Source organism: Nocardia puris (genome assembly GCF_003315035.1).
Taxonomy (GTDB): Bacteria; Actinomycetota; Actinomycetes; order Mycobacteriales; family Mycobacteriaceae; genus Nocardia; species Nocardia puris.
The window spans coordinates 1-114,345 of sequence record NZ_QNRE01000011.1 but is presented as its reverse complement, the minus strand read 5'-3'; the positions used below and the strand labels follow the sequence as shown (position 1 = coordinate 114,345).

Sequence of the window (114,345 nt, the reverse complement as noted above, 5' to 3'; positions counted from 1 at the left end):
AGCCGGCGCGAGGCGGCGCCGTCGTGGACCGGCTCGCGATCACCGCGCGACGCGAGGACGCTCGCGGCCGCGCAAGGTTACCCGCCGGTTACCTGCGTGTTAACTGGACCCGTTCGGACATCCGGCTCGCGGCGGTGCGCACCAGCACCGGCGCACTGCGGTGCGGCGAATTCAACACAGTATTGTTTTGGCCGCCCCCTGAAACATCTCCTCCGATCACTAGGTTGGATGCGTGAGCGCACAGGATCTGCCACAGGAACTTCGCCGTGCTTTGTCCACGGTCGCGCGCGAGCCGCGACTGCTGGTGGCGTCGGACTACGACGGGACGCTCGCACCCATCGTCTCCGACCCGGCGAAGGCGTATCCCCATCGCGAGTCGGTGAGCGCCTTACGCGCGCTCGCCGGACTCACCGGAACCACGGCCGCCGTCATCTCCGGTCGCGCGCTGCGAGATCTCGCCGCCCTCTCCCGGCTTCCGGTCGAGGTGCAGCTGATCGGTAGCCACGGCTCGGAATTCGATGTGGGCTTCGTGCACGCGATCGACAACGACGCCAAACAGCTGCTCGGCGAGGTGCAGACCGCGCTGGCGCGCGTGGCGGCCGAGAACCCCGGCGTGACCGTGGAGAACAAGCCCGCCAGCGTCGCGCTGCACGTGCGCAACGCCAGCCCAGAGATCGGGCGCCGCGCACTGACCACCGTGCGCCAAGGCCCGGCCTGCTGGGTCGGCGTGCAGGTGACCGAGGGCAAGGAAGTCATCGAACTGGCGGTCGTGCCGACCGACAAGGGCACCGCGCTGGACACCATCCGCCATCAAGAGGGCGCGACGGCGGCGGTGTTCTTCGGCGACGACGTCACCGACGAGAAGGCGTTCCGTGTGCTGTCGGGCCCCGATGTCGGCATCAAGGTCGGCGAGGGCGAGAGCCTGGCCAAGTACCGGGTCGACTCCACCGAGGCGGTGTCGCGGGCACTGGCCTTCCTGCTGGAGGAGCGGCGCACCTGGCTGGCCGGCGCGAGCGCGCCGCGCATCGAGCGGCTGACCATGCTGTCGAGCCCGCGCTCGGTGGCGCTGGTGACGCCCGACGCCACCGTCACCTGGTTCTGTCACCCGGAGCCGGATTCGGCCGCCGTGTTCGCGCACCTGCTGGGCGGGCCGCAGGCGGGGCACTTCACCGTCGCGCCGGAACGGCCGGGCCTGCCGCTTTCGCAGCGCTACGTGGACGGCACGATGACCGTCGAAACCCGCTGGGCCAGTCTGCAAGTGGTGGACTACCTGCCGCACGACGTGGCGCCCGACCGCACCGATCTGACCCGCGTCATCACCGGCGAGGCCAAGGCCGTGGTGACCTTCGCGCCGCGCCCGGAGTTCGGCCAGGTGCCGGTGACGATCCAGAGCGAGTCCAACGGGCTGCGGGTGCTGGGTACCAACGATCCGATGGTGCTGCGCTCCCCCGGTGTCGAATGGTCCATCGACACCGACGGCACCCACGACGTGGCGCGCGCCGTAGTCGATCCGGCCAACGGGCCGATCGTGCTGGAACTGCGCTGCGGCACAAATGATCTCGACCCCGCCATGACGCCGGAGGCGGAGCGGCGACGGATCGCGGAACGGTACTGGTCGGAGTGGGCGGGCACGCTGGAGCTGCCGCCGCTCAAGCCGGATCTGATGAAGCGCTCGGCGCTCACGCTGCGCGGGCTGGTGCACGAGCCCTCGGGGTCGATCCTGGCGGCGGCCACCACCTCGCTGCCCGAGGACATCGGCGGCGTGCGCAACTGGGACTACCGCTACTGCTGGCTGCGCGACGCCTCGCTCACCGCGCAGGCGCTGGTGCACCTCGGCTCGATCGGCGAGGCCGAGAAGTTCCTCGGCTGGGTGCACCAGGTGCTGGAGACGCTGCCCGGTCCGGAGCGCCTGCACCCGCTCTACACCATCTACGGCGAGACGCTGCCGCCCGAGGCCGTCATCGACCAACTGCCCGGCTACGCGGGCTCGCGCCCGGTGCGCGTCGGCAACGCCGCGAACATGCAGGTGCAGCTGGACGTGTTCGGCCCGATCGTGGATCTCATCGCCTCGCTCGCGCACGCCCGCGAGCACAAGGGCGTCACCGATCCGCGCCAGGTGCTGCCCGACGCGGATTGGGAACTGGTGCACGCCATGGTCTCCGCGGTGCAGCGGCGCTGGACCGAACCCGACCACGGCATCTGGGAGATCCGCGGCAACCCGCGCCACCACGTGTACTCGAAGGTGATGGGCTGGCTCACCGTGGACCGCGCGCTCACGCTGGCCGCGAAGTTCGACCGCGCGGCCGAGCCGGAGTGGGCCGCGTTGCGCGACACCATCGCCCAGGAGGTCACCACCAAGGGCTGGAACGAAGAGGTGCAGTCCTACACCGCCGCCTACGACGGCACCGACCTCGACGCCGCCACCCTGCACATCGGCCTGAGCGGGCTGATCGACCCGTCCGATCCGCGCTTCGCGGCGACGGTCGTGGCCACCGAGGCCGAACTGCGCAGCGGTTCCACCGTGTATCGGTACCACCACGACGACGGGCTGCCCGGCGGCGAGGGCGGCTTCCACCTGTGCGCGGCCTGGCTGGTGGAGGCGTACCTGCTGATCGGCAAGCGCTCCGACGCGGAGGCGCTGTTCGCCCAGCTGGTGGACGTGGCGGGCCCGACCGGCCTGCTCAGCGAGGAGTACGACCCGGTCGCGGAGCGCTCGCTCGGCAACCATCCGCAGGCGTACAGCCACCTCGGCCTGCTGCGCTGCGCGCAGTTGCTCAGCCAGCCCGCGGACGAGGCGCCGGCCCGTCCGGTCGCGGCGCTGTCGCAGGGCTGATCGCCCGAAAACCCTCCGGCCCCCGCGGATTTCGCGGGGGCCGGAGTCGTTTCCCGGTCGGCGTCGAACGGCTCCCGCGAGAAGTGCGGGAGCCGTTCGTCTTTCAGACCGAGGCGGTCAGCAGGTCCGCGACTTCGCCCGCGCGGTGGATGAATCCGGCATGCGAGGTGTCGAGGGAGTGGACCTCGAACGGGTTGCCGGGCGTCAGCGCGTCGGCCTCGGCGATGAGGCGATCCTGGAGGGCGATCGGGAGGGAGCGGTCGGCCGTCAGGCGCACGAACGTGCGCGCGACGGTGCCCCACGTCGCGGGGTCGGCCGTGGCGTCGTCGGTCATCGCCGCGATCGACTCGTCGGGTTGCAGGATATTGAGGAACGCCAGGAATTCCGCGTCGGAGCGGTCGGCCATGGTCGCCTCCTTCAACCGTGCCAGCAGTTCCGGATCGGCGAGACGGTAGTTCGCCCGGCCCGCGCCGAGCTCCGGATCGCCCACGTTCATCCCGCCCAGCTCGGGCAGCACGCTGTCGGCGAACTCGGGTTCGGCCATGTAGGCCACCGGGCTCGGGCGCGTGGTGCACACCCAGGCCGAGATGTAGACCAGCCGGTCGATCAGGTGCGGCGCCCGGTTCGCGGCGGCGGTGATCGTGGTGCCGCCCAGGCTCGCGCCGACCAGTACGACGGGACCGTGGTCGCGCAACGCGGTGACCGCGTCGAGCACGGTCGCCACGTTCTCGTCCAGACCCACCCCGGCCAGCGTGGACGGAGTGGTGGCGAGGGCCGCGAGATCCTGCGGCGCCTGATAGGCGGGCAGGTACTGGGCGTCGAGCCCGTGACCGGGCAGGTCGACGGCGTAGGAGCGGTGGCCGCGCAGGGCGAGTTCGCGTTGCACGGACGTCCACAAGAACGAACTGGTGCCCGCACCGTGCACGAGGACGAACGTCGGGCGCGCCGAGGGAACAGGGGAAAGGGCAGTCATGAGAAAGACTTTCGTGTCGGAGTGACGAATCGTCGGCGACACTTCCGGCCCGCAGCGCATCGGCGGCTGGGGACGGAGTCCGGCCTCGAACCGAGGCGGAAGGGTGCGCCGACTACCGGGCGCGCAGACGCATGAACTCGATCAACACGACCGCCACCATACACGGGCAGCGCTCGGGCGGCGTACCGGCGGTGCCGGATACGCGGGTTGCTGGTAAAGTAAAACGGTAACGGTTTCCATTATGATCTAGAGCACTTTTGCGCTCGTTGCACCGCCAGGAGTACCCGCGTGACCAGCCTCGCCATGAAGTTCGCCGGAGTCGCCGCGGGTGTCGCCGCCGCGGTGGCGTTGACCGCCTGCGGTAGCGGAGACGACGCGTCCGACGGGATCACCATCGTCGCGTCCACCAACGTGTGGGGTGACGTCGCCAAGTCGGTGGCGGGGCCCGACGTGAAAGTCGAATCGCTGATCTCCGATCCGACCGCCGACCCGCACTCCTACGAGGTGACGGCGGTGCAGGCCGCCACGCTCACCGACGCCGACCTGGTCGTGTACAACGGCGGGCACTACGACGAGTTCGTCGAGAAGATCGTCGGCGGCAAGGGCAAGCGGACGGTCAACGCGGTCGAGATCGGCCAGGGCGACGACCACGACCACGGCACGCAGCCCACGACCCCGGCCGACGGGCACGGTGACGAACCGCGGCCGACCGCTCCGGCCGACGACCACGGTCATGACCACGGCGACGAGGCGCAGCCCACCGCCCCGGCCGACGACCACGGTCATGACCACGGCGACGAGGCGCAGCCCACCGCCCCGGCCGACGACCACGGCGGCGCGGGCACTCCGGCCTCCCCCGGCCACGATCACGACCACGGCAACGAGCACATCTGGTACGACGTGCACGTGGTCGGCGCGGTCGCCGAGCACATCGCCGAGGAACTGGGCGAGATCGACCCCGACCGCAAGCAGGACTACGCCGACCGCGCCGCCGCGTTCACCGCGCGCCTGGCCGGCATCGAGGCCATCACCGACCGCATCGCGGCCGAACACCCGGACCAGCCCGTCTTGCAGACCGAACCGCTGGCCACCTACCTGCTGCTCGCCGCGAAGGCCCAGGACCGCACGCCGCACGAGTTCCAGGAAGCGATCGAGCAGGGCACCGACCCGTCGCCCGCCGCCGTCGCCGCCGTGCGCCAGCTCATCGAGGGCAAGCAGGTGCGCGCGCTGATCTACAACATCCAGACCGAGGACAAGACCACCGAGGACGTGCGGGCGCTGGCCGAGGCGGCGGACATCCCCGTCGTCGAGGTGACCGAAACCCTGCCCGAGGGCGTGGATTACATTCAGTGGCAGACCGCGAACGCCGAGGCGCTGGCCGAGGCGTTGCGCTGATCGGGGACACCATGGGAGAGGCGACCGCGCTGACCGGAGACACCGCACGGGTGCGGCGGGCCGCCGACGGCTCGTCCGCGCTGCGGCTCGAGTCGGCGCGGCTCGCCTTCGGCGAACGCACGCTCTGGCAGGACCTGGATCTGGACGTCGCGCCCGGCGAGTTCATCGCCGTGCTGGGACCCAACGGCTCGGGCAAGACCTCGCTGCTGAAGGTGCTGCTGGGCCAGCTCGCGCTGAGTTCGGGCCGCGCGTTCGTGGCCGGTGCCGCCGCGCGTATGGGCAATCACCACATCGGCTACATCCCACAGCAGAAGACCATCGACTCCGGCGTGCAATTGCGCGGGGTGGACCTGGTCGGGCTGGGCGTGGACGGACACCGCTGGGGGCTCGGGCTGCGTGGACGGGCCGAGCGCAAGCGCAAGGTGGACGCCGCCGTCGCCGCCGTGGGCGCGCAGAAGTACGCGCACGCGCCGCTGGAGACCATGTCGGGCGGTGAGCAACAGCGGCTGCGGGTGGCCCAGGCGCTGGTCGGCGACCCGACCGTGCTGCTGTGCGACGAGCCGCTGCTGAGCCTGGACCTGGCCAACCAGCGGCTGGTGGCCGAACTCATCGATCGGCGCAGGCGCGAGCACGACACCGCCGTGCTGTTCGTGACGCACGAGATCAATCCCGTTCTGCCGCTGGTGGATCGGGTGCTGTACCTGGTGGACGGCAAGTTCCGGATCGGCACGCCCGACGAGGTGATGACCTCGGCGGTGCTCTCCGAGCTCTACGGCACCGAGGTCGACGTGCTGCGCGTGCGCGGGCGGCTGGTGGTGGTCGGCACCGGCGACACCATGGACGCGCTGGGCGCCGCGGGCGCGCACTGCCACGCCGACTCCGATCTGGGCGGGGTCAAGGCGTGATCGACAAGCTCTCCGACGTCTTCTCGAAGATGTTCGACCTGTCCACCACGGCCGATCTGCTCGGCTACGACTTCGTGCAGCAGGCCGTGCTCGCCGCGGCGCTGCTCGGCCTGCTCGCCGGGGCGATCGGACCGCTCATCATCAGCAGGCAGATGTCGTTCGCGGTGCACGGCACCAGCGAGCTGTCGCTGACCGGCGCGGCGGCCGCGCTGCTGGCCGGGGTCGGCGTGGGACTGGGCGCGATCGCCGGATCGGTGGTGGCGGCCGTGCTGTTCGGCGTGCTGGGCACCCGTGCGCGGGAACGCGATTCGGTGATCGCCGTGGTGCTCTCCTTCGGTCTGGGGCTCTCGGTGCTGTTCCTCTGGCTGGGGCCCGAACGCGCCGGGTCGAAGTTCTCGCTGCTCACCGGTCAGGTGGTGAGCGTCGGCTACGACGGGCTGGCGCTGCTCATCACGTGTTCGGCGCTGGTGCTCGCGGTGCTGGCCGCGATCTACCGGCCGCTGCTGTTCGCCAGCACCGATCCGGAAGTGGCGGTGGCGCGCGGGGTTCCGGTGCGCGCGCTCTCGATCGTGTTCGCGGTGCTGCTCGGCGTCACGGCCGCGTTCGGCGTGCAGATCGTCGGCGCCCTGCTGGTGCTCGCCATCCTCATCACCCCCGCCGCGGCCGCCGCCCAGATCACCGCCGACCCGGCCCGCGCGACCGTGCTGGCGATCGTGTTCGCCGAGGTCTCGGCGGTCGGCGGCATCCTGCTCTCGCTGGCGCCCGGCGTGCCGGTGTCGACGTTCGTCACGACGATCTCGTTCGCGATCTACCTGGTGTGCCGGGTGGTCGGGGCGCGCAAGCGCAAACTCGCGCGCGTGCGCTGAGATTCGCCGCCGGTGCGCCACGAATTCCGTGTGCCGCGCTGTGACTCGCGCGCGTGCGCTGAGATTCGCCGGTGCGGGAGGTCGGCAGGTGGACGAACTCGTGGCTCGTGTCGAGCGCTGTCGGCGATACGCCGTGCGCCGAAGGCCCGTGGTGGAGACCGGTCGAAGCTGGCCGAGCACACCTGACGCGTCGTTCCGGAACTACGAACCCATCGCGGGACTTCGACGCTCGACAGCATTTGATGGCAGCCGCCTTCAGTCGCCCCGGCACGGTTTCGTATGCTCGACGCAAACGCCGCCGAACGAATGGTGATCACCGATGATCGACTTCACGATTCCCGCCGAACTCGCCGCCGAGCGCGACCGCGTCCGCCAGTTCGTCATCGACCGGATCGTCCCGTTCGAGCGCGACCCGCGCCTGACCCAGCACGGCCCCACCGACGACCTGCGCCAGGAACTCGTCGAACTCGCGCGCGCCGAGAAGCTGCTCACGGTGCAGGCGCCGGTGGAACTCGGCGGGCGCGGGCTCACCCACGTCGAGCAGGCCGTCCTCTACGAGGCGGCCGGCTGGTCGACGCTGGGGCCGATCGCCATGAACTGCGCCGCGCCCGACGAGGGCAATATGTTCCTGCTGTCCAAGATCGCGAACCCGGAGCAGACCGAGCGCTACCTGGTGCCGGTGATCGACGGCAGGCAGCGGTCGGTGTTCGCCATGACCGAGCCCGAGGGCGCGGGCTCCGATCCCGCCCAGCTCTCGACCGAAGCCACCTTCGACGGCGAGAACTTCACCGTCAACGGGCGCAAATGGCTCATCACCGGCGCGAACGGCGCAAAGACGTGGATCATCATGGCCCGCCTCGCGCCCAACCCGCACCTGCCCGAGGGGCCGACGCTGTTCCTCACCGACGGCGACCAGCCGGGCATCGTCATCGAACGCACCATGAACACCATGGACCGCAACTACGTCGCGGGCCACGGCGTGGTGCGCTTCGACAACCTGGTGCTGCCCCGCACCGCGCTGCTCGGCGAGGCGGGCCAGGCGCTGCGCTACGCCCAGCTGCGCCTGGCGCCCGCGCGGCTCACGCACTGCATGCGCTGGCTGGGCGCGGCCGAACGCGCGCAGAGCATCGCCATCCAGCACGCCAAGACCCGCACCGCGTTCGGCAAGCCGATCGGCGAGCACGAGGGCGTGTCGTTCATGTTGGCCGACAACGAGATCGCGCTGCACCAGTGCCGCCTGACCATCTGGCACGCCTGCTGGCTGATGGACAACGGCGAGAAGGCCCGCCACGAGAGCTCCATCGCGAAGAGCTACGTCTCCGAGGAACTGTTCAAGGTCGCCGACCGCTGCGTGCAGGTGCTCGGCGGCATCGGCATCAGCGACGAGACCGTGGTGGAGATGATCTTCCGCGATATGCGCGCCTTCCGCCTCTATGACGGCCCCACCGAGGTGCACAAGTACGCCATCGGCCGCAAGATCCTGCGGTGAACGGGCCGCGCGGAGCGGCCGTGCCCGCGACACCCATCCACTACGATCCATGGGCATGAGTTCGGAACTGCTCGTCGATGTCTCCGCGGGCATCGCCGTGCTCACGCTCAACCGCCCCGCCCAGCAGAACGCCTTCACGCCCGCGATGGCGGCCGAACTCGGCGCCGCGCTGCAGCGGTGCGACGCCGAGGACGCGATCCGGGTGGTGGTGATCACCGGCACCCCGCCCGCGTTCTGCGCGGGGGCCGACCTGTCCAGCCGGGTCGGCGAGGTCAGCGCCACCATCGAGCCCGCGCCGTGGAAGGTGCGCAAGCCGGTGATCGCGGCGGTGAACGGGCACGCGGTCGGCATCGGGCTGGCGCTGGCGTTGCAGTGCGATCTGCGCTACGTCGCCCGCGACGCGGTGTACGGGCTCAGCCAGGTGCGCCGCGGCGTGCTGGCCGACGGCTACGCGCACTGAACGCTGCCGCGCCTGGTCGGCATGGCCAACGCGGCCGACATCATGCTCACCGGGCGCACCTTCGACGGCGACGAGGCCAAGGCCATGGGCCTGGCCAACGCCTGCCTGGCGGGCGGCGAGGTGCTGCCCACGGCGCTGGCGGTCGCGCACGACCTGGCCAACGGGTCCGCGCCGCTGCCGGTCGGGCTGTCCAAGCGGCTGCTGTGGGAGGGGCTCGGCATGACCCCGGCCATGGTGGGTCAGCTGGAGTCGGAACTGAACGCGCAGGTCGCCAAGAGCGTCGACGGCGGCGAGGCGATGGCCGCGTTCCGCGATCGCAGGCAGCCCAACTGGACCGGCAGCATCAGCTCCGAATGGCCGTCCTGGGACGGCGGCGCCGAACGCCCCGTGCTGGACTGAGCGGTCGGCTCAGGCGCGACCGCCGACCATCACGAACAGGAACAGAATCGCGATCAGCACCATGAGGACGGTGCCGATGATCCCGAGCGTCATGCCCACCATGACCTGCACGCGACCGCCGACGGCGCCGTTGGAGTCCTCGATCTGATCGACGGCGCGCTTGCCCATCGCCCACGCGACCGGGCCGAGCGCGCCGCAGCAGAAGATGCTGGCGGCGCCTAGCGCGAGCACCGCGTTGGCGTGCGGATGCTCGACCGGGCTGCCGACAGGCTGGTTGGGTATCACCACCAGCCGAATTCTACGGGGCCGGAGCGCTTTTGCGCTTCAGGCCGCAAGTCCGATTTCGGCTACCGGTCAGGACCGCCGCTGCCGCGCCACCTCGGCCAGCACCACGCCCGCCGCGACCGACGCGTTCAGCGACTCCACCGGGCCCGCCATCGGGATGCTCAGGACCGCGTCGCACGTCTCGCGCACGAGCCGCGACAGGCCCTTGCCCTCCGAGCCCACCACGATCACGGTGGGCACGCTGCCGTCGAACTCGTCCAGCGTGACGTCCCCGCCCGCGTCCAGGCCGATGATCTGGAAGCCGCGGTCGGCCCAATCCTTCAGCGTGCGCGTCAGATTCGTCGCCCGTGCGACCGGCAGCCGGGCCGCGGCACCCGCGCTGGTGCGCCAGGCCACGGCCGTGACACTGGCGCTGCGGCGCTGCGGGATGACCACGCCGTGCCCGCCGAACGCCGCCACCGAGCGGATCACCGCGCCCAGGTTGCGCGGGTCGGAGATGTTGTCCAGCGCGACGAGCAGCGCGGGCTCGGCCGAACTCTGCGCCCGGTCGGCCAGATCGTCGGGGTGGGCGTAGCGGTACGGCGGCACCTGCAGCGCCAGGCCCTGGTGCAGGCCGTTGCTGCTCATCCGGTCCAGGTCGGTGCGCGGCACCTCCAGGATCGAGATGCCCGCGTCGGCGGCCAGCTGCACGCTCTCGCTGAGGCGTTCGTCGTTCTCGGTGCCGACCGCCACGTACAGCGCGGTCGCGGGCACCTCGGCGCGCAGGCACTCCACCACCGGGTTGCGGCCGAGCACCAACTCGGGACCGTCGTCCCGGCGGCCCCCGGCCCGGCCCGGCGCGCCGCCGGACTTCGGGCGCGCCTGCGCCGCACGGGCCTTGGCCGCCGCGCGCTTGGCGGCGGGATGCTTGGTGCGCAGCTCGGCGGGCGGGGTCGCGCCGCGCCCCTCCAGACCGCGCCTGCGTTTGCCGCCGGACCCGACGACCTGCCCCTTCTTGGTGCCGCCCTTGCGGATCGCACCGCGCCGCTGCGAGTTCCCTGCCATCAGTTCGCCTTTCCGCGCGCGTTGCCCAGCGACCATTCGGCGCCCCGGGGTGTGTCGGTGACCTCGATACCCGCGGCCTGCAACCGGTCGCGCACGGCGTCGGCACTGGCCCAGTCCTTGTCGGCGCGGGCCTGCTGACGGCGCTCGAGTTCGGCCTCGACGAGTACGTCCAGCGCCTCGCGGGCCGCCGAATCGTCCTGCCCGCCGTGCCACTGCGGATCCAGCGGGCAGACCCCGAGAATGCCGAGCATGGCCCGCACCTGGCCGGCCAGCTCCAGCGCGGTGTCGGTGGCGCCCGCGTCGAGGGCCTTGTTGCCCTCGTGCACGGCGCGGTGCACCTCGGCCAGCGCGCGCGGCACGGTGAGGTTCTCGTCCATGGCGGCGGCGAACTCGTCGGTCCACTTGCCGACCGGGACCTCGCCGACGCGTTCGACCACGCGGTGCACGAACGCCTCCATGCGCTGGTAGGAGGCGGCCGCGTCGTAGAGCGCCTTCTCCGAGTACTCCAGCACCGAGCCGTAATTGGCGCTGCCGAGGTAGAAGCGCAGCTCCACGGCGCGCACCATCTTCAGCACGTTGGGCACCGAGAGCGTGTTGCCCAGCGATTTGGACATCTTCTCCCCGCCCAGGGTGACCCAGCCGTTGTGCAGCCAGTACCTGGCGAAACCGTCGCCGGCGGCGTTGGACTGGGCGATCTCGTTCTCATGGTGCGGGAACACCAGATCCATACCGCCGCAATGGATGTCGAACTCCGGGCCGAGGTAGTACTCGGCCATCGCGGAGCACTCCAGGTGCCAGCCGGGGCGACCCGCGCCCCACGGCGACGGCCAGCTCGGCTCGCCCGGCTTCGCGGCCTTCCACAGGGTGAAATCGCGCGGATCGCGCTTGCCCTCGCCCTCGAGCACCCGCTCGCCCTGGTGCACGTCCTCGATGCTGTGCCCGGACAGTCGGCCGTAGGCGGGGAAGCTCAGCACGTCGAAGTAGACGTTGCCCTCGGCGGCGTAGGCGTGCCCGCGGTCGATGAGCCGCTGCATCAGCTGGACCATCTGGGTGATGTGCCCGGTGGCGCGCGGCTCCGCCGAGGGCGGCTGCACGCCGAGCAGCCGGTACGCCTCGTCGAAGGCGCGCTCGTGCGTGGCGGCCCACTCCCACCAGGGACGGCCCGCCTCGGCGGCCTTGGTGAGGATCTTGTCGTCGATGTCGGTCACGTTGCGGATGAAGAGCACGTCGTAGTCGTGCGCCTGCAACCACCGGCGCAGCACGTCGAACGCGACGCCGCTGCGCAGATGACCGATATGGGGTTGCCCCTGCACCGTCGCCCCACAGAGGTACACCGAAGCGCGGCCGGGAACCAGCGGCGCGAATTCGCGCATGGTTCGGCGTTCGGTGTCATAGAGGCGCAGTGTCACGGGGGTCGATCCTAGTCGGTCTAGCTGGGGGATCGTGCCCCGGCTCGACCGGCGGGCACGGTGGTGCTATACGTCCTCGCGCAGCAACGCGGTGGCGATCGCGGCGACACCCTCGCCGCGGCCCGTGAGGCCGAGCCCGTCGGTGGTGGTACCCGACACCGAAACCGGCGCGCCCAGCAGTTCGCCGAGCACCCGCTGCGCCTCCTCGCGGCGCGGCCCGATCTTGGGCCGATTGCCGATGACCTGCACTGCGGCGTTCACGACCGCGAAGCCGGCGGCCCCGAGCAGCCTGCGCACCTCGGTGAGCATGGCCGCGCCGGAGACGTTCGCCCACTCCGGGCGGCCGGTGCCGAACACCGCGCCCACATCGCCGAGGCCGGCCGCGGAGAGCAGCGCGTCGCACAGCGCGTGCGCGGCGACGTCGCCGTCGGAGTGGCCCGCGCACCCGTCGTCGCCGTCGAACAGCAAGCCGGCCATCCAGCACGGGCGGCCGGGTTCGATGGGGTGGACGTCGCTGCCGATACCAACTCGCATGGCCACGACGTTCTCATACGCCGCGCGCGGCGGCGCACAGCGTCTCGGCCAGGCGCAGATCCAGCGGGGTGGTGATCTTGAAGGCGAGCGGGTCGCCGGGGATGGTGCGCACCGCGATGCCGAGGCGTTCGACCAGTCCCGCGTCGTCGGTGGCGGGCACGTCGGCCGCGTAGGCCTCGCGCAGCACGCCCGCAGCGAAGCCCTGCGGGGTCTGGATGGCGCGCAATGTGGCGCGATCGGGGGTGCCGGTGACGACGCCCTGCGCGTCGACCGACTTGACGGTGTCGACCACGGGCAGCGCGGGGACCACCGCGCGATGACCGGCGCGCAATTCGGCGGCAACCCGCGCGATCAGGCCGGGCGGGGTCAGCGCGCGGGCGGCGTCGTGCACCAGGAAACTTCGGGCATCCGGGGCGGCCGCGATACCGGCGCGCACCGAGTCGGTGCGTTCGGCCCCGCCGACCACCACGTGCACGGCGTCCGAGGGCGGCAGCAGGGCGACTGCGCTCTCGACCAGTTCGGCGGGCACCATGACGATGACACGGTCGACCGCGCCCGAAGCCAGCAGGCCGTCCACGGCCAGCCGGACCATAGGCGTGCCGCCGACCGGGACGAACGCCTTGGGCATGTGTTCACCCAGGCGAACGCCACGACCGGCGGCAGGCACCAAGGCAACGACGGAATTGTCGCTGTCGGCGTCGTTCACGGTCTAGGAAGCCGCGGCGAGGACCTCGTCGAGCAGCGTCTCGGCCTTGCCGTCGTCGGTTCCCTCGGCGAGCGCGAGCTCACCGACGAGGATCTGACGGGCCTTGGCGAGCATCCGCTTCTCACCGGCGGACAGCCCGCGATCCTGCTCCCGGCGCCACAGGTCGCGCACGACCTCGGCCACCTTGTTCACATCGCCGGAGGCGAGCTTCTCGAGGTTGGCCTTGTAGCGGCGGGACCAGTTGGTCGGCTCCTCGGTGTGCGGCGCGCGCAGCACCTGGAAGACTCGGTCGAGACCCTCCTGGCCCACGACGTCGCGCACACCTACGTATTCGGCGTTTTCCGCGGGAACGCGGACGGTGAGGTCACCCTGTGCGACCTTCAGGACCAGATACTCTTTTTGCTCACCCTTGATGGTGCGAGTCTCGATTGCTTCGATCAGCGCCGCTCCGTGGTGGGGGTAAACGACGGTGTCTCCGACCTTAAAAATCATGTGTCCCGTGCCCCTTTCGATGTTCACAGTTTAACATGCGACTCGATAACGGCGCGATCAACTGTGCAGGTCAGGGCCACAACTAGCGCGCCGAGGGGGTTGACAGAACCCGCTCGGTGTGCATTACGTTGTGCCGTAACGAGTTATCGACCGGCACCACCTGGGCCCGAGACGCCGCCCTCTTCCGGGCACTCCACCCGCTACTCGACCCTGCGGGCCACCGAACCGTTATCCAACGGATGCCGACCGCACGCGGTGTCGCGGCGCGGACACGCCGGGCCGGGCGCGGCCTTCCCGATGTCGACTACTACGCTGCCTAGTTACTACTCTCCGTAGCGGAGTGATCCCGGTCGACATGGAGGACAACCCGTGACTGCCCAGAATGCTGTGACCGCCTCGCCGGTGGCGCGCAAGCCTCGTCTCATGGTCACCGTTGCCGCACTCGCCGCGGGCGCGGCCCTGGCGCTGTCCGGCTGCAGCGCGGGACAGGTCTCCCAGACCGCCAACCAGGCTCCGGCCATCAACGGCAACAACATCGATGTGGAGCAGATCTCCCTGCGCAACGTCCACATCGTGTACCCGTCGGAGGGCTACACCAACACCCAGGGCGGCAAGGCGGTGCTCGCGCTGGCCATCGTGAACAACAGCGGCACCGTCACCGACGAGCTGACCAGCGTCACCACCGACCTCGGCACCGTGACGATCACCCCGCCCACCGGCGACCGCGTGCTGAGCGTCGGCCCGCAGCAGACCGTCGTGGCCGCGGCCACCGCCGGCGCCGCCGGCGAGCACGGCGACGACCACGGCTCCGCGCCGACCACCTCTCCCACCGCCGAGCCGACGGCCTCGCCGACCACCCAAGCCCCGGCCACCTCGGCGCAGCCGCCCATCGACCCCGAGGCGAACCAGGCGCTCATCGAGATCACCGGGCTGACCAAGGACATCACCCCGGGCCTGACCTACACCGTGTCGTTCAACTTCAAGCAGAACGGCACCGTCCAGGTGCAGGTCCCGGTGGACGCGGGCGTCGAGGCCGACCGGCACGAGTCCGACAAGTCCGGCCCCGCGCCCGAGGGCGCGGGCGGCGGCCACTGAGCCGACGCGCCGGCGCGCGCTGACGCGGTCCGACATCCCGAGAGGCGGGGGCGCCTTTGGCCAGGAACAAGCCGGTCTTCCGGTGTTCGGCGTGCGCGCACGAGGTCGCCAAGTGGGTCGGCAAATGCCCGGAGTGCGGGGCGTGGGGCACGGTCGACGAGGTCGCCGCGTCCACCTCCGCCGCCGCACCCGGCCGCAAGGCGATGCTGCCGAGCACGGCCGCGGCGCCCATCTCCACCATTGATTCGAAGGTCACCAGGGCCAAGCCGACCGGCGTGAACGAGCTGGACCGGGTGCTCGGCGGCGGCGTCGTGCCGGGTTCGGTGGTGCTGCTCTCCGGCGAGCCGGGTGTGGGAAAGTCCACGCTGCTGCTCGAGGTGGCGCACCGCTGGGCCGCCGCGCGCGACGAGCGGGCGCTCTACGTGACGGCCGAGGAGTCGGCGGGCCAGGTGCGGTTGCGCGCCGACCGCACCGGCGCGGTGCACGAGCGGGTCTACCTGGCGGCCGAATCGGATCTGTCGGTCGTGCTCGGACACGTCGAGCAGGTGCGCCCGACACTGCTGGTGGTCGACTCCGTGCAGACCATGCTGGCGCCCGACGTGGACGGCGTGATCGGCGGCGTCACGCAGGTGCGCGCCGTGACGGCCGCGCTCACCTCGCTGGCCAAGGCCAGCGGTGTGGCCGTGCTGCTGGTCGGCCACGTCACCAAGGACGGCAACGTCGCGGGCCCGCGCACGCTGGAGCACCTGGTCGACGTGGTGTTGCAGTTCGAGGGCGACAAGAACTCCACGCTGCGCATGGTGCGCGGCCTGAAGAACCGCTTCGGCAGCGCCGACGAGGTCGGCTGTTTCGAGCTGCACGAGGACGGCATCGCCGGCGTCGACGATCCGTCCGGGCTGTTCCTGCACCACCGCACCGAGACCGTCCCCGGCACCGCGGTCACCGTGGCCATGGACGGCAAGCGGCCGCTGGTCGGCGAGGTGCAGGGACTCACCGTGCGCACCGAGATCCCGCAGCCGCGCCGCGCCGTGAGCGGCCTGGACTACAACCGGGTCGCGATGGTGCTCGCCGTCCTGCAGAGCCGGGGGCGGGTGTTCCTCGGCAAGCACGACGTCTACGCGGCGACCGTGGGCGGGATGCGGCTCGTGGAGCCCTCCGCCGACCTGGCCATCGCGCTGGCCATCGCCAGCGCCGAAGCCGATACGGCGATCCCCGCGGGCTGGGTGATCCTCGGCGAGGTCGGCTTGGCGGGCGAGGTGCGCAAGGTGACGGGGGTGGCTCGTAGGCTGGCCGAAGCCGAACGGCTCGGGTTCACCACGGCGCTGGTGCCGCCGGGCCTGGAGCGGGTGAAGAACGGGGGGATGCGCGTGCACGAGGTGGGTGACGTGCGGTCGGCGCTGCGGATCAGCGGACTGCGCTCGGGACGGTCACCGCGGGGCGAGGCCGAGTGATCCCGGGCCGGTGGGCCGCGTATCTGCGCGGCAGGTCGGTCCCGCCGAAGCCGCCGCGCGAGGCGCCCGAGCACTCGCCGCTGCCGGAGGTGATCGCCAGGATCGCGCCGGGCACCGCGCTGCGCGACGGCCTGGAGCGCATCCAGCGGGGCCGCACGGGCGGGCTGATCGTGCTCGGCTGGGACGAGCGGGTGCGCGCCCTGTGCGACGGCGGTTTCGAACTCGACGTGGACTTCGCGCCGACCCGGCTGCGGGAACTGTCGAAGATGGACGGCGCGGTGGTGCTCACCGCCGACGCGTCGCGCATCGTGCGCGCGAACGCGCACCTGGTACCCGACCCGTCACTGCCCAGCGCGGAATCCGGCACCCGCCACCGCGCGGCCGAGCGCACCGCCGCGCAGACGGGCCATCCCGTGGTGGCCGTGAGCAAATCGATGCGCACGATGACGGTCTACGTGGCCGGTGTGCGCCACCTGGTGCAGCCGTCGGCGGCCATCCTGACGCGCGCCGATCAGGCGCTGGGCACGCTGGAGCGCTATCGCGGCGGCTACGACGACGTGTGCGCCGAGCTCACCGCCGCCGAACTCGAGGATGTGGTCACCCTGCGCGACGCGCTCGGCGCGGCGCAGCGGCTGGAACGGATGCGCCGCGTGGGGCACGAGATCGAGCGCGATGTGCTCGAGCTCGGCGTGGACGGCAGGCAGTTGGCGCTGCGGCTGGAGGAGCTGATCGGCGACAGCGCGTGGTCGCGCGAACTGCTGGTCCGCGACTACCTCGCGGGCCCGGTCACCCCCGCGACCGTCGAGCGGGCGCTGTCGGGCATGGACGCGCTCACCGACGCCGAACTGCTGGACCCGGCGAGCCTGGCCGCGCCGCTGGGCTATCCGGACGGCGCGGCGGCGCTGGAGCGCCCGGTGCGCCCGCGCGGTTTCCGCGTGCTGGCCCGCATCCCGCGCCTGCGGTTCACCGATATCGAGACGCTGGTGTCGGCGTTCGGGAGCGTGCAGGGGCTGCTGGCCGCCACCGTCGCCGATCTGCAAGCGGTGGACGGCATCGGCGTGCCGCGGGCGGCGCGCATCAGGGAGGCGCTCACCCGGCTGGCCGCGCTGAGCCCGGACCGCCCGTTCGACCGTCCCGGCCCGATCCGCCGGTTCTGAGCGGGCCCGATTGCGCGGTGCGGGCTTCCAGCGCGCCGCCCCGATCACGCCGGGCGCGGACCGAATCGCCGAAATCCGCTCCGCTCAGGCGATATTGAACGGCTCGGCCGCGCTGCGCACCGAACCCAGTTGCGCGACAACCGAATACGCGCCCGGCGGCACCGGCACGCGCTCGCCCGCGCAGTTCGGCTGGGAGGTCGATCCCGACCAGGTGACCTGGAAGGCCGCCTGCTCGCCGCCGTTCATATCGCGCACGTCGGGCTGGCCGTCGGGGTAGCAGTCGGTGCTCGACCAGAGCCTGCGGGTGCCGTCGAGGGTGTAGACCGAGATCTGCTGCAGGCCCGAACCCACGTCGCGCGAGCAGGTCTCCGAGGAGATGTTGGTGATGACGATCCCGAACACCGGCTGTTCGCCGACCTGATAGGTGGGCTGCTCGACGGTCACCTTCACCGCCAGCGACTGATCGGGGCACTGGCCCGCCGCCCCCGCGGGCGCGGCGCTCGGCGCCGGGGTGGCACTCGGGTCGGCGGTGTCGGATTCCGGTGCGGCCGAGGTCGACGTCGCCGCGGTGGTCGTCGAGGTCGCGGCCGCGGTTCCGCCGGGCGAGTCACCGCCGCGGGCGACCATCACCACGAGCCAGATCACCAGCGCGAGCACCACGACGAGAACTCCGATGGCGAAAACGCGACGACGCCAGTAGATCTCCGGAGGCAGTGGTCCAGTCGGTTCCAGCACGTCTCAAACTTACGGCCACGACCGGGTGGGGCGTCTCAGGACCTCGGCGTGTCGGGCCGGTCGGCGCGGGCGTGGCGCCCGCGCCGACCCCCGCACGCTGGGGATTCGGCCCGCCCGGACCGGATCAGACGACCTCGCCGATATTGCCGACGACGCGCTGCAATTTGACCTGGCCGTCGGCCAGCTTGTACGTCACGCACGCGATCGCGAGCTGACCGGTGGCCACCCGCTGGGAGATGATCATCGAGCGCTGCATGAGCAGCTTGCTGGTCTCCACCACGTGCCTGGCCTCGAACTCGTCCACCCCGGACAGGCCCTCGCGGCGCCCGATCAGGATGGACGGGGTGACCCGCTCCACCACGCTGCGGATGAACCCGCCGGGCACCTCGCCGCCGTCGAGCGCGTCGATGGTGGCCTTCACGGCGCCGCAGCTGTCGTGTCCGAGCACCACGATCAGCGGCACGTTCAGCACGTGCACGCCGTATTCGATGGAGCCGAGCACCGAGCTGTCCACCACGTGCCCCGCCGTGCGGACCACGAACATGTCGCCGAGTCCCTGGTCGAAGATCAGTTCGGCGGCCACCCGGGAGTCGCCGCAGCCGAACAGGATGGCGTGCGGATGCTGACCGGCCACGAGCTTGGCCCGGTCGGCCGCGCCTTGGCTAGGATGCATCAAATTGCCATTGACGAAGCGCTCGTTGCCCTCGCGGAGGGACTTCCAGGCACTTATCGGATTGGAACCAGGCATATCGCCATTGTGCACATGCCGATGGTTACCAGCGAGTCCGCTTCGTTACGGGCCGGCAAAGATCGACTGGCCGCCGCTCGGCGGGGACGGTGAGGGAGATGCGCGGCGGTACCGACATCCGGCGGGGTCCGGGCACGGGCCACGTCGACCACGACGCGCTGCTGGACTGGTACACCGAGTCCGCGCGCGATCTGCCCTGGCGACGCCCGGGCGTGACGGCGTGGCAGATCCTGATGAGCGAGATCATGCTCCAGCAGACGCCGGTGGTGCGGGTCGAGCCGATCTGGCGGGAGTGGGTGGCGCGCTGGCCGGTGCCCTCGGCGATGGCGGCGTCCTCGCAGGCCGAGGTGCTGCGCGCGTGGGGCAAGCTCGGCTATCCGCGCCGGGCCCTGCGGCTGCACGAATGCGCGCGGGTGCTCGCCGCCGAGCACGGCGACGAGGTGCCCGCCGACGTGGACGTCCTGCTGAGCCTGCCCGGCATCGGCGCGTACACCGCGCGCGCCGTCGCGTGCTTCGCCTACGGGCAGCGGGTTCCCGTGGTGGACACCAACGTGCGGCGCGTGGTGGCGCGGGCGGTGCACGGGCGCGCGGAGGCCGGCAACCCGTCGTCGCGGGATCTGCCCGAGACCGAGGCGCTCCTGCCCGCGCAGGTGGCCCGCGCCGCGAAGTTCTCCGCCGCCCTGATGGAGCTGGGCGCTACGGTGTGCACGGCCCGCACCCCGGACTGCGCGCGCTGCCCGCTGCCGGACTGCGCCTGGGTGGCGGCCGGGCGGCCCGTCTCGGACGTGGTGCGCCGCACGCAGAAGTACGAGGGCACCGACCGCCAGGCCCGCGGCCGCCTGCTCGACGTACTGCGCGACGCGAGCGGACCGGTCGAGCGGGTGCGGCTGGATCTGGCGTGGACGCGCGATCCGGGCCAGCGAGACCGGGCGCTGGATTCGCTGCTGGTGGACGGGTTGATCGAGCAGACCGCCGACGGATTGTTCGCGCTCGCGGGCGAAGGCGGCTGACCCGGTTCAGCCCGCTCAGCCGGTCACGAGGCCTCAGTCCAGGACGCGCCGCAGGAACTTCTCCACGGCCTCGCGATAGCGCTCCGGTTGGTCGTCGTGCACGAGGTGCCCGGCGCCGCGGACCAGCACGTGCTCGGCGTTGGGGTTGGTCTCGGCCATCTCGCGCATCTGGCCGGGCGGGGTGATGGTGTGCTCGCCCTCGATGAGCAGCGCGGGCACCCGCACGGCCCGCCACTCGTCCCAGAAGTGGCGGCCGCCCCACTCCTCGGAGATGTCGCGGAAGGTGGCCACCGAGCCGTGCAGCCGGTAGCCGTCGGGACCGTGGCTGAAGGAGTTCAGGAAGTACCGGCCCGCGACCGGGCCGAAGTAGTCGAGCACCGAATCGGCGTCCGGGAACGGCTGCGGCCAGGACTCGATCATCGCGGCCCAGTCGGCGGCCGTGCGGCCGGTGAAATCCGGCGCGATGTCCTCCACCACCAGCGCCCGCACCCGCTCGGGGTGGCGGGCGGCGAAGACCCAGCCGTGCAGCGCGCCCATGGAATGGCCGATCACCACCATCGGCTCGGTGAGGTGCGCGGTGGCCTCGGCCAGATCGGTGACGAACGCCTCGGTGCTGAGTTCGGCGGGCGCCGGACGGCCGTGGCCCGCGGCGTCGAAGGTGTAGACGTGGCCGTGCCCGCGCAGCCAGTCGAGCTGATCGCCCCAGGTCCGGGCGCTGCCCATCAAGCCGTGCAGCAGCAGGATCGGCACCCCTGCTCCGCCTTCGTCGTACCACATCGGCTCGATTGTGCCCGGTCGAGGCGTCGGCGCGCGCATCGCACCCGCCGCGCCGACGTATTGTCGGGGCATGGCTGTCGTGAAGATCAACGCGATCGAGGTCCCCGAGGGCGCGGGTCCCGAACTGGAGAAGCGGTTCGCCCACCGCGCGCACGCCGTGGAGAATTCCCCCGGCTTCCTCGGTTTCCAGCTGCTGCGTCCCACGGCGGGCGAGAACCGCTATTTCGTGGTGACACAGTGGGATTCGGAGGAGTCCTTCGCCGCCTGGCGCGACGGGCCCGCCCGCGCCGCGCACGCGGGGTCCGGCGAACAGAAGCCGGTCTCGACGGGCGCCTCGCTGCTGGAGTTCGAGGTGGTGCTGGACGTGGCGGCCAAGCCCGCGTCCTGACGCGTATTGACGCCGATGGCGTGGAATGTCACAGTTCGAGATGACCAAAGCGAGGGTGATGCGGTAATTCCGGTGTGAATCCGGAGCGGTCGCGCCACTGTGTTCCTCGCACCGAGTCCGTCCCGAGCCGTTCGCGGCCCGGCGGGAACGGTGCCGGAAAGCCAGACACCGGCACCGTCGCGACCGCCCATCTCACGGGGACGCGCCCCTTCCCCTAGGAGGACTCGAATGGCCATCGCGCATTCACCCGCACGGGAAACCGATTCCCTGGCAACCGTGCTCGTCACGGTCGGTGTCGTTCTGCTCGCACTGCTCACCCTGTACCTGGTCGGCTTCGACCAGGGGACCCTCTCGCGCGGCGGGATGTTCCTGCACGAGCTGATGCACGACGGACGTCACCTGCTGGGTGTCCCGTGCCACTGACCGGAACACTGAAGACCCTGCTGCTGCGCGGCCTGCTGGCCGGTTTGATCGCCGGTCTGCTGGCCGCCACGGTGGGCTATTTCGTCGGCGAGCCCAAGATCGACGCCGCCATCGCCATCGAGGAGGCGGCCGCCGCGCACGCCCCCGAGGAGGAGGCGGGCGGTCACTCGCACGGCGAGGGGGACGACGGGGCCGCGGTGAGCAGGTCCGGACAGAAGTTCGGCCAGTTCCTCGCACTCGGCATCACCGGTCTCGCGGTGGGCGCCCTGTTCGCCTCGGTCGGGCACTACGCGCGGCGCCACACCGCGCTGCCGGGGCCGAAGCTGGCCCTCGCGCTCGGTGTGGGTGGTTGGGCCGCGATCGTCGCGGTGCCGTTCTTCAAGTACCCGGCCAATCCACCGGCCGTGGGCGATCCGGAGACCATCAACGAGCGCACCTGGTTGTGGGTGGCCGTGGTCCTGCTCGGCCTGGCGGCCGTCGGCGCCGGGGTGTACGTGTACAAGCTGCTCGCCGGGCAGCTGGACACGGTGCGCCTGATCGCCGGTGTCGCGGCGTTCGTGCTGATCACCGCACTGGGCTACGTGCTGCTGCCCGGGATCGACGAAGTGGCCGAGGATTTCCCGCCGAGCCTGCTGTGGCAGTTCCGGGTGTCGTCGCTGGCCGTCACGACCACGCTGTGGGCCGCGCTCGGCCTGGTGTTCGCGGCGCTCACCGAGTTCGCCTCGCGCTCTGGCACCACGGTAGGGGAGGAAGTCGCTACCGCGGCGTGATCCGCGACGAGACGTGAAGGCGCAGTGTCGGTTTCCATGACCGACACTGCCCCTTCCGTTCCGCGACCGGTCTCGATCGCGTTCACCGGAGTTGTGGTCGCCCTGCTCGCCGGAGTAGCCGAGGCACTCGTCCACATCGCCGTCGCGCTCGACACCGCCGAGGCCGATGTCGGAGGGCTCGCCGTCGGACTCGCGGTGCGAGCGGCGCTCTACCTGGCCGTGCTGGCGGCGGCCGTGCTGATGTCGCGCGGCAGTCATCCGGCGCGGCTGGCGCTCACCCTCGGGCTCGGCGTGGTGGGGCTGTCCTCGCTGCTGATCGAACCGGCCACCGCGGTGCTCGACGGCGGAATCCCGTGGAGCGCGGCCACACCCGGCACGCTGCTGATCGCGGTCCTGCGGGCTGTGCACGTCGCGGCGGTGCTCGTCGCCGTGCCCGCGATGTGGGCGTCCGGCGCTCGCGCGCACTTCGCCGGTCGACACGCCACGAGTTTCGGGTAGCCAAACAAATTTATTTGGACTACCTTGTGATGGGTCGGAGCGTGTACCGACAGTCACCGCGGTCCCGCGCCACGTACACCCGGCGCGGGACCGTGTCCGGTGAGACGACTCCCGCGCGGGGAGAACCGTCAGGCCAGCGCGGCGTCGAGGGTGATGCTGTCGACGCCCGCGAGCGCCTTGGAGACCGGGCAGCCCGCCTTGGCGGCCTCGGCCACGGCGATGAAGCCGTCGGCGTCCAGGCCCGAGACCCGGGCGCGGACGGTCAGCTTGATACCGGTGATGCGGAAGCCGCCCGCCGGGTCGGGGCCGAGCGTGACATCGGCGGTGACGTCCAGGCTCTCCGGGGTGCCGCCCGCGTTGCCGATCTGGGCCGACAGCGCCATCGCGTAGCAGGAGGAGTGCGCCGCCGCGATGAGTTCCTCGGGGCTGGTGGTGCCGTCGGCCGCGTCCGCGGAACGCTTGGGGAACGACACGTCGTACTTGCCGACACCGGAGCTGGTCAGTTCGACCTGGCCGGAACCGTCCTGCAGTCCGCCGGTCCATGCGGTGCGCGCGGTGCGTGTGGGCATCGTTGTCCTTTCACGAGGGTGGACGAGTTCGTCTGATCCGAACCTACTCGCCCGCGCTCAGTCCGCGGGGCTCAATCGGCTGTCCAGCCGTTCCAGCAGCGCGAGCCACTCCCGTCCGTGGCGCCGGGCCGCCTCCTCCCCCGGAAATCCGGCGTGGCGCAGGCGAAGCCGGATGCCCCGCGGCTGCTTGACGAACCCGATCGTCACCACGGTCTCGGCGCCCTCGGTCGCGCGGGTCACCCACGTGAACTCGATGGTGCGCTCGGGCTCGAGGCGCAGGAACCGGCCGTAGTGCGGCACCCGCTCACCCTCGGCCTCGGTCTCGAAGTAGAACGGCTCGCGCACGGCGGGGGTCATGCGCACGGAATCCGGTACGGCCAACCAGATGTCGAAGCCCTGGGTCAGCGCGGCGTACAGCAAACCCGGCGGGGATTTCATCACCCGCTCGACGGTGATCTCGTGCGGCCGCGTGGACAGATCCGGTGTGCGAACGGGCTGGGCATTCATGACCGGACCATACTCCGCCCGGCGGACTCAGCCGGGATCGGTGACGCGCGCGAGCACGATTCCGCCCAGAATCAGCGTGAGGGCGAGAAATCGGCCGAGCGGACACGATCTTGTGCACGACCACGCCGAGCGCATCGGGGCTCGGTCCGAATCCGGACCGGGCGCTCGTGACGCGCGACCGCGCGGTCCACAAGAGCTCGCTGCTGGAGGGCCTGCCGGACTTCATGACCCGGCTCTGGACGCGCGAATCCTCTTGGTGCGCAGCATGATCAGCTGCAAGCCGTGCCCGCGTACTCACAACCCGCCGAGGGCGGCGCTACTCCCCTCGGCACGCGCGAGCCAGGAGTCGGCTCTCCGCAAGCGAATCACTCTGGCGCGCAACATGATCAGCCGCGAGCCGGGCGCACGCGTTCAGGACCGGCGAGGGCGGCGCGACCCCTCGGTACGCGCGCCGCCACCGCCCGACTTCCGCTCAGAAGCGGTCCTTGTGCTCGGTCACCCACTCCGCGAACGTGCGCGCGGGGCGGCCGAGGATCCGCTCGACGGTGCCGTCGGGTGTGCTCGCCGATGCCGGCGGGTCGGCGTACCAGCCGATCACGTACTCGGCGTCGGCGCGCGAGACACCCGTCGCGAGCAGCCGGTCGATCGCCCGCTCGCGGCTGATCTGCTCGAAGACGATCGCGCGGCCCACCGCCTCGGCCAGCATCGCGACGCGCTGTCGCGGCGTGAGCGCCTCCGGGCCCGCGAGGTTGTAGGCGCGGCCCGCGTGCCCGTCCTCGGTGAGCGCCACGGCGGCGACCGCACCGAGATCGGGCCCCAACATTCGTTCAGATCAAGCCCCGTGTTCGACCCGATATGGGGAATCGACCGGATCGGCCCCGGCGATCGCGCCGAATTCCGGCCGACGGCGCGACGCCTGCCGGTGAAGTAGAACCGAGCACCCCGATTGCTCTCGGCGGGAAGAGGTTCGGATCGTCGACCCCATGGGCCGGGCCGCGGCGACTCGACGACATGCCCCCGCTGGACGTTCGAGGTCACCCGCGTAGCGAGGGCGATCGCGACCTCCGCGTTTGCGGCGAGAACGCCGCAAATGCTCGGTTGACGGGCGCCGAACGGCGGTCGGCCGCTTAGGCTGCAAGGGTGAATGCGCCAGGCAAAGCGAATCGTGGCTCGGTCGTGCGGGACTGGGGCATCGCGGCGATCGTCGCCGCGATCCAGGTGGGGGGCGGCTACGCGGTGAACGCGAGCCAGTCCGGGGTGCGGGCGCTGGACGTATTCGGCTACGTGTTGCTGGTGGCGGGGCCGCTGGCGCTGGGCCTGCGGCGGGTGCAGCCGCTGCCGGTGCTGGGGGTCACGCTGGCCGCCTGCGGGCTCTACCTCGCCGTCGGCTACGGATTCGGGCCGGTGGTATTGGCTTTCGCGATCGCCTTCCTCACCGCCGCCGTGCACGGAAACCGTTGGTGGACATACCCGGTCGTGCCCGCCGCGTACCTGCTGTTCGTGTGGCCGGCGCCCGCGCTGCTCGGCAGGCACACCGACCTGTGGGCGGCGTTCGGCATCCTCGGCTGGCTCGCGGCGCTGGTGGCGGCGGCCGAGGTGCTGCGCCAGTGGCGCATCGCCGAGCGGGAGCGCCGGGCGCGGGCCGCGGCGGCGCGCCGCGACGAGAAGGCCCGACGCGAACGGTCCGAGAACCGCAGGCGCCTGGCGACCGCGCACGAGCTGCACGACGCGCTGGCGCACAACATCTCGGTGATCAACGTGCAGTCCTCGATGGCGCTGGAACTGTTCGACAAGAAGCCGCAGCAGGCGCGCAGCACGCTCGCCGCGATCAAGATCGCCAGCCGGGAATCCCTGGCCGAGGTGCACAAACTGCTCGGCGTGATCCGCGCCGGGGTCAGCGCCGAGGATCTGGAGGAGGCCGAGCAGCACCCGCTGCCCACCCGCCCGGCGCGTCCGCGGCGCGGCGCCTGGCGGGCCGCGCCCCGGCTGGAGGTGCGCGAGCCCGCGCACCAACCCGAGCCGGAGCCCGAACCCGCGCCCGTCGCGCCCGAGCCGGTGCGCCTGCCCGACCCGAGCATCGACGACCTGGACGTGCTGCTGCGCGGCGTGCGCGCCGACGGGCTGAACGTGGAGACCAAGATCGTCGGCGAGGTGCGTCGCCTGCCGGGCACCATCGACGTGGCCGCCGCGACGATCATCCTGGAATCCCTCGACAACGTGCTGCGGCACGCCCCTGGCGCCGGCGCGAACGTCACCATCCGCTACACCGCCGATTCGCTCGACCTCACCATCGACAATTCCCGCCCCACCACCACGCCCGCCCGCACCGGCCCGGTCGGCAACGGCATCATCACCATGCGCAAACGCATCCACGCCCTCGGCGGCGCCCTCACCGCGGGCCCGCGCCCCAGCGGCGGCTATCGCGTCGCCGCCCGCCTCCCCTCCGACACCGGCTTGCGCCGCGTCCCCGCCGCGGTGGGGGCCGAGGGCAACGGAAAGGTCGAGCCCGCGCCGAAGGAACCCACGGCGAACGTCTCGGAAACCCCTGAACCCGACAAGAATTGAGCCCGCGTCCGCCGTTCGTGTCGGACCGGTCCCCGATGACGGACAACAGTTACGGCTCCGCGTACACCAGTCGCGGACGATCCGGTCTCGCGTCGCTTGCGACCACACCCCGGGACGCCGCAGCGCGAACAACCGCAGCCGGAGCGGTCTCACGCGTTACGGGCTGCCCAAATTCTTCAAGCTGTCTTCGAGCCTCTTGATCTCCGTCTCTTGCGCCGTCTGCTGGTTGTCGAAGCTGACAGCTGCCGCGTGTAGCGCGTTTCCCACCTGTTCGGCTGCGGGAACACTCTCGTTCAGGCGGTCCTGAATGTATTCCGCAGCCTTTGAATAGGCCTCCCAGACTCCCATGAACAGGGGGCCGAATTGCACCACCGTATATTTCAAGTTATCGATCGAAGCGGCAGATTTTCGCAGATCTGGCACTGCTTCCGTGAGCCACGCCTTGGAGACATTCTCCAAGTGACCTATCTCGACATTCAGATCCTTGGCCACTTGCGACCAACCCTTCCAGTGAAATCAATCCAGCATGGCACACCTCAGTCACTGTCACGGCCGAGGTACGATCACCCATGTCGCCAGTTCTTCATCACGAGAGAGCGTGCCGTCCCACCGGTTGTTCTGAAAATTCTCATCGGTGAGTAGGTCTTCGTAGGGCGTCCTCGTGAATCCCAGGTTGCTAATATCAACAATAGCGATCCGTGGTGCCAGCTCCGTCCTCTTCAAAAACCGAGCGATATCGGTCGCGGCGGCACGTAGATCGTCCACATGTGTGGAGGTCGGAACATTGAGATCTACCGCGACTACGACCATACCTGGCTGGCTTGTCAGTTCATTGATGTCAACATCGGATAGGCAAGTGCCAGTCGGAAGCGGCATTTCAGCCATTTTGGGTGTCAGATACTTTTCATCCGCGTTACGCCACTCGGGAACGGTCGTCCTGTCGACACAAGTGACGGGGAGAGTTGTGGATGCAGGTGGCGAACTGGTCTCCACGCTCGAAGGCGTGACAATCCCCGAGCTACAGCCCATCAGCGCAATAGACGCCACGACTAACAAAGAAGCTGCCGCGAGCGAAGATGGAACACCTATCTCGTATCGATCAGTCTTCGCCATCCAACTTCCAATCATCGCTCTTATTGTCGAACTGGTCAGTCACGGTCGCCGGCCAGGTATGATTCCCGTTCGAATCGATCTCGAGACCAGCCGGGCTCTTGATGAGATTGGTGAGGGTATTCGAAGCCTGCCACACCTTGGTTTGCGTCTCAACAAAATCAGCCATGGCCTGAACCACCAGTTCGACAGCCGTTACAACTGCGGAGTTCAGATTGTTTACTGTCCATATCGCGGCGGCTCCCGCCGTTACCGACGTCTCCGCAGAAAATGTCGCGACGTTAGCCACAATGGTTGCAAGATTGTTTATGATGTTGTAGTAGAGAGTCCGACCCTCCTGCGCCACGATAATGAGCTGATCGTGAATGGTGTTGCACATGTCCGTGATACCGGTCATCGCCGCCTGCTGGCTCAGTTTCGTCGCGTTGAATGCCTTGGCAGCACTACCATCCCATCGCCCATCCATACTCAGCTCACGACGGCCCACTCTGCGATTGACCACGCCGACCTCGGCACCCAGCGCTTGCCATCGGGCCGCATAATCCACGAACAGCCAGGGCGCGAACATCCCCTCGTTGGCCTTCTCGAGTTCAGCGAAGAGTTCTTTCAGCTTTGCTTGGATATCATCCCGAACGCCGGTCACCTTCAAATATATAGGCCAGGCCACGATCTTCAGATCGTCCACCGTATCGTTGATAATGTCTGGCGTCTTCTTTACTTCGTCTACCGCATCGGAAAACTTCTCCCGCAGTTCGGCCAGCTTGGATTCGGCCAGTTCCGGATAGTCCGTCATTACCGCGCAGGTCCCATTCGTATTGTGAGCAGTTAGGTCAGAGTTCCATATTTCGAATCACCGTCGTACGGCGCCGAGAACCAGCGCACGTCCGTTCGATTCGTACAATGGTCCGATCAGCCGCTTTCAGGGAGTTCAGTAAACAGATCGAGATATCGTCATGGCGACCAACGCATCGCAGGAATCCCCTCCCATATTCCTGGCTACCCAAGTGAATGCTCAGTCAAGTAGCGCTCATGTCTGACCAACCGCGACGCCAACTCACGATTCGACTCTTGATTGAGATAGACGTCGTTGACCGACTCGTACTTCCGGGCCCTGACTTGATCGCAGCATTCGACAATGTCCTGTGCGACGAATTCAGAATTCATCGCTCTAACCCATTCGGGATCGACACGGAGCGAGATCAGCCTTGACAACGATGCAGTCACTGTTAGCGTCGGTTCACCATGCAGATTGTAGCCGGGCCCGTGCACCGTATAAGGCTTGTCGAGAAACAGCTGGTCATAGAGTTCGCGATACTCGTCGAGGGTCCGGGTCCGCAATAGGAGTGGCGCAGCATCGTGCAGGGAAGGTACCGTCGGTTTCGGCACGGTTCCAGACTCTGCATATTGCACAGCCAATTCATATACAGCATAGTGGTATGCGTCCAGTATGGACTGCTCGTACTGCGCCGGGTAGAATGCATCTTTCCAACCGTTGCTGAACCTTATTTCGGTCGGCAAGCGATCGCTACCGACCCGGACTGTCACCATGGAAGACTTCTGCGGCGGTGCTATCCTGATCGTCGCGCGAGAAGCGACACCCTGGGGCGGCGGTGTTACCGAGCCAGGTGGATCCGCATTCACTGGGGGAGGGAAAGCAGGAACCGATGCCGACGCACTCGGAGCCGACTGGGGTCTCACAATCGGCTCATCATCCCAGAACTCATCTGGGTCATCGTAGTGGTTGAAATGCCCTTGTACCGGCATCAGCGTACCTCACGGCGACCGTTGAAACCTGACGCGAGCAGCGCATTCTTCGCCGAGATCAGCAACTCTTCCCCCATTTCGCCTACCGGCCTCCCGCAACAACATCATCCGTGATCACACTGGACGATGTCGCTCACTTTGTCAATCGGCAGTGATCGACTCCGCAGCGGCTAGCAGAGCCCCCGGGCCATACATCAAGCCCGCCCCGACCTGGTGCGGTCGGGGCGGGCTCTGGTTCGTGACTTACTCGCCGGAGGCGGCGGCCTCGGTGGTGCCTTCGGCGGCGCCGGTGAGGACGACCTCGGGCTTCTCCTCGATGGGGGTCTTGGTCAGCTTGGCCTTGCCGGTGAAGACGAACTTGGCGTCCTCGCCGGTGCCTTCGCCGTCCCAGCCCTCGACGTCGACCTCGATGGTCTGGCCGGGGCCGATCTCGCCGAAGAGGATCTTCTCCGAGAGCTGGTCCTCGATCTCGCGCTGGATGGTGCGGCGCAGCGGGCGGGCACCGAGCACGGGGTCGAAACCGCGCTTGGCGAGCAGGCTCTTGGCCTGATCGGTGAGCTCGATCGCCATGTCCTTGTTCTTCAGCTGCGTGGCGACGCGACCGATCATCAGGTCCACCATCTCCACGATCTGCTCGCTGGTGAGCTGGTGGAAGACGATCACGTCGTCGATGCGGTTGAGGAACTCGGGGCGGAAGTGCTTCTTGAGCTCGTCGTTGACCTTGAGCTTCATCCGCTCGTAGTTCGAGCCCTCGGCGTTGGACTGGGTGAAGCCCAGGCCCACGGCCTTCGAGATGTCGGAGGTGCCCAGGTTCGAGGTGAAGATCAGCACCGTGTTCTTGAAGTCCACGGTCCGGCCCTGGCCGTCGGTGAGGCGGCCGTCCTCGAGCACCTGCAGGAGGGTGTTGTAGATCTCCTGATGCGCCTTCTCGATCTCGTCGAACAGCACCACCGAGAACGGCTTGCGGCGCACCTTCTCGGTGAGCTGGCCGCCCTCCTCGTAGCCCACGTAGCCCGGAGGGGCACCGAACAGGCGCGAGGCGGTGAAGCGGTCGTGGAACTCGCCCATGTCGATCTGGATGAGCGCGTCGTCGTCGCCGAACAGGAAGTTGGCCAGCGCCTTGGACAGCTCGGTCTTACCGACACCGGACGGGCCGGCGAAGATGAACGAGCCGGAGGGGCGCTTGGGGTCCTTCAGACCGGCGCGGGTGCGGCGGATCGCCTTGGAGACCGCCTTGACGGCGTCCTCCTGGCCGATGATCCGCTTGTGCAGCTCGTCCTCCATGCGGAGCAGACGGCTGGTCTCCTCCTCGGTGAGCTTGAAGACGGGGATGCCGGTCCAGTTGGCCAGCACCTCCGCGATCTGCTCGTCGTCCACCTCGGCGACGACGTCGAGATCGCCGGAGCGCCACTGCTTCTCGCGCTCGGCCCGCTTGGCGACGAGCTGCTTCTCCTTGTCGCGCAGGCGCGCGGCCTTCTCGAAGTCCTGCGCGTCGATGGCGCTTTCCTTCTCGCGGCGGGCGTCGGCGATCTTGTCGTCGAACTCGCGCAGGTCCGGCGGCGCGGTCATGCGGCGGATGCGCATGCGCGCGCCCGCCTCGTCGATGAGGTCGATCGCCTTGTCCGGCAGGAACCGGTCGTTGATGTAGCGGTCGGCCAGCGTCGCGGCGGCCACCAGCGCGCCGTCGGTGATGGACACCCGGTGGTGCGCCTCGTAGCGGTCGCGCAGACCCTTGAGGATGTTGATGGTGTGCTCGACGGTGGGCTCGCCGACCTGCACCGGCTGGAACCGGCGCTCCAGGGCGGCGTCCTTCTCGATGTACTTGCGGTACTCGTCGAGGGTGGTGGCGCCGATGGTCTGGAGTTCGCCGCGGGCCAGCTTCGGCTTCAGGATGGAGGCCGCGTCGATGGCGCCCTCGGCGGCACCCGCGCCGACCAGCGTGTGCAGCTCGTCGATGAACAGGATGATGTCGCCGCGGGTGTTGATCTCCTTGAGCACCTTCTTCAGGCGCTCCTCGAAATCGCCGCGGTAGCGGCTGCCCGCGACCAGGGAACCCAGGTCGAGGGTGTAGAGCTGCTTGTCCTTGAGCGTCTCGGGGACCTCACCGTTGACGATGGCCTGCGCCAGGCCCTCGACCACGGCGGTCTTGCCCACGCCGGGCTCGCCGATCAGCACCGGGTTGTTCTTGGTGCGGCGGCTCAGCACCTGCATGACGCGCTCGATCTCCTTCGAGCGGCCGATGACCGGGTCGAGCTTGCCCTCGAGCGCGGCCTGGGTGAGGTTGCGGCCGAACTGGTCGAGCACCAGCGAGGTGGACGGGGTGCCCGCCTCGCCGCGGGTGCCGGACTCCACCGGCTCCTTGCCCTGGTAGCCGGACAGCAGCTGGATGACCTGCTGGCGCACGCGGTTGAGATCGGCGCCCAGCTTCACCAGCACCTGCGCCGCGACGCCCTCACCCTCGCGGATCAGGCCGAGCAGGATGTGCTCGGTGCCGATGTAGTTGTGGCCGAGCTGCAGCGCCTCGCGCAGGCTCAGCTCCAGCACCTTCTTGGCGCGCGGGGTGAACGGGATGTGACCGGACGGGGCCTGCTGGCCCTGGCCGATGATCTCCTCCACCTGGCTGCGCACACCCTCCAGCGAAATGCCAAGCGATTCCAGCGACTTCGCCGCGACACCCTCGCCCTCGTGGATGAGGCCAAGCAGGATGTGCTCGGTGCCGATGTAGTTGTGGTTGAGCATCCGGGCCTCTTCCTGGGCCAGGACAACGACACGCCTCGCGCGGTCGGTGAACCTCTCGAACATCGCTCCCTCACTCTCCTGCTCAGACCTTCAGTGGCGTCCGACGCTTCACCCGCTGTGTGGTCAACCTGTGGTCGTCAGCCTGCCATGAAGCCCGGGGGTTGCGGCCCCCGCCTCCACTCTAGTTGGCAGGGGTCCGAGCCGCCTCCAGTCCACCCTATTGCGGACCGGCGGCAACACGGTCATTCACTCATAACGTGGCCGTCCCGGGTTTCGTTTCCGATCCGGTTTTGCCCACAGCGAACAGCGCCACACGCGGCGGCGTCGGCGAACACCGCGTCTGCCAGGCCGAACGGCCGGGCGGGCCCGATTGTTCCCGCCGACCGTCCGCACCCGCGCGGGATTCCGCCGCCCGGATACGACCTGGTTCCGGACAACCTACCGTCGACCGGCGACCAGTGGGGCGGTCATCGGCGTGGGTCCGCGCACAGCGAACACGCGAGGACGCCCTCGTCCCCGATCCGCACCTACCCCGTGAACGGCGCGGCGAACACGCAGGGCACCGGGCGCGGATGCGCCGGGTCCAGGGCGTTCAACACGAAATGCGCCGTCCGCATCGAGCCCGCGATGCCCGCATGTTCGGTGAAGTCCTGCGCGCAGCCGTCCTGCACCTCGATATTGGTGGCGTTGGGCGCGGGCACCAGGCCGTTGGTGTGCGGCACGACCGCCTCGTCGTAGCGGGTGGCGATATTCGTGTAGGTCACGTCAGGGTGGTAGACGCCGCCGGCGTTGAGGTCGGTCAGGAACGGTGAGCCCTGGAACATCTGCGGGCAGGCCATGCAGAGCTGGTCACCGAGCCCGGAGCGGAAGGCCGCGCCGATGCCGAGCCGGTCGGCGAACTGCGCCGCCGTGCCCACGCCGCCCGCGTTGGTGCCGAGCCAGGGCGGTGCGATGGCGACCAGCTTGTCCACCTTCGGCGCGCCGCCGAGCTTCTTGACGAAGTAGTTGCCGGTGAAGTTCCCCTGCGAATGCCCCACGATGTCCACCCGCCGCGCCCCGGTGGCGGCCAGCACGCGGTCGACGAAGGCGGCCAGCTGCGCCGAACTCTCCTGGATCGGGCGCATCCCGCCGATCTCCGACAGCGGCCACGGCACCGCGTGCGCCCCCGTGGTGAGCGCGTACACGCAGTACCCCTCGTTGGCCAGCAGCGGCGCGTACACGCCCCAATTCGTCTGCGCCCCACCGCCGGTCCCGTGCGCGAGCACGACGGGGTTGGGATGCTCCGCGCTCGGACGGCACGACCAGTCGTTGGCGCCCGGCAGCGAACCGCCCGGATTCGTCAGCTCGTAGGGGATGCCGGAGAAGAAGTTGTAGACCACCGGATAGCGCTGGGCGTGCGCCGCGCCCGCGGCGCTGATCCACAGCGCCGCGAGCACGAGAGCCACCGTCAGCGCACCTGGGACACGTCGCATGGGAGTTACCTTTCTGAAACCTGTTCCAGAAAGGTAACTCGAGCACTGTCCCAGATGGCACGGTTTCGGCGAGCCGACTACTGGAACTGGTTCGCGCTGTGCGCCGGAACCGGCTCGGTGGCGGGCAGCGCGGCCCGCTCCCCCTGCTGCGCGCCCGCCGCGAACAGCGCGCCGCACAGCACCAGGAAGGCCAGCGTGTGCAGCACCGCGCGAATCACGTTGTAGCGCACCCACTCCGCCTCGAACTCCGCGCGAACTGCGGCGAGGTCGGCGATGGCGCCCGGATCGCCCGCCGCCTCCAGCCCGACGTTGAGCGGCACGTTGAACGCCACCGTCACGGCGAACGCGATCACGTTGAGCGCCAAGGCGATACCGACCCAGACGAGCGTCGCGCGATGCTCCCGGCCCAGGTGCAGCGCCGCCGCCAGCGCGCTGAAACCCACCGTGCCGAGGAAGCCGATCATGAACCACGGGTTGATGATCACCACGTTGATCTTCTGCATGACCGACACCAGCGTCCGGTCGTCGAGCCCGCCGAGCGCGGGCATCACCGAGATCGCGTAGGCGTAGAAGACGCCGGCGATCAGCCCGGTCGACAGCGCGGCCGCGACGAGGGCGGCGATACGAAGCGCGATCATGCGATCTCTCCTGACTTTGCGGCCGGAGTGTCCCGGCGAGGCGATATCAGTCAATCGCGATCGCGCGCGGGCGACCATGGCCCGGACGCTCGCGCCCATGCGCGAGCGTCCACGGTCCTAGAGATCGCGCTCGGAGATGATCCCGCTCTGCATGGCCAGTGCCGCCAGGCGGACCCGCTTCTGGTTCTGCGGCAGGTTCTCCACGCCGAATTTCGCGAACAGCGTGCGCAGGTGGGTCTTGATGGCGTCGACGCTGAGGAACAGTTCCTCGGCGATCTGCTGATTGGACGCGGGCGTGGCGAAACCGGTGCCGTTCTTGTACGGCCTGCACAGCGCGACCAGCACGGCGCGCTGGGTCTCGGTGAGCGAGCGCAGGGTCGGCACCGAACTGCTGGAGGTGCGGGTCGCGTCGTCGGCCTCGGCGCCGTAGTCGTGGTAGGACAGCAGCGAGGTGCCCACCCGGATGCGGTCGCGGTCCATCAGGCGGCGGCGGCCGACCAGTCGCTCACCGTTGATGAACGTGCCGTTGGTGGACAGGCCGTCGTCCACGATGGTCCAGTGCGTGCCCAGATACTCGACGGCCGCGTGCAGCCGGGACACCTCGGCGTCCCAGCGCAGCGCCAGATCGGCCTGCGGGGAACGGCCGATGGTGACGCGCTGACGCTCCGGGCTCAGACCCAGCTCCTGCTGGCGGCCCGAGTCATCGGTGAATCGCAATACTGATCCGACGAATCCGGTCACTGCGCCGATACCTCATCTCTCCATACCGCCAGTGACAACCTTCGCACAGCCTCCATGGTGCCGCGCCCCGGCACCCGCGAGCAAGATCGAACCGCGCCGGCCCGGCGTGGCGACGTGCGGCGCGCCAGGAAACGACGCTGCCGCCCGGGCGTCGCACGATTCGCCCGGGCGGCAGCGGAATTTACCGATCAGCCCTTCGCGGCCTTGTTGTAAGCCTCGGTGATGTCGGCGGAGATACGGCCCCGCGCCGACACCTTGTGGCCATTACGGCGCGCCCACTCACGAATTGCGGCGCTTTGTTCACGATCGATGGAGACCCGGCTCTTCGGCGCGGTCGTGGCGCCGGCGGCGGTCTTCACACGGCGGCGGCCACTGGTCCGTCGAGCGCTGGAAACCCACTGCTCCAGACCGTCACGCAGCTTGGCCGCGTTCGCCGCGGACAAGTCGATCTCGTACGACACACCGTCGATCGCGAACTCGATGGTCTCGTCCGCGGTGGACTCACCGTCGACATCGTCGATCAGGCTAACGGTGACCTTCTTTGCCATGAGATGAACGTCCTCTCGAAATCGTGCGACCCGCCTCCAGGCCGATTACCCGAGGCAAGAATACCCCGAATTCGGAAATTTCCAAGACGAGATCCAAGTTACCTCAGCGAGTGACCGGACGCACAATTGGGAACAGTATCGTTTCGCGGATTCCCAAACCCGTCAGCGCCATCAACAACCGGTCGATTCCCATGCCGGTTCCCGTCGTCGGCGGCATGCCGTGCTCCATCGCGGCGAGGAAGTCCTCGTCCAGGACCATTGCCTCGTCGTCGCCCTGCGCGGCCAGCCTGGCCTGGTCGACGAACCGCTCGCGCTGGATCACCGGATCCACCAACTCCGAATAGCCCGTGGCCAACTCGAAGCCGCGAACATACAGGTCCCACTTCTCCGTGACGCCGGGTTTGCTGCGATGCTGCCGCGTCAGCGGGGAGGTCTCGACCGGGAAGTCGCGCACGAAAGTCGGTGCGTAGAGCTTGTCTCCGTATGCGTGCTCCCAGAGTTCTTCGACCAGCTTGCCGTGACCATAGCCCTTGCCTTCGGGAATTTCCAGTCCAGTGCGATCGGCGAGCGCACGCAATTCCGCGACAGACGTTTCCGGGGTGACCTCGACGCCGAGCGCATCCGACAACGAGGGGTACATCTCGACGGTCGCCCACTCGCCGCCGAGATCGTATTCGGTGCCGTCGGCGAGCGTCACGACCTGCGTGCCGAAGGCCTCCTGCGCCACTTCCTGCACCAATTCCCGGATCATCTTCGCCGAGTCGTCGTAGGTGCCGTAGGCCTCGTAGGTTTCCAGCATTGCGAACTCGGGCGAATGCGTGGAGTCGGCGCCTTCGTTGCGGAAGTTCCGGTTGATCTCGAAGACCTTCTCGATACCGCCGACCACGCAGCGCTTCAGGAACAACTCCGGCGCGATGCGCAGGTAGAGGTCCATATCGAGGGCGTTGGAATGGGTGACGAACGGCCGGGCCGCGGCGCCGCCGTGCAGCGTCTGTAGCATCGGCGTCTCCACCTCGAGGAAGCCGCGGCGCTCCAGCGCGTTGCGCAGCGCGCGCACCACCCGCACGCGGTTGCGGGCCATTTCCCTGGCCTCGGGCCGCACGATCAGATCGACATAGCGCTGGCGGACCCGCGACTCCTCGCTGAGCTCTTTGTGCGCCACCGGCAGCGGGCGCAGCGCCTTGGCCGCCATCGACCAGGAATCGGCCATCACGCTCAATTCCCCGGTGCGCGAGGAGATGACCTCACCGTGCACGAAGACGAAGTCGCCCAGGTCCACATCGGACTTCCACGACGCCAGCGCGTCGGCGCCCACACCGTTCAGGCTGATCATGACCTGCAACTTGGTGCCGTCGCCCTCCTGGAGCATGGCGAAGCACAGTTTGCCGGTATTGCGCAGGAATATGACGCGGCCCGCCACACCCACCTGCTCGCCGGTCGCGGTGTCCGGCGCCAGATCGGGGTGCGCGGCGCGGATCTCGGCCAGGGTGTGGGTGCGCGCGACGACGACGGGGTATGCCTCGGAGCCGGCTTCGAGCAGCCGCTCACGCTTCTCCCGGCGAATCCGCATCTGCTCCGGAACGTCGTCGACTTCCGCGGCGGGGCGTGCTGGGGGCGTGTTCGAGGTGCTCACATCCGCTAACCCTAGCGTGCACCGGAAATCCTTTTGCGAGCCGCCCGCACCCCGCCCCGCGGTAACGAATCCGCATCGATTCCGGAGCCCTTGCCCGGACACGACGCACCGGTCGCGGTTCCGGGCGAACCGCGACCGGTAGTCGAAAGCTGTTGGTTTACCGGGTAATTCGAGATGGAAGCGTCGAGGGGATTACAGCGAGGCCAGCGCGGTCACCTCGCGGGCGAAGTGCGGCGCGCCACTGGCGACGGTGAGCAGACCCGCGGCCTTGAGCGCCTGATAGCCGCCGACGAGGTCGGTGGCCCGGTGCAGGCCGAGCAGTTGCAGCGAGGCGGCGGCCAGGCTGGAGGTGTAGCCCTCGGAGCAGACGATGATCCATTCCACGTCGTGATCGGCGGCCAGCGCCAGGCGCGCCGAACTCGACGGGTCGAGGCGCCATTCCAGCACATTCCGCTCGATCACCAGCGCGCCGGGCAGCGTGCCCTCGCGGTCGCGCTGGGCCTGCGGGCGGATGTCGACCAGGATCGCGCCCCGCGCGAGCGCCTGGGGCACCTCGAACGCGTAGATCCGGTCGAGTCGGGCGCGGGCGTCGTCGAGCATCTGATCGATGGTCAAACGGCTCATCAGATATCACCTTCGGGCTGGTCGGTGAGGACGGTTCGGGTGCGCCGCAGGGTGCCGTGGCCGGTGACCTCGTAATACGACATGGCCGTGAGCGGCGGGGAGTAGGCGTGCACGCTGAGCGTCGGCTCGAGCGGGCCGGTGGATTCGACGACGGCGGCGGGGGCGCGTTCCACGTCGTGCACCCAGCCGATGGGGAAGGATGCCTGATCGCCGGCCGACAGGGTGCGATTGCGCAATTCCCTGCCGTTCCAACGGTATTCGGACAGCGCGCCGCTGAGCACGGTGAGCGCGCCCAGCGATCCGGCGTGGTCGTGCAGTTCGGTGGATTTACCCGGCGTCCAGCTGATCAGCCAGACGTCGACCTCGTCGTCGGTGAGCAGCCGGGTGGCCCAGCGCTCGTCGACGGGCCAGCTGCCGCCGGTGGGCAGCAGGTGGTCGTACCGGCCGGCCAGCACGTCCTCGGCGCCCTCGTCGGTCAGCCGGAGCAGATCGGCGGGACGCAGGCGGGTGGGCAAGGTGGGCGCTACGGCGCGGTGCAGCGGCGGGGTGGCCGACAGGGTGGTGCGCGCGGAATCGAGGGAAATGACAGAAGAACGCATCAGCGCATCTCCAGGAGTTCGTGACGGTCGAGGGCCTAGGGGCGGCCTCGATCGGTCGAGGCCTAGTCAGCCTCGACAACACTCCCGGGTACGCACGCGCGATGTCACGCGGCCGAGTGTATCAGCGCGCTTTCCGGATGCGGAAGCCCGGCGCCCACGTGACCCTCGCCCCATTTTCCGCGGCCCTACGCCCGCTTGCGCGCGAGATTGCGCTCGTAGACCAGCCGCAGGCCGGTCAGCGTGAGGTGCGGCTCGTGGTGTTCGACGGTCTCGGACTCCGGCACGATCAGCGGCGCGCTGATGCCGGTGGCCACCACCGCGACGTCGTCGCCGGCGAATGCGTCGAACTCGTCGCGAATGCGGTCGATCACGCCGTCCACCAGACCGGCGAACCCGAATACGGCGCCGGACTGGATGGCCTCCACGGTGTTCTTGCCGAGCACCGAACGCGGGCGCGCCAATTCCACGCGGCGCAGCGCGGCGCGTTCGATCAACGCCTCACCGGAAATGGCCACGCCGGGCGCGATCACGCCGCCGAGGAATTCGCCCTTGGCCGAGACCAGGTCCACGATGGTGGCGGTGCCGAAATCCACCACGATCGCCGCCGAGGAGAAACGCTGATGCGCCGCAAGGGCATTCACGATCCGGTCGGCGCCGATCTCTTTCGGATTGTCCACCAGCAGCGGAATTCCGGTGCGCACACCGGGTTCCACCACCACGTGCGGCACGTGCGCCCAATACTTGGCCAGCATGGCGCGCAATTCGCGCAGCACCGGCGGCACCGTGGACAGCGCCGCGACGCCCACCACGGTGTCCAGTTCCGAGCCGACCAATCCGCGCACGTGCATGGCGAACTCGTCGGCGGTCATCAGCGGATTGGTGTGCATCCGCCAGTGCCGGGCCAGCCGCGCGTGCGAGCCGCTGCCCGCGAACAGGCCGAGCTCGATGCTGGTGGTACGGACGTCGATGGTCAGCAGCATTGCTCCCCGATCCGTGCCCGCGCTAGGCGAAGGTCAGCGAGCGCGGGGAGGTGAGCCCCGATCCCTCGGGGGCGTGCGCCGGATCGGAGCCCAGTTCGACGGGGCGGTTGCGCTCGTCGACGAAGACCACCTTGGGGTCGTACTCGGCGATCTCCCGCTCGTTCATCATCCCGTAGGCGATGAGGATCACCAGGTCACCGGGGTGCACCAGGTGCGCGGCGGCGCCGTTGATGCCGATGACGCCGGAGCCGCGCTCCCCCGCGATCACGTAGGTCTCCAGGCGGGCGCCGTTGTCGATGTCGACGATGCAGACCTGTTCGCCCTCGAGCAGGTCGGCGGCGTCCAGCAGATCCTGGTCGACGGTCACCGAGCCGACGTAGTGCAGGTCGGCGTGGGTCACGGTGGCGCGGTGGATCTTGGACTTCATCATGGTGCGCAACATCTTCGTCGCCTTTCTCAGGAAGCGTGAGGGTTCGGGGCGGGCTCGGACACCGCCGGTTCCGGCTGGACCGCGAGGTTCGGGTGGCCGTCGATCGGCGCGCCCAGGGTGATCGCGGCGTTGTCGATGAGCCGGGTGGCGCCGACCTTGGCCGCCACCAGCAGCCGGGCGTTGCCGGATTCGGGCGCGGGGCCCAGGGTCGAGGAGCGCAGCTCCAGGTAGTCGAGGTCGAGGCCGGGCGCGGTGTCGAGCACCGCGCGGGCGGCGGCCAGCACGCTCGGGCCGCCGAGGCCGCCCGCGTGCCTGCCCGCGGCCAGCGCCGCCGAGAGAGTCAGCGCCGTTTCCCGTTGCGCCGCATCGAGATAGCGGTTGCGGGAGGAGAGGGCGAGCCCGTCGGCCTCGCGTACGGTCGGGATCGGGACGATCTTCAGGTCGAAGTTCAGATCGCGCACCATCTCCCGGATCAGCGTGAGCTGCTGGTAGTCCTTCTCGCCGAAGAACGCCTCGCTCGGGCGGGTGATCTGGAACAGCTTGGCCACCACCGTCAGCATGCCCGCGAAATGCGTGGGGCGGCTGGCGCCTTCGAGTTCGGCGCCGAGCGGGCCGGGGTGCACGGTGGTGCGCGGGCCGTCGGGGTACATGTCCGACACGCTGGGCGCGAACACCAGGTCCACGCCCTCGGCGCGCAGCAGCGCCACGTCGGCGTCGAGGGTGCGCGGGTACTTGTCCAGATCCTCGTTCGCGCCGAATTGCAGCGGGTTGACGAAGATCGAGACGATCACGACCTGATTGGTGCGCTTGGCGCGGCGCACGATCTCCAGGTGGCCCTCGTGCAGCGCGCCCATGGTGGGCACCAAGCCGATGGTGCGCCCGACCGAACGCAACGCCTTCGCCACGGAGGCGACGACGGCGGGATCGTGGTGCACGGTGAGTTCGCCGGGTCGATACGCTCGTTTATCCATTTCGGCGCTCCCGGTGCCCTGCGTGGTTACGCACGATGCCTCCTCCGGGCCCGTCGCTCGCGCCGGGCAGCAGCTTCGGATCCATCTACCGGCGTCCTTCCAGGAGCTCGATCAGGGCGGGGTTGGTGTCGGCGCGCTCGGCCGAGCGCAGCGACATGGCCCGGTAGCCCGCCGCGATGCGCGGGTCCACCGCCTCCAGCGCGGCCAGGTGCGCGGCGACGGCGTCGGCGTCACCGCGCGCGACCGGGCCGGTCAACGCGGATTGCCCGCGGCGCAGCGCGTTGTCCAAGGCGGCCGAGGCGAGCGGGGCGAGCAGGCGCTCGGCCAGTCCGCCCGGCTGGTCGTCGACGGTCTGCTGGCCGAGCAGGCCCGGACCGGAGAGCGCTTCGCGCAGCGCCTCGACCGCGTCCAGGATCAAGGTCACCAGATGGTTGCTGCCGTGCGCGAGCGCCGCGTGATATAGCGCACGATCGCCCTCGGACACCCGGACCGGCTCGCCGCCCATCTCGATGACCAGCGATTGCGCGATGGCGTAACCCACCTCGTCGGCGGCGGTGACGCCGAAGCAGGCGTTGCCCAGCCTGCTCACGTCCTCGTCGTGACCGGTGAACGTCATCGCCGGATGGATGGCCAGCGGCAGCGCGCCCTGCTCGGCCAGCGGCGCGAGCACGCCCACACCGTTCGCGCCGGACGTGTGCGCCACGAGGGTGCCCGGACGCACCACCTTCGCCCCGGCCAGGCCGCGCACCAGCCCGGCCAGCTCGGTGTCGGGCACGGCGAGCAGCAGCAGCTCGCTGCGCGTCGCGATCTCCTCCACGGGGAGGATCCGCGATTCGGGCAGCCTGGTCCGCGCCCGGTGCTTGGAGGCGTCGGAAATGGCGGCGACGCCGAACACCACGTGTCCGGCGCGTTCGAGTGCGACGCCGAGTGCCGAACCCACGCGTCCCGCCGAGACGATTCCCACCGTCAGGCGTGCGGGCGCGGGGTCGAAACCCGAAGCCGCGTCGTCGGAAGTCACACTTCTCGAGGTCAACGTTGTCCTCTCGATGTCGTTCCAGTCCCGCGCTGCGGGTACCGGACGTTACGAGGAGAGGATATCGGCCGGGCGTTTCCCCATGCCATGGGGCCGCGACGTGAGATATCGAACAGTGGGCGCGTGCGGCTGCGGGCGGCGGTGGGTGCGGACAGCCGCGAGGTGCGAGCGCCCGGATATCGGCCGGACGTGCGGCTGCGGCTCGTCAACCTGCTCGACCCGCGCGCATCGTGCGACGAGTCCTGCCGGCCTATCCGTCCCCGCCGCGCTCCGATTGCAGGTTCGCCATGATCTCGGCGACCGACAGGCGGCGCCCGGTGTCGCCGTTCTCCTCATCCGCCACCCGCCTGCGGCGGCGCGTGCTCGAGGTGCCGATCACCGGGGCGGGCGTTTCCGGAATCGACGGGCGCGCCGGCTCCTCGGGCGGCGGCAGGCGGCGCGGGACCGACTGTGCCTCGGGCCGGGCCGGGGTCGGCGGGCCGAACGGGCCCTCGGCGTCGGCAGCGCCGAACGCGGCGGCCGCTTCCGGCGTGCCGAACGGCTCGGCCGAATCGGGCGAACCGAGCGAGGCGCTCCGCCCGGCGTCCTCGGCGTCGGGCTCGGGGCCGAACCAGCCGCTGGGCGGGAGCGGCGGGCCGATGGACACGTCGGTGTCCGGGTCGTCCGGGGCGTACGGATGCGCGGCGGTCTCGCCGGGATCGGTGAAGGCGTCGGCCCACCCGGCGGGGGTCGAGATCGGCCCGGTGTCGTACTCGTCGTCCACCGTGACGACGGAGGTCTCGGCGGTGACCGGCTCGTCGTACGGGGTCGCGAAGGCGGGCGGGGCCGGGTGATCGGGCGAGAAGATGGGCGTCATCATGTCCGGACGGCCGTTGGCATTCGGCGAGCTACCGTTCGCCGGGCTCCCGTGCGCGCGCGGCAGTTCCTGCACCCGCGTGGCGTCGGCGCGCAGCGCGGGGCGATCCATCGGCAGATCGCCGTCGAACAGGCGCTGCAAACTCTCGCGCAGGACGGTCAGTTCGGCGCGCAGCGCGGCCATCTCCGCGGCGTCGGCGCCCACCTCCTCGCGCACCCGCGCCTCGACGCCCATCTCGTACTCGCGCCGAGCCGTGATCTCCCGCTCGAGCTGGAGTTCGTACACCGTCTGGAGATCACGCACCTTGGCGTTGTCGACGGCGGCGTCCTTGCGGTATTTCGTGGCCGCGAGCGCGCCGATCGCGGCCGCCCACAGCGCGGCTACCAGGCCGATCCTGGTGTACTGGAGGTTGTCGCTGAACACCAGGAAAATGCTGGCAACCAGACCGAGCGCCATCAGCGCGCCGACGAACAATTTTCCCGCGTGATCCCGCCGTCGACGGGAAGTGCTGCTACGGGAGGGTGAAACCATGGACGCCAGGGTAGCGGGGATGGGCCCGGGCGCACAGAAGCGGAGACGGTGATTCCACCCAGAATGTTTGCTAAGTAGTAGCCGGATCGTCCGGCGGATCCTCGGGCGCGCGGCAGCAATACTCGAGCCACAGCGCGGCGCCCACCAGCGCCAGCGCCGCGAAGAATCCGACGATCGCCCCGGGCGCGTCGGCCGCGGCGGCCCGCAGGGTGCCGCGCTGCGGGAACACCCAGAACAGGAAGCCGAGCCAGATCCCCGCCGCGATCGACCCCACCTGCAACGACGCCTTGGCCAGCGCCACCGCGCGGGCGGCGGTGATGGGGTGCAGCTGGTGACGGCCGTCGCCGATCTGGCTGTCGTTCACCCGCGACCGGATGACGAACGCCAGCACCACCTCGATCGCCGCCACCGGGTACAGGGACGCGCCCGCGAACACCGAGATGGGCGGGAAATTGCCGTAGGCGATGCGGGTGGCGATCCACGCGACCACCGCGGCGATCAGGAAGTTGATCAGCAGGTCGAGCATCCTGGTCGGCTGCAGCTTCACGCGGGCCTCCCGGCCGGCCCCCGGCGCGCGCGGACACGATCGCCGCGTTCGGGCACCTCGCGCAGCTCGAACTCGGTCCGGTGCACCCCGGCCCGCTCGGCAGGGTCGAGCGCGGCCAGCCAGTCGCGGATCGGGCGGTCGGCGCCGTCGGCGGCAAGGTGTGCGCCGGGGTCCACATCCAGCCACGGGATCAGCACGAAGGCCCGGTTGTGCGCCTGGGGGTGGGGCAGCGTCAGCTCGGGGTCGGCGCTCACCACCGGCGCGCCACGCTCCGCGCAGGTCACGACGTCCACGTCCAATGTCCTTGCCCCCCACCGCACTTCGCGCACGCGATGCGCGGCGCGTTCGAACTCCTGACCGAGGCGCAACCAGCCCCACCCGTCCAGCGCCGGGTCCTCGGCGACGACGACGGCGTTGAGGAAATCGTCCTGATCGACGCCGCCCCACGGCGCGGTCGAGTACACCGGCGACACGGCGACGACGCGCTCACCCAGCCCGGCCACCACCGAGCGCAGCTGCGCGAGCCGGTCCCCCATATTCGAGCCGATCGACAGGACGGCGCGACTCATACTGTCCCCGAACGGGATTCGTTCACGACGCGTCCTCCCTGGCGCGGGTGGTGACCACGCGGACGTCGGCGAAGGTGTGCGGGATCGGGGCCGAGGGCTTGTGCAGCACCACTTCCGCCGCGCGGATCCGGGGATCGGTCATCACGTCGTCGGCGATCTCGGAGACCACCGTCTCGATCAGATCGCGCGGCGGTCCCTGCACGATCCGCACCGCGCGTTCGGCCAGCGCGCCGTAGTCCACGGTGTCGGCGAGGTCGTCGGAGGCGGCGGCCGCGGTGAAGTCCAGCCACACGGTGAGGTCGACGACGAACTCCTGGCCGTCGCGGCGCTCGTGCTCGAACACGCCGTGACGGCCGAACGCGCGCAGGCCGCGCAGCTCGATCCGGTCCGAACTCATCCGGCCACCCGGGTGGCGGCGGCGCGGCGCCACGCGTCGGTGACGGCGATGGCGTCCAGGGAGGCGCGCACATCGTGCACGCGCACACCCCACGCGCCGTGGGTGGCGGCCAGCGCCGAGACCGTCGCCGTGGCGACCTCGCGGCCGTCGAGCGGGCGGGGGCCTTCCTCGTCGGCGAGCAGCGCGCCGAGGAAACGCTTGCGCGACGCGCCGATCAGGATCGGTATGCCGCTCGCGACGAATTCGGGCAGCGCGGCCAGCAGGGCCCAGTTGTGGTCGGCGTTCTTCGCGAAACCGAGGCCGGGATCCAGGATCAGCCGCTCCGGCTCGACGCCCGCCGCCACGGCCAGATCCACCTGCGCGGACAGTTCGGCGCGCACCTCGGCGACCACGTCGTCGTAATGGTCGGCCGGGCCGGTGTGGCGGTAGTCGGCGCCCGCGCGCCAGTGCATCAGGATCCACGGTGCATCCGCCGCCGCGACCACCTTCACCATGGCCGGATCGGCGCGCCCGCCCGACACGTCGTTGATCACCGACGCACCCGCGTCCAGCGCGGCCTCGGCCACGCTCGCGCGCATGGTGTCGACGCTGGCGGGGACGCCCGCCTCCACCAGTCCGCGGATGACCGGCATGACCCGCGCGGCCTCGGTCCTCGGGTCCACGCGCACCGCGCCCGGCCTGGTCGACTCGCCGCCCACGTCGATGATGTCGGCGCCCGCCCGGTACAGCTCCACGCCGTGCGCCACGGCCACCTCGGGGTCCAGGTAGCGCCCGCCGTCGGAGAACGAATCGCTGGTGACGTTCACCACGCCCATCACGACGCACGAGCGGCCACCGCGCGCTCGGACGACGGGGCGAGCGGACACCGCGGCCTCCCTCACTTGCGCAGGATCAGATCGAGCGCCTCGGCCCGCGAGGCGGCGTTGGACTGCAACAGCCCGCGCACCGCCGACGTGGTGGTCGACGCGCCCGGCTTGCGGATGCCGCGCATCGCCATGCACAGGTGCTCGGCCTCCACCACCACGATCGCGCCGCGCGGCTCCAGCTTGCGCATCACCGCGTCGGCGACCTGGCTGGTCAGGCGCTCCTGCACCTGCGGGCGCTTGGCGTACAGGTCGACCAGCCTGGCCAGTTTGGACAGGCCGGTCACCCGGCCGCTGGGGCCGGGGATGTAGCCGACGTGCGCGACGCCGTGGAACGACACCAGGTGATGCTCACAGGTCGAGTACATGGGGATGTCGCGGACGAGCACCAGCTCCTGGTGTCCCTCGTCGAACGTGGTGTCGAGCACCCGATCGGGCTCCACGTACAGTCCGGCGAACACCTCGCGATACGCGCGCGCGACCCGCGAGGGCGTATCGATCAGACCGGGACGGTCCGGGTCCTCACCGACCGCGATGAGCAGTTCCCGCACGGCCGCCTCGGCGCGTGCCTGGTCGAAAGCCCGGCCGGTCCCGAGTGCGACCAGCTCCGGACGGGCGGGCTGCCCGTCGCGCGCTACCTCGGTGAGCGCCGAGCCGACGACGTGATTGTTGGCCGACAAACGAGGACACCTCCAAATCCCGGGCGCCGGCAATCACCCGGCACCCCGACGTCGAGCGTAATCGGCGATCGCTCAGCGCCGACCGTTCGGTCCCTCCCAGTCGCGGTCGTCGTCCTCGCGCGGCGCGGGACGACCCTGCTCCTCGTAGCCACCCTGCTGCGGCCTGCCACCCTGCTGCGGGTCGGCCCACGGCTGGTAACCGGGACGCGGCCGCTCGCTCCAGCCACCGCCGTAGTTCTGCTGCTGCGGCTCCTCGCGCGGCGGCCAGCCGGGGGCCGACCAACCGGCGGGGGCGCCGTAGTCGGGGCGCGAACCGTGCGTGCCCGACGGGCGCGGGTACGCCTGCGTGGGCGCGTGCGGCACCGGGTGCCCACCCGTCGCGGGCTGGGCGTACTGCGGCGGCGCCTGGTATCCGCCCGCGGGCGGATAGCCGTTGGCGGGCACGGCGTCGCGCTGCTGCGCGGGCTCGGGGCGCTTGGTGAGCTCCGGCGGCGGCCACGGCTCGCCGCGCTCGGCGGCCAGCTCGCCCGGGGTCTTCACCGGCGGCTTGTCCGAGGGCACCCGGTCGCCGAAATCGTTGAACGCGGTGATGCGCGGACGCTTGTCCACCGCGGCCAGGATCTGCTCGAGATCCTTGCGGTGCAGGGTCTCGCGTTCCAGCAGCGCGGTGGCCAGCTCGTCGAGCACGTCGCGGTACTCGTTGAGGATGGCCCAGGCCTCGGTGTGCGCGGCCTCGATGAGGTTGCGCACCTCCTCGTCGATCTCGCGGGCCACTTCGTGCGAGTAGTCCGAGCTCATGCCCATGGACCGGCCCAGGAACGGGTCGCCCTGCTCCTGGCCGTAGCGCACCGCGCCCAGGCGCGCGCTCATGCCGTACTCGGTGACCATCGCGCGGGCGATCTTGGTGGCCTGGTCGATATCGGAGGACGCGCCGGTGGTGGGCTCGTGGAACACCAGTTCCTCGGCCGCGCGGCCGCCCATGGCCATGACCAGGCGGGCGATCATCTCCGAGCGGGTCATCAGGCCCTTGTCGTCCTCGGGCACCGTCATAGCGTGGCCGCCGGTGCGGCCGCGGGCCAGGATGGTGACCTTGTAGACCGGCTCGATATCGGGCATCGCCCAGGCCGCCAGCGTGTGGCCGCCCTCGTGGTAGGCGGTGATCTTCTTCTCGTGCTCGCTGATGATGCGGCTCTTGCGGCGCGGGCCGCCGATCACGCGGTCGACGGACTCCTCCAGCGCCTCACCGGTGATGACGGCGCCGTTCTCGCGGGCGGTGAGCAGCGCGGCCTCGTTGATGACGTTGGCCAGATCGGCGCCGGACATGCCGACGGTGCGCTTGGCCAGCCCGTCCAGATCGGCCTCGGGCGCGATCGGCTTGCCCTGCGAGTGCACCCGCAGGATGGCGCGCCGGCCCGCCAGGTCGGGGTTGCCGACGGGGATCTGCCGGTCGAAGCGGCCGGGGCGCAGCAGCGCCGGGTCCAGGATGTCGGGCCGGTTGGTGGCCGCGATCAGGATGATGCCGGTGCGGTCGCCGAAGCCGTCCATCTCGACCAGCAGCTGGTTCAGCGTCTGCTCGCGCTCGTCGTGACCGCCGCCGAGGCCCGCGCCGCGCTGGCGGCCGACCGCGTCGATCTCGTCGACGAAGATGATGCAGGGACTGTTCTGCTTGGCCTGCTCGAACAGATCGCGCACGCGGGAGGCGCCGACGCCGACGAACATCTCGACGAAGTCCGAACCGGAGATGGTGAAGAACGGCACGCCCGCCTCGCCCGCGACCGCGCGCGCCAGCAGGGTCTTGCCGGTGCCGGGCGGGCCGTAGAGCAGCACGCCCTTGGGGATCTTCGCGCCCAGCGCCTGGTAGCGCACCGGGTTCTGCAGGAAGTCCTTGATCTCGTAGAGCTCTTCGACGGCCTCGTCGGCGCCGGCCACATCGGCGAAGGTGGTCTTGGGCATGTCCTTGGACAGCTGCTTGGCCTTGGACTTGCCGAAGCCCATCATGCCGCCGCGGCCACCGCCCTGCATGCGGGCCATCACGAAGATGAACAGGCCGAGCAGGATGATCATCGGCAGCACGAACAGCAGGATCTGGGTGAACCAGCTCTCCTGCTTGACCACGGTGTTATAGGGCGCGCCGGAATCCTGCACGGCCTGGAAGATGCGGCCGGAGGTGTCGCTACCGCCCGGGTACTTCGCCAGGATCTGGGTCTCGCCGCCGGTGGCGTCGTTGCCGTTGTTCAGCTCGATCCGCAGCTGCTGCTCGCGGTCGTCGATCTGGACGTTCTTGACATTGCCCTTGTCGCTCAGCTGGCTCAACGCCACCGAGGTGTCGACGCTCTTCCAGCCGCGTGTGTCATTGCCGAAATAGCTGAACGCATAGATCACGAGCAGGATGCCCGAGACTATGGCCAGGGTGCGGAACACTGTCTTGCGGTTCATAGAGCGTAGGCCGGGCGGCCAGTCCTTTCCGGGTGTCTCCGGTTCTGCCTAGCGAAACGTCGGGCGCGTCGTGTCACATTCCGCCCGCACCGACCCGGGTTCCGGGTGGATCGGATGCGGACATGCCACGTTACCGCGTACGGTCTACTCGATACATCGCGCAGTGCGGCAGTTGGTGCGGTTCGACGGTTGAACGGACGGGGAACGGCGGAGGTTCCCGAGATCCCCGACACGGTTCTCGTCGAGTGGCCACAATCATGTCATGTTCGACCTATGGTGAGCGACGACACATCACCCACGCGGTGGGCGACGAGTTCGGAGGAGGCGGCTCCACGGCAACCACACCCGGATACCGCGGCGCGGCCACCCGCGCGCCACACATCGGACGAGTCGGATAAGAGCGCAGGGGGTATGGACATAGTCGAGCTACGGACACCCACGGCGATTCTGCGTCACGGTCGCGGCAGGCTCATCGTGCTGCGGCCCGGCGGTGACGGCGAGCGCGTCCTGGACGTGCCGGTCACCGACCTGCTGAAGGTGCGGCTGAACCGGCGCGCCGACGACGCCGTCGTCATCGAGATCTATCTGCGGTATCCCACCCCGGTGCTGACCGGCGTGCCCGCGGACCGCACGCCGCTGCCGGTGCTGATCGCCGAGCACGACGTGCCCGCGGCCAGCGAGATCGTCGAGCGGATCAACGAACAGGTCCTGGCCGCGCAGCGCATCGATGTGGCCGCGCCCGATCTGAATCCGCCCGCCCCCACCTGGACCAAGTCCGGGCCGAGCCGCGCCGACGTGGAGCGCGCGGTGCGCCGGATGGCGCCGCGGCGCGAGGCCAAGTCCGCGATCGCGGCGTTGCAGCGCTACGTCACCCCCGACGAGTACGTGCTCGAGACGGCGGTCACCGTCGCGCACCCGCCCGCGGGCAACGGTCCCGGGCTGCTCGCCGCGACCACGGGCAGGCTGCTGTTCGTCTCGATCGGCTCCGGCGCCCGCTACGCGCACGAACTGCCGGTCCCCGCGGTGCTGTGGGCCAGGTCGATCGAGGGTTCGGTGCCGGTCCCCGGCGAGATCGACACCCCGGGCGGCGCGACCGTCATCGAGGTGCACGACGGCAACCGCACCCTGCACTTCACCGGCGCCGACCGCGCCGACACCGAGCGGGTGGCCTGCGCGGTCAACTTCGCGGTGCGCCGCGATTCCGCCGACGGCGCCTCCGGAGCGCCCGATCCCGGTGTGGCCCAGCTGTATTCGGAATGGGAACTGCTGGTCGAACGGCATTCGCTCGGCATGGTCGACGACGGCCAGTTCCAGCGCTACGGTCGCGGCATCCTGCGCTCGCTGCCCGATTCCGGGTAGCGGGCGCGGGCCTCAGCCCTCCTCTTTCCCGTGCAGCGGGATCCGCCGCCACGGGCTGGTGGGCCGCGTCCACAGGCGCAACAGCTCCATCCGGCGGTCGACGCCGCCGTTCTTCAGTTCCGCCAGGTCCTCGCAGGCCTGCCAGTAGGTCCAGCCGGCCAGGTAGGCGTCGCCGAACTGGCGCCAGTTGCGGTACTTGCGCTGGGCCAGCGGCAGCGCGCGCATGAGGTAGCCCCACGCCACATCGGCGTCGAGGTACCCGGCGGTGAACGCCATCCTGGCCACCGCGACCACGCGGGCCAGATCCCAGGCGTGGATGTCGGCGGGCAGCGGGCGGGCGAGGTGGTCGGTGAAACCGATCTTGATGGCCTGGGACCAGATGTCGTAGTCGCGGACCAGCGCCTCGGGGTTCTCCATACCGCGGAAGGAACCGACCTGGCGCAGGAAGGCGCGGTGCCGGTCGGCGCGCTCGCCGAAGCGGTCGCGCTCGGTGGCGTTGAGCGACGCCTTCACCAACGGGTGGACCAGCGCGTAGAGCGGGGCGTGCATCCCGTCGAGCAGCTGTTCCATGGAGGCCTGCGCCTCGGTGCCGTCGGTGATGCCCCAGGCGCCGGTGAGGGTGTCGATGGCGAGCTCGCGGCGGTCGCCGAGCGGGTGTTCGCGCTCGGGACCGAGCAGCAGCGCGTCGTGGAAGGCGTCCCAGCGGGTCGAGTAGAAGCCGCCGAGCGCCAGCGCGCGCAGTTCGTCGTCGGACACCGCGGCGCCGGACCAGTGGTCCTCCTCCCGCTTGTCGAGCTCTTCGTAGGGGAAGGTCGTCAATGTGGGTATACCGCGGGCTGGCATGCCACCGATTGTTCCCCATCGATCCGGCCGGGTACCCGGATATCGCCGAGCTGCCCGCGTGTCCGGCGGTGAATTCGCGTTACCCCGCTTTCCGCACTGCCGCATCGGCCGACAGCCAGCTAATGTGCACCCATGAGTGGAAGCATCACCCGCCTGCGCGGCTTGGAACCTGCGGCTACCGAGCAGGAAATCTACGCTGCCGCACTGCAGTACGTGCGCAAGGTCGGTGGCGTCTCCGGACTGAGCGTCACCACGAAAGCGGCGGTCGACAAAGCGGTCGCCACCATCGCCGCGGCCACCACCACACTGCTCGCCGAGCTGCCCGACTCGCCGGTGGACGCGACCGCCGCCGAGCCGCCGCTGCGGCGCGCCGCGGTGGACTGAGCTACCCGGTCTCCACGCCGTAGGCCGCCACACAGGCCAAGGCGACCTCGAGCGGCAACCCCCGCCGCTCGACCGGGTGCCCGAGCAACTCCTCGATCCGCTGCACGCGGTAGCGCACGGTGTTCTTGTGCACCCCCAGTAGTTTCGCCGTGGCCTCCGGGCTGCGGTGGGTGCCCAGGTAGGCGCGCAGCGTCTCGCGCAGCCGGACCGCCGCGGGGTCGGCGCCGGCGAGCGGGCCCAGTTCGCGGCGGACGAGTCCGCGCATGGCCGATTCGTCGGCGCCCGCGAGATAGGCGATCTCCACATCCCGGTACGCGACCACGCGCGCACCACCCGCGCCCCGCTCGGCCACCTGCCGGGCGGCGACGGCCTCCCGGTGCCCGGCCAGGAATCCGTCCAGGCGCGGCGCGGGCACGCCGAACGCGATCCGCACCGGGGGCTCGACCCGTCCGTCGAGTTCGCGGACGAGCCGGCCGGGCGCGGCGAGTTCGGCCGCGCGGCCCGGGTCCTCGACGCTCGCCCAGGCCCACATCCCGGTCGCGCCCGACGGCACGATGAGCGGGCGGGCACAGCCCAGCTCGGTGGCGACGCGGCCCGCGGCCCGTTCCAGGAGCGCGGCGAGTTCACCGTCGGTGGTGTCGGTGTCGGTCCACAGCACGTACGGCAGGTGGTGGCCGGTGAGCCGGTAACCCAGGCGCACCGACGCCTGGTCGGCGTCGAGCTCCTCCCCCGCCAGCAGCGCGTGCACGGTCTCGGTGCGGCGGTTCAGCGCCGCGCGCAGCACCCGTTCACGCTCCTCCATATAGGTGTCGGTGAGTAGTTCGACCGACATGTTCACCCACTTGGTGGCGCGGTCGAACAGGCGCAGCAGCACCGCGGTCTCGATCTCGGGCGGGACCTCGCGCTGGTCGAGCGCGTCGGTCATGTAATCGAGCACGGCGTCCATGCCGAAGTGGTAGGTGCGCAGCAGCAGTCGCAGGTCGTAGCCGCGCCGGGCGACGGTGCGGGCGAAGGTGTGCGCCTCCTCGGGTAGCGCGTAGTCGAACGTGTCGACCGTGAGCCCGCTCAGCATGGTCCTGGCGTGGGCGCGGGTGCTGGCGGCCAGATCGCGGTTCATATCGCGGTCGGCCAGTTCGGGGACGCGGGCCACGATGGCCCGGTCGAGCCGGTCGACCACGGCCTCCAGCGTCTCGGTGCGCATGGTCTCGAAGACGTACTCGGCCAGCCAGTCCCGCACCACCTGGCTGTCGGTGGCCACGCGCCGGCGACTTTGTTCCGCTGTCACAAAAAGATCCGATTCCGTTGACAAAGTGGTCCAAGAATCCTGGTTCACATTGTGTCACGATCATAGTTCAGTGAGCTGATTCACAGCGGACGCCGGCAGCGGCGCACCGCACACGACGCAGTGGGAGACAGCAAGTGACCGATACCGAGCCGAGCACGGCGAAGAAGCGGGCGCCGCGCGCGAAGCAGACCGCGCCGACCGTCCTCGAGGTGCGCAATCCCGGCACCGGCCGGATCGTGGGCACCGTGCCGATCCAGTCCGCCGACGAGGTCGCCGCCACCGTGCGCGAATTGCGCCTCTACCAGCCGGAATGGGAGGCCATCGGCCCCGACGGCCGCAAGGAGTGGCTGCTGAAACTCCAGGACTGGCTGATCGACAACACCGAGCACCTGGCCGACGTGCTCCAGTCGGAGACCTCCAAACCGCGCGCCGACGCGCTGATCGACCCGGCGTTCGGCACCGACCTCATCGGCTACTACGCGCGCCGCGCGGCCAAATTCCTCGCCGACGACCACCCGTCGCCGCACAGCCCGCTGGCGCGGGTCAAGAAGCTCACCGTCGCCTACCGGCCGTATCCGGTGGTCGGGGTGATCACGCCGTGGAACTTCCCGCTGGCGATGCCGATCATGGACGTGATCCCGGCGCTCGCCGCGGGCGCGGCGGTGCTCCTCAAACCGTCGGAGGTGACCCCGCTCTCGGCGCTGGAACTGGCCAGGGGCTGGGCCGAGATCGGCGCGCCGCCGGTGCTGGCGGTCGCGACGGGCGCGGGCGAGACGGGCGCGGCCGTGGTGGCCAACGCCGATTACATCCAGTTCACCGGGTCCACCGCCACCGGCCGCCGGATCGCGGCCGCCTGCGTGGAGCGGATGGTGCCTTACAGCCTGGAGCTGGGCGGCAAGGACCCGGCCATCGTGCTCGCCGACGCCGATATCGACCGCGCCGCGCACGGCATCGCCTTCGGCGGCATGTTCAACGCGGGCCAGGTGTGCATCTCGGTGGAGCGGGTCTACGTGGAGGCCCCGGTCTACGACGAGTTCGTCGCGAAGTTGACCGAGAACGTCAAGGCCCTGCGCCAGGGCATCGACGAGCGCGAGCTCAAGCACGACGTGGGCGCCCTCGCCAACGAGAACCAGGTGCGGATCGTGCAGCGGCACGTGGACGAGGCCGTCGCGGCGGGCGCGCGGGTGCTCACCGGCGGCAAGGCGACCGGCCAGGGCACGTTCTTCGAACCGACCGTGCTGGTGGACGTGAACCACGACATGTCCTGCGTCGCCGAGGAGACCTTCGGCCCGACGCTGCCGGTGATGAAGGTGGCCGACGAGGCCGAGGCGATCCGCTTGGCCAACGACTCCATCTACGGCCTGTCGGCCTCGGTGTGGACCGGCGACAAGGAGCGCGGCGAGCGGATCGCCCGGCAGCTGAACGCCGGCGCGGTCAATATCAACGACGTCTTCGCCAACCTGTTCAGCTACGCGCTGCCGATGGGCGGCTGGGGGCTGTCCGGCGTCGGCGCGCGCTGGGGCGGCGCCGAGGGCGTGCGCAAGTACTGCCGCAAGCAGGCCATCACCAAACCGATGCTGCCCACCCAGCAGAAAGAACTGTTCTGGTACCCGTACCAGGTTCCCAAGCTGCTGACCGCGCTCGGCGCGATGCGCGCGGCGGGGGCGCGCGGACTGCGCCGCATCGACATCCCCGCACTGCTGAAACTCAAGGGAGACGACAAATGACGGACTCGGCGAAGATCCGCGGCAAGGTCGTGGTGATCACCGGTGGCGCCCGCGGCATCGGGCTGGCCACCGCGACCGCGTTGCAGGCGCTCGGCGCGAAGATCGCGATCGGCGACATCGACGAGGTCACCGTGAAGGAGTCCGGCGCGGCGCGCGATTTCGAGTTCTACGGCAAGCTCGACGTGACCGACCATACCTCGTTCGAGGCGTTCCTGGACGAGGTGGAGCGCTCGGTCGGCCCGGTGGACGTGCTCATCAATAACGCGGGCATCATGCCGACCGGCCGCCTGGTGGACGAGCCCGATCAGATCACCCGCCGCATCCTCGACATCAACGTCTACGGCGTGATCCTGGGCTCCAAGCTGGGCCTGGCCCGGATGCTGCCGCGCGGAGCGGGCCACATCATCAATATCGCGTCGCTGGCCGGTGAGACCCACATCCCCGGCCTGGCCACCTACAACGCGAGCAAGCACGCGGTACTCGGGTTCACCGACACGCTGCGCGAGGAGTATCGCGAGAGTGGCGTGCGGTTCTCGTCGGTGCTGCCGACGCTCACCAAGACCGAGCTCGGGTCCGGCGTGAGCACGCCGAAGGTGCTGCGGCCGGCCGAGCCCGAGGAGATCGCCGACGCCATCGCCGATCTCATCGCCTCGCCGCGGTCGAAGGTGCGGGTCACGACCGTCGCGGGCCTGATCTCGCAGGTGGTCGGACTGTTGCCGGAGGCGGTCGGCGACGGGATCGCGCGGGCGCTCGGCGCGAGCGACGCGTTCCTGGGCGATGTCGACACCGAGCAGCGCCGCGCCTACGAGGAGCGCGTGCGGGGCGCCTGACGCCCGGCGGTATCCGAGGGCGTCGCGGTCGAGATGGCCGCGGCGCCCTCGTCGCGTTTCCGGCATGCGGGCAGCCGCAGTCACTCCGGCGCGCCGAAACGTGTTCAACGTCACATATTTTTCCGTGACCGGCGCAACTCGGCGGCGCGCGCGGTTCCCGATCGATAGCCCGCGAGCGCCCGGCGAGCTGGCATGACGTCGAGTACGGTACGGTGGCGGACGATATGCGCTGGTCAATCGTCCAGAGCCAGGGGGATACGCCGGATGCGCGCGGGCTGCCGGAAATTCGCCATATCGGTGATGCATACGTCCGGCTCAGGCAATATGCTGTCACTAACAAACCTGCCGACTGTTTCGATGCCACTATCCAAACTTTCCGGCCTGATAAGGCTGGAAATTGCGGACCGATTCTGATAGCAAGGGGCTATGGACCCGCACTTGCGCGACCTGCGGTATTTCGTCGCCGTCGCTGAGGAACTGCATTTCACCAACGCCGCCCAGCGGCTGCACATCGCCCAACCGACCCTGTCGCGCCAGATCCGCCAGCTGGAGCGCCAGCTCGACGTGGTCCTGTTCGATCGCAACCAGCGCAGCGTCGCCCTGACCGTCGCGGGCAAGGAACTGCTGGAGGGCGCCCGCAAGATCCTCGAACTCTGGGAGGTCACCAACGTGTCCCTCCAGGAGGCCGGCGAGGTGCTGCGGGTGGGCATCCAGTCCGCGCTGGGCCGGGGGCTGCTCAACGATCTGGAGAGCGCGAGCGGGCATCGGCTGGCGCTGCACGCCGCGTCCTGGACCGATCCGTCCAGCGGACTGGCCGGGCGCCAGGCCGATCTGGCGCTGGTGTGGCTGCCGCTGCCCGATCCGAACCGCTACCGCTGGCAGGTGCTGCGCACCGAGCCGCGCTGGGTGCTGCTGCCGGAGAACCACCCGCTGGCCGACCAGGACGCCATCGACTTCGCCGATCTGCTCGACGAGCCGTTCATCGCGCTGCCCTCGGAAGCCGGTGCGGTGCGCGACTTCTGGCTCGGCAACGACGCCCGCGGCGGGCGCGCCCCGCGCATCGGCGCGGAGGCGGCCACCCCCGAGGACAAGCTCGAGGCCGTGAGCCTCGGACTCGGCGTCTGCCTGCTGGCCGAGAACAACGTGCCGATGTATCGCTGGCCGGGACTCACCGCGCGCCCCGTCACGGGCCTGGCCCCGTGCGAACTGGCCGTGGCGTGGCGGGCCGACGACTCGCGCCCGACCATCCTGGAATTCGCGAGCCGCGCCGTGGACGGCGGTTTCGCGACCCAGCAGCAGCAACCGCTCGCGAGCTGACGCTCAGCGCACGGTCCGCCGCCACGGGTGCAGGCGCTCGAGCTGGGCGCCGAGCCCGAGCAGGGCGGCTTCCCGGCCGGGTGGCGCGGCCAGTTGCGCGGCGAGCGGCGTGGCCGTGTGCGGGTGCGTGCCCATCGGCACGGACGCGGCGGGCCAGCCGATCAGGTGCCAGACGGGGGTGAAGGGCGCGAAGCGCGCGGCGGTGCGGAGATTGGCCGCCCATCCCCTGTGATGCCACGCCGTAGCGCGGGGCGGGGAGGCGGCGAGCGCCGGGGTGATCACGGCGTCGTAGCGTTCGAAGAATTCCAGCAGCCGGGCTTCGGCCCGGTCGATCCGGGTGGAGCGGGTCGCGTGCAGGCGGCGGGCGAGACGGCCGAAGGCCAGGTGCCTGCGGGTGCGCGGGGGTAGATCGGGGGTCCGGTCCGGTAGGGCCACCGTGAGCCAGCGCGGTAGCAGGGCCGACGCGATGTCGCCGTACGGTAGTTCGGCTTCCTCGACGCGGTGACCTGCTGCTTCGGCGACGGCCGCCGCCGTGCGGGCCGCGTCGATCCAGTACGGGTCCCGGCGCGATAGTCGTAGCGGGGCGTTCAGCGCCAGCGCGATGCGTAGATGTCCGGGCGGTTCCGGGCAGGCCAGGTCGGGGCGAGCCGCGAGGACGGCGAGCACCAGCGCCGCGTCGTCGACGGTGGTGGCCAGCACGCCGCCGGTGTCGCCGATGGTGCGGCCCGGCTGGAGCCCGAACACCCCGCAGCACGCCGCGGGCACCCGCACCGACCAGAATCCGCCGTCGCCATGCGCCACGGGTACCAAGCCCGCCGCGACGGCCGCCGCCGCGCCGCCCGCGGACCCACCGGCCCCGCGCTTGGTGTTCCAGGGATTCCGGGTGATCCGGCCGGGCGCGTCCGTCATCGGCCACAGGCCCAGTTCCGAGACGGCGGTTCGGCCGACCACGATCGCGCCCGCGTCGCGCAACCGGTTCACCACCGGATCACCGCTCCACTCCCGATCGACCGAGACGGGGACACCTGCCATCGGCAGTGCGTCGAGGTTTACCCGCTTGGCGAGTGCCACTGCTGCCTGGCGCGCGTCGCGGGCATCGACCACTCGGAAAGCGTTGGTCCACCGGTCCGTCTCGGCGATGCGCGCGAGTGCACCGGCCACGATTTCCGAGGGGGTGGCGGTCCCTTCCTGTACGGCGGCCACGATCTCGGCGGCAAGTCCGGGAGATGCGGGTTCGCCGGCCGCCCAGCTCCGGCGCGGCTGAGTCGCGGGCCCGGCGTGCCGGTCGAGATCCGGGGATTCTTCCGGCGGGGTGGCGAGGGGGTGGGTGGCGGGTGTGGGAGCGGCTGGGGTCGTGGTGTGCGCCGAATCCTCCGCTACCGCCGTGGCCTCGTCGTACATGTGCTGATTCGCCCCCGTCGCATCGTTGTCGAAATCGGGTGATCCGCTGTTGTGGCGCAAGTTATCATTTCGGATACTGCTCGGGGGACGATGACGTCGGGTGTGGCGGGTTTCTCTACAGCTGGTGGTCCCATGGTTAATAGCGAGTCCGAGGGGACTCCCCGCCCCGATCCGGCCTCGGGCTCCGCGACCGGCGCCAGGCTCCTGCACTCGGAGTCCGTCGCGGTCGCGCGTTTCGCCGACGCGTGGGCGGCCGTGTCGCGCCTGCCGCCGGAGGAGGGGCCGGGCCCGCTCCCCCAGATCGCCGCCTTCCTGCCCGACGCGCGCACGCTGCGCTTCGAGGCGCTGATCGAACTGATCCGCGTCGACCTGCGACACCGCTGGTTGCACCGCTCCCCCGCCACCGCTCGGCGCAAACGGCTCGCCGAGTACTGCGCCGAGTTCCCGGACCTCGAGCCCGAGAATCTGCCCGCGGGCCTGGTGTACGAGGAATTCGTCGTCCGCAGGCACAGCGGCGAACGCGTCGACCCCCGCGACTACCTGCGCGAATACCCGCACCAATCCGCCGAACTCCGCGAACTCCTCAACACCGACGACGTCGACCAGAGCACCCGCCGCGCCACCCCGGACGACGACCGCGACGACGAACCCGGCTCACCTCGTACCGCAGACGACACCGACCGAGGCCACCGCACCCTCCGCGCACCCCGCGGCCGTGGGGCTCAGAGCGCCGATCCCTCGATACGCGACGCCGGCGGAACCCCGCCGATCGCACACGAGCCCGACGCCACCCGCCCCGCCACCGACCTCGCCGCACCCGAAAACGACATCACCGTGCACGTCCGGGACCAGCCGGACAACTCGACCGTAACCGACCCCGCTTTCGACGAATCATCCAGCAACAGAACCGAATCCGACATCGCCCGCCATACCGCGGGGACACCCCTGGCCGACTCCCCCGGCCTCGACGGCACGCGCCAGGCCGCGCGATCCTCGGCCGGAACGGGCGCACCGCGGCCGACCGGCCACCCGCCCACCGGCGAACCCGACCGCCCGGACCGAAACACACCCATCAACGACTCGCTCACCACCGAGCCCGACCCGGGCGAGCCGACCCGCGCCGCCGCACCGGACAACACCCGCCCGTGGCCCCCCGAAAACACCCCCACCACCGACGACCCCACCCGGGCCGCATTGAACCGAACCACTCCGTCGGTTCGTACTACGGACATGGACGCGACCGCGACGGGGATCGGCACCACCGATCTCACGGCCACCGCGATCGGCGACGAGACCTCGGGGTTGCGGGGCGCCGATCCGCTGGACCGGATCGAGGTCGGTCAGCGCATCGATGACTTCGACCTGCTGACCGGCCTGGGCAGCGGTGCGTTCGCGCGGGTGTTCCTGGCGCGGCAGCGCTCGTTGCAGCGGCTGGTCGCGGTGAAGATCTCGGCCGATCACGGTACCGAACCGCAGACGCTGGCCCAGCTGGATCACGACTACATCGTGCGCGTCTTCGATCAGCGCCTGCTCCGCGCGGGCGAGGCGGGCAATCGACGGTTGCGCCTGCTGTACATGCAGTTCCTGCCGGGCGGCACGCTGCTCGGCGCGCTGCGCTGGGTGCGCGCCACTCCGCCCGCCGAGCGCAGCGGCAGGCTGTTGCTGGACGCGGTGGACGCGGCGATGGAGGAGAAGGGCGAGATCCGGCCCACCGATTCCAGTGTGCGCGCCGAGATCGCGACGTTGAGCTGGCCGGAGACTGTCGCCTGGCTGGGCCGCAGGCTGGCCGAGGCGCTGGATTACGCGTCGGCGCACGGCGTGCTGCACCGCGACGTGAAACCGGCCAATGTGCTGCTCACCGCCGAGGCGGTGCCCAAGCTCGCCGATTTCAATATCAGTTTCAGCCGCAACGTCGAGGGCACCAGCCCGGTGGCATACTTCGGCGGCTCGCTGGCCTATATGTCGCCCGAACAGTTGGAGGCCTGCCATCCGGGCCGCGACCGCACCGCCGCCGATCTGGACACCCGCGCCGACATCTTCTCCCTGGGCGTGGTGCTGTGGGAACTGCTCACCGGCGCGAAGCCGTTCGACGACACCACCGCGGGCGCGGACGGACGCGGCGACGACACCACCTTGGAAGCCATGCTGGAGCGCCGCAGTGTGGGCGTCGAATCCCACGCGCTGGACCGGGTGCCGCCGGACTGCCCGGCCGCGCTGCGCCGAGTGCTGCTGAAATGCCTGGAGCCGGAACGGGAAAGGCGCTGGGCCGACGGCGCGGTGCTCGCCAAACAGCTGGACCTGTGCCTGGACGCGCGCGCCCGCGAATTGGTCGATCCCCAGCCGGGGAGCTGGCGGCTGCGGCTGCGGCGGTGGATCGTCCCGGTGCTGCTGATCGCGATCGGCGTGCCGAATGTGCTGGCCTCGCTGTACAACATCCAGCACAACCAGACCTTGATCGTCGACAGGATGCCCGAGGACGCGCAGCGCACCTTCCTGATCATCACCAGCGTGGTGAACGCGGTGTTCTTCCCGCTGGGTTTCCTTGTGGTGCTGTATGTGTCGCGCTATGTGCTCACGGTGACGCGGGGCCTGCGGCAAGGCCGCAGATACGACCCGGATACGTTGCGCCGAGCCAGAACCGACACGCTCTTGGTCAGCGAACGCGCGGTGGCGGTCGCGTTCCTGCTGTGGGTGCTGTCGGCCCTGATCTTCCCTCTTGCCTTGCAACTGTCGACCGGCGACATCACCGCCAACGCAATCGTGCACTTCCTCGCGTCAATCGTGGTGTGCGGTGCGATCGCGGCGTCGTATCCGTTCTTCCTGGCCAGCTTCTACATCGTCCGCTGCGTCTATCCGATCTTCCTGCGCCACGGGGAGATCGACGCCGAGGACGCGGTACGCCTGCGCGGCCTGGACCGCCGCTGCAACGGCTACCTGGCGATCGCGGCGTCGGTGCCGCTGCTGGCGGTGGCGGGCGTGACATTCCTGCCGCCGGCCGACATCCCATCGGTGATCGTCGCGGTGCGGGTGCTGTGCGCGGGCGCGATCATCGCGTTCGTCATCACCTACCTGCTGTTCCGCGCGCTGGAGGACGATCTGCGGGCCCTCGAACGCGTGGTGGCGCCCACCCCGGAACAGCAGCCCGATGAGCAGGCCGCGCCGCGGTGAGCCGGCCGGCGCGCCCGTTCGGCCGGGTGATCAGCCTGTCCCACGTGCACGATCCGGCGACCACGCCGATCTTCCCTGGCGACCCGGAATTCCGCGCCGAGGTGGTCGCGACGATCGATGACGACGGCTACTACCTGCGCTACGTGCACCAGGGCGAGCACACCGGAACCCATTGGGGCGCACCGATCCACTTCCGCGCCGACGGTCTGGCCGCCCACGAACTGGACCCCGAAGACCTGGTGCTGCCCGCCGTGAAAGTCGACGTGCGCGAACAGTGCGCCGCCGCCCCGGGCTATCTCGTCACCGTGGACGATCTGCGCGCCTGGGAAGCGCTACACGGCCGTATCCCCGACGGCTCGGCGGTGATCGCGTGGACGGGCTGGGACGCGAAATGGGGCCGCCCCGAATTCACCGGCCGCCAACCGGGATTCGCCCTCGAAACGCTCACCTGGCTGCTGCACACCGGCCGTCTCGGCGAGCGCGGCGCCCTCGGCATCGACACCTTCGGCCCCGACGGCGCCGACCCCACCTACGCGGTGTCGAAACTGCTCTACGGCGCGCACCGGATCAGCCTCGAATGCCTCGCGGGCTTGGCCGAACTCCCCGAGACCGGCGCGTGGATCGTGGCGGGCGGCGCCGTCCACCGGGACGGCTCCGGCTCGCCCGCGACGATCTTCGCGTTGCTGCCTCAGGCCCCGCCGTAGACCTTAGGGTCCAGCGTGCCGATGTAGGGCAGATCGCGGTAGCGCTCGGCGTAGTCGAGGCCGTAGCCCACCACGAACTCGTTGGGGATGTCGAAGCCGACGTGTGCGACCTCGACGGGGGTGCGCAGCGCGTCGGGCTTGCGCAGCAACGTCACCACCTCCAGCGAGGCGGGATTGCGGGTGGACAGGTTGCGCTTGAGCCACGAGAGCGTGAGACCGGAGTCGATGATGTCCTCGACGATCAGCACGTTGCGGCCCGCGATGTCCTTGTCCAGGTCCTTCATGATGCGCACCACGCCCGAGGAGGAGGTGGACGAACCGTAGGAGGACACCGCCATGAACTCCATCTGGGTGGGGATCGGCAGCGCCTTGGCCAGGTCGGTCATGAAGAAGATCGCGCCCTTGAGCACGCCGACCAGCAGCAGATCGCCCTCCGGCGCGTCCGCGGGGTAGCGCTTGGCGATGAGCTCGGCCAGTTCCTTGGTCTTGGCCGCGATCTCCTCTTCGGTGATCAACACCGACGCGATGTCGTCGCCGTACACGTCAGTTGGGGTCCCTTCTCTGTGCTGTCCGCCGGTCACGATCGCTCCCGCCGCTGCTCACGCAGTGTCAGCGTGCCACGTTGGCGCGCGGCGACCAACCTGGTGCCCGGCGCTGCGCCGCCGACGGCCACGCCGCCCTGGCCGCGCCACGCGGTGAGCAGCGCGTCCACGCCCCGTAAATGCCTGTCCGTCAGGGCCTTCGCGCCGCATTCCAGCAGCCAGGCGCGCACCGCCCGCCTGCGCAGGGCGGCGGGGGCAGTGGCGAGCGTCTCGACGTCCAGTGCGCGCCCATCACCGGGCAGGCGGGCGGCGTCGAGCAGGTCGGCGGCGAGGGCGTCGAGCAGGGCGCCGTCCTCGCGCAGGTGGTCGGCGGTGCGGGCCAGCGCCGCCGCGGCCCCGCCGCCGAGCACGTCCTCGAGCAGCGGCAGCACCTCGGTGCGCAGCCGGACCCTGGTGAATTCCGCCGCGCTGTTGTGCGGGTCCTCGTGCGGGGTGAGGCCGAGGTCGGCGCAGAGAGCGCGGGTGGTGTGCCCGCGCACGCCGAGCAGCGGGCGGCCCCACGGCGCGTTGTGGGCGGCCATGCCTTGGATCGAGCGTCCGCCGGAACCGCGGGCCAGTCCCAGCAGCACGGTTTCGGCCTGGTCGTCGAGGGTGTGCCCGAGCAGGACAGGCAGGTCGCCGCGGGCGGCGTCGAGGGCTTCGTAGCGGGCCGCGCGGGCAGCGGCCTCGAGGCCGCCGTCGGTGCCGACCGTCACCGGGAGCACGCGCGACGACCGGCAGCCCAGCGCGAGCGCGGTCTCGGCGGCCGTCGCGGCGACCGCGTCCGATCCCGGCTGCAACCGGTGGTCCACGATCAGCGCGTCGACCTGTCCGATCTCGACCACTGCCGCCGCCGTCAGCGCCAGCGAATCCGCCCCGCCCGACAGCGCGACCGCGACGGCGTCACCGGCCAGGTACTCCCCCGCCCACCCCCGCACCGCGTGGCGCACCTCCAGCGCCGCCTGCGTTTCGGGCAATCTGCGCGACGCAGCCCCCGGTGTCCCTCTCACCGCACAGCCCATGCGCAGGAGCCTACGGCCAGTTATCCACCGGCATCCACCGAATCCGATACACAGGTTCACCGAGGCTCCCGACCGGGAACCACGAGAGCGGCGCGCGGACCCACCCGTCCGCCGCCGGACGCGAAAGGATGCCCGTGCCCAGACGATCGTCGCTCCCCGCCTGTGCCGCCCTGCTGGTCCTGCTCCCGCTCACCGGCTGCGGCGGGCCGGACCCGGCTGCCGCGCCGACCACGCCGCCCACGGCGGCGTCGTCCACGGCGGCGTCGTCCACGGCGCCCCCGGCCGCGCTCGACCTGGCGGCCGAATTCGCCGCCCTGGAAACCGAATTCGACGCCCGCCTCGGCGTCTACGCGATCGACACCGCCACCGGGCGCGAGATCGCCCACCACGCCGACGACCGGTTCGCCTTCGCCTCCACCCACAAAGCGCTCACCGCGGGCGCGCTGCTGGAACGCAACACCCTCGCGGAGCTCGAGCGCGTCGTCACCTACACCGAAGCCGACCTCCTGGAACACGCACCGATCACCGAACAGCGGGTCGCCACCGGCATGACGCTGCTGGAACTCATCGACGCCGCCGTCCGCTACAGCGACAACACCGCCGCGAACCTCACCATGGCGGAACTGGGCGGACCGCAGGGCTTCGAGGACGCGCTGCGCGCCATCGGCGACAACGTGACCGAATCCGACCGGTGGGAACCGGACCTGAGCGACTACACCCCCGGCGACCCGCGCGACACCAGCACCCCGCGCGCCATGGCCACCAGCCTGCGCGCCTACACCCTCGGCGACCTGCTGCCACCCGACCGCCGCGCGACCCTGGTGGACCTGCTCGTGCGAAACACCACCGGCGACACCACGATTCGCGCGGGCGTGCCCGAGGACTGGATCGTCGGCGACAAGACGGGCTCGGCGAACTACGGGACGCGCAACGACATCGCACTGCTGTGGCCGCAGGAGGGGGCGGCCCCGATCGTGGTGGCGATCATGTCGAATCGCGGGCAGGAGGACGCGGCACGCCGGGACGAGTTGGTCGCGGGTGCGGCGCGGGTGGTGGTGGAAGCGTTGGGGTGAGGCTCAGCCCAGAACTCGCGCGATCCAGCGGTCGGGGTTTTCGATCTCGTCGGGGCGGGGCAGGGTGTCGGGGTTGGTCCACACCACGTTGAAGCGCTCCATGCCGACGCGGTCGACGACGTGGTCGACGAACTTCTTGCCGCGCACGTACTGGGCGATCTTGGCGTCCACGCCGAGCAGGGCGCGCAGCAGGCGCTGGACCGGGTTGGCGGGGCGCTTGCGGCGCTTGTCGAACGCAGCGCGGATCTGGGCGACGGTGGGGATGACGGTCGGCCCGACGGCGTCCATGACGTGGTCGGCGTGCCCTTCCAGCAGGGTGCCGAGCATGAGCAGCCGGTCCAGGGCCTCGCGCTGAGCGGGGGCCTGGGTCGCGCGCAGCAGGCCGACGATCCCGCGCGAGGCCGGATCGTCGGGGGCATCACCGGAACGCCGCTCGCGCAGCTCGTTCATCAGCCGGCCCAGCATCTCGGCCATCGGTTCGTCACCGATCTCGCCGAGCGTGTCGACATTCGAGCGCATGTACTCGGCCAGCCACGGCGCCGACGAGAACTGCACGCGGTGGGTGACCTCGTGCAGGCACACCCAGAACCGGAAGTCGCCCGGGTCCACGCCCAGCGCGCGCTCGACCATCATGATGTTGGGCGCCACCAGCAGCAGCGTGCCGTCGGGCCCGGTGAACGGGTCGTACTGGCCGAGGATCGCGGTGGACAGGAACGCCAGCATGGCGCCCGCCTGCACCCCGGCGGGCTTGCCCGCGAGCAGTCCGCGCTTCTCGTCGCCGTCGGTGCCGGTGAGGTGGCCCATGGAATCGGCGGCGGCGCTGATCCAGCCCGGCCGGTCCACCACGCGGGCCGCGGGCACCGGCCGGTCGTCCAGCAGACCGGAGACCTCGCGGACCGGGCCCTCCGCCCGCACCGACGCCTCGGCCAGCTCCTCGACCACCTGTCGCGCGGCGTACCGCGAGGCCTTCGGGCCGGGCGGCACCAGCGCGGCCCCGGTGCGCGCGGCCAGGCGCCAGTCGACGCTGCCCGTCAGGGCTCCGCGCCGCTTGGCGCCGTCCTTCGCGACGGCGACCGCGCCGTTGCCGTTCACCGGGTTATCCGACATGGTTCAACCACCCATCACGAGCATCCACAGTTGCGCAGCGTGCCCGCGATGGCATCCAACGCCGGCCTGCTCACCTCCGGCGGCCTGTCGTTCGACATCAGCGCGAAGGTCAGCACCCTTCCGTCTCGGTCGAGCACATACCCGGCCAACGTGCTCGACACCGACAGAGTTCCGGTCTTGGCCCGCACCCATCCGGCGCCGACCCGGTTCTGGGTGACGTACCTGCTGGTCAGCGAGCCGGTCGCGCCCGCGACAGGCAGGTTGTCTAGCATCGGCGCCAGCGTGGCGGCCAAGTCGTCGGCGGCGGGGCGCGCGTCGGTGCCCGCCGGGACGGTGCGGGCGTCGGGCGCGGGCCGCGCGGCCGTCGCGAGGATCTCGTTCAGCAGCCGCGCGGAGAGCCGGTCGTCGACCGAGAGTCCGCTGGTGTCGTGCATGACCGTCCCGTCCATCGCGAAGCCCGCCCGCTCCAGTGTGGCGGTGACGGCGGCCACCGCGCCGGAGAACGACGGTGCGTGCCCCGTGGCCAGGGCGATCTCGCGGCCGACGGTCTCGGCGAGCACGTTGTCGGAGTGCACCAGCATGGCGTGCAGACGGGTGTGCAGCGGCGCCGACTCCACCTTCGCCACCTGCGCGGCGCCCGGTGCGGCCGTGCCCGCCCGCACCCGCGCCGGATCGAGCCCGAGGTCGGCGGCGAGGCGGCGGCCGGCGTCGAGGCCGGGGGTCGGGGTGCGCGGCGAGTACTCCACCAGCGGGTCGAGGCGGCCGCCATCGATCATCACCGCGTCGATGGGCGCGATGGAGCCGCCGGGAATGTCGATGTCCTCCCAGCCGCGCGCCATCGACGGCCCGGTGTAGGCCGACAGGTCCACCACGATGGTGTCCACGGCGCGGCCGGAGGCGCGGATCTGATCCACCAGATCCGACAGGCACGCCGCATCCGGGTAATAGCCCTTGCCGTCGGGCTGGGCGGTCAGCGTGGGATCGCCGCCGCCGACGAGCACCAGCTCACCGGGGGCCGACCCCTCCACCACCGTGGTGGCGACCCGCTGATCATCGGGCAGCGCGATCAGCGCGGCGGCCGTGGTGAGCAGCTTCAAGGTCGAGGACGGGATCATCACCTTGTCGGAATCCTTGCTCCACAAGGTCGTTCCGCTCTCCGCGTCGGTGATGACGCCCGCGAACGCGCCCAGATCGGGGCTGTCCAGCGCCGGGCCGAGCGCGGCCACCACCCCCGCCGGACTCGGCGCGGGCGCGGCGGCCGGCGCGGGCGAGACCTGCGGGAACGGCCGCACCGGCGCGGGCGGATCGGCGATGGTGAGGCCGCCGTGCCGGAACTCGGGCGTCCACGGACGCACGATCGCGGCGCCCGCCGCCGCCGCGATCACCAGCACCCCGAAGGTGGCGCCGAACCAGATCCACAGCCTGCGGCGCCGCCGTTGCGCCAATCCGCCGATATTCTTCTTGCTCCGACCAAGCACCTGCCGCCGTCTCCCTGACTCCGCCGCGCACTCCTGGCGCACCCATGTCCCCGGTGACCACACTATCCTCGTTGCGCTACGGTTCCCCCGAACAGCCTGTCGGGTCGGGGGAACACGCCGACCGAATGCATCACAGAAGGAGATGGCGTGGAGTTCGACGTCACGATCGAGATCCCCAAGGGTTCCCGCAACAAGTACGAGGTCGATCACGAGACCGGCCGGGTGCGCTTGGACCGCTACCTCTACACGTCCATGGCCTACCCCACCGACTACGGCTACATCGAGAACTCGCTCGGCGAGGACGGCGACCCGCTCGACGCCCTGGTGCTGCTGACCGATTCGGTGTTCCCCGGCGTGATCGTCGAGGCCCGCCCGGTCGCCATGTACAAGATGGAGGACGAGGCAGGCGGCGACGCCAAGGTGCTGTGCGTCCCCGCGGGCGACCCGCGCTGGAATCACATCCAGGACCTGGCCGACATCCCGGAATTCGAGCTGGCCGCCATCAAGCACTTCTTCGAGCGGTACAAGGACCTCGAGCCCGGCAAGTTCGTGAAGGGTTCGGAGTGGGTCGGCCGCGCCGAGGCGGAGGCCGAGATCGAGGCGTCGTTCAAGCGTTTGCAGGAGCAGGGCGGCCACTGAGCCACCACCCCGCGACAGAAAGGGACGCCCGTCGACACGGGCGTCCCTTTTCTCGTCCGGCACCGGCCTCCCCTGCCCGGTGCGCGTCGGGTCAGTAGTAGATGTAGAGGTCCCAGCCGTCCCAGGTCTCCACGCACTCCCAGTAGTAGCCGCCCGTGCTGGGCGACTCACCGTCGGCGCGGCACGCCGCCAGCGTGGCGTAGGTGCCGATGTAGGTGCCCTGGTAGCCGCTGTAGGTGCCCTCGTAGCTCGACGGGTGCGGCGCCATCGCACCGGCGGTTCCCGCCGCCGACGCCCCGGCAACGGCGGCCACAGCCAGCAAACCCGCGGCGATAATGGATTTGATACGCATTTCCTGCTCCTGAATGAATTCGATTCGTCATCGACCTCATTCAAGGTAGAAAGCAAACGCCGGGAAAACAGCCGACCCTAGGGGTGGTGCCACCAACCCCCGCGGTTCGTTTCCCCCACCCTGTGGGGTGAAACGTTAGGTGGAAGTGCTTGCGGGGGTGAGGAATTCGATTCGCGCCGAACTCCACCCACCGAATCAGGGCTGGCCGGTGAAGTATGCGACGCCGGCGTCGATGAGCGGCTGCCCGCCGACGACGAAGAATCCGATCGCGGCGCCGACGGCGGTGAACAACGGAATTCCGATGATCCCGCCGAACAGGCCGATCGCGAGCCCGATGCCCGCACCGATCAGCGCACCGAACGCGGCGCGCTCGGCCTCGGCATGCCAGCGCTCCTGCGCGCTGCGCGTGTCCTGACCGGGGAACGGCTCATCGATCGCGCGCAGCGTCAACGACTTGCCGTCGGCCTCGACGATCGGCTCCAGCGTGACGAGCCGATCGCGCGCGGGGAACACCAGCGGCAGCGTCGTGACGACCGTGCCCGCCTCGTCCTCGATCACCACGCCGGCTTCGACCACTCGAAAAACGCCGCCGTCCAAGGTCGTTCGCACGGATTCGCCCTCCGTGTAGCGCAAGGTGTATCCGATGCCGTGCTCGTTGCCGTGCACCAGTGTCGCGCTGTCGATCGTGTGGCCCGGCGACGAAACCGGCTCGGCCGCCACGGTTCCCGCGCCGACACCCACCGCGACGAGCGCGCACACAGCCGTCGCGGCCAGCCTGATGCGCCTCATCGCAGACCTCCCTGACCGGCACCGATCAGCCCGCCGACCGCGCTGAAGCCCGTACCCATCAGCACACAGCCGACCGGCACCATCAAGGGCGCCATGAACAGTGTCGCCGCCCCGACGGCGACTCCGGCGCCACATCCGATCAGCGCACCCGTCACCGCCCCGCCGACGGCGCCCGCGGCCACCGAGTCCGCCCGGGTGGGCGCGACGCCGACCGAGCGCGCGAACTGCGAGATCTGCGCTTCCGGGCCTGCGAACACCGAGTTGATGTCGTGGACCTGTTGCGGGGAAAGGAAATCCGGTGCGACGACATTCAGATCACCGGCGCGCAACGTGTCCGACGGCGGCACGATCACGGCGACCGGCGGGGTCGGTTCCGGCGGATGCAGCTCGCCCACCTTCAGCGGCGCGACCTGCGGCGGATTGGGCTCCTGCCGGTACTGGGCGAAGTCGGTCTCCGGCGCCTCGCCCGCCAGATCCTGTTCGGGCGTGACGTATTGCGGTGGCGGGACCGGTGCGGTGACGCCCGGTTGCACGGGCGTCGGCTCCGGCGTGGGCGGCGAGGTCACGCCGGGCTGCACCGGTGTGGGCGCCGGCCGGTCCCGCGCGTCTCCGGGCTGGCTCGGCGTGGTCACGCCCGGCTGCGGAGTGATGAACTGAGCGCGCGCAGGCTGCGCCGATCCGGTGAGAAGTCCCGGCAGCGCGCTGTTCCCGGGCGCGTGCGCGCCGGGTGGCAGCGGCGTCACGCCGGGCTGCTGCCCCTCAGCGGCACCCGGCTGATCCGCAATCGTGATCCCCGGCTGCGGCGCGGGCGCCGCCTGAGCCGATCCGGAGTACGCGACCAGCATCGACATCGGTACCGCACCCATGGCGATCCGCGCCGTGCGGCGTCTGAGGTCCACTTTGCGATGGCGACCCGACACGCGAAATCCCCCACCTTCCTCCATATTTCGGCGCCTCCTCGGCCCCGGCCGGAAGTACCGGCCACCGAGGCGGATACCGACCCGACCCTGCGTCGCCGCCCGCCGCACCCCGGCCACCGCCGGATAACGATTCGGACAACAGGCCCGAGTACACCCGGCGCGCGGAAGGAGTGTCAAACACCGGACCAGGTAACGCGATACGCATCACAGCGAACCGTCACCTCATATGACACCGGTCTACGGTGCACCGCGGCAGGGGGATTCGCGGCGACTCGAGCGGCGCGGCACCTATCCCTTCCGCTCCGCGCTCTCCGCCCGCCCGTTCACCGGCGGACTCACGGCCTCACCGCCCGGGAGCAGCAGCCCGGTGCGGTCGACGAGGCGGGATTCGACGTCGAGGAGCGAATCGTCTTCGGTCGCCTCGGCTTTGGCGGCGGCGATGCCGCCCGCGGTGCGCAGGGGTATCTCCTTCCAGAACAGGACGAGCACCAGGGCGAGGGCGGAGAGGATGGTGGCGGCGAGGAAGACGGTGGACATGGATTCGGCGAAGCCGATCTGGAAGGGGCGGGCCAGGTCCGGGCTGAGGCGCTGGACGATGGAGCTGTCCTTGAGCACCTCACTCGCGGCCGAGGTGTCGCCGGTGAGCAGTCCCTTGGCCAAGGCCGCGTCGGCCGGGTTCGCGCTGCGCGCACCCTCGGCGACCGCCCTGGCGAACTCGGGATCATCGGCGGCCGAGCGCAATTCGCCCGCGATATCCGGGGAGAGCCGCGAGAACAGGATGGACAGGAACACCGCGACGCCGAGCGTGCCGCCGATCTGCCGGAAGAAGGTGGAGGCCGCCGTGGACACGCCCATATCGGCGGGCGGCAGCGCGTTCTGCAACGCCAGCGTGATCGGTTGCAGCAGGTTGCCGAGCCCGAATCCGGTGCACGCCATGAAGAGCACGACCATCCACATCGGGCTGTCGGCGTCCAGGAAGTGCAGCAGGAACAGCCCCAGCGTCAGCATGGTCGCGCCGATCAGCGGGAAGATCCGGTACCGGCCGGTGCGCGCGATCAGCTGACCGGCCAGCACCGACCCGGTCATCATCCCGAGCACCATCGGCAGCATCTGCAATCCGGCCACCGTCGGTGACACGCCCCGCACCACCTGGAGATACTGCGGCAGCAGCGCGAGCCCGCCGAACATGGCCGCGCCCACCACGGTCGCGATCACCACGCCGAGCGCGAACGTGCGATTGGTGAAGATGCGCAACGGAATCAGCGCCGCACCGCCCAATCCCCGCTCCACCGCGACGAATCCGAGCACGCCCAGGGTTCCGATCACGTAGCAGGTGAGGGAAAGCCCACTCCCCCATCCCCATTCGCGGCCCTGTTCGGCGACGACCAGCAGCGGCACCAACCCCACCGCCAGCACCAGCACGCCCCACCAGTCCACGCGGTCGGTGGAGCGCGGCCGGTGCGGCAGCCGCAGCACCCGCGACACCACGACCAGCGCGATCAGCCCGAGCGGCACGTTCACCAGGAACACCCAGCGCCAGCCGCTCACCCCGAGCAGCGTCTCCTGGCCGGCCAGCACGCCGCCGAGCACCGGACCCAGCACGCTGGAGGTGCCGAACACGGCGAGGAAATACCCTTGGTAGCGGGCACGTTCGCGCGCGCCGACCATATCGCCGAGGATCGTCAGCGCCAGCGAGAGCAGGCCGCCCGCGCCGAGTCCCTGCACCGCGCGGAACACCGCCAGCTGATACATCGACTGCGCCAGCGTGCACAGCAGCGACCCCACCACGAAGATCGCGATGGCCGCGAGATAGAACGGCTTGCGGCCGAACATGTCCGAGAGCTTGCCGTAGAGCGGCGTGGTGAGGGTGGCGGTGATCAGGTAGGCGGTGGTGGCCCACGCCTGCAGGGAGTAACCGTCGAGATCGTCGGCGATGGTGCGGATCGCGGTGGCGACGATGGTCTGGTCCAGCGAGGCCAGCAGCATGCCGAGCATGAGCCCACTGAGGATGGTCAGGATCTGGCGATGGGTGAAGCCGCCCTCGGAGACCTCGGTGGTGCGGGCCGTCACGAATCGCTCTCCGTTCCGTTCGGGCCGCGGAACAGCGAGATCATCGAGGGGCGCACGCGCTCGTAGTCGTCCACGAACCGGGTGAGCAGTTCGGCGAACGCCGCGCGATCGCGCTCGGGCCAATCGGCCGTCACCAGCGAGAGGTTGTGGCGGCGGCGCTCACCGATGCGGGCGGCGATGGCGCGGCCGTGCTCGGTCACCTCGAGCACGCTGGCGCGGCCGTCGGCCGGGTCGGCCGCGCGACGCACCAAGCCGCGCTCCACGAGCTGGGCGACCTGCCTGCTCACCGTGGACGCGTCGGAATGCACCGCCTCGGCCAGCGCGCCCGAGCGCATCGGCCCCTCGCTCAGCAACTTCGACAGCACCACGTAGGCGGCGGGCTCGACGCCGTCGGCGCTGCGCATCTGCGCCGCCGTGCGCTCCCGGATGCGCCCCAGACGGGTGAGCTGCATCGCGATCGCCTCGATCGGAAGGTCGTCCACGCACCGCCACCTTTACTTGCGTCGCACAATTAGTTGTGCGACGCAAGTATGTCGCCCCACAGGCGCCCGAGGCAAACGCTGCCCGACTGCGCTACTTGCCCTTGAACTCCGGGGCGCGCTTCTCGAACACCGCCTGAATCGCCTCGGTCAGATCCTCCGAGGGCAGGAAGGCCGCGTTCCAGGCCGACACGTACCGCAACCCCTCGGCCACCTCCGACGCCTGCTTCTGCGCCAGCACGTCCTTCACGCCCTGCACCACCAGCGGCGGGTTGGCGGCGATCTCGGCGGCCAGCGCGTCGGCGGCCGCGAGCACCGCCTCCTGATCCGGGTACACGTCGTTGACCAGGCCGATCTTCTCCGCGCGCGCCGCGTCGATGTCCTTGCCGGTGTAGGCGAGTTCGCGCAGGTGACCCTCACCGATGATGCCGGGCAGGCGGTGCAGCGAGCCGATGTCGGCGACGATGGCGACCTTCGCCTCGCGCAGGCTGAACAGCGCGTCGGCGCTGGCCAGGCGGATGTCCGCGGCGGCGATCAGATCCAGGCCGCCGCCGATGCACCAGCCGGAGACGGCCGCGATCACCGGCTTGGCGCACTCGGCTACCGCGGTGACCGAGTCCTGCATCCGGCGGATCTCCTTCAGGAAATCGGTGCGCGGCGCGGCCAGCGCCTTCTCGGCCAGCAGCGGGCCGAAAGTGCCCGCCATCGCGGGCAGGTCCAGGCCGTAGGAGAAGTGCTTGCCGGAACCGGTCAGCACCACCGCGCGCACCTGCGGGTCGGCGTCGAGGCCGCGGAAGATCTCGGGAAGCTCGCGCCAGAAGTCCGGGCCCATCGCGTTGCCCTTGCCGGGGCCGGTCAGCGTCACGCGCGCGACATGGTCGGAGATCTCGACGGTGAAAGCCTGCCAATCAGTCATTTTTACAGCGTATCGGCACCGGTCGCGGCCCGTCGGCGACACCCGCGCGTCACGTGGCGGCCCCCGCGTTAATCCTGTGCAAAATGCGCCGCGTGCCCCTGGTTCGCCGGGGGTGCGCGGACGGATCATGGTCGCGTCGGCAAACGCTGTTCCGGGTTGGGAGACCACCATGCTGATGCACCAAGGAATCGGCCTCGACCGATTCAATTCCCTCACCCGCTCGCGCGCCGTGCACGCCATGTTCGAATGCTGCTGCAACGTCACCTGGGCGGCGGCCATGGCGGACGGCCGCCCCTACGCCGATCGCGCCGCACTGCTGGCCAAGGCCGATGTGGAACTGCTCGCGCTCTCCGGCGCCGACCTCGACCGCGCCCTGGATGTGGTTGCGCACGAGACGATTCCCGGCCGCGAGGAACACGGCGTCACCGAGCTGGCGCGAATCACGCGGGCGCGCATCGAGGATCTGCTCGGGCCGGAAGGCGGGTGGCCGGAATACTGATCGATCCCATTGTCCCGGCGTATCTTCCGCAACCGTCCTACCCTGGATTCATGCGCAGGTCGCAGTTGAGTCCGGCCGCCTGCCGAGTCGCGGACACGCTGATCTCGCGCGGGCATCACGGCGTCCTCGTCAGCAGGCCCGCGGCGGCGCCCACCCCCGCCGAAGCGGCGCGCGCCCTCGGCGTGGACGTGGGCGCGGTGCTCGAATCGCAGGTCTTCCTGCTCGACGACGATCCGGTGCTGCTGCTGGTCTCCGGCGTGCATCGCGTCGACCTCGACCAGACCGGCAAGCGGCTCGACGGCACCCTCTCGCCCGCGCCCACCGAGATGGTGCGCGAGGTCACCGGGCAGCCCGCCGACGGCGTCGCGCCCGTCGGACATCCCTGCAACCTGCCCACCTGGGTGGACACGGCGCTGGCGCGGCACCGCGAGGTGTGGGCGGCGGGCGGGCATCCGAACACGCTGTTCCGGACGTCGTTCCGGGAGTTGATGCGGATCACGGCGGGGTTGCCGATCGAGGTGGAGTGAGTTTGCGCGGTGTCGAATTCCTCTCAGCGCGGCCCTGATGAACTGCGGTTTTCTCGAGCGGACGTCAAACGAACGTCAACGGGCATGCCCGCCGCGCGCGTGACCGGCGTAGGTTCGAGGCGTGAGTGACGCATCGAGGCCCGAGGCCGGCATCCGGGTTCCCGACGATCTGAGCGGGATCACCGCCGAGCAGTACCGCACGTCCATGCGGCACTATCCGTCCGGCGTCACCGTGGTGACGCTGAGTTGCGCGGACGGTCCGATCGGGTTCACCGCCACCTCGTTCGCGTCGCTCTCGCTGGAACCACCGCTCATCTCGTTCAATATCGCGCACACGTCCTCGAGCATGGCGGCCATGCTGGACGCCGACTCGGTGGTGGTGCACTTCCTCGGCGAACATCAGCGCCACATCGCCCAGCGCTTCTCCCGTGCGGCGGGCGAACGGTTCACCGACCGATCCCTGTGGACCACCCTGGACACCGGCGAACCCGTCCTGCACGGCACCCCCATCTGGGTCCGCGCCGTCGTCCACCAGCTCATCCCCATCGGCGACCACACCCTCGTCATCGGCCTCGTCACCCGGGTCCACGACAACACCGACGAAAAACCCGCCGCCGCCCCCCTCCTCTACTACAACGGCCGCTACCACCGGCCGACCGAACTCGACACCTGAGCCGTCACGCCACCCGCGGCCGCACCTCCACCACCAACTCGGCATCCAGCGCCCGCGCGAGCCGCCCCAGCACCGGCAAACTCGGCACCGTCCCACCGGCCTCGAACCGCGCCACAGCGGGCTGCGTCATCCCGGCGGCACCCGCCAACTCCGCCTGGCTCCACCCTCGCTCCTCACGCATCCGCCTGATCTTCAGGCCGAGCTGATGAGCAAGACGCGCGGCGGCGTACTCCTCCTCGGCGCCGGGCTCCCGCATCCGGCGGCCCCTGAGATCGGACCATTCCGTGCGATCAGCCATCGTTCAATCCTCCTCGGCCGTGTGCCGCTCGGCGACGCAGCGCCGAAACGCTCGGCGCGCCCGCTCGATCTCCGCCCGTTCCCGCATCCGCGACTTGGCGAACACGGTCAGCAGTACGATCCTGCGCCCTGACGCCAGCCAGTAGGTCAGACGAATCGCTTCGCTGTCGAGATAGAACCGCAACTCGCGTAGCTTCCCATCGAGCTGGCGAGTATGCGGCTCGCCGAGCAGCGGTCCCACATCAGCCAATAGATCGATATGGAACGCGGCTCGCGCGAACATCGCGGTCGGAAGCGATTCCAACCAGTGGCGTACCTCAGGCTCCAGCTCGACAATACCCCAACCCATACCATCAATGCTATATAACACCGACGGTATGGGTCACGATTCGGCATCGGAGAGTCGGCGGCCGATCCCGGCTCAGAAGGTGAGGCAGGGGGTGGTGCCGGTGGGGTCGGTGGTGAGGGGGCGGGTTTCGGGGGTGGGGTTCCAGTGGCCTTCGGTGGGGGCGTAGGTCCAGGTGGCGTCGCCGCGGACGAGGGTGGCGATGGCGTCGATGAGGCGGTCGACGTGGGCGGTGGTGGTGCCGAGGCCGATGCTGGCGCGCAGGGCGGCGTCGAGGCCGAGGCGGGAGAGCAGGGGGTGGGCGCAGAAGCGGCCGTCGCGCACGCCGATCCCGTGTTCGGCGGAGAGGTAGGCGGCCACGTGGCCGGGGGCGAAACCGTCGACGGTGAAGGCCACGATGCCGACGGTGTCGGGGCTGTCGGCGAAGACGCGCAGGGTGCGCACGCCGGGGATCGCGCACAGCCCGTCGCGCAGGCGGTCGGCGAGCGCGTGCTCGTGGGCGATCAGGTCGTCGGGGTCGATGGCGGCGAGCGTGTCGCAGGCGGCGGCGAGGGCGGCCGCGCCCAGCACGTTCGGCGAACCCGCCTCGTGCCGCTGCGGAGCCGGCGCCCACTCGGCGGAATCAACCGTCACGTTACGGACGGCGCCCCCACCCGCGAGGTAGGGCTCGGCCGCGTCGAGCCAGTCCCGGCGCCCCACGAGCACACCCGCCCCGAACGGCGCGTAGAGCTTGTGCCCGGAGAACGCGAGGTAGTCGATTCCGCTGTCGCGCAAGCTGATCCGGCGGTGCGGGGCCAGCTGCGCGGCGTCCACCAGGATGCGCGCGCCGCACTGGTGCGCGATATCGGCCAGCCGCTCCAGCGGCAGCACCTCACCGGTCACGTTGGACGCGCCGGTCACCGCGAGCAGCGCGGTCGGGCGGCTGCACAGTTCGGCGACCAGCAGGCGGATGGTCTCGGCGAGGGTGTCGGCGGCGCGCACCACGCGGCGGCCGTGCTTGGTCCACGGCAGGAAGTTGGCGTGATGCTCGATGTCGAGCACCACCGTATCGCCCGGCACACAGGAGGCCAGCAGGTTCAGCGAATCGGTGGTGTTGCGAGTGAACACCACGACCTGATCGTCGGCGGCGTCGAGGAAACGGTGCACCGCGCCGCGCGAGGCCTCGTAGCACTCGGTGGAGACCCGGGAGGCGTAGCCCGCGCCGCGGTGCACGCTCGCGTAGTACGGCAGCAGCTGCCCGATCCGGTCGGTGACCTGGCGCAACGCGGGTGCGCTCGCGGCGTAGTCGAAGTTGGCGTACTCGCGGGCGCCGCCCTGCACGAGCGGCACCCGGAGGTCGTCACCGGACACCTGGGCGAGCGGGGCACAGGTCGGTTCCAGCACAGCAGTCATCACGTCATCCCGTCGGTTCAGGGACTCGCGAAAGGGGGTTCGGGCGAGTCCGCGCTTGCCGCGCCCGGTCGGACGGCGGCCAGGTCGTCACCCGGAGCACCCCACCGCGGAGGAGGGTTGCCGACCAGCTAGCCGGGGCTTGTCGCTGGCACTCATGACCTGAACCGAGATTGGCAGACCCGCCGCGGCGTTGTCAACCGGGATTTTTCGGTTGCGCGTCACACCGGGCCGCGATCTGATCGATCGGTGACCCCTTCGCTGCTGCTCGGATTCGTCGGACTGTGCGTGGTGCTGGCGCTGACGCCGGGCCCCGATTCGTTCCTGGTGCTGCGGTTCTCGCTGGTCGACGCGCGACCCGGCGTCGCCGCCGCGATCGGGTCGGCGCTCGGCGGCTTGGTGTGGGCGGTCGTGGTGGCGGCGGGAGTCGCGGCGCTGCTGGAGCAGTCGGGGTCGGCGTATCGCGTGTTGAAGGTCGTCGGCGGAATCTATTTGGTGTACTTGGGAATTCGCGCGCTGCTCGAAAGCCGCCGCCGCACGGTCGGACCGGTCGGCGAGGGCGCGCCCGCCGCGCCTCCCTCGGTTCGCTCGGCGTTCACCGCGGGTGTCATCTCGTGTCTGTTCAACCCGAAAGTGGGCCTGTTCTACCTCGCCGTGCTCCCCCAGTTCCTCACCGAGATCACCTTCCTCAACACCCTCGCCCTCGGCGCGATCGAATGCGCCATCGCCGCCGGATTCATGGTCCTGCTCGCCCTGGCCGCCGCCCGCGCCGTGGCATTCCTGCGCAGCCCACGCGTGCGCACCCGGCTCGAACAGACCAGTGCGGCGATCCTGACCGCCCTCGGGGTGGGCACAGCGGCCTCGGCAACCTGAGCGCAGCGAGTCCCAGCTCACCTGCGACGACGGGACCACTGCCGAGTGATGCGCCGGAGGCGCCGGCCCCGCCAGGCAATTACGCCGAGGGCGTGGCTCATCGAATCACCGGGGCGAATGTGCCACCCAACCGATCATCCCGTGGCATTGCGCCTTCCCGGGTATCACGACCTCACGGATCCTCTGCGCATCTCGGGACCCGAACGTAAACCTGTGTCGCTGGCACTTACTGCCGAGCAATACGCCGAAGGCGTTGGCTTCCGCACGTGCGCAACCGAATCCGAAGAGGTTCGCGCAAATCGGCCACGCCCCGAAGCCGATCTCGTTGCGATTCGCGCCACACATCGCACCCTTCGCCCCATCCCGCGGGCCGACCCACCTCCAAGCCCAGGCCCACCGACCTGAAACCTCGCGCATCGCCCCCTTCGACCAGCACATACTCACCACAAACCGGTTCGTCGCCAGCGACGACACTCCCCGCCGAGGCGACCACAGGCCCATCATGCGGCCAACCGCCCGGCACCACGCCGACGGCGTTGCCCATGCTCAGCAACGCGCCGAAGGCGTTGACTGCCCCGAACCGCGAGTACCGTGTTCAGTTGGTCACCCGCGGCGTTTGCCAATCGGTAACCCTCCTGTGAAACAAACAGACGACAACGCCAGGCAGGTCTATGAGAGGTGGGCCGGACGTGATGCTCCAGCCACAGATCGACGCCTCGGCGGGCGACGAGCCCGTCGAGCGCGCATCGGGGTCCCCGCTGCTGCGCGGGCTCGACGCGCCGCCACCGCGCACGTTGATCGACATCGTGGCCGCGACCGCCGCGACCCACCCCGACGCGGACGCCCTCGACGACGGCGCCGCCACCCTCACCTACGCCGAACTGCTCGACGCCGTGCGGGCGCGGGCGGCCGAACTGCACGCGGCGGGCGTGCGCCCAGGCGACCGGGTGGGCGTGCGGATGCCGTCGGGCGACCGCGCCCTCTACGTCACCATCCTGGCGGTCCTGTGGGCCGGTGCCGCCTACGTGCCCGTCGACGCCGACGACCCCGAGGAGCGCGCCCGCCTCGTCTTCGGCGAAGCGCGGGTGCGGGCGATCGCCACCGCCGACGGCATCGAGATCGCCGACGTAGCCCCCGCGGGTACGGCCGACGACGCCCGTGAACTCACCGTCGAAGACGAAGCCCTCATGGGCACAAGCCAGCAGAGCTCCGGAAGCACGGCGGCCCACCCGCCCGCACCCGGCCCCACCACCCACCCCACCCTCACCGACGACGCCTGGATCATCTTCACCTCCGGCTCCACCGGCACCCCGAAGGGCGTCGCCGTAACCCACCGCAGCGCCGCCGCTTTCGTCGACGCCGAGGCGCGCCTGTTCCTCCAGGACGCACCGATCGCGCCCGGCGACCGCGTACTGGCGGGCCTCTCGGTCGCGTTCGACGCCTCCTGCGAGGAGATGTGGCTGGCCTGGCGCAACGGCGCGTGCCTGGTGCCCGCCCCGCGCGCCCTGGTGCGTACCGGTGCGGACCTGGGCCCCTGGCTGGTGCGGCGCGGCATCACGGTGGTCTCCACCGTGCCGACGCTGGCCGCCACCTGGCCCGTGGAGGCGTTGGAGCCGGTGCGGCTGCTCATCTTCGGCGGCGAGGCCGTCCCGCCGGAACTCGCGGAACGCCTTGCGGACAAGGACAATTCGAGCCGCGAGGTCTGGAACACCTACGGCCCCACCGAGGCCACGGTCGTGGCTTGCGCCGCCCGCCTCACCGGCGAACCCCCGGTGCGCATCGGATTGCCTTTGGACGGCTGGGATCTCGCGGTCGTCGACGCCGAGGGCAAGCCCGTCCCCGAGGGCGAGACGGGCGAACTCGTCATCGGCGGCGTCGGCCTGGCCCGCTACCTCGACCCCGCGAAGGACGCCGAGAAGTACGCGCCAATGCCCACCCTCGGCTGGGAGCGCGCCTACCGCAGCGGCGATCTGGTACGCAACGAGAGCGCGGGCCTGATCTTCCTGGGCCGCGCCGATGACCAGATCAAACTGGGCGGCCGGCGCATCGAACTCGGCGAGATCGACAACGCGCTGCAACACCTGCCCGGCGTCACCGGCGCGGCCGCCGCCATCCGGACCACCAAGGCGGGCAACAAGATCCTCGTCGGCTACCTCACCGGTCCTGACACCGACTACGACATCCACGCCGCGCGCGAACTGCTCGCCGGACAACTGCCCGCCCCGCTGGTGCCGCGCCTGGCCGTGGTCGACGAACTGCCCACCCGCACCTCGGGCAAGGTCGACCGCGCCGCCCTGCCCTGGCCGCTCCCGAAACAGGCCCCGGCCACCGATGACGACGGGCTCACCGCCACCGAACGCTGGGTCGCCACCCAGTGGGACGCGATCCTCGGCGCGGAGGTCACCGGCCCCGAGACCGACTTCTTCGACGTCGGCGGCGGCTCGCTGGCCGCCGCCCAACTGGTCACGGCGCTGCGCGAACGGTATCCGCGGATCACGGTGGCCGATCTCTACGACCATCCGCGCCTGGGCGCGCTTGCCGCGCTGCTCGACGCCAGCGCACCCGTCGCCGAGGTCGAAGAGCGCGACGTGCGCCCCACCCCGCTCTCCGCGCAGATCACCCAGGTGCTCGCGACGGTCCCGCTCACCACGCTCACGGGTTTGCAGTGGCTCACCTGGCTGGCCATCGTCGGCAATATCGCCGCGTGGTCGGGCTCGCTGCCGTGGCTGCCGCGCCTGTCCTGGTGGTGGGCGCTGATCGCGTTCGTCCTGTTCATCTCACCACCCGGCCGGATGGCGCTGTGCGTCGCGGGCGCGCGAATCCTGTTGCGCGGGGTGAAACCCGGCAGTTATCCGCGCGGCGGCCAAGTGCACCTTCGCCTTTGGGCGGCCGTGCGACTCTCCGAAGCCAGCGGTGCCGAAAACCTTTCCGGCGCACCGTGGATGGTCCCGTTCGCGCGTGCGCTCGGCGCGAAGATCGGCAAGGGCGTCGACCTGCACACCCTGCCACCGGTGACGGGCATGCTCGAACTCGGCGACGGATGCAGCGTCGAACCGGAAGTCGACCTCTCGGGGTACTGGATCGATGGCGATCTCGTGCACATCGGCCCCATCACCGTCGGGCCCGGCGCCGTGGTGGGCGCGCGCTCGATCCTGTTGCCCGGCACCAAGATCGGCAAGAACGCCGAGATCGCGCCCGGCTCCGCGGTGTCGGGACGGGTCAAGCCGGAACAGCAATGGGCGGGCTCCCCCGCCGTGAAAGTCGGCCGGGCCCAGCACCCCTGGCCGCCGGAGACGCCCGCGCGCGCCCGGCACTGGGTGGTGATCTTCGGCGTCACGTCGATGATCCTGGCGGCGCTGCCGGTCGCGGGCATCGGCGCTGGCGGCGCGTTCCTGGCCTGGTGGGTGCGCGACACCACCACGCTCGCCGACGGACTCGCGCGCGCGTTCCTCATGCTGCCGGTCGCGGTGCTGCTCAGCCTCGGCGTGTACGCCGCGGCCACCATCGTGCTGGTCCGGCTGTTCGCCATCGGCCTCACCGAGGGCTACCACCCGGTGCGCAGCCGGGTCGGCTGGCAGGCGTGGTCCACCGAGCGGCTGCTCGATTCCGCCCGCACCTTCCTGTTCCCGCTCTACGCCAGCCTGCTCACGCCGGTGTGGCTGCGGCTGCTCGGCGCGAAGGTCGGCAAGCACGTGGAGGCGTCCACGGTGCTGCTGCTGCCGAAGTTCACCACCGTCGCCGACGGCGCCTTCCTCGCCGACGACACCATGATCGCCAGCTACGAGCTCGGCGGCGGCTGGTTGCGCATCGGCGAGGCGAAGGTCGGCAAACGCGCCTTCCTCGGCAACTCCGGCATGACCGCGCCGGGCCGCCGCGTGCCGAAGAACGGTCTGGTCGCGGTACTTTCGGCCGCGCCGACCAAGGCGAAGGCCGGGTCGTCGTGGCTGGGCAGCCCGCCGGTGCGCCTGCGCCGCGCCTCCGAATCCGCCGACGCGCGCCGCACCTACGATCCGCCGAAGCGGCTGCGGGTGGCGCGCGCGTTCGTCGAGACCTGCCGCCTGTTCCCGGTTCTGGTGACCTTCGCCATCGGCCTGGGCGTGCTGTTCGCGCTGGCCTGGCTGGCGCAGCGCATCGGGCATCTGCCCACCGCGCTGCTCAGCGGCGTGGTGCTGCTGGCGGCGGGCGCGGTGGCCTGCGGCAGCGCGGTGCTCGCGAAGTGGTTGCTGGTGGGGCGGATTCGCGCGGAGGAGCATCCCCTGTGGAGTTCGTTCGTGTGGCGCAACGAAGTTTCCGACACGTTCGTGGAGACCGTCGCCGCGCCGTGGTTCGCGCGCGCCGCGACGGGTACTCCGGTGCTGAACCTGTGGCTGCGCGCGCTCGGCGCCGACATCGGCCGCGGGGTATGGTGCGAGTCCTACTGGCTACCGGAGGCTGACCTGGTGACACTCGGCGACGGCGCGACCGTGGAACGCGGTTGTGTGGTGCAGACCCATCTGTTCCACGACCGGATCATGGCCATGGACACCGTCGTGCTCGGCGCGGGCGCCACCCTGGGCCCGCACTGTGTCGCGCTGCCCGCCGCGAGCATCGGCGCCGGCGCCACCGTGGGCCCCGCCTCCCTGGTGATGCGCGGTGACACCGTGCCGCCCTCGACCCGCTGGTGGGGCAACCCCATCGCGCCGTGGACGCGGGAAACGGGCCGCTGATGGGGGACAAGTTCTACGAAGCCCCCATCGATGACTACCTGCCGCAGAACGGGAACCGGGGCTATCGCGTCTCCCGGTACGAACTGGATCTCACCTACAAGGTCGCCAGCAACCGGTTGAGCGGGCGCGCCGAGATCACCGCCGTCACCACCGCCGCGCGTCCGCGCTTCGCATTCGACCTGTCCCAGGCGCTCACCGTGTCGAAGGTGCTCGTCAACGGCGGCAAGGTCGCCAAGTACACCCACCAGCGCGGCAAGCTGACCATCACGCCGCAGCAGAAGATCCCCGCCGGCGGCGCGCTCTCGGTCGTCGTGCAGTACGCGGGCGTGCCGAAGCCGGTGCGCGGTCCGTGGGGCGAGGTCGGCTGGGAGGAGCTCACCGAGGGCGCGCTCGTGGCCAGCCAGCCCAACGGCGCGGCGTCGTGGTTTCCCTGCGACGACCATCCGAGTTCCAAAGCGAGCTACCGCATTTCGATCACCACCGACAGCCCGTACTACGCGCTGGCCAACGGCACCTTGGTGCGCAAGCAGACCAAGGCCAGCCAGACCACCTGGGTGTACGAGCAGCCGGAGCCGATGTCGAGCTACCTGGCCACCATCCAGATCGGCCCGTACCGCAGGCACCGGGTGGGCGGCACGCACGCCGCGATCCCGATGCAGGCCGTGGTGCCCGCCCGGTTGCGCGCGAACTTCGAGCACGATTTCGCGCGGCAGCCGCAGATGATGGAGGTCTTCACCGAGAAGTTCGGCCCGTACCCGTTCGCCGGGTACACGGTGGTGGTCACCGACGACGACCTCGAGATCCCCATCGAGGCCCAGGGCATCTCGGTGTTCGGGGCGAACCACTGCGACGGGCGGCGCGGCTCGGAGCGGCTGGTGGCGCACGAACTGGCCCACCAGTGGTTCGGCAACAGCCTCACCCTGCGCCAGTGGCGCGACATCTGGCTGCACGAGGGGTTCGCCTGTTACGCGGAGTGGATCTGGTCGGAGGCTTCGGGCGGTCCGACGGCCGATCAGCTCGCCCGCGCCGCCCGGCACAACCTCACCAGGCAGCCGCAGGACATCGTCGTCGGCGACCCCGGCGCCACCCGCATGTTCGACGACCGCGTCTACAAGCGCGGCGCGCTCACCCTGCACGCGCTGCGGCTGGAGCTGGGTGACAAGACCTTCTTCACGCTGATCCGCGAATGGGTGCACCGCTACCGGCACGCGTCGGTCACCACCGAGGAGTTCACCGACCTCGCGGGCCACTACACCGCCATCCCGCTGCGGCCGCTGTGGGACGCCTGGCTGCACTCGGAGACGCTGCCGCAACTGCCGCCGCACGGCGGACAGGTGGGGTCGGGATCGCGCTGAGCGCTCAGAACACCAGGTAGCGGGTGGCGAGTTCCTCCACCAGCGGGTCGTCGTCGGCGACGCTGTCGAGGGCGTCCAGGTCGGCGGCGACGGCGATCTGGCGCGGGTCGTCCTGTTCGCTGTCGGGGACGCCGTCCTCGTCGAGCTGACGCACCAGTTTCGCCCGCACCCGGGCCTTCAAGGAGTCGGTCATTCCTGGACCTCCGCGCTGTGTGGGCTCATGGTCGTCAGCTTCCCCGTAGTCGGCGCTCGAATCGAGACGGCGCTCCGTCGAAGGACAGCGGTGCCTATACCGGGGCGAGCCAGGTGCCCCACGGTGTATTGCGCACCACCGCGTAGACGGCGAGAAACGCGAGCAGAATCCACAGCAGCGGGCGCGGAATGTCGGGAACCCGGGGTTTGTCTCCGCGCCACGCGCGCATCCCCCAGTCGCCGATGAAGAGCGCGAGCGCCAGCAGCAACGGGATCGCGATCAGGTTGCTCTGCAACGAGTCGAGGATGCGGCCGTCGGTGAGGTTGTGCACCGCGCGCATCCCGCCGCACCCCGGGCAATACACGCCGGTCAGCGCGTAGAGCGGGCACAGGCCGTAGGAACCCTCCACGTGCGGGTCGCGAAAGTGCAGCAGCGCGACCGCGCCGACGCCCGCGCCCGCCGCCAGCAGCGGCCATCCGAGCGCGCGCCAGCCCGTCTTGCGCACCCGTTGCGGCGGGGGGCTCGGCTGGGTGGCGAAATGCGCGGTGTCCACGAGAAACACGGTAGCGGCGCGCGTCCGTTCGGCGCCACCGCGACCGTGCTCGCGATCGCGCCGGCCCCCGCAGCATGATCGACGCCACCGAGGCGAGTCCGGTCAGGGCGCTCGACGGCCCTCAGTCGTCCGGCTGGGCCAGGCGCAGCACGTTGCCCGACGGATCGGTGAGGTCGAAGCCCGGACCGCCGGGGCCGTCCTCGGGCGGGCCCGGTTTGGCGTAGCGGTAGTCCTTCGCGGCGAGCTCGGCGTACAGCGCGTGGATATCGCCGACGGCCACCCACACCACGCTGCCCGGCGTGCCGTCTCCGTGATGCTCGCTCAGGTGCAGTCGCGCGCCCGACCGCGACACCTGCGCGTAGAGCGGGAAGTCGGGGCCGAAGCGGTGCTCCCAGTCGACGGTGAATCCGAGGTAGTCGCAATAGAACTCGTAGGCCCGCGCGACGTCGAACATCCGCAGGACGGGTATCGGGGCGGCGAAACGGATCCCGGTCATGGCCGCAATCCTGCCAGCCCGGCGGTGATCATGATCGAAAACCTTCGGCGTTCGCGCAGGCAGCGTAGAATTTCGTGCCGTGAACGCCGTTGGTGGTACCCGGCTCGACGGATTCGGGGTCAGCGCGGCTCGCAGGCTCGAATTCGGGCATGTGGGTCACTGGCGAACACTCGGTGACGACGATTCCGGCGCCGTCGCGGTCGAGTTCGACCCGGGTGATGGCTCCTCGGTGGTGGTGTTCGTCCGCGCGCCCAACCGCCGCGACATGCCCAGCGATTTCCATCCCGACGATCAGGTCTGCCTGGTCGTCCCCGACGTGATCGCCGAACTGGCGGCCCCCTGAGGCGCCCGCATCGCCTTCCCCGAGCGGCCCGCCTTGCTCATCTACGGCGACCTACGCGACGCCGACACTGTCACCTGGTTCCTCTCGGCGACCCGCGCGAGTCACCGTCGTCGCCCAGTTCCCCTCGGCGACCTGCGCGAGCCACCATCGTCGCCCGGTACCTCTCGGCGACCCGCACGCTATCGACACTGCCGCCTGGCTCCACCTCGGCGTCCTGCCGCCGGCGGCTCCCGAGGGAAGGTGAACGCCCGCGCGTTCCGTCCCCGACTCGAAACAGCGACGTTCCATTCCTCACGAGCCGATAACGATCCCGCGTCCGGGCTAGCACTTCGCGCGCGGCGGCCGATGAACCCGGTGTGACGAATCCCACCGAGTGGACCGGCCTTCCCACGGGCGCGCGAACTTTGCGCCGGTCGGGCCGGTTCACCGGAGTGAATTCCGGGTATTCACATCACGGAGCCAGGATTTCCGCCATTGAGCGCTTGCACTAGCAAGCACTGTGCTTGCACTGTAACGTGGCGGACGACACAAAGGAGTGCTCAATGCTGGTGACCTCGATGAAGACCCTGGCGGGCGTCCGCACCGCGGAACCACTCACCGCGGCCTACCGTGCCGGACTTCGCTCCCGCACCTTCGCGACCGCTTCGCTGAACAAGCCGACCGTGCCGCACGATGTCATCCCCGTCACCACCGTCGACGGCGCCCGCCTCCGGGTGCACGCGTACGGCCCCGCCGACGGCGAGGTCATCGTGCTCATCCACGGCTGGAGCTGCTGCATCGAGTACTGGAACCCGCAGATCAACGCGCTGGCCGACCGCTACCGCGTCGTCGCCTACGACCAGCGCGGCCACGGCGAGAGCACGCTGGGCTCGATCGCCCCCAGCGGCGACACCCTCGCCGACGATCTGGCCGCCGTCCTGGACGCCGCCCTCCCGCGCGGTCGCCGCGCGGTGCTCGTCGGCCACAGCATGGGCGGCATCACCATCCAGGCGTGGGGCGCCCGCTACCCCGAGCAGGTCGCCGCGCGCGCCTCGGCCGTGGTGCTGGCCAATACCGCCGCCCGCGAGATCCGGCACGAGACCGACATGCTGCCGCTGCTGAACAAGCCGCTCACGGTGGCCAAGCGCCCGGTCACGGTGCTCGGCGCGGGCGTGCGCATGCCGATGCTGATCTCGGAGTCGGTGCTCACCGCGCCGGTGCCGCTGCCCGGCGGCCGTGCCGTCAACGCGATCTTCAAAGCGCGGATCATGAACAAGAAGGCCACCGCCGACGAGGTGGCGTTCTCGCTCGGCATCATCCGCTCCTGCCGTCCGCTCACCCGCGGCCTGCACGCCGCCGCCCTCGCCCAGCTCGACCTGGGCGAGGCCGCCAAGCACCTGACCGTGCCCACCACGGTCATCGCGGGCGAGTACGACCGCCTGCTGCCCGCCCGCATGAACGCCCCCATTCTGGCGGGCCTCACCGAAGCGGGTTCGCTGGCGAGCCACCAGATCTGGCCCACCGGCCACCTCGGCAACGTCGAAGCCGCCGACCGCTTCAACACGCTCCTCGATCAGATCGCCGGCGGCGCCCGGCATTCCCACGCCACCGCGGTCTGATCCGCATCGTTCTCCCGGGTCGGTCAACGACGCCCGGCCCGGGAGCAACCCCCTCAGGCGGGCACCGGGCTCCCCCGCAAATGCTCACGCAGCGTGCGGGATTCGTAGTCCGTGCGGAACAGGCCGCGGTAATTCAAAGCCGTTGAACCCGTTGTGGAGCCGTTCGGCGTCGGTTCTCGCCGAACTTCGTCCACGCCGTCGTCGGGTTCCGGGTTGTACACGCACACCGAACAACTCATCCGGGGTCCAGACTCACGGTGGAGAGCGTCACGCCGATCTTGTCGTAGTGGCTCTGCAACCACTGCGCGAGATTCTCGTCAGCGACGTCGATCACCAGGTCGAAGCTCAGCTCGCCCGGCTCGTATCCGGCTCTCCCGGCAGGTTTCGCGCGGTCTGCGGGTACGTAGGAGAAGTCGTCGACACCGGCCCGGTTCGCATCGTTTCCCGGCGGCAGAAACGAGCGGTGCGAGGTGGCGTGACCGTTGTAGACCTCGTCGGCCAGCGCCAACTGCATCGCCGGCAAGGCGAAGACCCTCCCAACGAAACGAAAGGGTCTCCGACTCCGAGCGCCTCCCCGCAGGAGGTCGCCTACCCGCGCGCGGCGTTCGCCGCCGCGATGAACTCGATCTGCGCGGGAGACGGTCCGCAGAACTCGCTTTCTATCCGGTCGGCCTCACCGGCCTGCATGCGGTACAGACTGTCGCGCAGGCCCTCGTCGCCGCCGTGGAAGCCTTCCAGGAGGTCCATCCACTGCGCCGCCAACCGCTGCGCTTGCGGTGAAGCCGGATCCATTCCCTCCGCGATCGCCGCGTCGACCTTCGGGATGAGTTCACCCCATCCCGCTTCGGCCTGCCGGATCCGCTCCTCGCCGATCACCTCCCGGCGTTGCGCGAGCTGCGTCAGCTGTTCCTCGGTGAAGTACTGCTTGAAGGTGTCGTCGACCATGACTGTTCTCCTGATCAATTCCAGGAAGCGGTCCGAGGAGGTGTCCGGCCTGTCCTCCGCTGTCGCGGCCAGGGACGTGACCAGGGCGAACAGGTCCCGGGTTGCGGCCAGTTGCGCGGCAAGGTAGTCGCGATGAGCCGACAGCACCTGCGCCATATCCACCGTGCCCGCGAGCAGATCGGCGATCCGATCCAGTCCCAGTCCCAGTTGGCGCAGCGCCAGCACCTGGTACAGGCGCTCGACATCACCGGCGGTGTAGAGCCGGTGTCCGGTGCCGGTCCGCTCCGCGGGGCACACCAACCCGATGCGGTCGTAGTGATGCAGCGTCCGCACCGTCAGCCCGGCCTCCGCCGCGAGCTCACCGACCTTCCACACCCGCTCGGTTCCGTACCGGCCCATCCGATCTCATCCCACTTCCACCGGCACACCGTGCGCCGGCGCCATCAACGCTAAGACCTGACCTTACGTCAGGTTCAAGCCGAGAATCGCCGTCGCATCCGGTGGCCACACCTCACCGGCCCGCCCGCGAACCAGCACCGGCCAAGGGTCGCCGTAGGCATTTCGACGAGTGAGACGTCGCAAACACGACGCGGACCGCGGCCTGGCGAGACCAGTCCCGCGGAACTCCACAATGGACGTCGGCCGAGCACAATCCACGTCCTGGCAGTTCCTGGCACACTGACACGACAGAGGCCCTCCCCGGCGAACCGGAAAGGGCCTCTGACCTGGAGCCGCCTGGGGGAATCGAACCCCCGACCTTTTCATTACGAGTGAAGCGCTCTACCGACTGAGCTAAGGCGGCGTGCCGTTCGGCGACGCCGAGTCTATCGTCTGGACGCCGGATCGCGAAAACGGGTGGTCAGGTGGAGCGGGCGGCGATGAGGCCGGAGACCATGGCGGCCAGGGCGAAGCGGGGTTTGACGTTGAGGTCGAGGGCTTCGCGGCAGGCGAGGACGGCTTCGATGGAGCGCAGCAGACCCTCGGGTCGGACGGTGTCGGCGAGGTCGCGAATCTCGTCGGCGAGGTCGGGGTGGGTGAGGGTGATCGAGGTGGTGCCCGCGTAGTGGACGGCGAGGGCGTCGCGGTAGACGCCGGCCACGTCGATGAGAGTGCGGTCGAGGGCGTCGCGGCCGGTGCGGGTGGCGCGGGACTTCTGGCGGCGCTCCAGGTCTTTGAGCACACCCGCCGAACCGCGCGTGGCGGACGCGGCGCCCTTGCCGGTGCCGCCCGCGCCGAGGGCGGTGGCCAGTTCGTCGCGTTCGCGTTCGTCGCGGGCCGCGCTCATCTGCTTGGCCTCGTCGTCGGCGGCCTTCACGAGGTCGCCGGCGGCGGCGTAGGCCGCGGCGGGACGCGCGACCGCCGACACCAGCGAGAGCGCCCGCTGCCTGCGCGCCCGCGCGTCGCCGTCGGTGGCCAGGCGCCGGGCGCGGCCGACATGTCCGCCGCTCACCGACGCGGCCCACTGCGCGGTGTTCTCGTCGAGTCCGTCACGCTCGCGCAGCACGTGCGCGATGGACGGCACCGACGGCGTCACCAGATGCACGTGCCGGCAGCGCGAGCGCAGCGTGACGGAGATGTCCTCCGGATCCACCGACGGCGCGCACAGCAGGAACACCGTGCGGGCGGGCGGCTCCTCCACCACCTTCAGCAGCACGTTGCCCGCGGCCTCGGTGAGCCGGTCGGCGTCCTCGATCACCACCACCTGCCAGCGCCCGGTGCTGGGCCGGCGCGAGGCGATCTGCACGATCTCGCGCATCTCCTTGGTGCTGATGCTCAAGCCCTCGGGCACGACGCGCCGCACGTCGCCGTGCGTGCCTGCCATGGTGGTGGTGCAGGCGTGACACTTCCCGCAACCCGGCGTCCCCGGATCGGTGCATTGCAGCGCGGCGGCGAAGCACAGCGCGGCGATCGAACGCCCCGATCCGGGTGGACCGGTGAACAGCCACGAATGCGTCATGGCACCCTCGACGACCCCGGCCCGCGCCGCGACCGCGGCAGCCGTCAACTCGGACTCGACCGCCTCCTGGCCGACCAACCGCTCGAAGACTCCCGCCACGCGTCCACCTTAACCACCCGCACCGACACCTCCGCCCGCCGTCACGCCCCGCCGGCCCGGTGGCACCCCCACCGCTCAGTCCATGCGCGAATACGTCGAGTTCTGCCCGTCCAGTTCCTCGCGAATGATGTCGGCGTGCCCGGCGTGGTGCGCGATCTCCCGCAGGATGTGCAGGAACGTGAAACGCACGCTCTGCCACACCCTTTCGGGCTGCCACGGATTCGACGGCGTGGGAATGACGGGATCGAGGCTGTCCAGGGAGCGGATCAACTCGGCGGTGTTCTCGCCGACGCGGTCCCATTCGGCTAGCAGCCCCTCGACGGTCTCGTCCGGACCCATCACGTACTCGGTGCCCATCGCCGCCACGTCCATCGCGGCGTTCTCGTCGCGGTCGACGATCACCTTGGTCCAGTGCCGCTCGCAGCTGATCAGGTGGTGCAGCAACCCGCCGAGGGTCAGCTCGCTCACCGTGGTGCGGGCGCGCGCCTGCTCGTCGTCGATGCCGCGCAGCGTGATGCGGAACAGCGCGCGCTGATCGGCGAGCATCGCGATGAGATCCTCGCGCTCCTGGTCGGCCATGGACAGGGTCCTTTCCCGAGACGTCGCACCTTGTCCTCGAGAGGCTAACCCGCGGCTCCGACGAAGACCCGGCGATCGCGCCGAGAACCAGCCGGAGCCGCATCTCTCAGGTAGCCGTCGGCCGACACGCTGTCCTTACTCGGCAGGTGCTTTCTTCGCCGGAGCCTACTCGGCGGGTGCCTTCTTCGCCGGAGCCTTCTTGGCGGGTGCCTTCTTCGCCGCGGTTTTCTTCGCCGCCGTCGTCTTCTTGGCAGCCGTCGTCTTCTTCGCGGCGGTCGCGGTCTTCTTGGCGGTCTTCTTCACCGGACCGCGGGCGCGCCGGTCGGCCAGCAACTCGGAGGCGCGTTCGTCGGTGATGGACTCGACCTCGTCGCCCTTGCGCAGGCTCGCGTTGGTCTCGCCGTCGGTGACGTACGGGCCGAAGCGACCGTCCTTGATCACCATCGGCTTGCCCGTGGCCGAGTCGTTGCCCAGTTCCCGCAGCGGGGCGGCGCTCGCGGCCTGCCTGCCACGGCGCTTGGGCTCGCTGTAGATCTTCAGCGCCTCCTCCAGCGTGACGGAGAAGATCTGGTCCTCCGACGCCAGCGACCGGGAGTCGGTGCCCTTCTTCAAGTACGGCCCGTAGCGGCCGTTCTGCGCGGTGATCTCCTCGCCGGAAGCCGGATCGGCGCCGACCACCCGCGGCAGCGACAGCAACTTCAGCGCGTCGTCCAGGGTGATCGTGGCCAGGTCCATCGACTTGAACAGCGACCCGGTGCGCGGCTTGGGGGCGGCCGCCTTCTTCGCGGTCTTCTTGGCCGGTTCCGCGGACTCGGCGGGCTCGGGCAGGATCTCGGTGACGTAGGGCCCGAAGCGCCCTTCCTTCGCGACGATCTCGTGCCCGGTCGCGGGGTCGACGCCGAGCCTGCGACCTTCCTGCGGCGTCGAGAACAGCTTCTCGGCCACCTCGGGGGTGAGCTCGTCGGGGGGCAGATCGTCGGGCAGGTTCGCCCGCTGCGAGACCGGACCGCCCTCCGGGTCGTCGGGATCGATGACCATGCGCTCCAGGTACGGGCCGAAACGGCCGACCCGGACCACCACGTCGCGGCCCTCGGCATCGGAGAACAGCTTGATCGAGTTGACCTCGCGGGCGTCGATGTCGTCGAGCTGCTCGCCGACCATCTTCTTCAACCCGCCCGAGCGCGCGACCGAGCCCTCCACGCCGTGGTCGCCGCCGAAGTAGAAGCTGGACAACCAGTTTCCGCGCTGTTCGCGCCCGCCGGCGATGGCGTCGAGATCGTCCTCCATGGCGGCGGTGAAGTCGAAGTCGACGAGCCGCCCGAAGTACGCCTCCAGCAGGCCCACCACGGCGAAGGCCACCCACGAGGGCACCAGCGCGCTGCCGCGCTTGTACACGTAGCCGCGGTCCAGGATCGTCTTGATGATCGAGGAGTACGTCGAGGGACGGCCGATGCCGAGTTCCTCGAGCGTCTTGATCAGCGAGGCCTCGGTGTAGCGCGCGGGCGGGTTGGTGCTGTGCCCATCCGGGTTCAGCTCCACGGCCGTGACGCCCTGGCCCTCCTCGAGCGCGGGCAGGCGCGACTCGGCGTCGTCGGACTGGCCGCCCGCCTCCTCGTCGACACTCTCCACGTACGCCTTGAGGAAGCCGGGGAAGGTGATCGTGCGGCCCGACGCCGAGAACACGCATTCCTCGCCGGTCCCGGCCATGCCGGTGATGCGCAAGGTGAGCGTGGTGCCGCGCGCATCGGCCATCTGCGAGGCGACGGTGCGCTGCCAGATCAGCTCGTAGAGGCGGAACTCGTCGTTGTCCAGGCGGGAGTGCAGCTGGCCCGGCGTGGCGAAGGTGTCGCCGGCGGGGCGGATCGCCTCGTGGGCCTCCTGGGCGTTCTTGACCTTGCGGTTGTACTGGCGCGGCGTGGGGTGCACGTACTCGGCGCCGTAGAGCTGCGTGGCCTGCGAACGGGCCGCCGCGATCGCCGACTCCGACAGCGTCGTGGAGTCGGTACGCATATAGGTGATGTAGCCGTTCTCGTACAGCCGCTGCGCGACGCGCATGGTGCGCTCGGAGGTGAAGCGCAGCTTGCGGCCCGCCTCCTGCTGCAGCGTCGAGGTCATGAACGGCGGGTACGGCTTGCGCGAGTACGGCTTGGCCTCGGCCGAGGAGACCACAAGGTCGGCGCCGTCCAGCGCCTCGGCCAGGCGGCGGGCGTGGGCCTCGTCGAGCACCACCACGCCGTTCGCGGACTTCAGCTGTCCGTCGGAGCCGAAATCGCGGCCCGTGGCGACGCGCGCGCCGTCGACATTCACCAGGCGCGCGCCGAACGTGCGCGGATTGGCGGACTCCTCCTCGCCCTTGCCCGCGTCCAGTTTGGCGGCGATGTCCCAGTACTCGGCGGAACGGAACGCCATGCGCTCGCGCTCGCGCCGCACGATGACGCGCGTCGCGACCGACTGCACGCGGCCCGCCGACAGACGCGGCATGACCTTCTTCCACAGGACCGGGCTGACCTCGTAGCCGTAGAGCCGGTCCAGGATGCGGCGGGTCTCCTGCGCGTCGACCAGATCGGAATCGAGGTCGCGGGTGTCGGCGGCGGCGGCGCGGATCGCGGGCTCGGTGATCTCGTGGAAGACCATCCGGCGCACCGGCACCTTCGGCTTGAGCGTCTCGAGCAGGTGCCAGGCGATGGCCTCGCCCTCGCGGTCGGGGTCGGTGGCGAGGTAGAGCTCGTCGACGTCGGCCAGCAGGCTCTTGAGCTCGGTGACCTTGGCCTTCTTGTCCGGGCTCACCACGTAGATGGGCGCGAAGTCGTTGTCGACGTCGACGCCCAGGCGCGCCCACGGCTGGCCTTTGTACTTGGCGGGAACGTCGGCCGCACCGCGCGGCAGGTCCCTGATGTGACCGACCGACGCCTCCACCGTGTAATTGCGACCCAGGTAGGGCGCGATCTTGCGGGCCTTGGTCGGGGACTCGACGATCACGAGACGACGCAGGGGACGGCCCTGGTCGGCTGCACCGCGGTCTCGTGTTGCCACCGGCGAATACACCTTTCCTTCTCGACCCGCGCGACGTGCTCGTGCGCGGTTGCTGCGCGGCTGGCGCATGCGACGATGCTGACACCGCCACCAGACACGTTTATACCTTGGCTGTGTTATTGGTGCGCTGGAGCGCGCCTGTTCGGGGCGCCGTGCTGTCCGCGCCGGACGGTCGGTACTCGCGCCGTGGGCGCGGGCGGTTCGATCGTCGCGACGCGGGGAGTGCCGCGAACGGGCCAACTTGCAAGACTCGCTCCGAGCGATTCGTGAAGCTCGGGGTTTGCCTTTCCTCGGTCGGATTCCCGTAACCATAGCTCGGGTGGCAAGCGCACGGGGTCGGGCACACGTTCGCGGGGCACTCGGCGGCGCGGATCGGCGGCGTTCGGAAAGGTGCGCCCGGCGGGCCGGCGACGGGGCGCGCGGGCGGAATCGGCGGTGCGGGATCAGGTGGCGCGCGGCTCGCGCGGTGAGGTCACCCACCCCCAGATACAGCTCGTCCCTCACCCCGGATGCCGGTGGTGAGGGACGAGCTATGGATCGTGCGGCTCAGCTGAGCGCGCGAACTCCGGTGGCCTGCGGGCCCTTGGTGCCCTGGCCGACCTCGAACTCGACCTTCTGGTTCTCCTCGAGGGTACGGAAGCCCGAACCCTGGATCTCGGAGTAGTGGACGAAGACGTCAGCGGAGCCGTCCTCGGGCGCGATGAAGCCGAACCCCTTCTCCGCGTTGAACCACTTCACAGTTCCCTGTGCCATTCTGTTCCTTCTCTTTTCTTACCGGAACGGCGGACAACTGGGTTCGTCCACCGGGTCCGTTCCGACCGCTGTACTCTTGGTTCCCCCTGCAGGAAAGCACCAAGCACACCGTTCGCAACATCGATCCTGCTGACGGTTTGGACTTTGGATCCGTCCCTCGAACACAGAAGCTTGCGACCAGGACCCAGTGAACCATGTCTCCGAGCATTTCAACAGTCGAGTTACCGACAATTTGCAAAAAAGTTGATCTTGCGAATGCGCAGGTGAGGGACAGAATGCCCGAATCCGTACTTGAGGTTGGTTTGCTTCGTGATAACCGGGAGAGCGTGCAGCTAACGAGCTGTGACCCAGGTCGCTATTTGGTATCGAAATCGCTGGTCGGTCTTCCAAACCGCACACGTTTCACACTTCCCCCGCGTGTCGAGGTCGTCGCGTCGTGAATCCAGCCGACCGGGCGGGCCTGACCGCGCCCCTCGAAGAGCTCAGCTATGGGCGATCGTTGCTGAATCGCGTCCTGGCCGGAGCGCCCGACGACGACCCCCGCCTCACCCATGTCGCCGAGTTCCCGGCGCGGCCCGCGGCCACCGCGAACTGGCCGGAATGGGCGGCGCCCGACGTGGTGGAGGCGCTGCGCGACACTGGAATCGGCCTGCCGTGGACACATCAGGTGCAGGCCGCCGACCTGGCCGCGGCCGGGCACAACGTCGTGGTCAGCACGGGTACGGCGTCGGGCAAATCGCTGGCCTATCAACTGCCGGTGCTCACCACGTTGCGCGAGGATCCGCAGGCCACGGCGCTGTACATCGCACCGACCAAGGCGCTCGGCGCCGACCAATTGCGCGCGATCGGCGAGCTCACCCACGAAGGGCCGCTGCGCGATATCCACGCAGCCTCTTACGACGGCGACACCCCCGCCGAGATCAGGCAGTGGGTGCGGGCGAACGGTCGCTGGGTCTTCACCAATCCCGACATGCTGCACGTCGGCATCCTGCGTTCCCACCAGCGCTGGGCGCGGGTCCTGCGCAGGCTGCGCTACGTAGTGGTGGACGAATGCCACGCCTACCGCGGGGTTTTCGGCTCGCATGTGGCGCTGGTGCTGCGCAGGTTGCGAAGGATCGCCGCGCGGTACGGCGCCGATCCCGTGTTCATCCTCTGCTCGGCCACCACCGCCGAACCCGAAGCCGCGGCGGCGCGGCTGGTCGGCGCCCGGTGCGTCGCGGTGACCGGGGACGGTTCGCCGCGCGGCCCGCGCACGATCGCGCTCTGGGAGCCGCCGCTGTCGAGCACGCTGACCGGCGAGAACGGTGCGCCGGTGCGGCGTTCGGCCACCTCGGAGGCGGCGCGGATCATGGCCGATCTGGTGGTCGAGGGCGCTCGGACGCTGACCTTCGTCCGGTCCAGGAGGTCGGCCGAACTCACCGCGATGGACGCCCGATTCCACCTCTCGCAGGTCGATCCCGAGCTCGCGGCGCGCGTGGCCGCCTACCGCGCCGGCTACCTCGCGGAGGATCGGCGCGAACTGGAAGCGGCGCTGTCCGACGGCACATTGCTGGGCGTGGCCACCACCAACGCGCTCGAACTCGGAGTCGACATCGTGGGCCTGGACGCGGCCGTGCTCGCCGGATTCCCCGGCACCGTCGCTTCCTTCTGGCAGCAGGCGGGGCGGGCCGGGCGGCGGGCGCACGGCTCGCTCGTCATGCTCGTGGCCAGGGACGATCCGCTCGACACCTACCTCGTGCACCACCCGGCAGCGTTGCTGGACAAGCCCGTCGAGGCGACGATCACCGACCCGCGCAACCCCTACGTGCTGGGCCCGCAACTGCTGTGCGCGGCACTGGAACTGCCCCTCACCGACGCCGAGGTGGACGAACTCGGCGCGCGGGCGGTGCTGGACGACCTGGCCACCGACGGGCTGATCCGGCGGCGCACCGGCCGCGACGGCGCGGCGCGCTGGTACGTCACCGCCGAGACACAGCCGCACGACGCGGTGGACGTGCGCGGCGGCATCGGAGCGCCGGTCGCCGTGGTGGACGGGGAGACCGGGCGGCTGCTCGGCACGGCCGACGCCGGTCGCGCCCCCGCCACGTTGCACGAAGGGGCCGTCCACCTGCATCAAGGCGAAACTTTCGTGGTGGACGAGCTCGACCTCGACGGCGGGGTCGCGTTCGTGCACGCCGCCGAGCCCGGGTGGACCACCAGCGCCAGGCAGGTCACCTCGATCGTCGTCGACGAGATCACCGACGAGGCGGTGCACGGCGCGGTGACCAGCGCGTTGGCGCGGGTGCGGGTGACCGGCCAGGTGACCGGGTACCTGCGCACGCTGCCCACCGGCGAGGTGCTCGACCTGGTGGAACTGGACCTGCCGCCGCAGACCCTGCGCACCGCGGCCGTGCTCTACACCGTCACACCCGAGCTGCTGACCAGGGCGGGGATCGCCCAGAACCGGGTGCCCGGCGCCCTGCACGCGGCCGAGCACGCGGCCATCGGACTGTTACCGCTGGTGGCGAGCTGCGACCGGTGGGATATCGGCGGCGTCTCCACCGCCGAGCATCCGGACACCGGGCTGCCGACGGTGTTCGTCTACGACGGCCAGCCCGGTGGGGCCGGCTTCGCCGAGCGTGGCTTCGCCCAGCTCCGGCGCTGGCTCGGGGCCACGCTGTCGGCGATCGAGTCCTGCGCCTGCGCGCAGGGCTGCCCGTCGTGCGTGCAGTCCCCCAAGTGCGGCAACGGGAACCATCCGCTCGACAAGGCGGGGGCGCGGCTGTTGCTCCGCGCCGTGCTCGACGAACTGAACGAGGTGTGATCGGCGGTGCCTCGCGCAGTAGGCCTCGCGCTCAGGGTTCCCGCAGGTCACGGGCGTGATCAGGATTCGTGACCGCGTCGCGTCCCCGGTGTGACCGCGCGTCGACCAGCCGGACGGTGACCGATCGGCAGCTGCCCCGGACAGTGTGGGTTTTCGGTGATCACCGGGCGTGTCGGCCGGGCCGAATAAAAAGGAAGATTGTCATGTTAACTGGACTATTGCCCTTGCAGTGAGACACACGACGTGCGGATTCATTCCGATGAATTCCGCGTCGCCACGGAGAATGTCTAACACGTGCCAATTATTCAGCCATTCCTATTGTTCAATTAGTTCACGAGGAACTAACACCGGCCAGTGTATGCGCGCGTACATCACCCCGCATTGTCGACAGGTCCCGCTCTCGCCATCGCCACAACGGTCCTCGACCCGAACAGACCCACTGGTATTTTCCGAGTGGTCGTGACGGTGGCCTCCCATCCCCGCACCTCGCACTCCCGAATCCGCGCGCCGTTGCGCCGCGCGACCTCCGCACCCTCCGCGCAGGCCACCTCGATCCCCCGATCCAACGCACCCGCCACAGCCAGCGCCGCCAGATCCGCACTGGCCTGCGCGAAATGCCGCGCCACCACCACCGCCCCGACCTGCCCCACCAACAATGTCGCCCCGATCAGTCCGGTCAGCGCCAGGCACACGAATACCGTCGCCCCACCTCCGTCTCCCGCGAACCGCCGAAGCCGAACGCCGCCCTGTTCGCGTGGCCGCACGCCAGCCGCTTCTCGTCGCCGCACGCCGCCCTCGTCGCGTGGCCGCGCACCACCCGCCTCACATCGCCACGCGCCACCGTCGTCACATGGCCGCGCACCGCACGCCTCACATCGCCGCGCATCAGCCGCCTCACATCGCCGCACGCCACCCTCATCACCCAGCCGCACGCCGCCCGCCGCGTTGTGCCGATCAACTCCGGGCACCCGCACTTGTTCGGATGTCGCGACCCGTTCCACCGGTCTCCGTGCGAAACCTGGCCACCGGGCTCGCGGGATGTGGCGGTTCGTCGGGTGGACTGGCAGCCGAGCTCGTGGGATGGGGTGGTTCATCGGTCGATCTCCGGTTCCAGCGCGGCGACGGCCTCCGCGTGGAGGCGGAGTGGGAGTAGGGGTGGGCGGGCGGTGACGGTGGCGATCGCGTAGGAGCCGTCAACTCGGACGGTGATGTCGGCGCCGGAGGGGGCGACTCGGTGTGCGGTGGGGACGGCGCGCGATTCGTCGCCGCGCGCCGTCAACCTGGCCGCCTCGCGCGCGGCGTCGACACAGCGCACCTGCGCCGACGCCGCGAGCAACACACCGAGACAGGTCAGCACCGCCGCCACCAGAGCACCGAGCGAGATCGCCGCCTCCACCGTGACCGCACCGCGGTCGTCACCGAGTCCTACACGCTGGTGTTCAGCGCCCGGTCGATGATCCGAGTCAACGCGTTCACGATCGAATCGCCCGTCACCACCGTGTACAGAATCGCGCCGAAGGCCGCGGCGGCGATCGTGCCGATGGCGTACTCCGCCGTGCTCATGCCCTCGTCGGCGATGCTCAGGCGCAGGATCCGCGCTTGCAACCGCGCGGGGAACATCTTCACCGCGAGCACCAGCCGCACCGCCCGCGCCTGCGGATTCCGCTCGGCCGCACCGTGTTCCGAGTTCCCGGCCCGCGCGACCGCCCTCGGGTCGGTGCGCCGGAAGCGCCGCTTGGCCCGGAGGATGAGCACCCGCATCCGCCGCACGGCGGGATTCCGCTTGTTCAACGGGCGGGCACGCGGACCCGCCGTCCGCACCTCCCCGGTCTTCTCGGGTGCGTCCCGGTGTGGCAGCCACACCAGTCCCCCGCGCGGCCGGACCATCCGATCCGCCGATCCCTCGATTCGCACCGATATCCCCTTTCCTCGATACCCGCGCGGCCCCTCCGCGCGGGTGAGTTCTGAGCGACGGGTGAGTCGCGGTCGAACAGCCGACCGCCGGCACACCCGCCATGTCGCGAGTTCCCTGTGCGGCCTCGCCGTCCACCAGCGCCGTTGCCTCGACTGGACCAACCAACGGAGCCATCACCGCGGCTCCGCCACTCGTTGCGCCCTGCGGACGGGCACCGAGGGAAACGCGTGGATAAGCGGTCCGGGGTCGTAGCGGGTGGGATGGATGTTCACAGGAGACCGTCGCCGAGGACGTTGCCCGCCAGGCCGATCACGACCGGCACTATGCCGAGGCAGACGAAGGCAGGCAGGAAGCAGAGGCCCAGCGGGCCGCCGATCAGGACTCCGGCGCGTTCGGCACGGGTCGCCGCAGCGTCCTCCGCCGTGGCGCGGTGCTGGGTTGCGAGTTCGGACACGGCCTTCGCCAAGGATGCGCCCGATCGTGCCGAGCGGCGTGCCATCCGAGCCAAGGCTTCGACGTCGGCGGCTCCCGGTCCGGGCGGTGCCACAGCGGCCGCGCGCTCCCACGCGTCGGCGGGGTCGGCGCCGAGGGCGAGCAGATCGGCCGCCGTCGCCAGCGCCGACTCGAGAACCGGCGGGGCGCCGGGCGCCACCGCACGCGCCGCGCTCGCCATCGGCAAGCCGGACCGCAAGCACGCCGCCAACAGGTCGAACACCGACGCCGCGCCCAGCGGATCCGCCGGCCCCGACCGAACCGCCGCCACACGAGGCGTGCCCTCCCGCAACGCGCGCAGTCGCCGACCGGTGGTGACTCGCCGCGGCCACGCCAGGAACGCGGCTGCCAGCATCACCGATGGACCGACCAGCCAGCCACCCAACTCCACAACCCCTCCCCCGAACTCGAAACCCCAACGGTCCCAATGCGACAGCGCATGCGTCGTCACCGGTCCACGGCCCGACAACCACACCGGCAGCCCACGGCCCGACAACCACACCGGCAGCGCGCAGCCCGACAACCACACCGGTAACCCGCAGCCCGACAACCACACCAGCCGCCGGCGACCCGCCGACACGGGTAACCCGCGACCCGACGACAACACCAGCAGCCCACAACCCGACGACACAGGTGACCCGCGACCCGATAACCACCTCAAGAACCCGCGACCCGACAGACAGCCCAGGAGCCCGCGACCCGACAGACAGCCCAGGAGCCCGCGACCCGACAGACAGCCCAGGAGCCCGCGACCCGCCGACTGCCCATCTCTCGGAAACGACACCCGCAGGCCCGTGCGGGTCCGACCCAGGGCGGAATCCGGTCTCTCGTACGCAAACTCCGGCCGACCTCCACCGCGGCATCGCCGGACTGTCTGGGCGCGATCGGGAGTTATCCACAATTGCCCACAGGCCGTGGTGTGATCGTGTCCCTACCGCCAGGACATCACCTCGTCTGAACATGCTGTGGGACAGGGGTTCTCGGTGTCGGGACGCAGCCTGTCGAGTCTCCACGGATCGCCGGCTCGCGTGGCCCTGACTCATTCGCGCTGCGCGGGTTGGGTCAGGGCATGGTTCGATGGCGCGGCCGGACTGGGGTGGGGCTGTGTTCGTTTGGGGCGGAGGAGGTTCGAGGTTCACGGCAGGACCTTTCTGGTGATCGCGTCGGACCACAGGAGGCCGGTGCAGGCCAGGGCGGCGCCGAGGGGAAGGAGGATCGCGCCCGCGGGCGAGGTGAGGAGGATGCCGAGGGGGTTGGCGCCCATGAGCTGGCCGAGGGCCAGTCCGAGCAGGGGCAAAGTGGACAGGACGGTGGCGGAGGCGCGCGGGCCCGCGAGTGCCGCGGTGGTGCGGCTGCGGAAGCGGACGCGGCCGAGCAGGTCGGTGCGGGCGGCGGTGAGCAGATCGGCCAATGCGAGACCGTGCCGTTCGGCGATCGACCAGGCGTCGGCGACGCGGGTGAGCTCGGGGGCGATCACCGCGTCCGCGTCACGGACCCCGTCGGCGGCGGAACCGCCGAGCCTGCTGCGGGCCGCGCCGACCGCGAACGCACGGGCCGCCGCGCCACCGGATTCCCTGGCCGCGACTTCGGCCGCCGCGGCCGGGTGCGCGCCGACGCGCAACTCGCCGATCACCGCCTCGAGCGCGTCCAGCAGGAGGGTCGACTCCACGGCGTGCTCGCGGTCGCGGCGAGTGCGACGGAACCGGACCGTGAGCGTGCCGACGACGACGGCGGCCGCGAGCATCGGCCCGACTCCTACCGGCGCGACGATCACGACGGTGGCCACTGCCGCTACGCGAATCAGCTTGCCGAATCGGAACTTCCGATCAGCCTGGATGCCGAAGAATGCACGCAGGCGGTGCCGCGAACCTGAGGCTGGGACGAGCAGCAACGCCGCTGCCAGACACAAGATCGCCGGAATCGCGGACGAGCACCAATCCCTCATCGGTCCAACCGTTCCGCGAGAAGGACCGCCAACGCCTCCGCACCGGGCACCGCACCGCCGGTAGCGCGCCACGCGGCGCAGATGTGCGCTGTTCCGTTCGCGGAGCGGTCGAGCACACCGATCTCGTGGAGACCGCGGCTTCCGTCGGCACGGCGCTGAACGTGCAGGATCACCTGAACGGCGGCGGCGAGCTGGCTGTGCAGGGCGGCGCGGTCCATACCGCCCAGGGCCGCAAGGGCTTCCAGGCGGGCAGGCACTTCGCGCGGGGAATTCGCGTGGACGGTGCCCGCTCCGCCGTCGTGCCCGGTGTTGAGAGCGGTGAGGAGATCGACCACTTCGGCGCCGCGCACCTCGCCGACCACGATGCGGTCGGGACGCATGCGCAACGCCTGGCGGACCAGATCGCGCACACCGACCGCGCCGATACCCTCCACGTTCGCGGTGCGCGCGACCAGGCGCACCACGTGCGGGTGGGGTGGTGCGAGCTCGGCCGCGTCCTCGACGCAGACGATGCGCTCGCGCGCGTCCACCGCCGCGAGCAGCGCGGACAAAAGTGTTGTTTTTCCTGCTCCCGTGCCGCCGACGACGAGGAACGCGAGGCGGGCGCGCACGATCCGCTCGAGCAGTGTGCGCGCCTCGGCGGGGACGGCGCCCGCGGCGGCGAGTGCCGCGAGCCCCTGGGTGGCGGGGCGCAGCACGCGCAGGGACAGGCAGGTGCCGCCGTGGGCGATGGGCGCCAGCACGGCGTGCAGGCGGACGCCGAACGAACTGCCCAGCGCCGCTTCGGTTCCCGGCAGGCGGCCGTCGACCCACGGCTGGGCGTCGTCGAGTCTGCGGCCCGCCGCGAGAGCCAGGCGCTGTGCGAGCCTGCGCACCGCCGCCTCGTCAGGGAAAGTGATCGCCGTTCGCTCGAGTCCGTCGCCTCGGTCGATCCACACCGCGTCGGGCGCGGTGACCAGGACGTCGGCGACGCGCGGATCGTGCAGCAGGGGTTCGAGCACGCCCGCGCCCGTCATCTCGGTCTGCAACAGGCGCAGCGCCCGGAGCGTGTCGGTGTCGCCCAGCACCCCGCCGGCCTCGGCGCGAATGGCCGCCGCGACCGCCGCCGGATCCGGCTCACCCGCGCGCCCCGCCAGGCGCTCCCGCACCCGGTCCAACAGTTCCGCCGTCACCAGGGTGCTCATGCCCCACCACCGCCGCTGTTGACCGAATCCAGCCGCCCCACGACCAGGGCGTGGGAGGCGGGCCCTGCCTCGTTGATGCTCGGGGCCGCTCCGTAGGGCCGCGCCCATGTCGGCGGCGCTCCCGCATCCCGCCCTTCTCGACCGCGCGACACCACCCCGCCCGCACTCTCGGCGAGCCGGACCACCGCACTCGAACGGGCGGCGGCTGCGGCGTAGGTGGGCGGGTTGCACACGCCCCCGAGACATTCGGCGGGCAGGTCGGTGAGCCCGCCACCGCGCCCGCGAAGACCGCACCGGGCACTCAGCCCGGCAATCGGCTGTCCGCAGACGAGCGCCGAACGCAGGTCAACCGCCTCGGGGCGCCTCACCGCGCACCCCCGACAGGCGCGTCGACCAGGGCGAGGATCGCGTCGGCGGCTTCGCGCAGTCCACCGCGGCGCGGTGCGCGCAGGCCTCCGCGCTCCAAGCGGCTCGGGAGTGCCGGGTCGGCGCGGATGGCGGCGAGCAGGGGCAGGTCGAGGATTTCGGCGAGTTCGCCGCCGCGCAGGCCGCCGGGAGCGGGACCGCGCACGACCAGCCCGATATTCGGGTTGCGGCGGGTGAGGTGGGTGGTGGCGCATTCGGCGGCGGCCGCGGCGCGCAGGGTGGCGCGCGTGACGAGGACGACCAGATCGGCGCGGTCTAGCGCCTGCTCGGCATGCGGGCCGCGCTCGCCGGAGACGTCGCAGATCACGAGATCGCCTGCGCCACGGCATGCTTCGAGTACGGCGCGCATGGCGCTCGCCCCGATCGGGCTCGGCAATCGACCGGCACCGCCGCGCCCGCAGGACAGCACCGTGAGGCCGGGTGCGGCACTCGGCAGGGCGCTGTGCAGTGCGGGCGCGGCCACCCGGCCGTCCTCGACCACCAGGTCGGGCCAGCGCACGCCGGGCGTGGTTTCGATGCCGAGCAGCAGGTCCAGACCCCCGGCGAGCGGGGCCGCGTCGACCAGCACCACCTCGCGCCGGACGGCGCCCGCGGCCGCCCGCAGCGCCGTGGCCGCGGCGAGTACCGAGGCTCCCGCACCGCCGCACGCGCCGGCGACAGCCACTACGACACCGCCCGCGGCGCGCGGTTCACCGTGCTCAGCAAACTTCTCGATAAGCCCGACGGCGGCACCGGGCAGCGCCACCACACGCTCCGCGCCGACGGCGGCCGCGGCCTGCCAATCGGGGAGCTCCGGCTCGCCTTCGGTGACCAGGACGACGCCGGCCCGGCGCACATACGCCGCCTCCGCGCACTCCCGCGCCGACTCTGTGTCGAGGATCACCATGGGTGCGGCGGTCCACGCATGCCTGCCCGCGGCGGACTCGCGCTCCTCCAGTGCGCGGGCGGCCGCGGCCGCGACACGGCGCACCTCCTCGCGCAGGCGGGTGTCGCGGATGAGCACCAGCGCGGGCGGCATCGGGCCTGGCTGCGGGTTGTCGGCGTCCATGCAGGTCAGCGTCGCGGAAACGGGCGCGGTGCAGAAGACCCGATGTGCCGAATGTGGATAACTCAGGCGCTGTGGACAACTCGGGCGCCGACGAGGAGTGGGGAACCGTCCCCGAAATAGAGGACGGCCCCAGCCGGGGGGGGAGGAGGCTGGGGCCGTCGGGTTCAGCCCCGGGGGGTCGGGCTGAACGCGCCTGGACCATGTCCAGGTGCCAGCAATACTACACCCATTCCCCGGCCCTTACGCAAGTCCGTCTTCGGAGAAGTTTCGCCGGCACCGGACACCCGGCGTCTGCCGAGCAAACTCACGGCGCCGATCCCGTCCGCTGACGCGCCCGCACGGACTCCGTTGGTGCGGAGCCCATCCGAAGCCCTCGCACACGAACGCTGGACATGCGCGCAGCAGGAACGCCTGGGCCGGATACGCGCGTTCGAGCGAAGGCGAGGAGGTACGCGCAACACGCGCCCCGAGCCTGTGGCCGGCCACACGCACCGAGCGCCCGAGGCAGAGCCCACCAGGGCGACGGCACACACAACCCATCCCCAGCCCCGCGCATGGCCGGAGCAAAGCCGGAGGTTACGCACGGCTGACACTGCTGGGGCGTAGCCCCATCCTCAGCCCCCGCGCACGGCCGGAGCAAAGCCGGAGGTTACGCACGGCTGACACTGCTGGGGCGTAGCCCCATCCTCAGCCCCCGCGCACGGCCGCAGCGAAGGCGGAGGTTACGCACGGCTGACACTGCTGGGGCGTAGCCCCATCCTCAGCCCCCGCGCACGGCCGGAGCGAAGGCGGAGGTTACGCCTATTCTGAACGGATGATGGCCGAAGGCGACCTGACAGCGGTTCCGGACGGGCGGACACCCGCCCCCGACGGCGCGGACGCGCCCGCGGCGCGCACGCGGGTGGCCGCGTTCTTCGATCTGGACAAGACCGTGATCGCCAAGTCGAGCACGTTCGTCTTCAGCAAGCCGTTCTTCGCGCAGGGGCTGCTGAATCGGCGCGCGGTGCTGGAGAGCAGCTACGCGCACTTCCTGTTCCTGCTCTCCGGCGCCGACCACGATCAGATGGAGCGGATGCGCGAGCACCTCACGAAGATGTGTGCGGGCTGGGACGTGGAACAGGTGAAATCCATTGTGGCCGAGACGTTGCACGAGCTGGTGGACCCGCTGATCTACGCCGAGGCCGCCGACCTGATCGCCGATCACAAGATCAGGGGCCACGATGTGGTGATCGTCTCGGCCTCGGGCGAGGAGATGGTGGGGCCGATCGCCGAGGTGCTGGGCGCCTCGCACACCGCGGCCACCCGGATGGTGGTGAAGGACGGCAAGTACACCGGCGAGGTCGAGTTCTACTGCTACGGCGAGGGCAAGGTGACCGCGATCGAAAAGCTCGCCGCCAGTGAGGGTTACGACCTCGCGCGGTGCTACGCCTACTCCGATTCGGTGACCGATCTGCCGATGCTCGAGGCGGTGGGCCATCCCACGGCGGTGAACCCGGACCGGAACCTGCGCAAGGAGGCGACGGCGCGCGGCTGGCCGATTCTCACGTTCTCCAACCCGGTTTCGCTGTGGGCGCGCTTCCAATCGCCGTCCTCGACCACGGTCGCCGCGACGGCGGCGGTGGGGCTCAGCGCGATCCTGGCGGGGGCGATCAGTTACCGGCTGCTGCGCCGGCGTCGCTGACCGTTCGCCAGCTGACTCCCGGCCCGCGAAAGGGGTATCAACGGGCGTCCTCCACGGGGACGGCGCTCGGGCGCGACCAGGCATTCAACCACGAAACGCCGCGCGACACGCCGATATTTCCATGCGTTTTCGGCACTTGAGTGACGTCACTCACAGTGGTAGAAATGTAGCTACGGAAGGACGGAAGGCCAAGGCGGAGCCGGAAGAGAAGGTTCAGTCTCCCGACCCACCCTTCCCAGCACGGACACCAGGCACCCACGCGGAGCACGCCGCGCAAGGGCAGAAGCGTTGTGGGCCTGCGAAATCCGGGTATGTCGACGGCGATGGCCTCGCACAGGTTGCGGGGATGAACCGCGGCGAATCCGGACGATCGCCGAGGCCGCCGAACACAACCCACACAGCACGCTTGGTAACCCGGTAGTCCGTGCTAGCGGGCGGTGAGGTCGACATCGACAACGCCGCCCGCTTTGATGTGCGCGGACCCTATCCCGAGGCCGCGTCCGCGATCGAGGTCGCCTCGCGCGCGCCGTCTTCCAGTGCGCCGCAACAGAAGATCACCCAGCCGCCCACCGTTTCGGGCTGCCCGGTGCCGAACGCGGCCGCCGCGTCCAGATACGCCTGCCGCCGCCGCAGCCAGAACACCTCCGGCACCCCGAGCGCGTGCGGATCGAGCCCGCTCGACACCGTGACCAGCCGGGCCGCGGCTCGCGCGACGATTCCGTCCGCCGTGCCGAACGGCCGCAGGGTCAGCAGCTCGCCGTGCACCACCGACGCGATGACCGGGGCGGGCGCGCGCGTGGTGAGCACCGTCTGGGCCAGCACATCGAGCCGTTCGGCCACGCCGGGCGTGGTGCGCGGACGGCCCAGGGTCTGCTCGTCGGACACCATGTCGGCTGCCGCGAGCAGGTGCAAGCGCGCCAGCGCCTGCAGGGGCGCGCGCTGCCAGACGCCGGCCAGGTTGCGCAACGCGTCACCGTCGAGGGCCTGACCGACACGCAGCGAGCCCGCCAGGATCGGGTCCTCGACCCGGCCGTCGGCGGGCAGCTCGGTGCTGCCGCCGTCGATGGCGGCCGAGGAACGCGCCGCGCGGACCGCCGCCTCGGCGGCGGTGGTGGGCCAGCCGCGCCGGTTCGCCTTGTGCCGGTGCACCGCGGCGAGCGTGTCGCGGGCGCGGTCGGCGGCGTCGCGCACGCCGGGCAGGTCGACGAGAGGTTGCAGCGGGTCGGTCACGGAATACGAGGCTACTGGTGTGGGGGCCGCCACCGCCGCGGCAGGTCACAGGCGGAAGGTCTCGCCACCAACAGCACGCACCGGCAGCTCGCGCCCCGGACCGAGAAGAGGCGCGGTGCCCCTCGTGCCGCCCACGCGGGCTCGTCCGGCATCGCCCGAGGTTCGGACCGCGCGTGCCGCCACGAACCGGCCGGCGTACGCCGGCGCCGCCGTGTCGTCGGCATCGGTGCGCGGAAGTCGGGCCCTACCGCCCGGACCCACCGGCACCATTCAGCCGCACGACTGCGCCGACGTCGATGTGCCGACGGTGGCCCGGCCATCCGGGCCTGCGACCACCCCGCCACCTGTCCGGCCTGCGACCACCCCGTCACCTCACCCCACCAGCAGATCGCGCCCCGGAATCGCGTCCAGCAGCCGCCGCGTGTACTCCTCGCGCGGGTTGTCGAACACCTCCTCGGTCGCCGCCGATTCCACCACCCGCCCCTCGCGCATGACCAGGACGTGGTCGGCGATCTGCCGCACGACGGCGAGGTCGTGGGAGATGAACAGGTACGACAGGCCCAGCTCGGCCTGCAGTTCGCCGAGCAGGTTCAGGATCTGCGCCTGCACCAGCACGTCGAGCGCGGAGACGGCCTCGTCGCACACCACCACCTCCGGCGAGAGCGCCAAGGCCCGCGCGATCGCGACCCGCTGCCGCTGCCCGCCGGACAGTTCGTTCGGATAGCGGCGCAACACCGAGTCGGGCAGCGCGACCTTGTCCAGCAATTCGCGGACCGTCGCGGCGCGTTCGGCGGCGGTGCCGATCTTGTGCGTGCGCAGCGGCTCCTCGATGGTGCGGTAGATGGAGTACATCGGGTCGAGCGAGCCGTACGGGTCCTGGAAGATGGGCTGCACGCGGCGCCGAAAGCCGAAGGCGCCCTTGGCGTCCAGCTTCGCCACGTCGCGGCCGTCGAACGTGACGCTGCCCGAGGTCGGTTCGAGCAGGCCCAGCACCATGCGCGCCACCGTCGACTTGCCCGATCCGGATTCGCCGACGACGGCCAGCGTGGTGCCGCGCGGCAGCCGGAACGACACGTCGTCGACCGCGCGATGGTTCGACGAACGCCACGGCGCCGACCCGCGGACGCGGAAGTCCTTGGTCAGGTGCTCGGCGATCACCACGTCGTCGGTGCGTTCGGCGATCTGTTCGGCCACCTCTACCGCGTGCTCCCGGATCTCGGCGCGTTTGCGCACCGCCGAAAGCCGTTGCGAGGCCAGCGAAGGCGCGGAGTCGACCAGCTTCTTGGTGTAGGCGTGCTGCGGCTCGCGCAGGATGCGCAGGGCGGGACCGGATTCCACCACCCGGCCGCGATACATCACCACCAGGTGCTCGGCGCGTTCGGCGGCCAGGCCGAGGTCGTGGGTGATGAGCAGGACGGCGGTGCCGAGTTCGGCGGTGAGACCGTCTAGGTGGTCGAGGATCTGGCGCTGCACGGTGACGTCGAGCGCGGAGGTCGGCTCGTCGGCGATGAGCAGTTTGGGCCGGCAGGACAGGCCGATGGCGATCAGCGCGCGCTGGCGCATCCCGCCCGAGAACTCGTGCGGATACTGGTTCACTCGGCGCGCCGCGTCGGCCATCCCGGCTTCCCCGAGCAATGCGATGGACCGCTTCTTCGCCTCCGCACCTTTTGCTATCCCGTTGGCCTCCAATGTCTCCCGTACTTGAAAACCGACCTTCCAGACGGGGTTCAGATTCGACATAGGGTCCTGCGGCACCAACCCGATCCCACGCCCCCGCACCGCGACGATCTCCTTCGGCGACGCTTTGGTGAGGTCTTTCCCGTCGAACACGATCGACCCCGACGTGACGCGTCCCGTCCCCGGCAGCAGATCGATGATCGCGTGCGCGGTGGTGGATTTCCCCGAACCGGACTCGCCGACGATCGCCACCGTCTGGCCCGGATAGACGGTCAGGCTCACGTCGCGCACGGCGGGTATCAGCTCCCCGTCGGCGCTGAAAGCGACGTTGAGGTCCCGGATGTCGAGCAGCGGACGATCGGCGCTCATCGCTTCCTCGCCTTCGGATCGAGCGCGTCGCGCACCGCGTCGCCGAGCATGATGAAGCTCAGCACCGTGAGTGCCAGCGCGGCGGCGGGGTAGAACAGGATGGCCGAGGTCCGCAGATCATTCTTGGCCCGCGCGATATCGCCGCCCCACGAAACGATGTCCGGTGGCAGACCCACGCCGAGATACGACAGCGTGGCCTCCGCGACGATGAACACCCCCAACCAGATCGTGGCCACCACGATCAGCGGCCCGGCGGCGTTCGGCAGCACGTGCCGCACCAATACGCCCATCCGCGACACTCCCAATGCCCGTGCCGCCGTGACGTATTCGCTGTTCTTCGCCTCGATGACCGCGCCGCGCGCGATACGGGCGGCCTGCGGCCAGGTGAACGAGGCGAGTACCAGGATGACGTTCAGCATGGTGGCCGGCCGCAGCATCTGGAGCAGCACGATCGCCGCGAGCACCATGGGGATCGCGTAGAAGATCTCCGCGATGCGCGAGACGATCTCGTCGAACAGGCCGCCGAAGAAGCCGGCCAGCGCGCCGAGCGTGCCGCCGATGAGCACGAACAGCGCCGCCGCGCCCATCCCCACCAGCACCGACGCCCGCGCGCCGTAGATGGTGCGCGCGTACACATCACAGCCCTGCCGGTCGAAGCCGAACGGATGCCCCGGGCGCGAGGGGGCCATGATGTCGTCACCGAGGCAGCGGCGCGGGTCCTGATCGGTGAACAGTCCCGGCCACAGCACCACCACGGCCACGATCACGATGAGCAGCACCGCGATCAGGAACAGCGGATTGCGCCGCAGCCTGCGCCAGGCATCGCCCCAAAGGCTGCTCGGCGCACCGGTTTCCGTCACGCGATCGGTGGCGAGGATGGTCACCTCCTCCGGAGGCGCCACGTAGTACTCCTGCCCGGGCCGGGCTTGCTCAGGCATAGCGAATCCTCGGATCGAGTGCGGCGTAGAGCAGGTCGACGACCAGGTTGGCGAGCAGGAAGATCACCACCAGCACCGTCACGAACGACACCACCGTGGGTGGTTCCACGCGCTGGATCGCCTGGTAGAGCGTGCCGCCCACGCCGGGGATGTTGAAGATGCCCTCCGTGACGATCGCGCCGCCGATGAGCGCGCCCAGATCGGCGCCGAGGAAGGTCACCACCGGGATCATCGAGTTGCGCAGGATGTGCACGGTCACCACGCGCCGCCTGCCCAGCCCTTTCGCCGTGGCCGTGCGGACGTAGTCGGCGGTCATGTTCTCCGCCACCGAGTTCCGCGTCAGCCGCAGCACATAGGCGAACGAGAGCGAGCCCAGCACGAACGCCGGCAGCAGCAGTTCGGTGAAGCTCGCCTGCCCGCTGACCGTGGTGGGCGCGATCCCCCATTTCACCCCGAACAGGAACTGGGCGATATAGCCGACCACGAACACCGGCATCGCGATGATCACCAGACTCGCCACCAGCATGGTGGAGTCGAACAGCTTGCCCTTGCGCAGCCCCGCGATCAGGCCGAACACGATCCCGAACACGCCCTCGATGAACACCGCCATGAACGCGAGTTTGATGGTGATCGGGAAGGCGCGGGCCAGTTCCTCGCGCACCGGCCTGCCGGAGAACGCGGTGCCGAAATCGAAGGTCAGCACGCCCTTCAGGTACAGCAGGTACTGCATGAAGAAGGGCTCGTCCAGGTTGTACCGCGCCCGCAGCTGTGCCTCGACGGCGGGCGTCAGCGGTTTCTCACCGGCCAGCGCCTTGATCGGGTCGCCGGGGATGAGGAACACCATCGCGTAGATGAGCAGCGTCGCGCCGAGGAACACCGGGATCATCTGGAGCAACCGGCGCAGGATGTACCAAGCCATCGTCGGGGCCCGCGCCGGTTACTTCTCGATGTTCTCGAAGTCGAACAACCCGTTCCACGCCAACCGGACGTTGCGCACGCGATCCGAATGACCCGCCGCCGCAACGTAGTCCAGCACCGGGATGTCGGCCATATCGCGGATCAGCAGCGCCTGGGCCTGCGCGATGATCCGGTACGACTCCTCCGGCGTGGCCGCTGCCAGCGCCTGGTCGAGCAGGCGGTCGAACTCGGGGTTGTTGTAGTTGACGTTATTGGTCTCGGAGAAGCTGTAGTACTGCGACGTCAGGAACTGCAGCATCGACGGATAGTCACCCTGCCAGCCGTAGCGGAAAGCCTTTCCGATCGTCTCGGCGGTCACCTCGTCGCGAATGGCCTTGAAGGTCGGGTACGGAACGGCGATAGCGTCGATGCCGAGAGTGTTCTTCACGCTATTGGCCACGGCCTCGACCCACGCCTGGTGTCCCCCGTCGGAGTTGTACGCCAGTTCGTAGCGCCCCGACCACGGGGAGATCGCGTCGGCCTGCGCCCACAGCCGCTTGGCTTCCTCCGGATTGAACTGGAGGACTTCGGAACCCGGCAGGTTGCCCTCGAAACCGGGCAGGGTGCTGGCGGTGAAATCGCGCGCGGGGATGCGGGTGCCGTGGAAGATCTTGTCCGAGATCTGTTCCCGGTTGATGGCCATCGAGATCGCGCGCCTGCGCAGCAATCCCTCCTCACCGGCGAAATGCGGCACGTTGGTCTGAATGCCGATGTGCTGGTTCTGCGCGGTGGGTTTGGTGATCGCCCGGTCGCCGAGATCCTGCTTGTACACCGCCAGGGCGCTGGCCGGGACGGTGTCCAGCGCGTCCAGGTTGCCCGACTGCAGGTCCGCGTAGGCCGTGTCGAAGGACTGGTACATCACGAATCGCAGGCCCTTGTTCTTGGCCGGACGGCCGCCCGGATAGTCCGGGTTGGGCACCAGATCGATCTTGACGTTGTTCTCCCACGTGCTGAACTTGTAGGGGCCGTTGCCGATCGGGTTGCGGCCGAAGGCCTCCATATCGGCGAACGCCGCCTCGGGCAGCGGGTAGAACGGCGCGTAGCCGAGCGCGTTCTCGAAATCGATCGACGGCTGCTTCAGCTCGATCGTGAAGGTCCGGTCGTCCACTACCTTCAGGCCCGACATGGTCTCGGCGGTCGGCTGTTCGGCCGACACCTCGTCGAATCCGAGAATCGGCGCGAACACGTAGTTCTGGAGTTGCGCATTGGTGCTGAGCGCGCCGTAGTTCCACGCGTCCACGAAGGAGGAAGCGGTGACCGGTGTGCCGTCGGTGAACGTCCAGTCCGGCTTCAGGGTGACCCGGTAGTTCTTGCGGTCGGTGGTCTCGATCGACTCGGCCGCCTCGTTGTGCGCGACGCCCTCGGCGTCGTAGTACTTGAGCCCGGCGTAGAGCCGGTCCACGACGCGGCCGCCCATGTTCTCGTTGGTGTTGGTGGGCACCAACGGATTCTGTGGTTCGGCGCCGTTCACGGTGACGATGTCGGCGTCGCCGCCGTCGGTGGAACAGCCGGCCAGTCCGAGGCCGGTGGCGAGTAGTGCGGCCGCGGCCAGCGCGGTGACTCGATGAAATCGCAACGCGTACTCCCGATGTCGCGTAGGAGGAGGCGGAGCGCCGGGCGGCGCCCATCGTGCCCCATAGCGCCGACCGGGCGATCCGCCTCGGAATGCCTGGGACGTTAGCCAGTCGAACAGGTCTTGTCATGAGTTCCGTGCGGGCGATAGTCGCTTGTTACCGATACGGCAACATCGGCGAAACACCGGCGGGCCGCCGACGGCGGCCGGAACGGATGCGCGGACGCGGACGCGGCGTAGGTCACACTTGGCTAGGGTCGGGGGTGGCAGAGTCGACGCGAAAGAAGAGACGTGATGACCGAAACCACCGATCACCGGGCCAGTTACCCGCCGAGCGCGGAATTCGCCGCGCAGGCCAACGCCGACGCCTCGCTCTACGCCGCGGCCGAGGCGGACCGGCTTGGCTTCTGGGCCGAGCAGGCCGGACGCCTGCACTGGCATCGCCAGTGGGACCAGGTGCTGGACTGGAGCGACGCGCCGGTCGCGAAATGGTTCGTCGGCGGACAGCTCAACGTCGCCTACAACTGCGTGGATCGCCACGTCGCCGACGGGTACGGCGACAAGGTCGCCATCCAGTGGGTGGGCGAGCCGGGCGACACCCGCGCCCTCACCTACAAAGACTTGCTCGCCGAGGTGTCCCGCACCGCGAACTACCTCACGGACCTGGGCCTGACGGCTGGCGACCGGGTCGCGATCTTCATGCCGATGGTCCCCGAGGCGATCGTCGCGATGCTGGCCTGCGCGCGCCTGGGCCTCACCCATTCGGTGGTGTTCGCGGGCTTCTCCCCCGCCGCCCTGCGCCAGCGCGTGGACGACGCGCGGGCCCGGTTGATCATCACGACCGACGGTCAGTGGCGTCGCGGCAGCGCCGCCCCGCTGAAGGCGGCGGTGGACGAAGCGCTCGACGCGCCCGGCGACGCGCCCACCACGGTCGAGCACATACTCGTGGTGCGCCGCACGGGGATCGAGACGCCGATGCGTAAGGGCCGTGACCTGTGGTGGCACGAGACGGTCGCCGCCGCCTCCCCCGACCACGAAGCCCAACCCTTCGACGCCGAACACCCCCTGTTCATCCTCTACACCTCCGGCACCACCGGAAAACCCAAAGGCATCCTCCACACCAGCGGCGGCTACCTCACCCAAGCCGCCTACACCCACCACAACGTCTTCGACCACAAACCCGACACCGACATCTACTGGTGCACCGCCGACATCGGCTGGGTCACCGGCCACAGCTACATCGTCTACGGCCCCCTCGCCAACCGCGCCACCCAAATCGTCTACGAAGGCACCCCGAACTACCCCGACGAGCACCGCCACTGGCAGATCGTCGAGACCTACGGCGTGACGATCTACTACACCGCGCCCACCCTTGTGCGCACGTTCATGAAGTGGGGCAAGGAGATTCCGGCCGCGCACGATCTGTCCAGCTTGCGGTTGCTGGGTTCGGTGGGCGAGCCGATCAACCCCGAAGCGTGGCGCTGGTACCGCGACACCATCGGCGCCGGACGCACGCCCGTGGTGGACACGTGGTGGCAGACCGAGACCGGCGCGATCATGATCTCCCCGCTACCGGGCGTCACCGCCGCCAAACCCGGTGCGGCGCAGACACCGCTGCCCGGGATCAGCGCGCGGGTGGTGGACGAGGACGGCAACCAGGTCCAGCTCGGTGAGACCGAGGCGAACGGTTACCTGGTGCTCGACCAGCCGTGGCCGTCGATGCTGCGGGGCATCTGGGGCGACATGGACCGCTACCGCCAAACCTACTGGGAACGCTTCGCCGAACACGGCTGGTACTTCGCCGG

General features: G+C 70.2%; 107 protein-coding genes, 1 tRNA gene, 1 pseudogene and 1 riboswitch. Of the genes and pseudogenes, 35 read left to right on the top strand and 74 right to left on the bottom strand.

The window, feature by feature from the left end:
• Positions 1-232 precede the first annotated feature (232 nt).
• Positions 233-2,833, top strand: a complete 2,601-nt coding sequence (otsB, locus tag DFR74_RS24310; RefSeq protein ID WP_067505555.1) for a trehalose-phosphatase — start codon at positions 233-235, stop codon at positions 2,831-2,833.
• A gap of 103 nt (positions 2,834-2,936) precedes the next feature.
• On the opposite strand, the gene DFR74_RS24305 is transcribed toward otsB, so the two are convergent.
• Positions 2,937-3,806, bottom strand: a complete 870-nt coding sequence (locus DFR74_RS24305; RefSeq protein WP_067505558.1) for an alpha/beta hydrolase — start codon at positions 3,804-3,806, stop codon at positions 2,937-2,939.
• A 288-nt stretch (positions 3,807-4,094) separates the two neighbouring features.
• On the opposite strand from DFR74_RS24305, the gene DFR74_RS24300 reads away from it, so the two are divergent.
• From DFR74_RS24300 to DFR74_RS24280, 5 genes and pseudogenes are all read left to right on the top strand, one after another.
• Positions 4,095-5,201 (top strand): metal ABC transporter solute-binding protein, Zn/Mn family, encoded by a 1,107-nt coding sequence (locus DFR74_RS24300; protein WP_411719988.1) that lies wholly within the window; start codon positions 4,095-4,097, stop codon positions 5,199-5,201.
• A gap of 11 nt (positions 5,202-5,212) precedes the next feature.
• Complete coding sequence (locus tag DFR74_RS24295) at positions 5,213-6,106, top strand: metal ABC transporter ATP-binding protein (RefSeq protein ID WP_067505561.1); 894 nt, start codon at positions 5,213-5,215, stop codon at positions 6,104-6,106.
• Positions 6,103-6,972, top strand: a complete 870-nt coding sequence (locus tag DFR74_RS24290; protein WP_067505564.1) for a metal ABC transporter permease — start codon at positions 6,103-6,105, stop codon at positions 6,970-6,972. The genes DFR74_RS24295 and DFR74_RS24290 overlap by 4 nt, the downstream gene beginning before the upstream one ends.
• A 319-nt stretch (positions 6,973-7,291) precedes the next feature.
• Entirely contained in the window at positions 7,292-8,461 is a 1,170-nt protein-coding gene (locus DFR74_RS24285) for an acyl-CoA dehydrogenase family protein (protein WP_067505567.1), read from the top strand.
• 55 nt (positions 8,462-8,516) lie between these two features.
• Positions 8,517-9,320, top strand: a pseudogene (locus DFR74_RS24280) (enoyl-CoA hydratase/isomerase family protein).
• Between the two features lie 9 nt (positions 9,321-9,329).
• Here DFR74_RS24280 and DFR74_RS24275 read toward each other — a convergent pair.
• From DFR74_RS24275 to carD, 6 genes are all read right to left on the bottom strand, one after another.
• Positions 9,330-9,608, bottom strand: coding sequence for a DUF4190 domain-containing protein (locus DFR74_RS24275; RefSeq protein WP_067505569.1), 279 nt, complete (start codon positions 9,606-9,608; stop codon positions 9,330-9,332).
• A gap of 66 nt (positions 9,609-9,674) precedes the next feature.
• A complete protein-coding gene (gene rlmB / locus DFR74_RS24270) occupies positions 9,675-10,649 on the bottom strand; it encodes a 23S rRNA (guanosine(2251)-2'-O)-methyltransferase RlmB (protein ID WP_113975276.1) in 975 nt (324 codons plus the stop codon).
• On the bottom strand, positions 10,649-12,058 hold the full coding sequence (cysS, locus tag DFR74_RS24265; RefSeq protein ID WP_067505613.1) for a cysteine--tRNA ligase: 1,410 nt from the start codon (positions 12,056-12,058) through the stop codon (positions 10,649-10,651). The genes rlmB and cysS overlap by 1 nt, the downstream gene beginning before the upstream one ends.
• 66 nt (positions 12,059-12,124) lie before the next feature.
• The gene (gene ispF, locus DFR74_RS24260) at positions 12,125-12,592 is read right to left on the bottom strand and encodes a 2-C-methyl-D-erythritol 2,4-cyclodiphosphate synthase (RefSeq protein WP_067505650.1); all 468 of its coding nucleotides are present in this window, start codon (positions 12,590-12,592) and stop codon (positions 12,125-12,127) included.
• 13 nt (positions 12,593-12,605) lie between these two features.
• A complete protein-coding gene (gene ispD, locus DFR74_RS24255) occupies positions 12,606-13,298 on the bottom strand; it encodes a 2-C-methyl-D-erythritol 4-phosphate cytidylyltransferase (protein ID WP_067505615.1) in 693 nt (230 codons plus the stop codon).
• A 3-nt stretch (positions 13,299-13,301) separates the two neighbouring features.
• Complete coding sequence (gene carD, locus DFR74_RS24250; protein ID WP_011206964.1) at positions 13,302-13,790, bottom strand: RNA polymerase-binding transcription factor CarD; 489 nt, start codon at positions 13,788-13,790, stop codon at positions 13,302-13,304.
• A 369-nt stretch (positions 13,791-14,159) separates the two neighbouring features.
• Between carD and DFR74_RS24245 the strand changes: the two genes are divergently transcribed.
• From DFR74_RS24245 to disA, 3 genes are read left to right on the top strand one after another with little or no spacing between them, the layout of a single operon-like run.
• Positions 14,160-14,885, top strand: coding sequence for a hypothetical protein (locus DFR74_RS24245; protein ID WP_084537415.1), 726 nt, complete (start codon positions 14,160-14,162; stop codon positions 14,883-14,885).
• Positions 14,886-14,941: 56 nt separating this feature from the next.
• A complete protein-coding gene (radA, locus tag DFR74_RS24240; protein WP_067505618.1) occupies positions 14,942-16,336 on the top strand; it encodes a DNA repair protein RadA in 1,395 nt (464 codons plus the stop codon).
• 23 nt (positions 16,337-16,359) lie between these two features.
• Positions 16,360-17,493: a DNA integrity scanning diadenylate cyclase DisA gene (disA, locus tag DFR74_RS24235; RefSeq protein ID WP_084537417.1), complete on the top strand. Its 1,134-nt coding sequence runs from the start codon at positions 16,360-16,362 to the stop codon at positions 17,491-17,493.
• Positions 17,494-17,577: 84 nt separating this feature from the next.
• On the opposite strand, the gene DFR74_RS24230 is transcribed toward disA, so the two are convergent.
• Together DFR74_RS24230 and DFR74_RS24225 are read right to left on the bottom strand one after the other, a co-directional pair.
• On the bottom strand, positions 17,578-18,228 hold the full coding sequence (locus DFR74_RS24230; RefSeq protein ID WP_067505621.1) for a hypothetical protein: 651 nt from the start codon (positions 18,226-18,228) through the stop codon (positions 17,578-17,580).
• A 124-nt stretch (positions 18,229-18,352) separates the two neighbouring features.
• Positions 18,353-18,976, bottom strand: coding sequence for a carbonic anhydrase (locus tag DFR74_RS24225; protein ID WP_067505624.1), 624 nt, complete (start codon positions 18,974-18,976; stop codon positions 18,353-18,355).
• Positions 18,977-19,074: 98 nt separating this feature from the next.
• Here DFR74_RS24225 and DFR74_RS24220 point away from each other — a divergent pair, with 98 nt between their 5' ends.
• Positions 19,075-19,986 (top strand): HhH-GPD family protein, encoded by a 912-nt coding sequence (locus tag DFR74_RS24220; RefSeq protein WP_067505626.1) that lies wholly within the window; start codon positions 19,075-19,077, stop codon positions 19,984-19,986.
• Positions 19,987-20,019: 33 nt separating this feature from the next.
• On the opposite strand, the gene DFR74_RS24215 is transcribed toward DFR74_RS24220, so the two are convergent.
• Positions 20,020-20,763, bottom strand: coding sequence for an alpha/beta fold hydrolase (locus DFR74_RS24215; RefSeq protein WP_067505629.1), 744 nt, complete (start codon positions 20,761-20,763; stop codon positions 20,020-20,022).
• A 70-nt stretch (positions 20,764-20,833) separates the two neighbouring features.
• Between DFR74_RS24215 and mhuD the strand changes: the two genes are divergently transcribed.
• The 4 genes from mhuD (at position 20,834) to DFR74_RS24195 (ending at position 22,842) form a co-directional block, all read left to right on the top strand.
• On the top strand, positions 20,834-21,151 hold the full coding sequence (gene mhuD, locus DFR74_RS24210) for a mycobilin-forming heme oxygenase MhuD (protein WP_067505632.1): 318 nt from the start codon (positions 20,834-20,836) through the stop codon (positions 21,149-21,151).
• Between the two features lie 228 nt (positions 21,152-21,379).
• Positions 21,380-21,574 (top strand): CbtB domain-containing protein, encoded by a 195-nt coding sequence (locus DFR74_RS24205; RefSeq protein ID WP_067505635.1) that lies wholly within the window; start codon positions 21,380-21,382, stop codon positions 21,572-21,574.
• The gene (locus DFR74_RS24200; RefSeq protein WP_067505638.1) at positions 21,565-22,344 is read left to right on the top strand and encodes a CbtA family protein; all 780 of its coding nucleotides are present in this window, start codon (positions 21,565-21,567) and stop codon (positions 22,342-22,344) included. Before DFR74_RS24205 ends, DFR74_RS24200 begins: the two co-directional genes overlap by 10 nt.
• 36 nt (positions 22,345-22,380) lie before the next feature.
• Complete coding sequence (locus tag DFR74_RS24195) at positions 22,381-22,842, top strand: hypothetical protein (RefSeq protein ID WP_067505641.1); 462 nt, start codon at positions 22,381-22,383, stop codon at positions 22,840-22,842.
• A gap of 128 nt (positions 22,843-22,970) precedes the next feature.
• Here DFR74_RS24195 and DFR74_RS24190 read toward each other — a convergent pair whose 3' ends face one another.
• The 3 genes from DFR74_RS24190 to DFR74_RS24180 form a co-directional block, all read right to left on the bottom strand.
• Entirely contained in the window at positions 22,971-23,411 is a 441-nt protein-coding gene (locus DFR74_RS24190) for an OsmC family protein (RefSeq protein ID WP_067505643.1), read from the bottom strand.
• Between the two features lie 57 nt (positions 23,412-23,468).
• On the bottom strand, positions 23,469-23,918 hold the full coding sequence (locus DFR74_RS24185; RefSeq protein WP_067505646.1) for an SRPBCC family protein: 450 nt from the start codon (positions 23,916-23,918) through the stop codon (positions 23,469-23,471).
• A gap of 472 nt (positions 23,919-24,390) precedes the next feature.
• Complete coding sequence (locus DFR74_RS24180; protein WP_198161694.1) at positions 24,391-24,741, bottom strand: Rossmann-fold NAD(P)-binding domain-containing protein; 351 nt, start codon at positions 24,739-24,741, stop codon at positions 24,391-24,393.
• A gap of 317 nt (positions 24,742-25,058) precedes the next feature.
• On the opposite strand from DFR74_RS24180, the gene DFR74_RS24175 reads away from it, so the two are divergent.
• Positions 25,059-26,483, top strand: coding sequence for a sensor histidine kinase (locus DFR74_RS24175; protein WP_113975266.1), 1,425 nt, complete (start codon positions 25,059-25,061; stop codon positions 26,481-26,483).
• Between the two features lie 156 nt (positions 26,484-26,639).
• On the opposite strand, the gene DFR74_RS35550 is transcribed toward DFR74_RS24175, so the two are convergent.
• The 23 genes from DFR74_RS35550 to ftsH form a co-directional block, all read right to left on the bottom strand.
• Positions 26,640-26,975 carry a hypothetical protein gene (locus DFR74_RS35550; protein ID WP_147265907.1) on the bottom strand — a complete coding sequence of 112 codons (336 nt, stop codon included), beginning with the start codon at positions 26,973-26,975 and terminating at the stop codon, positions 26,640-26,642.
• A gap of 54 nt (positions 26,976-27,029) precedes the next feature.
• On the bottom strand, positions 27,030-27,596 hold the full coding sequence (locus tag DFR74_RS35545) for a hypothetical protein (RefSeq protein ID WP_147265906.1): 567 nt from the start codon (positions 27,594-27,596) through the stop codon (positions 27,030-27,032).
• Positions 27,583-28,386, bottom strand: coding sequence for a hypothetical protein (locus DFR74_RS24165; protein ID WP_067514523.1), 804 nt, complete (start codon positions 28,384-28,386; stop codon positions 27,583-27,585). Before DFR74_RS24165 ends, DFR74_RS35545 begins: the two co-directional genes overlap by 14 nt.
• Positions 28,387-28,589: 203 nt before the next feature.
• Positions 28,590-29,141, bottom strand: coding sequence for a hypothetical protein (locus tag DFR74_RS35540; RefSeq protein ID WP_147265905.1), 552 nt, complete (start codon positions 29,139-29,141; stop codon positions 28,590-28,592).
• Between the two features lie 459 nt (positions 29,142-29,600).
• A complete protein-coding gene (locus DFR74_RS24160) occupies positions 29,601-32,159 on the bottom strand; it encodes an ATP-dependent Clp protease ATP-binding subunit (RefSeq protein WP_067514522.1) in 2,559 nt (852 codons plus the stop codon).
• Positions 32,160-32,623: 464 nt separating this feature from the next.
• Positions 32,624-33,568, bottom strand: a complete 945-nt coding sequence (locus tag DFR74_RS24155) for an esterase/lipase family protein (RefSeq protein WP_067514520.1) — start codon at positions 33,566-33,568, stop codon at positions 32,624-32,626.
• Positions 33,569-33,645: 77 nt separating this feature from the next.
• Positions 33,646-34,206 (bottom strand): anthrone oxygenase family protein, encoded by a 561-nt coding sequence (locus DFR74_RS24150; RefSeq protein ID WP_067514518.1) that lies wholly within the window; start codon positions 34,204-34,206, stop codon positions 33,646-33,648.
• A 117-nt stretch (positions 34,207-34,323) separates the two neighbouring features.
• Entirely contained in the window at positions 34,324-34,923 is a 600-nt protein-coding gene (locus DFR74_RS24145) for an FHA domain-containing protein (protein WP_228801492.1), read from the bottom strand.
• A gap of 212 nt (positions 34,924-35,135) precedes the next feature.
• Complete coding sequence (locus DFR74_RS24140; RefSeq protein ID WP_067514514.1) at positions 35,136-35,495, bottom strand: histone-like nucleoid-structuring protein Lsr2; 360 nt, start codon at positions 35,493-35,495, stop codon at positions 35,136-35,138.
• Positions 35,496-35,598: 103 nt separating this feature from the next.
• Positions 35,599-37,065: a lysine--tRNA ligase gene (gene lysS / locus DFR74_RS24135; RefSeq protein ID WP_067514512.1), complete on the bottom strand. Its 1,467-nt coding sequence runs from the start codon at positions 37,063-37,065 to the stop codon at positions 35,599-35,601.
• A 255-nt stretch (positions 37,066-37,320) separates the two neighbouring features.
• Positions 37,321-37,743, bottom strand: coding sequence for a rhodanese-like domain-containing protein (locus DFR74_RS24130; protein WP_067514530.1), 423 nt, complete (start codon positions 37,741-37,743; stop codon positions 37,321-37,323).
• Positions 37,744-37,751: 8 nt separating this feature from the next.
• A complete protein-coding gene (locus DFR74_RS24125; protein ID WP_084538243.1) occupies positions 37,752-38,351 on the bottom strand; it encodes a cysteine dioxygenase in 600 nt (199 codons plus the stop codon).
• Between the two features lie 185 nt (positions 38,352-38,536).
• On the bottom strand, positions 38,537-39,331 hold the full coding sequence (locus DFR74_RS24120; RefSeq protein WP_067514510.1) for a type III pantothenate kinase: 795 nt from the start codon (positions 39,329-39,331) through the stop codon (positions 38,537-38,539).
• A 22-nt stretch (positions 39,332-39,353) separates the two neighbouring features.
• Positions 39,354-39,773 carry an aspartate 1-decarboxylase gene (panD, locus tag DFR74_RS24115; RefSeq protein ID WP_067514508.1) on the bottom strand — a complete coding sequence of 140 codons (420 nt, stop codon included), beginning with the start codon at positions 39,771-39,773 and terminating at the stop codon, positions 39,354-39,356.
• A 14-nt stretch (positions 39,774-39,787) separates the two neighbouring features.
• On the bottom strand, positions 39,788-40,732 hold the full coding sequence (gene panC, locus DFR74_RS24110) for a pantoate--beta-alanine ligase (RefSeq protein WP_067514506.1): 945 nt from the start codon (positions 40,730-40,732) through the stop codon (positions 39,788-39,790).
• Between the two features lie 85 nt (positions 40,733-40,817).
• Positions 40,818-41,750, bottom strand: coding sequence for a Rossmann-like and DUF2520 domain-containing protein (locus DFR74_RS24105; RefSeq protein ID WP_113975264.1), 933 nt, complete (start codon positions 41,748-41,750; stop codon positions 40,818-40,820).
• A 265-nt stretch (positions 41,751-42,015) separates the two neighbouring features.
• Positions 42,016-43,152 (bottom strand): DUF6779 domain-containing protein, encoded by a 1,137-nt coding sequence (locus DFR74_RS24100; RefSeq protein ID WP_113975263.1) that lies wholly within the window; start codon positions 43,150-43,152, stop codon positions 42,016-42,018.
• Between the two features lie 70 nt (positions 43,153-43,222).
• Positions 43,223-43,693, bottom strand: a complete 471-nt coding sequence (locus DFR74_RS24095) for a DUF3180 domain-containing protein (protein WP_228790314.1) — start codon at positions 43,691-43,693, stop codon at positions 43,223-43,225.
• Between the two features lie 2 nt (positions 43,694-43,695).
• Entirely contained in the window at positions 43,696-44,268 is a 573-nt protein-coding gene (gene folK, locus DFR74_RS24090; RefSeq protein ID WP_067513302.1) for a 2-amino-4-hydroxy-6-hydroxymethyldihydropteridine diphosphokinase, read from the bottom strand.
• Positions 44,269-44,290: 22 nt separating this feature from the next.
• Positions 44,291-44,665, bottom strand: a complete 375-nt coding sequence (gene folB, locus DFR74_RS24085; protein ID WP_067513322.1) for a dihydroneopterin aldolase — start codon at positions 44,663-44,665, stop codon at positions 44,291-44,293.
• Positions 44,662-45,480 carry a dihydropteroate synthase gene (gene folP / locus DFR74_RS24080; protein WP_067513300.1) on the bottom strand — a complete coding sequence of 273 codons (819 nt, stop codon included), beginning with the start codon at positions 45,478-45,480 and terminating at the stop codon, positions 44,662-44,664. The genes folB and folP overlap by 4 nt, the downstream gene beginning before the upstream one ends.
• A 62-nt stretch (positions 45,481-45,542) precedes the next feature.
• Positions 45,543-46,133 carry a GTP cyclohydrolase I FolE gene (gene folE, locus DFR74_RS24075; RefSeq protein ID WP_195125390.1) on the bottom strand — a complete coding sequence of 197 codons (591 nt, stop codon included), beginning with the start codon at positions 46,131-46,133 and terminating at the stop codon, positions 45,543-45,545.
• Positions 46,134-46,280: 147 nt separating this feature from the next.
• Positions 46,281-48,644: an ATP-dependent zinc metalloprotease FtsH gene (gene ftsH / locus DFR74_RS24070; protein ID WP_067513296.1), complete on the bottom strand. Its 2,364-nt coding sequence runs from the start codon at positions 48,642-48,644 to the stop codon at positions 46,281-46,283.
• Positions 48,645-49,055: 411 nt separating this feature from the next.
• On the opposite strand from ftsH, the gene DFR74_RS24065 reads away from it, so the two are divergent.
• Positions 49,056-50,003, top strand: coding sequence for a hypothetical protein (locus tag DFR74_RS24065; RefSeq protein WP_067513295.1), 948 nt, complete (start codon positions 49,056-49,058; stop codon positions 50,001-50,003).
• Between the two features lie 12 nt (positions 50,004-50,015).
• Here DFR74_RS24065 and DFR74_RS24060 read toward each other — a convergent pair whose 3' ends face one another.
• A complete protein-coding gene (locus DFR74_RS24060; RefSeq protein ID WP_067513293.1) occupies positions 50,016-50,846 on the bottom strand; it encodes a DUF1266 domain-containing protein in 831 nt (276 codons plus the stop codon).
• Positions 50,847-50,978: 132 nt separating this feature from the next.
• Here DFR74_RS24060 and DFR74_RS24055 point away from each other — a divergent pair, with 132 nt between their 5' ends.
• On the top strand, positions 50,979-51,230 hold the full coding sequence (locus DFR74_RS24055; protein ID WP_067513291.1) for a DUF2277 domain-containing protein: 252 nt from the start codon (positions 50,979-50,981) through the stop codon (positions 51,228-51,230).
• 1 nt (position 51,231) lies between these two features.
• Here the strand turns inward: DFR74_RS24055 and DFR74_RS24050 are convergent, their stop codons facing one another.
• A complete protein-coding gene (locus DFR74_RS24050; RefSeq protein WP_067513289.1) occupies positions 51,232-52,488 on the bottom strand; it encodes a PucR family transcriptional regulator in 1,257 nt (418 codons plus the stop codon).
• 161 nt (positions 52,489-52,649) lie between these two features.
• On the opposite strand from DFR74_RS24050, the gene DFR74_RS24045 reads away from it, so the two are divergent.
• From DFR74_RS24045 to DFR74_RS24035, 3 genes are all read left to right on the top strand, one after another.
• Positions 52,650-54,242 carry an aldehyde dehydrogenase family protein gene (locus DFR74_RS24045; RefSeq protein WP_067513288.1) on the top strand — a complete coding sequence of 531 codons (1,593 nt, stop codon included), beginning with the start codon at positions 52,650-52,652 and terminating at the stop codon, positions 54,240-54,242.
• Entirely contained in the window at positions 54,239-55,072 is an 834-nt protein-coding gene (locus tag DFR74_RS24040; protein ID WP_067513286.1) for an SDR family oxidoreductase, read from the top strand. The genes DFR74_RS24045 and DFR74_RS24040 overlap by 4 nt, the downstream gene beginning before the upstream one ends.
• A 426-nt stretch (positions 55,073-55,498) precedes the next feature.
• Complete coding sequence (locus tag DFR74_RS24035) at positions 55,499-56,389, top strand: LysR family transcriptional regulator (protein ID WP_067513284.1); 891 nt, start codon at positions 55,499-55,501, stop codon at positions 56,387-56,389.
• A gap of 3 nt (positions 56,390-56,392) precedes the next feature.
• Here DFR74_RS24035 and DFR74_RS24030 read toward each other — a convergent pair whose 3' ends face one another.
• Positions 56,393-57,790: an amidase family protein gene (locus DFR74_RS24030; protein WP_084538083.1), complete on the bottom strand. Its 1,398-nt coding sequence runs from the start codon at positions 57,788-57,790 to the stop codon at positions 56,393-56,395.
• Positions 57,791-58,861: 1,071 nt separating this feature from the next.
• Here DFR74_RS24030 and DFR74_RS24020 point away from each other — a divergent pair.
• Complete coding sequence (locus DFR74_RS24020; protein WP_067513318.1) at positions 58,862-60,958, top strand: serine/threonine-protein kinase; 2,097 nt, start codon at positions 58,862-58,864, stop codon at positions 60,956-60,958.
• Positions 60,955-61,662: a cyclase family protein gene (locus DFR74_RS24015; RefSeq protein ID WP_067513282.1), complete on the top strand. Its 708-nt coding sequence runs from the start codon at positions 60,955-60,957 to the stop codon at positions 61,660-61,662. The genes DFR74_RS24020 and DFR74_RS24015 overlap by 4 nt, the downstream gene beginning before the upstream one ends.
• Here the strand turns inward: DFR74_RS24015 and hpt are convergent.
• Both hpt and tilS read right to left on the bottom strand, forming a co-directional pair.
• On the bottom strand, positions 61,647-62,204 hold the full coding sequence (hpt, locus tag DFR74_RS24010) for a hypoxanthine phosphoribosyltransferase (RefSeq protein WP_067513280.1): 558 nt from the start codon (positions 62,202-62,204) through the stop codon (positions 61,647-61,649). The genes DFR74_RS24015 and hpt overlap by 16 nt on opposite strands.
• Positions 62,205-62,239: 35 nt before the next feature.
• A complete protein-coding gene (gene tilS, locus DFR74_RS24005; RefSeq protein ID WP_067513279.1) occupies positions 62,240-63,265 on the bottom strand; it encodes a tRNA lysidine(34) synthetase TilS in 1,026 nt (341 codons plus the stop codon).
• A gap of 134 nt (positions 63,266-63,399) precedes the next feature.
• Here tilS and bla point away from each other — a divergent pair, with 134 nt between their 5' ends.
• On the top strand, positions 63,400-64,338 hold the full coding sequence (gene bla / locus DFR74_RS24000) for a class A beta-lactamase (RefSeq protein WP_198161883.1): 939 nt from the start codon (positions 63,400-63,402) through the stop codon (positions 64,336-64,338).
• A gap of 3 nt (positions 64,339-64,341) precedes the next feature.
• Here the strand turns inward: bla and DFR74_RS23995 are convergent, their stop codons facing one another.
• Positions 64,342-65,445 (bottom strand): zinc-dependent metalloprotease, encoded by a 1,104-nt coding sequence (locus DFR74_RS23995; protein ID WP_067513277.1) that lies wholly within the window; start codon positions 65,443-65,445, stop codon positions 64,342-64,344.
• Positions 65,446-65,459: 14 nt separating this feature from the next.
• Positions 65,460-66,923: a D-alanyl-D-alanine carboxypeptidase/D-alanyl-D-alanine-endopeptidase gene (locus tag DFR74_RS23990; RefSeq protein ID WP_067513275.1), complete on the bottom strand. Its 1,464-nt coding sequence runs from the start codon at positions 66,921-66,923 to the stop codon at positions 65,460-65,462.
• 147 nt (positions 66,924-67,070) lie between these two features.
• On the opposite strand from DFR74_RS23990, the gene DFR74_RS23985 reads away from it, so the two are divergent.
• Complete coding sequence (locus DFR74_RS23985; RefSeq protein ID WP_067513273.1) at positions 67,071-67,562, top strand: inorganic diphosphatase; 492 nt, start codon at positions 67,071-67,073, stop codon at positions 67,560-67,562.
• Positions 67,563-67,653: 91 nt separating this feature from the next.
• Here the strand turns inward: DFR74_RS23985 and DFR74_RS23980 are convergent, their stop codons facing one another.
• From DFR74_RS23980 to DFR74_RS23955, 6 genes are all read right to left on the bottom strand, one after another.
• On the bottom strand, positions 67,654-67,914 hold the full coding sequence (locus DFR74_RS23980) for a hypothetical protein (protein WP_067513271.1): 261 nt from the start codon (positions 67,912-67,914) through the stop codon (positions 67,654-67,656).
• 195 nt (positions 67,915-68,109) lie between these two features.
• The gene (locus DFR74_RS23975; protein ID WP_067513268.1) at positions 68,110-68,703 is read right to left on the bottom strand and encodes a hypothetical protein; all 594 of its coding nucleotides are present in this window, start codon (positions 68,701-68,703) and stop codon (positions 68,110-68,112) included.
• Positions 68,700-69,569 (bottom strand): hypothetical protein, encoded by an 870-nt coding sequence (locus DFR74_RS23970; protein WP_147265904.1) that lies wholly within the window; start codon positions 69,567-69,569, stop codon positions 68,700-68,702. Before DFR74_RS23970 ends, DFR74_RS23975 begins: the two co-directional genes overlap by 4 nt.
• Before the next feature lie 342 nt (positions 69,570-69,911).
• A complete protein-coding gene (locus DFR74_RS23965; RefSeq protein ID WP_067513264.1) occupies positions 69,912-71,693 on the bottom strand; it encodes an MDR family MFS transporter in 1,782 nt (593 codons plus the stop codon).
• Positions 71,690-72,175 carry a MarR family winged helix-turn-helix transcriptional regulator gene (locus DFR74_RS23960; protein WP_232331882.1) on the bottom strand — a complete coding sequence of 162 codons (486 nt, stop codon included), beginning with the start codon at positions 72,173-72,175 and terminating at the stop codon, positions 71,690-71,692. The genes DFR74_RS23965 and DFR74_RS23960 overlap by 4 nt, the downstream gene beginning before the upstream one ends.
• Positions 72,176-72,266: 91 nt before the next feature.
• A complete protein-coding gene (locus DFR74_RS23955; RefSeq protein ID WP_067513262.1) occupies positions 72,267-73,088 on the bottom strand; it encodes a crotonase/enoyl-CoA hydratase family protein in 822 nt (273 codons plus the stop codon).
• Between the two features lie 169 nt (positions 73,089-73,257).
• Here DFR74_RS23955 and DFR74_RS23950 point away from each other — a divergent pair, with 169 nt between their 5' ends.
• The 3 genes from DFR74_RS23950 to DFR74_RS23940 all read left to right on the top strand — a co-directional run bounded on the left by DFR74_RS23950 (position 73,258) and on the right by DFR74_RS23940 (position 74,787).
• Positions 73,258-73,587, top strand: a complete 330-nt coding sequence (locus tag DFR74_RS23950; protein ID WP_067513260.1) for a 2-oxo-4-hydroxy-4-carboxy-5-ureidoimidazoline decarboxylase — start codon at positions 73,258-73,260, stop codon at positions 73,585-73,587.
• A gap of 50 nt (positions 73,588-73,637) precedes the next feature.
• On the top strand, positions 73,638-74,114 hold the full coding sequence (locus tag DFR74_RS23945; RefSeq protein WP_067513314.1) for a YbaK/EbsC family protein: 477 nt from the start codon (positions 73,638-73,640) through the stop codon (positions 74,112-74,114).
• Positions 74,115-74,235: 121 nt separating this feature from the next.
• On the top strand, positions 74,236-74,787 hold the full coding sequence (locus tag DFR74_RS23940) for a flavin reductase family protein (RefSeq protein WP_067513258.1): 552 nt from the start codon (positions 74,236-74,238) through the stop codon (positions 74,785-74,787).
• 4 nt (positions 74,788-74,791) lie between these two features.
• Here DFR74_RS23940 and DFR74_RS23935 read toward each other — a convergent pair whose 3' ends face one another.
• The 3 genes from DFR74_RS23935 to DFR74_RS23925 all read right to left on the bottom strand — a co-directional run bounded on the left by DFR74_RS23935 (position 74,792) and on the right by DFR74_RS23925 (position 76,822).
• A complete protein-coding gene (locus DFR74_RS23935; RefSeq protein ID WP_067513256.1) occupies positions 74,792-75,085 on the bottom strand; it encodes a helix-turn-helix domain-containing protein in 294 nt (97 codons plus the stop codon).
• A 3-nt stretch (positions 75,086-75,088) separates the two neighbouring features.
• Entirely contained in the window at positions 75,089-75,433 is a 345-nt protein-coding gene (locus DFR74_RS23930) for a type II toxin-antitoxin system RelE/ParE family toxin (RefSeq protein WP_067513254.1), read from the bottom strand.
• A 72-nt stretch (positions 75,434-75,505) separates the two neighbouring features.
• Entirely contained in the window at positions 75,506-76,822 is a 1,317-nt protein-coding gene (locus tag DFR74_RS23925; protein ID WP_067513252.1) for an aminotransferase class V-fold PLP-dependent enzyme, read from the bottom strand.
• Positions 76,823-76,868: 46 nt separating this feature from the next.
• A riboswitch (SAM riboswitch) is annotated at positions 76,869-76,982 on the bottom strand.
• A gap of 86 nt (positions 76,983-77,068) precedes the next feature.
• Between DFR74_RS23925 and DFR74_RS23920 the strand changes: the two genes are divergently transcribed.
• From DFR74_RS23920 to DFR74_RS23910, 3 genes are all read left to right on the top strand, one after another.
• Positions 77,069-77,692, top strand: coding sequence for a LysE family translocator (locus DFR74_RS23920; protein ID WP_067513250.1), 624 nt, complete (start codon positions 77,069-77,071; stop codon positions 77,690-77,692).
• A 692-nt stretch (positions 77,693-78,384) separates the two neighbouring features.
• On the top strand, positions 78,385-82,398 hold the full coding sequence (locus DFR74_RS23915) for a Pls/PosA family non-ribosomal peptide synthetase (protein WP_084538084.1): 4,014 nt from the start codon (positions 78,385-78,387) through the stop codon (positions 82,396-82,398).
• The gene (locus tag DFR74_RS23910) at positions 82,398-83,753 is read left to right on the top strand and encodes a M1 family metallopeptidase (RefSeq protein ID WP_067513312.1); all 1,356 of its coding nucleotides are present in this window, start codon (positions 82,398-82,400) and stop codon (positions 83,751-83,753) included. The genes DFR74_RS23915 and DFR74_RS23910 overlap by 1 nt, the downstream gene beginning before the upstream one ends.
• Positions 83,754-83,757: 4 nt before the next feature.
• Here the strand turns inward: DFR74_RS23910 and DFR74_RS23905 are convergent, their stop codons facing one another.
• From DFR74_RS23905 to DFR74_RS23895, 3 genes are all read right to left on the bottom strand, one after another.
• Positions 83,758-83,946, bottom strand: a complete 189-nt coding sequence (locus DFR74_RS23905; protein ID WP_067513248.1) for a hypothetical protein — start codon at positions 83,944-83,946, stop codon at positions 83,758-83,760.
• 94 nt (positions 83,947-84,040) lie between these two features.
• Positions 84,041-84,499 carry a DUF2752 domain-containing protein gene (locus DFR74_RS23900; RefSeq protein ID WP_084538081.1) on the bottom strand — a complete coding sequence of 153 codons (459 nt, stop codon included), beginning with the start codon at positions 84,497-84,499 and terminating at the stop codon, positions 84,041-84,043.
• Positions 84,500-84,620: 121 nt separating this feature from the next.
• Entirely contained in the window at positions 84,621-84,995 is a 375-nt protein-coding gene (locus DFR74_RS23895) for a glyoxalase superfamily protein (protein ID WP_195125250.1), read from the bottom strand.
• 79 nt (positions 84,996-85,074) lie between these two features.
• Here DFR74_RS23895 and DFR74_RS23890 point away from each other — a divergent pair, with 79 nt between their 5' ends.
• Positions 85,075-85,338 carry a hypothetical protein gene (locus DFR74_RS23890; protein WP_067513247.1) on the top strand — a complete coding sequence of 88 codons (264 nt, stop codon included), beginning with the start codon at positions 85,075-85,077 and terminating at the stop codon, positions 85,336-85,338.
• Between the two features lie 542 nt (positions 85,339-85,880).
• Entirely contained in the window at positions 85,881-86,936 is a 1,056-nt protein-coding gene (locus DFR74_RS23885; protein WP_067513245.1) for an alpha/beta fold hydrolase, read from the top strand.
• Positions 86,937-87,171: 235 nt separating this feature from the next.
• On the opposite strand, the gene DFR74_RS23880 is transcribed toward DFR74_RS23885, so the two are convergent.
• The 7 genes from DFR74_RS23880 to DFR74_RS23850 form a co-directional block, all read right to left on the bottom strand.
• Positions 87,172-87,459 carry a hypothetical protein gene (locus DFR74_RS23880; RefSeq protein ID WP_147265903.1) on the bottom strand — a complete coding sequence of 96 codons (288 nt, stop codon included), beginning with the start codon at positions 87,457-87,459 and terminating at the stop codon, positions 87,172-87,174.
• A 65-nt stretch (positions 87,460-87,524) separates the two neighbouring features.
• Positions 87,525-88,280 carry a MerR family transcriptional regulator gene (locus tag DFR74_RS23875; RefSeq protein WP_067513241.1) on the bottom strand — a complete coding sequence of 252 codons (756 nt, stop codon included), beginning with the start codon at positions 88,278-88,280 and terminating at the stop codon, positions 87,525-87,527.
• A gap of 327 nt (positions 88,281-88,607) precedes the next feature.
• Positions 88,608-88,683 (bottom strand) — tRNA-Thr (locus DFR74_RS23870).
• 57 nt (positions 88,684-88,740) lie between these two features.
• Positions 88,741-89,937 carry a DNA polymerase III subunit delta' gene (locus DFR74_RS23865; protein WP_113975262.1) on the bottom strand — a complete coding sequence of 399 codons (1,197 nt, stop codon included), beginning with the start codon at positions 89,935-89,937 and terminating at the stop codon, positions 88,741-88,743.
• Positions 89,938-90,012: 75 nt separating this feature from the next.
• On the bottom strand, positions 90,013-90,516 hold the full coding sequence (locus tag DFR74_RS23860; RefSeq protein ID WP_067514242.1) for a mycothiol transferase: 504 nt from the start codon (positions 90,514-90,516) through the stop codon (positions 90,013-90,015).
• Positions 90,517-90,681: 165 nt separating this feature from the next.
• Complete coding sequence (gene topA, locus DFR74_RS23855) at positions 90,682-93,495, bottom strand: type I DNA topoisomerase (RefSeq protein WP_232331931.1); 2,814 nt, start codon at positions 93,493-93,495, stop codon at positions 90,682-90,684.
• A gap of 600 nt (positions 93,496-94,095) precedes the next feature.
• The gene (locus DFR74_RS23850) at positions 94,096-94,302 is read right to left on the bottom strand and encodes a cold-shock protein (protein ID WP_011206895.1); all 207 of its coding nucleotides are present in this window, start codon (positions 94,300-94,302) and stop codon (positions 94,096-94,098) included.
• A 499-nt stretch (positions 94,303-94,801) separates the two neighbouring features.
• On the opposite strand from DFR74_RS23850, the gene DFR74_RS23845 reads away from it, so the two are divergent.
• On the top strand, positions 94,802-97,105 hold the full coding sequence (locus DFR74_RS23845; RefSeq protein WP_084538211.1) for a DEAD/DEAH box helicase: 2,304 nt from the start codon (positions 94,802-94,804) through the stop codon (positions 97,103-97,105).
• 371 nt (positions 97,106-97,476) lie between these two features.
• Here the strand turns inward: DFR74_RS23845 and DFR74_RS23840 are convergent, their stop codons facing one another.
• The 7 genes from DFR74_RS23840 to ssd form a co-directional block, all read right to left on the bottom strand.
• Positions 97,477-98,199 carry an Rv3654c family TadE-like protein gene (locus DFR74_RS23840; protein WP_084538210.1) on the bottom strand — a complete coding sequence of 241 codons (723 nt, stop codon included), beginning with the start codon at positions 98,197-98,199 and terminating at the stop codon, positions 97,477-97,479.
• A complete protein-coding gene (locus DFR74_RS23835) occupies positions 98,196-98,501 on the bottom strand; it encodes a TadE family type IV pilus minor pilin (protein ID WP_067514239.1) in 306 nt (101 codons plus the stop codon). The genes DFR74_RS23840 and DFR74_RS23835 overlap by 4 nt, the downstream gene beginning before the upstream one ends.
• 29 nt (positions 98,502-98,530) lie before the next feature.
• Positions 98,531-98,725: a DUF4244 domain-containing protein gene (locus DFR74_RS23830; protein WP_067514247.1), complete on the bottom strand. Its 195-nt coding sequence runs from the start codon at positions 98,723-98,725 to the stop codon at positions 98,531-98,533.
• 563 nt (positions 98,726-99,288) lie between these two features.
• Entirely contained in the window at positions 99,289-99,867 is a 579-nt protein-coding gene (locus DFR74_RS23825; RefSeq protein WP_067514246.1) for a type II secretion system F family protein, read from the bottom strand.
• A 780-nt stretch (positions 99,868-100,647) separates the two neighbouring features.
• Entirely contained in the window at positions 100,648-101,457 is an 810-nt protein-coding gene (locus DFR74_RS23820; RefSeq protein WP_067514238.1) for a type II secretion system F family protein, read from the bottom strand.
• A complete protein-coding gene (locus DFR74_RS23815; protein WP_067514237.1) occupies positions 101,454-102,641 on the bottom strand; it encodes a TadA family conjugal transfer-associated ATPase in 1,188 nt (395 codons plus the stop codon). The genes DFR74_RS23820 and DFR74_RS23815 overlap by 4 nt, the downstream gene beginning before the upstream one ends.
• Before the next feature lie 364 nt (positions 102,642-103,005).
• Positions 103,006-104,115, bottom strand: a complete 1,110-nt coding sequence (gene ssd, locus DFR74_RS23810) for a septum site-determining protein Ssd (protein ID WP_084538209.1) — start codon at positions 104,113-104,115, stop codon at positions 103,006-103,008.
• Between the two features lie 814 nt (positions 104,116-104,929).
• Here ssd and DFR74_RS23805 point away from each other — a divergent pair.
• Complete coding sequence (locus DFR74_RS23805) at positions 104,930-105,796, top strand: HAD family hydrolase (RefSeq protein ID WP_228790215.1); 867 nt, start codon at positions 104,930-104,932, stop codon at positions 105,794-105,796.
• A 483-nt stretch (positions 105,797-106,279) separates the two neighbouring features.
• Here DFR74_RS23805 and DFR74_RS23800 read toward each other — a convergent pair whose 3' ends face one another.
• The 5 genes from DFR74_RS23800 to DFR74_RS23780 form a co-directional block, all read right to left on the bottom strand.
• Positions 106,280-107,026, bottom strand: a complete 747-nt coding sequence (locus DFR74_RS23800) for a Fic family protein (RefSeq protein WP_067514235.1) — start codon at positions 107,024-107,026, stop codon at positions 106,280-106,282.
• Positions 107,027-107,398: 372 nt separating this feature from the next.
• Positions 107,399-109,072, bottom strand: a complete 1,674-nt coding sequence (locus tag DFR74_RS23795) for a dipeptide ABC transporter ATP-binding protein (protein ID WP_067514234.1) — start codon at positions 109,070-109,072, stop codon at positions 107,399-107,401.
• Entirely contained in the window at positions 109,069-110,010 is a 942-nt protein-coding gene (locus DFR74_RS23790) for an ABC transporter permease (protein WP_067514233.1), read from the bottom strand. Before DFR74_RS23790 ends, DFR74_RS23795 begins: the two co-directional genes overlap by 4 nt.
• Positions 110,003-110,929, bottom strand: coding sequence for an ABC transporter permease (locus DFR74_RS23785; RefSeq protein ID WP_067514232.1), 927 nt, complete (start codon positions 110,927-110,929; stop codon positions 110,003-110,005). The genes DFR74_RS23790 and DFR74_RS23785 overlap by 8 nt, the downstream gene beginning before the upstream one ends.
• A gap of 18 nt (positions 110,930-110,947) precedes the next feature.
• Positions 110,948-112,543 (bottom strand): peptide ABC transporter substrate-binding protein, encoded by a 1,596-nt coding sequence (locus tag DFR74_RS23780; RefSeq protein WP_232331929.1) that lies wholly within the window; start codon positions 112,541-112,543, stop codon positions 110,948-110,950.
• Between the two features lie 291 nt (positions 112,544-112,834).
• Between DFR74_RS23780 and DFR74_RS23775 the strand changes: the two genes are divergently transcribed.
• Positions 112,835-114,345 (top strand): acetate--CoA ligase (locus DFR74_RS23775; protein WP_113975261.1); only part of this gene is annotated, 1,511 nt, incomplete at its 3' end.

Excerpts from the sequence above, each read along its gene's own strand:
- rlmB (WP_113975276.1), bottom strand. The coding sequence starts at position 10,649 with ATGGCAGGGAACTCGCAGCGGCGCGGTGCGATCCGCAAGGGCGGCACC.
- DFR74_RS23875 (WP_067513241.1), bottom strand. The coding sequence starts at position 88,280 with ATGGGCCGGTACGGAACCGAGCGGGTGTGGAAGGTCGGTGAGCTCGCG.
- DFR74_RS24035 (WP_067513284.1), top strand. The coding sequence starts at position 55,499 with ATGGACCCGCACTTGCGCGACCTGCGGTATTTCGTCGCCGTCGCTGAG.
- DFR74_RS23945 (WP_067513314.1), top strand. The coding sequence starts at position 73,638 with ATGCGCAGGTCGCAGTTGAGTCCGGCCGCCTGCCGAGTCGCGGACACG.
- tilS (WP_067513279.1), bottom strand. The coding sequence starts at position 63,265 with ATGGGCTGTGCGGTGAGAGGGACACCGGGGGCTGCGTCGCGCAGATTG.
- DFR74_RS24060 (WP_067513293.1), bottom strand. The coding sequence starts at position 50,846 with ATGCCAGCCCGCGGTATACCCACATTGACGACCTTCCCCTACGAAGAG.
- folP (WP_067513300.1), bottom strand. The coding sequence starts at position 45,480 with ATGGGCGTGGTGAACGTCACCAGCGATTCGTTCTCCGACGGCGGGCGC.
- DFR74_RS23805 (WP_228790215.1), top strand. The coding sequence starts at position 104,930 with ATGATGGCCGAAGGCGACCTGACAGCGGTTCCGGACGGGCGGACACCC.
- DFR74_RS23905 (WP_067513248.1), bottom strand. The coding sequence starts at position 83,946 with ATGACCGACTCCTTGAAGGCCCGGGTGCGGGCGAAACTGGTGCGTCAG.
- DFR74_RS24190 (WP_067505643.1), bottom strand. The coding sequence starts at position 23,411 with ATGCCCACACGCACCGCGCGCACCGCATGGACCGGCGGACTGCAGGAC.
- folB (WP_067513322.1), bottom strand. The coding sequence starts at position 44,665 with ATGAGTTCGGACCGGATCGAGCTGCGCGGCCTGCGCGCGTTCGGCCGT.
- DFR74_RS23980 (WP_067513271.1), bottom strand. The coding sequence starts at position 67,914 with ATGCGTATCAAATCCATTATCGCCGCGGGTTTGCTGGCTGTGGCCGCC.
- DFR74_RS23915 (WP_084538084.1), top strand. The coding sequence starts at position 78,385 with ATGCTCCAGCCACAGATCGACGCCTCGGCGGGCGACGAGCCCGTCGAG.
- DFR74_RS23950 (WP_067513260.1), top strand. The coding sequence starts at position 73,258 with ATGCTGATGCACCAAGGAATCGGCCTCGACCGATTCAATTCCCTCACC.
- DFR74_RS24100 (WP_113975263.1), bottom strand. The coding sequence starts at position 43,152 with ATGGTTTCACCCTCCCGTAGCAGCACTTCCCGTCGACGGCGGGATCAC.
- DFR74_RS23975 (WP_067513268.1), bottom strand. The coding sequence starts at position 68,703 with ATGAGGCGCATCAGGCTGGCCGCGACGGCTGTGTGCGCGCTCGTCGCG.
- DFR74_RS24040 (WP_067513286.1), top strand. The coding sequence starts at position 54,239 with ATGACGGACTCGGCGAAGATCCGCGGCAAGGTCGTGGTGATCACCGGT.
- DFR74_RS23935 (WP_067513256.1), bottom strand. The coding sequence starts at position 75,085 with ATGGCTGATCGCACGGAATGGTCCGATCTCAGGGGCCGCCGGATGCGG.
- DFR74_RS23820 (WP_067514238.1), bottom strand. The coding sequence starts at position 101,457 with ATGAGGGATTGGTGCTCGTCCGCGATTCCGGCGATCTTGTGTCTGGCA.
- DFR74_RS23785 (WP_067514232.1), bottom strand. The coding sequence starts at position 110,929 with ATGGCTTGGTACATCCTGCGCCGGTTGCTCCAGATGATCCCGGTGTTC.
- DFR74_RS24150 (WP_067514518.1), bottom strand. The coding sequence starts at position 34,206 with ATGATCGCGCTTCGTATCGCCGCCCTCGTCGCGGCCGCGCTGTCGACC.
- DFR74_RS23955 (WP_067513262.1), bottom strand. The coding sequence starts at position 73,088 with ATGACTGATTGGCAGGCTTTCACCGTCGAGATCTCCGACCATGTCGCG.
- DFR74_RS23885 (WP_067513245.1), top strand. The coding sequence starts at position 85,881 with ATGCTGGTGACCTCGATGAAGACCCTGGCGGGCGTCCGCACCGCGGAA.
- DFR74_RS24295 (WP_067505561.1), top strand. The coding sequence starts at position 5,213 with ATGGGAGAGGCGACCGCGCTGACCGGAGACACCGCACGGGTGCGGCGG.
- DFR74_RS23790 (WP_067514233.1), bottom strand. The coding sequence starts at position 110,010 with ATGCCTGAGCAAGCCCGGCCCGGGCAGGAGTACTACGTGGCGCCTCCG.
- ispF (WP_067505650.1), bottom strand. The coding sequence starts at position 12,592 with ATGCGAGTTGGTATCGGCAGCGACGTCCACCCCATCGAACCCGGCCGC.
- DFR74_RS23825 (WP_067514246.1), bottom strand. The coding sequence starts at position 99,867 with ATGCTGGCAGCCGCGTTCCTGGCGTGGCCGCGGCGAGTCACCACCGGT.
- DFR74_RS24285 (WP_067505567.1), top strand. The coding sequence starts at position 7,292 with ATGATCGACTTCACGATTCCCGCCGAACTCGCCGCCGAGCGCGACCGC.
- DFR74_RS23795 (WP_067514234.1), bottom strand. The coding sequence starts at position 109,072 with ATGAGCGCCGATCGTCCGCTGCTCGACATCCGGGACCTCAACGTCGCT.
- DFR74_RS23860 (WP_067514242.1), bottom strand. The coding sequence starts at position 90,516 with ATGGCCGACCAGGAGCGCGAGGATCTCATCGCGATGCTCGCCGATCAG.
- DFR74_RS23910 (WP_067513312.1), top strand. The coding sequence starts at position 82,398 with ATGGGGGACAAGTTCTACGAAGCCCCCATCGATGACTACCTGCCGCAG.
- DFR74_RS23930 (WP_067513254.1), bottom strand. The coding sequence starts at position 75,433 with ATGGGTTGGGGTATTGTCGAGCTGGAGCCTGAGGTACGCCACTGGTTG.
- panC (WP_067514506.1), bottom strand. The coding sequence starts at position 40,732 with ATGGATAAACGAGCGTATCGACCCGGCGAACTCACCGTGCACCACGAT.
- mhuD (WP_067505632.1), top strand. The coding sequence starts at position 20,834 with ATGGCTGTCGTGAAGATCAACGCGATCGAGGTCCCCGAGGGCGCGGGT.
- ssd (WP_084538209.1), bottom strand. The coding sequence starts at position 104,115 with ATGGACGCCGACAACCCGCAGCCAGGCCCGATGCCGCCCGCGCTGGTG.
- DFR74_RS24225 (WP_067505624.1), bottom strand. The coding sequence starts at position 18,976 with ATGCCTGGTTCCAATCCGATAAGTGCCTGGAAGTCCCTCCGCGAGGGC.
- ftsH (WP_067513296.1), bottom strand. The coding sequence starts at position 48,644 with ATGAACCGCAAGACAGTGTTCCGCACCCTGGCCATAGTCTCGGGCATC.
- DFR74_RS24155 (WP_067514520.1), bottom strand. The coding sequence starts at position 33,568 with ATGCGACGTGTCCCAGGTGCGCTGACGGTGGCTCTCGTGCTCGCGGCG.
- DFR74_RS24055 (WP_067513291.1), top strand. The coding sequence starts at position 50,979 with ATGAGTGGAAGCATCACCCGCCTGCGCGGCTTGGAACCTGCGGCTACC.
- DFR74_RS24120 (WP_067514510.1), bottom strand. The coding sequence starts at position 39,331 with ATGCTGCTGACCATCGACGTCCGTACCACCAGCATCGAGCTCGGCCTG.
- folK (WP_067513302.1), bottom strand. The coding sequence starts at position 44,268 with ATGAGTCGCGCCGTCCTGTCGATCGGCTCGAATATGGGGGACCGGCTC.
- DFR74_RS23970 (WP_147265904.1), bottom strand. The coding sequence starts at position 69,569 with ATGGGTGCGGTACCGATGTCGATGCTGGTCGCGTACTCCGGATCGGCT.
- DFR74_RS24165 (WP_067514523.1), bottom strand. The coding sequence starts at position 28,386 with ATGACGGACTATCCGGAACTGGCCGAATCCAAGCTGGCCGAACTGCGG.
- DFR74_RS24220 (WP_067505626.1), top strand. The coding sequence starts at position 19,075 with ATGCGCGGCGGTACCGACATCCGGCGGGGTCCGGGCACGGGCCACGTC.
- panD (WP_067514508.1), bottom strand. The coding sequence starts at position 39,773 with ATGTTGCGCACCATGATGAAGTCCAAGATCCACCGCGCCACCGTGACC.
- DFR74_RS23815 (WP_067514237.1), bottom strand. The coding sequence starts at position 102,641 with ATGAGCACCCTGGTGACGGCGGAACTGTTGGACCGGGTGCGGGAGCGC.
- DFR74_RS23850 (WP_011206895.1), bottom strand. The coding sequence starts at position 94,302 with ATGGCACAGGGAACTGTGAAGTGGTTCAACGCGGAGAAGGGGTTCGGC.
- DFR74_RS24185 (WP_067505646.1), bottom strand. The coding sequence starts at position 23,918 with ATGAATGCCCAGCCCGTTCGCACACCGGATCTGTCCACGCGGCCGCAC.
- DFR74_RS23895 (WP_195125250.1), bottom strand. The coding sequence starts at position 84,995 with ATGACCGGGATCCGTTTCGCCGCCCCGATACCCGTCCTGCGGATGTTC.
- DFR74_RS23830 (WP_067514247.1), bottom strand. The coding sequence starts at position 98,725 with ATGTTCCCCGCGCGGTTGCAAGCGCGGATCCTGCGCCTGAGCATCGCC.
- DFR74_RS24125 (WP_084538243.1), bottom strand. The coding sequence starts at position 38,351 with ATGCGTTCTTCTGTCATTTCCCTCGATTCCGCGCGCACCACCCTGTCG.
- DFR74_RS24140 (WP_067514514.1), bottom strand. The coding sequence starts at position 35,495 with ATGGCAAAGAAGGTCACCGTTAGCCTGATCGACGATGTCGACGGTGAG.
- DFR74_RS35545 (WP_147265906.1), bottom strand. The coding sequence starts at position 27,596 with ATGGCGAAGACTGATCGATACGAGATAGGTGTTCCATCTTCGCTCGCG.
- DFR74_RS24195 (WP_067505641.1), top strand. The coding sequence starts at position 22,381 with ATGACCGACACTGCCCCTTCCGTTCCGCGACCGGTCTCGATCGCGTTC.
- DFR74_RS35540 (WP_147265905.1), bottom strand. The coding sequence starts at position 29,141 with ATGGTGACAGTCCGGGTCGGTAGCGATCGCTTGCCGACCGAAATAAGG.
- DFR74_RS24305 (WP_067505558.1), bottom strand. The coding sequence starts at position 3,806 with ATGACTGCCCTTTCCCCTGTTCCCTCGGCGCGCCCGACGTTCGTCCTC.
- DFR74_RS24065 (WP_067513295.1), top strand. The coding sequence starts at position 49,056 with ATGGACATAGTCGAGCTACGGACACCCACGGCGATTCTGCGTCACGGT.
- lysS (WP_067514512.1), bottom strand. The coding sequence starts at position 37,065 with ATGCGGATTCGCCGGGAGAAGCGTGAGCGGCTGCTCGAAGCCGGCTCC.
- carD (WP_011206964.1), bottom strand. The coding sequence starts at position 13,790 with ATGATTTTTAAGGTCGGAGACACCGTCGTTTACCCCCACCACGGAGCG.
- DFR74_RS24160 (WP_067514522.1), bottom strand. The coding sequence starts at position 32,159 with ATGTTCGAGAGGTTCACCGACCGCGCGAGGCGTGTCGTTGTCCTGGCC.
- DFR74_RS24180 (WP_198161694.1), bottom strand. The coding sequence starts at position 24,741 with ATGTTGGGGCCCGATCTCGGTGCGGTCGCCGCCGTGGCGCTCACCGAG.
- DFR74_RS24215 (WP_067505629.1), bottom strand. The coding sequence starts at position 20,763 with ATGTGGTACGACGAAGGCGGAGCAGGGGTGCCGATCCTGCTGCTGCAC.
- DFR74_RS23925 (WP_067513252.1), bottom strand. The coding sequence starts at position 76,822 with ATGACTGCTGTGCTGGAACCGACCTGTGCCCCGCTCGCCCAGGTGTCC.
- DFR74_RS23840 (WP_084538210.1), bottom strand. The coding sequence starts at position 98,199 with ATGAACCACCCCATCCCACGAGCTCGGCTGCCAGTCCACCCGACGAAC.
- DFR74_RS23995 (WP_067513277.1), bottom strand. The coding sequence starts at position 65,445 with ATGTCGGATAACCCGGTGAACGGCAACGGCGCGGTCGCCGTCGCGAAG.
- DFR74_RS24205 (WP_067505635.1), top strand. The coding sequence starts at position 21,380 with ATGGCCATCGCGCATTCACCCGCACGGGAAACCGATTCCCTGGCAACC.
- DFR74_RS24030 (WP_084538083.1), bottom strand. The coding sequence starts at position 57,790 with ATGTACGACGAGGCCACGGCGGTAGCGGAGGATTCGGCGCACACCACG.